We start from the raw sequence: 115343 nt of genomic DNA on the forward strand, positions 1-115343 counted from the left end.
CGGGCCGGCACAACCGCAGGAGACTTCAGTGACGAAGCCAGTGATCGAATTTCAAGCCGGACCGGCACCGTTGGATCTGGTGACGGTCGACCTCGTCGAAGGTGACGGCGCAGAGGCAGTACCGGGCGGAAACGTAGAGGTGCACTACGTCGGCGTCGAGTTCGACACCGGCGAGGAGTTCGACTCGTCCTGGAACCGCGGCGAGTCCATCCAGTTCCCGCTCCGTGGTCTCATTCAGGGCTGGCAGGACGGCATCCCCGGGATGAAGGTCGGCGGACGCCGCCAGCTCACCATCCCGCCGGAGCTCGCGTACGGCCCCGCCGGCGCAGGTCACCGTCTGTCCGGCAAGACGCTCGTCTTCGTCATCGATCTGCTCGACGTCAAGTAGCAGATCTCTCGTCAGCGGTCCTGTAGCTCGAGCACCAATCGGGCGCCCCCGAGGGGGCTGTCTGCCAGATATGCGCGGCCACCGTGCAATTCGGCCTGCTGGGCCACCAGCGCGAGACCGAGGCCGGAGCCGCCCTTCGCGGCTCCGGCTCCGCGCTCGAAGCGTCCGAACACCAACTCGCGTTCGTCCACCGGAACGCCGGATCCGTTGTCGTCGATCAGGATTCGGACCAGCGCGTCCGCGCGCTCGACGCGAATGACGACGGTGCTCGCCCCGCCGTGCCGGACGGCGTTGCCGATCGCGTTGTCCACCGCGAGTCGAACTCCGGTGGGTAGTGCGCGAATCGTGATCTCGCACTCCGGTTCCGACTCCACCCGAACGTCCAGACCCGGGTGCTGACGCTGCGCATCCTGCGCGGCGACGTCGCAGATGTCGATGATGTCGGTCTCGACCCGGTCGCCCTCGCTGGACAATTCACCCGACGCCAATCGTTCGAGCGCGGTCAGGGTCGTCTCGACTCGGCCCTGAGTGCGCTCGAGGTCGGTCAGAATTTCTTGTTGCTGCGCGCGCTCGAGGTCGAGGGTGCGCAGCACTTCGATGTCGGTACGCATCGCCGTCAACGGGGTGCGCAGCTCGTGGGCCGACACGGCCGCAAAATCGCGTGCCGTGTCCAGGGCAGCATTGGTGCGTTCCTGTGCCTCGTTCAGTCGGGTGAGCATGCCCCCGATCGCGACCGCGAGCTCGTCGGCCTCGGTGACTCCGGTTCGGGTCTGCGGCGCCGACGGAGGCTGAGCGCTGACCTGCCGCGTCAGCGTCACCAGCGGTCTGACGGCACGTCCTCCGAACAGCCAACCCAGGCCCGTCGACACGGCGACCGCAGCCAGCCCCAGCAGGATCACCTGTCTCTGTTGCTCGTCGGTCACCTGCTGCGCCTCGATGGCCGGGACACCGATGGAGATGGACACGGACGAGACCACGGTCGAGGTCGCGGTGTAGACCCGAAACCGCTGACCGTCCACATCCACTGTCTGAGAACCGGTGTCGAGGGCGGGCAACCGCGTAGGAGTCGAGGCGACGACGATGTCTCCGCTGCGAATGGTGACAGCGAACGCTCCGGACAGCTGATCGATGAAGGCTTCCAGCGTCGACGAGTTCGGGACCAGCACCTGCGATGCCGTCGTCAGACGCTCGTCGAGCTGGTTGACGTTGTTGCGGGAAATGGCCACCGACGTCACCACGGCCAGGGCCGCCACGACGAGGGTGGCACCGAGGGCAGTCGCCGCCGCGACCCGGGCGCGAAGTGAGAAACTCATACCGACTCCCGCACGACGAAGCCCACTCCGCGGACGGTGTGCAGGATGCGCGGCGAGCCGTCGCTCTCGAGTTTGCGGCGTAGATAGCCGACGAACACGTCGACGACGTTGGTGTCGGCGACGAAGTCGTATCCCCAGACCAATTCGAGGAGTCGCTCGCGCGTCAGTACGACGCCCTTGTTGCGCGCAAGAATGGCCAGCAACTCGAACTCGCGCTTCGTGAGATCGATGTCGACGCCGCCGCGGTGCACTCGGTACCCCGCGATGTCGACAACCAAAGTGCCCACGGCGACAGCCGAATTGGGGAGCCCGGGATCGGCTGCCGGAAGGACAGGACTGGTGCCGCGCCGTCGGAGCATGGCCCGGATGCGGGCCACCAGCTCGGCGAGCACGAACGGTTTGGTGAGGTAATCGTCGGCACCGGATTCGAGACCCGCGATGCGATCGTCCACGGAGCTGCGGGCGCTGAGAACACAGATCGGAATGTCGTTCCCCATGGCGCGCAACGCAGTCACGACGCTTGCGCCGTCGAGCACCGGCATGTTGATGTCCAGCACGATCGCATCGGGCGAGGTGCGCGACACCACGCCGAGCGCCTCGGCCCCGTCCGACGCCGTGATGACCGTGAAGCCGGACAGGCGCAGGCCGCGCTGCAACGACGACAACACATCGGTGTCATCGTCGACGACGAGGACGGTGGCGGGGGTGCTCGGCGATTCGGTCACCTCCCAATGCTAGGCAACCCAGCTGTCTACGGTGGTACGCCGCTCCTCGGGCGTCTTGGCAAAGAATTCTTCCAGGGCCGTGCGGCGATCGACGTCGGCGTCGAGGGTCCAGGCGAGGGCGGGTGCCTTGGCATAGAGCTGCTCGTAGTACTTCTCGAACGTGCAGGTGCTCTCGACGAGGGAGAGGGCACCGGGGAAGGGGCGGATGTTCGTCATGATGTTCTCTCCTCTGCTCGCGGCTGATCGGCGTATTTCCCAAGGTAGGGGGCGATGTTGCGGCGTCGGTGAGCATGGATTGGCGATTCTCTGAGAATCCCCGAAACAGCGATGGGGGTTGCTCGTAGCCGGGTTGGGTAAGACTGACGGCATGTCGCTCGTTTGGTTTCGCCGTGATCTCCGACTGGGGGATCTGCCCACCCTCACCGCCGCTGCCGAGTCCGGGGATCCGGTACTGGGGCTCTTCGTACTGGACGACCGATTGCTGAAGCCCTCCGGCGGTCCGCGCAAGGACTTCCTGTTCCGGTCGCTCGAGGCACTGAACGAGCAGCTCGACGGCAGACTGATGGTGGTGCACGGCGAACCCGAGACGGTGGTGCCGAAGGTGGCGAAGGCAATCGACGCCGACGAGGTCCACATCAGCGCCGATTACGGTCCGTACGGCCGGGAGCGGGACCAGCGCGTCGGCGAGAAGGTGACGCTGGTCGAGACCGGGTCGCCGTATGCCGTTGCGCCCGGACGAATCACCAAGGACGACGGTGAGCCGTACAAGGTGTTCACGCCGTACTCGCGGCAGTGGATGGAACACGGTTGGCGTGGACCAGCCGATACGTCCGCGAAAACCGTGACGTGGATCGACCCCGACGACGTGAAAGGCGTGAAGAGGGCGAAAGTTCCGAGCGAGAAGGAGACCTCCGACGCCGATGCAGGGGAGAAGGCCGCACTGGCGCAGTGGAAAGACTTTCTCGACGACGTCTCGAAGTACGACGACGAACGCAACCGCCCCGACCTCGATTCGACGAGCCGGATGTCGGTGCATCTGAAGTACGGCACCATTCACCCGCGAACCATGCTGGCCGACCTGGGCAAGCTCCGCAACGAGGGTGCTGCCGCGTATCGGCGGCAGATCTGCTGGCGAGACTTCTACGCCGACATCCTGTTTCAGCGCCCCGACAGTGCGCGCGAGAACTACGTCAAGAAGTTCGACAAGATCGAACTGGACTCGGGCAAGCACGCCGACGAGCTGTTCGAGGCCTGGTGCAAGGGCGAGACCGGCTTTCCGATCGTCGATGCCGGTATGCGGCAACTGAACTCGGAGAAGTGGATGCACAACCGGGTGCGGATGATCGTTGCGTCGTTCCTCGTCAAGGACCTGCACCTGCCGTGGTGGCGAGGTGCCCGCTATTTCATGCAGCATCTCGTCGACGGGGATCTGGCCAACAACCAGCACGGTTGGCAGTGGACCGCGGGCACCGGTACCGACGCCTCGCCGTACTTTCGGGTGTTCAACCCGATCACCCAAGGTGAGAAATTCGATCCGACGGGCGATTACGTCCGGCGCTGGGTGCCGGAGCTACGCGGTGAGGAGGGAAAAGCCGTGCACACGTTGAAGTTCGGCCGACCCAAGGAGTACGTGGATCCGATCGTCGACCACAAGCACGAGCGTGAGGTTGCTATTGCTCGGTTCAAGGCGCTGTAACGGCTGCTATTTCCTGCGGGACAATCCGACCCCGACGAGGCAGATGACACCGCCGACGACGGCGAGAATGTGCGGTATCTCGCCGAGCAACAACCAGGCCAGAGTGATGGTGATCGGCGGCACCGCATACGTGGTGATGCCGAGCTTGCCTGCGTTCATTCTCGTCAACGCGTAGGCCCAGGTGCTGAACGCCAGCGCGGTGGGAACCAGGCCGAGGTAGACCAATCCGCCGGTGGCTCCGGCCGAGGCGGTGGACAGGTCGTCGAGCAGAGCAGGCGCGAACGGGAGTGTGCAGACCGCGCCGATGGTGCAGGCCATCCAGGTGACCTGCAGGCCGGGGACCGTGCGCAGTACCGGCTTCTGGCTGAGTACTCCGATCGCATAGGTCACTGCGGATACGAGACACAGTGCGATGCCGAGGAAGTCGGCGTCCGTCCTGGTGGTCGAGGTGGTGGTGACGGCGGTGACGACGCCGACCATGACAGCACCGGCGAACGCGATACCGGCACCGATCACCAACCACTTCGGAAAGCCCTCGCCCAGAAGCAGACCGGCGAACAGGGCCACCAGGATAGGGCCGATCTGAATGATCATCGACGTCGTTCCGGCGTCTACACGTTGCTCGGCGGCGTTGAGGGCGACGTTGTAAACGCCGAACCAGAACACGCCGACGCTGGCGATCTGTAACCACTGCGTGCGGTTCGGCTTGACCCACTGTCTCCTGATCAACACGATCGCGCCGAGTGCGCACGATCCGATGAGGAGCCTGCCCAGAGCGAGTGGGCCGGCACCGAACGATTCGCCGACGCCGCGGATGGCGACGAAGGCCGAGGCCCACGAGATCACCGTGACGGTGACCGCACCGAGGGCGAGCCAGTCGACGGCGGGGCGGGTGTCGAGATCTGTCATGCCGAGGACGCTATCGTGCGGGAGTGCCCCATGGCGCGCGGGTTTCGGCCATGGTTGCGCCTGTTTCCGCCTATCTGCCGAGTAGCTTCTCCAGTGCATCGAGGACCGCGGGATCCTCGATGGTCGACGGGACCCCGTACTGCTCACCGGCGACGATCTGTCGCATCGTCTTTCGGAGTATCTTGCCCGAGCGGGTTTTCGGCAGAGCTCCGACGATCGTCACATCGCGGAAGGTCGCCAGTGCACCGATTTGATCGCGGACCATGGCCACCAGTTCGGTACGCAATTGCTCCTCGGAGATGTTCTCGCCGGCCTTGAGAACCACGTATCCGCTGGGACGCTGGCCTTTGAGGTCGTCGTGGATACCGATGACGGCGCATTCGGCGACGGCGGGATGGCCCGCGAGCACCGCCTCCATCGACCCGGTGGACAGGCGGTGGCCGGCGACATTGATGACGTCGTCGCTGCGACCGAGTACGTAGACGTAACCGTCGGCGTCGATGTAACCGGAGTCGCCGGTGAGGTAGTAACCGGGGAAAGTATCGAGATACGAACGCTGGAAACGTGATTCGTCGTTCCACAGTCCGACCAGTGCACCGGGCGGCAGTGGCAGCTGCACGACGATGTTGCCCTCCGAGCCTGCGTCCACGGGATTACCGGACGCGTCGAGGATACCGACCTGAAATCCCGGTACCGGCACGGTCGGCGATCCGGGTTTGATCGGAAGTGGTTCCAGCCCGCGAAGGTTGGCGCAGATGGCCCACCCGGTCTCGGTCTGCCACCAATGGTCGACGACGGGTCGATCGAGGGTGCGTGAAATCCACTCGTACGTATCGGGATCGAGGCGTTCACCGGCGACGAACAGTGTCTCGAGCGAGGACGTGTCGTATTTCTCGAGCTCGGCGGCGTGCGGATCGACCTTGCGAATGGCGCGTAGCGCGGTCGGTGCGGTGAACAGGGCCCGCACACCGTGGTCCTGAATCACCCGCCAGAACGCGCCTGCATCGGGAGTCCCGACGGGCTTGCCCTCGTAGAGAACCGTTGTGGCACCGGCGAACAGCGGGCCGTAGACGATGTACGAGTGTCCCACCACCCACCCGACGTCGGAGGCCGTCCACATCACCTGACCGGCATTCACGTCGTAGATGTTGCGCATCGACCACGTCAACGCGACGGCATGACCGCCGTTGTCGCGCACCACGCCCTTGGGCTTGCCCGTCGTACCCGACGTGTAGAGGATGTACAGCGGATCCGTCGCCGCCATCGAAACCGGTTGTGCGGCGGATGCGTCGGCGATGAGGTTGTCCCAATCCAGCCACTCGTGTTCGCCGGGAATGCCCTCTCGTGATTTCACGATCACGGCCGGTGTGTTCGCGGTCGTGATCGTCAGGGCGCGCTGCACCAACGGCAGATATTCGATAACGCGACCCGGCTCGAACCCACCGCTCGCGGTGATCAGCAGTACCGGCTCGGCGTCGTCGATGCGGGCTGCGAGTTCTTTGGCGGCGAATCCGCCGAACACCACCGAGTGCACTGCGCCGAGTCGCGCACACGCGAGCATCGCGATGACGGCCTCGGGAATCATCGGCAGATAGATGACCACGCGGTCGCCCGGTCCGACGCCCTGTGCGCGCAGTACCCCGGCGAATCGAGCGACCTGATCGAGTAGTGCGGCATACGTGTAGCTGCGCGTGAGTCCGAGCATCGCAGAGTCGTAGATCAACGCGGTCCGGTCACCGTGCCCGGCATCGACGTGCCGGTCCAGAGCGTTGACGCAGGTGTTCAGGCGGGCTCCGGGAAACCAGCGCGAACCGTCGAACGCCGTGGTGGGAGGGGTGTCCCAGTCGACTCCCGACGCGGCCGCCAGCCAGAAGTCCTCGCGGTTCTCGATGCTGCTGTCGAACGCCTGCCGATACTCGCCACTCATGTCTGCGAGCGTAGTTCGAGGTGGGGTGGTCCGGGCCGGGTTGCGCACTACCGGCGACGACCGGCGGAATCCCGTCGACCGGCGGTCGGAATGTGCAACGGTGCCCACACGCCGTCAAGATTCACGGCCGGGGCGTCAAGATTGCGTCAACACCCCTGTTCGACGCCACCGCCCGGCGCAAGACTTCTTCTCATGACTCTTGTGGACATTCTTCCGTCTCTCGGTGCCGCCTACGTGTCGCGGTGCGATCCAGCGCTCTGGCCGGCGAACACTCACTGTGTGTGCGGCCGCATCACCGTCGACGGCGTCGCGCTCGAGGATGTGGCCGATGCCGAGGGCACTCCGGTGCAGTGGGGTCGGATTCTGATCACTCGCGTGCGGTCGGTCATTGCAGGCGAGGTGGGCGTCGATGCGGAGTTCGGTGATCTGCTGCAGGCAGTAGTGGTCAACCGGCACTCGGTGGGTCCGGTGGTCAAGGTCGACGTGCACGGTCCGGGGCGCAGTTGCGTCAGTCCGGTCGAGTTGCCAGCCGACCTGCGTGCGGGCGACGTAGTAGCGCTCGTGACCTCGCACGTGCACGGCGGAGCCTGCGGTCGTTCCGCAGGCTCCACTCCGGTCTCGTAGCAGGGGTCGAGTTTCCACTCACAAGGCGACTCCGAGAGTGCGGTAGCGGCCGAGTCGCGCACTCGTCCGAGCTGCCGCTTCGAGGGTCGACAGCTCGCGTAGTTCGCGGACAATGGCATCGGCGATGCGACCGGAGAACGCGGCCGGTTCGTCGGCTGCATCGGGGAGTTCGGGAACGATGGCGTCGACGATGCCGTCTCGCAGCAGGTCGATTGACCTGATGCCCTGAGCCTCGGCCATGTCCGGTGCATGGGCGGTGTCGCGGTGCACGATTGCGCTGGCTCCCTCGGGTGGAAGCGGTGCGAGCCAGGCATTCTGGGCACACAGGACGCGGTCCGCGGGCAGCAGTGCGAGTGCTCCGCCGCCGGTGCCCTGGCCCAGTAGTACCGACACCGTCGGGGTGTTCACGGTGACCAGGTCGGAGATCGACCGCGCGATCTCGGGAGCGAGACCACCCTCCTCGGCTTCTTTGGACAGCGCTGCGCCGAATGTGTCGATGACGAGCACCAGAGGTAGCCGGAGTTCCTCGGCCAGGCGCATGCCGCGGCGAGCTTCTCGTAGTGCTGCCGGGCCCATTGTTGCCGTGGCGGTGCTGCTGCTTCGGTCGTTGCCGAACAGCACGCAGGAGACACCGCGAATGCGGCACAGGGACAACAGGATCGAGGTGTCGGCCTCGCCCTGGCCGGTGCCGCTGAGCGGAACATGTTCGGCCGCAGCATGTTCGATGATCTGCCGAATCCCTGGACGATCGGCGCGGCGCGACGACTGCACCGAGTGCCAGGCCGATTGCTGGGGAATGCTCGTACGTTCGACTTCGGGAACGTCCGTCCACACGGATGCGTCGACGATCACTCGCAGCGTGCGGATCAGCAAGTGACGCAATTGCTCGACCGGCACCACACCGTCGATGACACCGTGCTGGTACAAATTCTCGGCGGTCTGGACGCCATCGGGAAATGGCTTGTCGTACAGGGCCTGATACACCCGCGGGCCGAGGAACCCGATGAGGGCCTCGGGTTCGGCGATGGTGACGTGGGCCAGTGAACCCCAGGATGCGAAAACGCCTCCCGTCGTCGGATTGCGGAGATACACCACATACGGCAGGTGCGCCGCTTTGTGTGCGGTGACGGCCGAGGCGATCTTGACCATCTGCACGAAGGCCAACGTTCCCTCCTGCATGCGCGTGCCACCGGAGGTGGGGGAGGCAATGAGTGGCAGGCCCTCTGCAGTGGCGCGCTCGATTGCGGAGGTGATGCGCTCGGCCGCCGCGACTCCGATCGATCCGGCGAGAAACGCGAACTCGCAGGCGATGAACGCGACGCGTCGGCCGTCGATGGTGCCCTCGCCGGTCAACACCGATTCGTCGACGCCACTCTTCTCGCGAGCCTTGGCCAGATCCTTCAGGTAGGACTCCCCAGGATGGACGTCCACGGGCGTGGAGTCCCACGACACGAACGATCCGCCGTCGAGAACGGAATCGAGAATCTCGGCGGCGGATGTCCGTGGGCTCATGGCGCGAACTCTATCGAGCGAAAGCTTCCTTCCACGAGACGGTCTTGCCGATCCGGAGAATGGAGCGCTGATAGATCTTCGCCGCGCCCATGGCCAGAATCGCGGTGGTGACGATCATCAGGACCGCCGAGCCGACGATCTGCACCGGCGAGGTCACGCCGGCCGCAATCCGCAGCGGCATCATGATCGCGGAGAACGGAGGAACCCAGCTCAGCGTGTTGGCGAGAGTGCTCTCCGGATCGCTGACGGAATAGAAGGCCGCGAAGAACATGGCCATGATCAGGATCAGCAGTGGCATGGTCGTCGAGTTCACGTCCTCCTGCCGCGAGACCATGGATCCGCCCGCTGCGTACAGCACCGCGAAGAACGCGAAGCCGAGAATGAACCACGCGAGTGTGGCCGCGAAGACACTCACCGCGGCACCGGTGACGGTGAGTACGCCTGTGCCCAATCCTGCTCCCACACCGGCGATTCCGTACAGAGCGAGCTGCAGGATGCCGACCGCACCGATGCCCAGAATCTTGCCCCAGAGCAACTGCAGGGGGCGAACGGTGGAGAGCAGCAGTTCGACCACGCGCGAGGACTTTTCTTCGACGACGCCCATCGCGACGTACATGCCGAAGCCGATGATCTGTGCGTACAACAGGAACACGGCCGACAGGGCCAGGGCGGTCCGCTGACCGGCCTCGGGGTCGGGCGGATCGATCGCGTCGACGGTGACCGTGGCGGCACTCGTCGCTGCCCCGAGCTCGTTCTGGTCGACACCCTGTTGCGCCAGTGCAGCATTCGTGGCCTGCGTCGCGACACTGCCCTCGACGACGGCGCGCAACGTGCCGGTCAGATCGGACTCGGTGACGGCGGTGTATGCGCCTGCGTTGCCGTCCGGAACCAACGCCACGTCGAGATCCCCGGATTCGACGCCACTGCGCGCGGCCGCCGCGTCGGCAACGTCACGGACTTCGACGGGACTTCCGACGGCGTCGCCGGTCGCCTCCAATACAGCCGCGATCGACTGATCTCCGGCGACGCCGATCACGTCGCGTTCCTCGTCGCCGCTGCCGGAGAAGATCGAGAACGCGATGATGCCGCCGACGATGACGGCCAGGATGATCACGTTGCTGATGACGAAGCTCTTCTTCATCACCTGAACGGTGAACTCGCGCTTGGCGATCAGTGAGACCGCGCTGAAGGAATTCAGTTGTGAGCTCATGCCACTACCGCCTCTCGGAACAGGTCGCTCAGGGAAGGTTTCTGGATCGAGAATTCGTGGACCGGTCCGGTCGCGAGAGCGGCCCGCAGGACTTCTTGATCATCGGCTCCCGGTGCCAGCCCGAGAACGGTGACGCCGTCGCTGTGCCCGAGTGTGCTCACTCCGGCGATGCCCGACGCCCATCCGGGCGCAGCGTTCGGTGCGTGGACGTGCAGGTGCGAATCTCCTGATCCGCGTAGTTCGTCGACGGTACCGACGGCTTTCATCGAGCCGGCGGCGATGATGCCGACGCGGTCGCACAGGCGTTGCACCAGATCGAGTTGGTGGCTCGAGAACACCACCGGCACTCCGGCAGCGGCCTTTTCGCGCAGTACCTCGCTCATGACATCGACGGCGATCGGGTCGAGGCCGGAGAACGGTTCGTCCAGCACGAGCACTGCGGGGTCGTGCACCAGCGCGGCTGCCAACTGCACGCGCTGCTGATTCCCCAGGCTCAGTGCGTCGACGGTGTCGTTCACTCGCTCGTCGATGCCGAGGCGTTCGGTCCAGCGAATCACTGCGGCTTTGGCATCCCTCGACGAGAGGCCGTGTAGCTCGGCCATGTACGCCAATTGCGGGCCGACCTTCATCTTCGGGTACAGCCCGCGTTCCTCCGGCATGTAACCGATGGTGCGGCGAACGTCGAGGTCGACGGGCTTGCCGCCCAACAGAACCTGGCCGGAATCTGCCGACAGCACGCCCAGCGCGATGCGCATCGTGGTGGTCTTGCCCGCGCCGTTGCTGCCGACGAAGCCGAACAGTTCGCCCGGCCGGACGTCGAAACTCAGGTTGTCCAAGGCGATCTTGTCGCCGTATCTCTTGGAGACGGAGTCGATCGTGAGGGTGCTCATGGTGCCCTTTCGGTCGTTACTGCTGTTCGAACTCTTCGGTGTCTTCTGGTTCGGGGTCAGGGGTTATCCACGCGAGAATGATTGCCGGGGTCGATATTCCGATCATCAAGGCTGCGAGAGTCCATCCGCCGCCGGCGTAGGCGAGACGGGGGAGGTCCGGAAAGGTCGTGGACAGGACGATCAGCGCGAAGGCCGCAGCCATGACCAACCCCTGCGTGACGGTGAGGCCGATGGATCGAGCTTCGTTGCGCTGCTGTACTTCCCATTCGTCCAGTGCTCCGACGGGTGCATCGCTGTGGCGGCCGGAGACCGTTTGTAGAGCGGTCCAGATCGGTATGAAGATGAGTGCGGCGGGAATCCAGGCGATTGCGGCCCACGAGAAGAACAGCGTCGAGATGCTTATGACGAGGAACGTCATGTCGGCAGCCATCACTGCGATGGCGAGAATGCGGCGTCGATGTTGCGTGCGCCATTTCGGAAGCCAGTGTCTCGTGTTGGCGTCGTTCTCGAGGAATCGCCGGGTGCGATAGGCCTGATAGCGGGTGAGGATGTCGGGTTGCGGGGTCATGGTCTCAGCCGTCCTCTGGGTCGTAGTCCGGAGTAGTCCACGCGAGAAGCATTGCGGGGGTGGCCCCTCCAGCGCTCAATGCGGTCAGCATCAGTGCGCCGCCGGAGATCCCGAAATTCGTTGCCCCGAAAATTGATCCGAGGAACAGGTACGCCGCGGCAGCGGTGCCCAACGCTTGAGTAACCGTCAGGCCGATGGATCGGGCTTCGTTGCGGAGCTGGACTTCGAGCTCGTCGAGCGCATCCACGGGGGCTTCGGCGCGCCGATTCGACACGATGCCGAGGACGATTGCCGCGAACGTGAACACGATGTAGCAGATCCCCCAGGATCCGATCGCCCAGTCGAACACCGGTTCCGAGAGTGCGAATCCCGCAGATGCCGCGAGCAGTACCAGAAGGAACGCAACGAAGGCTCGGCGTCGTTTCTGGGGTCGCAGTCCCGGTAGCCAATTCGCATAGGTCTTTTCGTTCTCCAGGAATACTCTCGTCCGGGCTTCCTGATATCTGCTGAAGATGCTGGGACCAGTGTTCATCGATCCTTTTCCTTTCGGAAGAGTTCGGCCGAGAGTGGTCCGAGTTCGGTGCGTGAGAACACCGCTTCGATCGGCAGATCGAAGACGTCGCAGATGCGCATCGCGAGGTCCAAGCTCGGGTAGTGGTCGCCTCGTTCGAGGGCTCCCACCGTCTGGGGATTCACTCCGACGAGTTCGGCCAGTTGCGCGCGGCTCATCTTTCGTTCTGCCCGCAGAACACCCACCCTGTTGTAGATCGGGAGCGCGGTACCGCGCTTGACGGGGCTCATGACAATGAAGTGTTGTATAAACCCAACGATGTGTCAACCGTTAATAACAAAACTGCTGATTTGTCTACGGTGTCTGCTGCTCCCGAGTGGAGGCGACGATGGCGCGCATCGTGGTCAGAAACTCATCGATCGTTGCCCGCTGCTCTGGCGTGAAGCGGGCGAGCTCGTCGACGGCCTGGCCGATGACGGGGCCGAAGAACGTTGTCCCGAGTTCCGACGCGTGCGCAGTCACGTGCAGCAGTACTCGCCTGCGGTCGGACGGGTCGGGTTCGCGTAACACCAAGTCACGCTTGGTCATTCGATCGATCAGGGCAGTGATCGACGCGGATTCCAGACCCAGCTGTCCGCCGAGCCAGCCGGGTGTGGCACGCGTTCCGGCTCGGTCCGCGTCGAGGAGACAGATCAGCGCCCGGATATCCGTCGGGTGGAGCGCGTGACGCTGGGCGAATTCTGCGCCCAGAAGATCGAGGTCGACCGTCAGTGCGCGTAGCTGATGGACGGTAGAGGCGGGCTCGGTCATGTGCTGATCCCTCGGGAGATGCTGGACGAGATGTCTCTCCATTGTCTACTATCTCGATCATCGAGAGAATGGAGGGTTGCAGTGACGCTGGACGAATTCTTCTCCGCCTACGACCGGGTGCTGCAGAAGTGGCCGGCGGATACCCAAGCCATCGACGTGAACACGGTGCACGGTGCCACACGAATCAACGCTTGCGGGCCCGTCGACGGTCCGGCGCTGGTGTTGCTGCCTGGGGCGGGTGCCACGTCCACCGTGTGGTTCGCCAACGTCGAGGCGCTCTCGCAGCGATATCGGGTGTACGCGGTCGACCTCATGGGCGACGTCGGGCGCAGTGTTCCCGGTGAGCAGTCCGTCGACTCCGTGGACGAGCTGCTGAACTGGGTGACGGCGGTGCTGGATGAACTGGGCCTTCGAGCTGTGGCACTGTGCGGCCATTCCTACGGCGCGATGATCGCTCTGGCGTACACTTTGCGCAACGAGAGCCGCGTCGATGCGCTGACGCTACTCGATCCCAGCGCATGCTTCGGCTCCATGAGTCCGCGCTACCTGCTGCACGCCCTACCGATACTGCTGTCTCCCAACGAGAAACGGCAGCGTGCTTTCGTCCGATGGGAAACCGATGACGCGCAGTTGGATCCGGATTGGCTCGACGTACTTGCTCTGGGAGCCGCGCATGCTCCGACCACAAAAACCATTGTTCCGAAACGGCCGAATCCTGCTACGTTCGCGAACTTCGGTGTAGCGACAACCGTGGTGCTGGCAGGGAATGGCAAGGTGCACAATGCCGCTCGGATCGAATCGGCGGTCCGAACCGCCCTGCCTGCAGCGCGGACGGTGATACTCGACGGAGCCACGCATCACACGTTGCCGATGCTTCCCGCCGCCGAGGTGAACGAAATTCTTCTCAGTTGACGAAAATCGGGTGCAGCTAGCCGCGCTCACCGCGGTCAGCTGCACCCGATTCAGCGCGACCTACTTCTCGCTCAGCTGCCCATCGTTCATCGTCCAGTGACGAGTGCTGCGAACGGTGTCGAGCATGCGGCGATCGTGTGTCACCAGCAACAGGGTGCCCTCGAAGTTTTCCATCGCGCGTTCGAGTTGTTCGATGGCGGGCAGGTCGAGGTGGTTGGTGGGCTCGTCCAGCACCAGCAGGTTCACGCCGCGGGCCTGTAGCAATGCGAGTGCCGCACGGGTTCGCTCACCCGGCGACAGGGACGAAGCCGGCCGCAGCGCGTCGTCGCCGCGCAGCCCGAACTTGGCCAACAGTGTGCGGACCTCGGCGTCGGGCCACTCGGGAACTGCTGCACTCAAGGCGTCGGACACTGTTCCGTCGCCGACGAAATAGGCTCGTGCCTGGTCGACTTCGCCGATCGCCACACCCGAACCCAGTGATGCCGTTCCCTCGTCCGGCGTCAACCGGCCCAGCAGTACCGAGAGCAACGTCGTCTTGCCGGAGCCGTTGGGTCCGGTGATGAGGATGCGATCGCCCCAGTCGATCTGCGTCGTCACCGGACCGAAGGTGAACTCCGATCGGCGTACGAGAGCGCCGCCCAACACCGCGACAACGGTCCCGCTGCGAGGAGCCGCCGCGATCTCCATCCGCAGTTCCCATTCCTTACGGGGTTCCTCGACCACCTCGAGTCGCTCGATGCGGCGCTGTGTCTGACGAGCTTTCGCGGCTTGCTTTTCGGTCGACTCGGCGCGGGTCTTGCGGGCGATCTTGTCGTTGTCGGTGGCCTTGCGTCGCGCATTGCGGACGCCCGATTCCATCCAGTTCCGCTGCATCTGCGCGCGAGACTCCAACGCCGACTTGGTGTCTGCGAACTCGTCGTACTTCTCCCGTGCATGCTGGCGCGCAATTTCTCGTTCCGCGAGATAGGACTGGTAGTTGCCGTCGTACACATCGATGCGACGCTGCGCCCGATCGAGCTCGACGACTCCCGTCACCGTCCGGGCCAGAAACTCGCGATCGTGACTGACGACGACGATGGCCGCCCGCGTCGCGACGACGAATTGTTCGAGTTGCTCGAGGCCCGCGAGGTCCAGGTCGTTGGTGGGCTCGTCGAGCAGAAGAACGTCGTAGCGCGCGAGGAGAATCGCGGCGAGCCCGGCTCGGGCGGCCTGCCCGCCCGATAGATCCGTCATGAATGCGCCGCCGTCGACATCGAGGCCCAGATCCGCGAGTACCTTCGCCGTCCGCTCCGCCAGGTCGGCACCGCCGAGCGCCAGCCACTTCTCGAGCGCAGGGGTGTAGAGGTCCTCGTCGGCAGGAGCGGAGCCTGCGGAGTGACCGGAGTCGCTGCCACCCAACGCCTCGGCGGCTGCGTTCATAGAAGCTTCGGCCGAAGTGACCCCGGTCCGCCGGCCGAGGAAATCCAACACCGTCTCCCCGGCGATGCGCTCGGGCTCCTGCGCCAGATACCCGACGGTCGCGTCGGGCGGGCTGGTGTAGATCTCACCCTCGTGATCGGCCGTTCCCACGCCCGCCAGCAGCGTCAACAGCGTCGATTTACCGGCACCGTTCGCACCGACCAACCCGATCACATCGCCCTCGGCCACCGTCAGATCGAGGCCGGAGAACAGGGTTCGATCGCCGTGAAAGGCGGCCAGATCGTCGATGCGGAGCGTGGCAGTCACCGGACCAGTATCCCCGGGACCGGGAACAGATTCACAGCGCCGTCCGTTGGCATTCGTATGACGTATTCAGCCGAGACCAGTACTGTCCCGACCATCGTGCTCAACGACGGCACGTCGATTCCCCAGCTCGGGTTCGGTGTGTGGCAGGTTCCCGACGACGGTGCCCAGGCCGCAGTGTCCGAGGCGCTGAAGGTCGGATACCGCAGCATCGATACCGCAAAGGTGTACGAGAACGAGGCCGGCACCGGCAAGGCCATCGCGGAGTCCGGCATCGCGCGCGACGAACTGTTCGTCACCACGAAGCTGTGGAACGACGATCAGGGCTACGACTCCACCCTGAAGGCCTTCGACGCCAGCATGGATCGTCTGGGCCTCGAGTACCTCGACCTGTACCTGATTCACTGGCAGCAGCTCGATCGCGACAAGTACATCGACACGTTCAAGGCGTTCCAGAAGCTGAAGTCGGACGGCCGCATCGGTTCGATCGGCGTCTCCAACTTCACCATCCCCACGCTCGAGAAGCTGATTGACGCCGTCGGTGAGGTCCCGTCGGTCAACCAGATCGAGCTGCATCCGCGCTTCATCCAGGAAGAACTGCGCGCTTTCCATACCTCGAAGGGCATCGCTACCGAGGCGTGGAGCCCGCTCGGCTCCGGCACCGTGCTGGACGACCCGGCCTTCGCGCCCATCGCCGAGGCACACGGCGTCACCCCGGCGCAGGTGATTCTGCGCTGGCACATCCAGCTCGGCAACGTCGTGATCCCCAAGTCGGTCACCCCGGAGCGGATCGCGAGCAACTTCGACGTGTTCGGCTTCGAGCTGAGCAACGACGAGATTCAGCAGATCAACGCTCTGGACACCGCCGACGGCCGCACCGGCCCGGACCCGGACAAGTTCAGCAGCTGACCCGCCATGTGAGTGGAACTTCGTAGTGGACTACGAAGTCCGGAGTGGAGCCTGCGGAACGACCGCGGGCACAGCGCGCACATGGGGGCCTAGTCTGTACCCATGTCGGAACCGCTCGCAGGCAAGACCGTTGCCCTCACCGCCGAGCGGCGTGCAGACGAATTGGCCACCATGCTCGAACGCCGCGGCGCGAACATCGTTCACGCCGCGGCGATTCACGTTCTGCCCCTGATCGACGACTCGGAGCTGAAGTCGGCTACCGAGGGCATCGTCGATCGTCCCCCGCAGATCGTGGTGATCAGCACGGGTATCGGCTTCCGTGGCTGGCTCGACGCGGCGGCCGAATGGGGTGTGCGCGACGACCTCCTGGCAGCGCTCGGGCACACGCGAATCATTGCGCGTGGCCCCAAAGCGCGTGGTGCGATCCGGGGGGCCGGGCTGCGTGATGAATGGTCGCCCGCCACCGAAGCATCGCAGGAAGTCGCCGATCATTTTGCTGCCCAGGGCATTTCCGGTGCCGACATTGCCGTGCAACTGCACGGCGTCATCACCGAATGGGAACCGACGATTCACCTGAGCGACGCTCTGAGCGAACTCGGTGCGCATGTGCGACCGATCCCGGTGTACCGCTGGATCCGCCCCGTCGATCAGGCCCCGCTGATCGACTTGTTGGCACAGATCATCGAGCATCGAGTGGACGCAGTGACGTTCACGAGCGCTCCCGCCGTCGCCTCGCTGCTGTCGACGGCCAAGGACAACGGCATGCTCGACGCCTTCCTCGCCGCACTTCGAGGCCCCGTCGCCGCGATCTGCGTGGGGCCGGTGACGTCGGCCCCGTTGGATGCGTTGGGCGTTCCGACGTCGATGCCGGGCCGTGCGCGTCTCGGCTCCCTGGCCAAGTTCGTCGTCGAGCAGCTGGGTTAACCCAGAGTCTCGAGCAACTCCGTCACCGCTGCTCGCCCGGCCCGGTTCGCCCCGATCGTGCTCGCGGACGGGCCGTACCCCAGCAGGTGGACGCGATGGTTCGCGGCCACCCGGGTGGTCAGCCGGCCGTCCATGACAATTCCGCCGCCGTGCCCGCGCAGTCGCAGCGGGGCAAGGTGATCGAGGGCGCTGCGGAATCCGGTGGCCCACAGGATCACGTCGGCGTGCTGGGTCGAACCGTCCTCCCAGACAACGGAATCGGCGGTGATCGAGGAGAACATCGGCTTGCGTTCGAGAGCGCCACGTTCGCGTGCGGCAGCCAGCGACGGGGTGAGCAACAGACCGGTCACCGAGACGACCGAGCCCGGCGGCAGACCCGCTCGCACTCGCTCCTCGACCATGGCGACGGCTTTGCGTCCGGCGTCGTGGTCGAATTGGCTGTCCCGGAACACCGGTGGTCGACGCGTCACCCATGTTGTGGTGGTCACCTGCGAGATCTCGTCGAGTAGCTGCACGGCCGAGATTCCGCCGCCGACCACGACGACGTGTTTGCCGGCGAACTCGTCCGCGGTTCGGTAGTCCTTGGTGTGCAGTTGTCTACCGGTGAAGGACTCGGCTCCGTCGTAGTGCGGAACGAACGGTTTCTCCCACGTTCCGGTCGCATTGATGAGGCCCTCGGCCATGACGACCGTGTCCCCGGCCTCGACCCGAAAGAGTGGTTCGCGGTCGCACACGACGGTCACCGTGACGGGGCGTCGGACATGCAGTTCGAACCGTTCCTCGTACGCGCGGTAGTAGCGGGGAACCGCGTCGGCTGCCGCGATAGATTCGGGTGGCTCGTCTCCCAGCGTGTCGGCGAACGGCATCCCGGGCAGATCGTGCACGCCGTTGACGGTGCTGAGCGTCAGCGACGGCCACCGGAACTGCCAGGCACCGCCAGGTCCGGGGGAGCGGTCGAGCATGACGAAGCCCGCACCTGCGGCAAGTCCGGCCCGCCTGAGGTGGTAGCCGGCCGAGAGCCCGGCCTGGCCGGCACCGATGACAGCAACCCGAGTGTCGATCACGAGTATCAGTAGATCAGGCCCCGCCCTGTGACCGCGGCTACCAGCCGGTAACCTGCTCGGCGTGATCGGACACACTCGTGACGGCGATGTCGTCATCCTGGAATTGCAGCGACCGGACAAGCGCAATGCGCTGAGCACGGATCTCTGTGTCGCGCTACGACGCGAAGTCGAGCAGGCGGATGCCGACGGCGCGCGGGTCGTGGTGATCACCGGACAGGGCAGTAGCTTCTGTGCCGGTGCCGACCTGACCGGAGATGCGTTTCCCGACGCGTTCGGCGAAACGCTGGAAGGCATGCTCACCGCCATCGAGCGAGTGTCCGTTCCCGTCGTGGCGGCGATCAACGGGCCTGCCGTCGGAGCGGGGACGCAGTTGGCCATTGCCTGCGACCTGCGGGTGGTCGCACCCGGGGCATTCTTCGAGATTCCCTCCACGCGTCTAGGAATCGCAGTGAGCAACTGGACGATCAAGCGGCTGGCGGCATTGGCCGGCGGCGGCGTGGCGCGCACGATCCTTCTCGGCGGCGAACGGGTGCACGCCGATCAGGCGTATGCATGCGGTCTGGCCAACAAGCTCGGCGATCGCGATGTTGCCGTGCAGTGGGCGCACTCGATCACTGCCCTCGCACCCCTGGCGCTGCGACACCTCAAGCTGGTGTTCAACGACGACGGCGCGCACGACGATCCGACGCCCGCACAGCGCGCGGCATTCGAGGCCGCGTGGAGCAGTGCGGACATGAAGGAAGCGCGCCGCGCGCGAGCCGAGAAGCGCGCACCGAAATTCGTGGGCAAGTGATCAACGGAGCGCCCGACGCGGGCGACACGGCCTGGTTGCTGGCGAGCACCGCGCTGGTCTTGCTGATGACGCCGGGCCTGGCCTTCTTCTACGGCGGCATGGTGCGCTCGAAGAGCGTGCTGAACATGATGATGATGAGCCTGTCGGCCATCGCCGTCGTGTGGTTGCTGTGGTTGGTGTTCGGGTTCTCGATGGTGTTCGGCGACAACGTGATCGGCGGCTGGATCGGAAACCCGTTGCAGTACGCCGGTTTCGAGGGTTTGCTCGGCGGCGTGTACACCTCGGCGGCGGGCACGGTGTCGATTCCGTTGGTGGGGACCGTTCCGGCGTTGGTGTTCGCAGCGTTCCAGGCAGGATTTGCCATGGTGACGGTCGCGCTGATCTCCGGTGCCGTCGCAGACCGGATGCGTTTCGTGCCGTGGGTGCTGTTCGCGGCCCTGTGGTCCACGCTGGTGTATTTCCCTGTGGCGCACTGGGTTTTCTCGCTCGACGGGCTCACCAGTGAGTTCGGCGGGTGGATCACCAACAGGCTCGGCGCGATCGACTTCGCCGGTGGCACTGCCGTGGAGATCAACGCGGGTGTGGCCGGGCTGGTGCTGGCCCTCGTGGTCGGCAAGCGGAGCGGGTGGCCGCGAGATCCCATGCGTCCGCACAATCTTCCGGCCGTCATGCTCGGAGCCGGACTGCTCTGGTTCGGCTGGTTCGGTTTCAACGCGGGCTCGTCGTTGGCGGCCGACGGCGTCGCCGCAGTGGCGCTGGTGAACACGATGGGCGCGGGCGCGCTGTCGATGGCGGCGTGGCTCGTCGTCGAGAAATGGCGGGACGGGCACGCGACGTCGTTCGGCGCGGCGTCCGGAGTGGTGGCCGGACTCGTCGCGATCACGCCGTCGTGTACTGCCGTCACACCGATCGGTGCAGCCGCGATCGGCATCGTCTCGGGTGCGTTGTGCGCGTTGGCGATCGGCATCAAATATCGCTTCGGCTACGACGATTCACTCGACGTCGTCGGTGTGCATCTCGTCGGCGGTGTCGTCGGAACGCTGATGATCGGACTCGTCGCCAGTGCGCAGATGCCGGCGGGCAAGGACGGTTTGTTGTACGGCGGCGGTCTGCATCAACTCTGGGTGCAAGCCATCGCCGTCGTGGCGGTGTTCGCGTACACGGCAGTCGTCACCACCGCTATCGCGTTCGCAATCAAGGCCGTCATGGGCGTGCGCGCCGACGCGCAGCACGAGGCCGACGGCCTGGACGAGCACGAGCACGCCGAGTCCGCCTACGACTTCGGAGTGGGCCACGGAGGCAGCAACAAGCCTGGTCTTTTCGGTAAGTAGGGGCAAACCCTGCGCGTCCTTTACGAACCGATCGGTCGCTGAAAGTCGTTCTGTCCCTTTCGCGTTGATGCGATCGATCGTTGTTCGGTTCGACCCCTCTCGTTCATCTTCGGTTCGCTCTTCACGCTCGTTGTGCCCATAGCTTTTCGCTGCTCGGTATCGAGAGATGGACACGACGAAAGACTGAGGAACATGAAGCTGACTCGATTCGCGGCAACGTCCGCATTGGTCATTGCAGCGATGACGACCGCCATGGGCACCGCCTATGCGGATCCGGCCCCGGCTCCCGCCGCTGCCGTCGGGTGGAACGTCACCCAGGCCGGCAACCAGGTCCTCGTCGACACGACGGCCGGCACCCTGAGCAACGAAGACAACCACCTGGTCGTCCGTGACGCCAACGGCGCACTCGTCGACTCCGTACCGCTCGCCATCGCCGCCGACGGATTCTCGCACCCCGTCGCTGCCGACATCGACGGCAACCACGCCACTCTGACCGCTGATGTCTCGCCTGCCGCGGCAACCCCGGTCTCCACCTCCCTTCCCGGCCTGCAGCAGGTCGACCTGCCCGCCGCAGTCGCAGGCGTCAAGGACAACCTCAGCCTCACCGCCTCCGTCGGTGGATTCCTCGGTGCTGCAACCGGAATCGTCGGCGGATGCATCCTCGGAATCATCACCGGAGTCGTCGTGACCGCACCGGTCGCGACTCTTCTCGGAGCAGGCCCCATCGGCGGCTGCGTCATCGGCGCAATCGCCCTCGGTGCCATCGGATCGCTCGCCGGCACCTCCGCCGGTGGCCTCGGCGCAGTCATCGGTAACGCCGGACAGTTCATCCAGCTGCTCAACGCTCCTCCCGCAGTGAAGAAGTAACACCGCCTCGACAACAGTGCTGTGGCCCGCATCGGATATCCGGTGCGGGCCACAGTCGTCGAAAGGTCTAGCGAGCCAAGGCGAGATCCCCCACGTGAGCTCGCCGAGCTGCCGTCACGAGTTCGACGATGGCGTCCGCCACCTCGTGTGCTCGTTCGAGAATCACCATGTGTCCGGCCTGCGCGATACGTACCAACCGTGCATCGGGCAGGTGGGATGCAAGGGTTTCCGAGTGTCGCATCGGCGTCATCAGGTCGTCCGAACCGCACAGCACCAGCGTGGGAATCGAGGCCAGCGCGGCCAGACCGGCCACTTCGTCGAGTCCGCGGAACGCGCCGAGGAAGCCGGCCATCGTCACGATGGACGTGTCGCCGAGCATCGCCGTCGCCAGAGTGACCACCCGCGGGCTGACTTTGTGGGAGCCGCATCCCGCCGTCCTGACGATGGGCGCGCACACCCCGCGACTGAGCCTCTTGGCACCCGACATCAGTCGAGGGGCCCGTCGAACAGCTGCCTGAAACGCCGACACGGCCGGATGCGCGAGGCAGCTACCGAGCCCGTCGTCGGTGATCCCGCCTGCGGACGTCGCGATCAACCCGACCCCGACGAGGCGCGAGCCGACGGCATCCGGGTACTGACGCGCGTAGGAGAGCGCCGTCATGCCGCCCATCGAGTGGCCGATCAGAACGAACGGCCCGACCGGTACGACAGCGCGGATCACGTCGGCCAGGTCCTCGCCGAGCTGATCGATGGTGCAGCTGTCGGGCGTTGCGGCACCGGATTCGCCGTGGCCGCGGTGGTCGTACAGAACGATTCGCGTGTTCTCGCCCCAGACATCCTCGACGTGGGTGCGCAGCTCGGTCCACGACTGCATCCGCAGGCAGTGTCCATGGACAAACACCACGGTCAGAGCCGCATCGGGCCGTCCGAACTCGCGCACTGCGAGCGTGGTGCCGTCCCCTGCGGCGACGGTGCTCCGGCGACCGACCAGGTGGTTCTGCTCACTGGTGTTCATGTGCGCTCCGCGGTGTCAGGGTCACGTGACGCGACGTGGATGTTGTCCAATACGTCGCTCGTACGACACGCCGTGTTACCTGAGTCACATTCTTCTCGATTGTGGTAGCCGATCCGACCAAGCCGAACGGTCGGCTGCCTCGAAGTACTGGTGAGCGTTCAGGTGAGGGCGCGCGTTGCCAAGAAGGAGATCGGCCATGAGCACTTCCATGGACACGCTCGAAGACGTCGTACCGCGGGCCGTCGCGGGCGACCGTGCCGCACTCGAACGCGTACTGGTGTTGATCCAACCTCCGATTCGCCGCTACTGCGCTGCCCGCATCGGCAATCTCGATGTCGCGGCCGACGACGTGGTGCAGGACGTCTGCCTCGCTCTGGTCACCGCGATTCCCAAGTACCGCGACATGGGCAAACCGTTCATGGCATTCGTCTACGGCATCGCTGCTCACAAACTGGCCGATGCCGGTCGCCGATCGGCTCTGCGGCAGACGTTCTCGACGGCCGAGCTGCCCGAGGAAGTGTCGGGCGAGGACGGTCCCGAGCAGGTCGCGCTCGGCGACGAACTCCGCTCCCATGCGCAGGCCCTGATGAACACCCTGCCCCCGAAGTACAGCAAGATCATCCTGATGCGAGTGGTGTGGGGCCTGACGGCACCGCAGACCGGCGAAGCTCTGGGAATGACGGCCGGTGCCGTACGGGTCGCCCAGCACCGGGCGATGAACATGCTGCGCGCCGAACTCGCGAACTTTTCGCTACTGGCGGCCCGCACAGCTGCCTGACACCGCCCGGTGGATGGGCGTCCGAGACGTATGTCCGATAAGCCGGTTCGATTAACACCAGCTACATCGGCGCAAGACACGTCGGCAACGTGGCGGTTCTACGGTGTTGATCCATGACCGCCGTACAGCCAGCGCCGACAGACACCGCGCTGAAAGAGACGCTCGAGGACTACACGCTGCGCTTCGCGCCGCGTAGCTACCGTAAGTGGGGGACCGGTGTTGTCGCGACGTCCGCGCTCGGCGGCATCGCGTATCTCGCGGATTTCGCCATCGGTGCCAATATCGGAATCTCGTACGGAACCGGCAACGCACTGTGGGGCATCCTGGTGTTCGCCGTCGTCATCTTCCTGACCGGCCTTCCGCTTGCCTACTATGCGGCCCGTTACAACATCGACCTCGACTTGATCACGCGTGGAAGCGGTTTCGGCTACTACGGATCGGTCGTCACCAACGTCATCTTCGCGACGTTCACGTTCATCTTTTTCGCGCTCGAAGGTTCGATCATGGCGCAGGGACTCGAACTCGGGCTGAGCATCCCGTTGCCCATCGGGTACGCGGTCTCGACCATCATGGTCATCCCGCTGGTCATCTACGGCATGAAAGCCCTTGCCAAACTTCAGGTCTGGACCACCCCGCTGTGGCTCGTCCTGATGGTGCTGCCGTTCGTCTACCTGGTGATCAGCAATCCCGACTCGGTGGGCGAGTTCTTCGCCTACGGCGGTCAGGACGGGGCCGACGGCAAGGGCGTCAACGTCGGGTCGGTGATGCTCGCCGCAGGCGTGTGTCTCTCGCTCATCGCGCAGATCGCCGAGCAGATCGACTACCTGCGTTTCATGCCGCCCAAGACTCCCGAGAACTCCCGACGCTGGTGGACGGCAGTACTTCTCGCCGGACCGGGGTGGGTCATCTTCGGTGCCCTCAAGCAGGTCGTCGGCCTCTTCCTCGCCGTGTACCTGATCGCCAACGTCGTCGACGGATCCAGCATCGCCAACGAGCCGGTGCACCAATTCCTGGAGATCTACGAGAACTTCATGCCGGGCTGGCTCGCCATGACCCTCGCGGTGATCCTGGTCGTCATCAGCCAGATCAAGATCAACGTGACCAACGCCTATTCGGGATCGCTGGCGTGGACCAACTCCTACACCCGCCTCACCAAGACGTATCCGGGCCGCATGGTGTTCGTGCTGTTCAACCTGGCCATCGCGCTGATCCTGATGGAAGCCAACATGTTCGACTTCCTCAACAGCATCCTCGGCTTCTACGCCAACTGCGGTATCGCGTGGATCGCAGTGGTGGCCTCGGACATCGTGTTCAACAAGTACATCCTGAAGCTCTCGCCCAAGGTGCCCGAGTTCCGACGCGGCATGCTCTACAACATCAATCCGGTCGGCTTCGGATCGATGGCGGTGTCGGCGATCCTGTCGATTCTGGTGTTCTTCGGGGCATTCGGGTCTGCGATCAAACCGTATTCGCCCATCGTGGCTCTCGTTCTCGCACTCGTTCTTCCGCCGATCCTGGCGGTGGCGACCAAGGGCAAGTACTACCTGCGACGCACCGACGACGGTATCGATCTGCCGATGTTCGACGAGCACGGCAACCCGTCCGACGAACTCGTGATGTGCCACGTCAGCGGCATGGAATTCGAGCGACCCGACATGATCGCGTCCAACGTGCCGGGGCCCAACGGAGAAAAGCAGTACATCAGTTCGCTGTCACTGAGCACCGACAAGACGGGGGAGCACATTCTCCCGCCTCAGTGAGTGCGGCTGCGCCGCAGTGGTGTGGTTATGTGCCGCCTGGGGCACCTAACCACACCACTGCCGCAGGCACTCAGATGGTGCGCGTCAACCGATCGGCGAGCAACTTGGAGAACTTGGCCGGATCCTTCAGCTCGGTTCCCTCGGCGAGAAGTGCCGTCGCATAGAGCAATTCGGCGGTCTCGGCGAGGTGCGGATCGTCGCTGCGATCCTCGCGGGCCTTCTTCAATCCCGTCACCAGGTCGTGGTTCGGGTTGAGTTCGAGGATGCGCTTGGAGGTCGGCACGAACTGGCCCGAGGCCTTGTACATCTTCTCGAGCTGCGGGGAGAAGCTGAACTCGTCGCCGACGACGCAGGCCGGTGACGTCGTCAGGCGCGTCGACAGACGTACCTCCTTGACGTCCTCGCCGAGCGTTTCGGTCAGCCAGGTGAGCAGGTCGGCGAATTCCTTGTCCTGCTCCTCGCGCTTGGCCTCAGACTCCTTCTTTTCTTCCTCGGTGTCGAGGTCCACCTCGCCCTTGGCGATGGACTGGAACGACTTTCCGTCGAAGTCGGTGACGTTGCCGACCCACACCTCGTCGACCGAGTCGGTGAGCAGCAGCACCTCGAGACCGCGCGCCTTGAACGCCTCCATGTGCGGCGAGCTCTCGATCTGCTGACGCGATTCGCCCGTCATGTAGTAGATCTGCTGCTGGCCGTCCTTCATCCGGTCCACGTACTCGGCAAGGGTCGTCAGACCCTCTTCGGAGTGGGTGGACGCGAACGACGAGATGCCCAACAGGGTTTCGCGGTTGTCGGAGTCGGAGATCAGGCCTTCCTTGAGGACCGTCCCGAACTGCGACCACAGCGTCTTGTACTTGTCGGGCTGCTCGCTCTGCAGCTCCTTGACGGTCGAGAGCACCTTCTTGGTCAGGCGACGACGGATCGCGCGGATCTGCCGGTCCTGCTGCAGGATCTCGCGAGAAACGTTGAGCGAGAGGTCCGCTGCGTCGACGACACCCTTGACGAAGCGCAGGTACTCGGGCAGCAGTTCCTGCGAGTCGTCCATGATGAACACGCGCTTGACGTACAGGTGTACGCCGGCCTTGCTCTCGCGCATGAACAGGTCGAACGGTGCCTGCGACGGAATGAACAGCAGCGCTTGGTATTCGAACGTGCCCTCGGCCTTGAACGGGATGACCTCGAGCGGCTCGTCCCAGGCGTGGCTGACGTGCTTGTAGAACTCCTTGTATTCCTCCTCGGACACTTCGTCCTTGGAGCGAGTCCACAGCGCCTTCTGCGAGTTGATCGTCTCGGTCTCGATCGTGACGGTGTCCTCGCCGCCCTCCTCTTCGCTCTTGACGCGCTTCTCGACGTCGATGCGAATGGGCCAGGCGATGAAGTCGGAGTACTTCTTGACCAATTCCTTGATCTTGCGCTCGGACGCGTAATCGTGGAGGTGGTCTTCCTCGTCGGCGGGCTTGAGAGCGAGCGTGACCGAGGAACCCTGCGGGGCGTCGTCGACGTCGGTGATCTCGTAGGTGCCCTCGCCGGTGGATTCCCACTTGGTGGCGGTGCTCTCGCCGGCCTTGCGGGTGAGCAGCGTGACCTTCTCGGCCACCATGAACGTCGAGTAGAAGCCGATGCCGAACTGGCCGATCAGCTCCTCGGAAGCCGCGGCATCCTTGGCCTCCTTGAGCTTCTTGCGGACCTCGGCGGTGCCGGACTTGGCGAGTGTGCCGATGAGGTCGATGACCTCCGAGCGCGACATGCCGATGCCGTTGTCCCGGATGGTGAGGGTACGAGCGGAGGAGTCGATGTCGATCTCGATGTGCAGATCCGAGACGTCGACGTCCAGATCCTTGTTGCGGTACGACTCCAGGCGCAGCTTGTCCAGCGCGTCCGAGGAGTTCGAGATCAGTTCACGGAGAAAGCTGTCCTTGTTGGAGTAGATGGAGTGCACCATCAGATCCAGGAGCTGACGCGTCTCCGCCTGGAATTCGAGCTGTTCGGTACTCAATGTCTCCCCTTCTAGCAGCAAAACCGACGCGAATATTCTACGGCAAGGCTACGGGTGAGCTGCGAAGACGTCGGCGCCGCCTACTGTGGTGCCCGTGACGAAGACGAAGTTGGCAGCAGGAGCAACCGCAGCGTTGGGCGGGGCATGGTTGGCGCGTGCGCTGTGGGGTCTTCCGTCGGCCATCGGTGCCAGACGCGTGCACATCACTCCCTACGCGGCCGGGTCGCCGCGATACCGAGACCGCCGGTTCCACAACTCCGACCCCAGTTCCAGTTACGTGCCGGGTCGCGGCGAGAAGGGGCAGAAGAACATGCTCGTCTCGCTGTTCACCGAGCGAGGTAAGGGCAGGCCGCAGCGGCCGATCCCACTGGCACCGCCGATCGCGCCGGTGGACGCGGGCGAGCTGGCGGTCACCTGGTACGGACATTCGAGTGTGCTCGTCGAGGTCGACGGATATCGCATTCTCGCCGATCCGGTCTGGAGCAATCGCGTGTCCCCGTCCTCGGTGGTGGGCCCGGCACGGCTGCATCCGACGCCGGTCGACCTGACGGACCTACCTCGGGTCGACGCCATCGTGATCTCCCACGATCATTACGACCATCTCGACAAGGCGACGGTGCAGAAGCTGGCGAGCACGCAGTCGGCTCCCTTCGTCGTGCCTCTGGGCATCGGCGCGCACCTGCGCAAGTGGCGGGTGCCGGGTGAGCGCATCATCGAACTCGATTGGGACGAGCAGACGGCGATCGGTGGCCTCACCGTCACGTGCACCGAGGCTCGTCACTTCTCCGGACGCGGCCTGACTCGCGATTCGACGCAGTGGGCGTCCTGGGCGTTCGCCGGTCCGGTGCGGCGGGTCTTCTTCGGCGGCGACACCGGTTACACACCGAAGTTCGCCGAGATCGGCAGTAAGTACGGACCGTTCGACCTGACGCTTCTTCCGGTCGGGGCCTACGACGTGCGCTGGCCGGACATTCACATGAATCCCGAGGAGGCGGTCACGGCGCACGTGGATCTGACGCCGTCGGGAATTTTCGTGCCGATCCACTGGGCGACGTTCAACCTGGCTTTTCACCCGTGGTCCGAGCCGATCGTGCGACTGCACGCCGCCGCTCAGGACGTGGGTGTGCAGGTTGCGGTACCGATGCCGGGTCAACGCGTCGACGGTACGAGGGCCCTGCACGACGATCGCTGGTGGACCCGTCTGGGCTGAGGCAGCACTAGGCTGCACCCATGTCTATCGACGCCGATGCACAGCGGGATACCGGGCTGACCGAGGCGGAGGTCGCCGCACTGCGGGCCGAGGGGAAATCGAACGACGTTCCCGCTCGCGCTTCACGCTCGTTTCGCGACATCGTGCGGGGCAATGTGTTCACCCGAATCAACGCGATTCTCGGTGTGCTGCTGATCATCGTGCTCTCGACCGGTTCGGTGATCGACGGCATGTTCGGGCTGTTGATCGTCGCGAACAGTGGCATCGGAATCATTCAGGAGATCCGCGCGAAGCGCACGCTGGATCGGTTGGCCATCGTCGGTCAGAACAAGCCGCAGGTGAGACGTGACGGTGTCTCGCAACAGATTCCGCCCGACGAGGTCGTCCTCGGTGACATCGTCGAACTCGGACCGGGTGATCAGATCGTCGTCGACGGCGAGGTCATCGAGACGGCAAGCCTGGAGATCGACGAGTCGCTGCTCACCGGTGAGGCCGATACGGTGCACAAACTCGAAGCAGCGCAGGTACTTTCGGGCAGCTTCGTCGTCTCGGGCAGTGGGGCCTACCGGGCGACGAAGGTCGGACGCGACGCCTATGCGGCCAAGCTCGCCGAAGAGGCCAGCAAGTTCACCCTGGTCAAGTCCGAGCTGCGCAGCGGTATCGACAAGATCTTGAAATTCATCACCTACCTGATGATTCCGGCCGGGGCGCTGATCATCTACAACCAGTTGTTCTCCAGCGGGCAGGCTCTGCGGCCTGCTTTGAACGGCATGGTCGCGGCCCTGGTCCCGATGGTCCCCGAGGGTCTCGTACTGATGACGTCGATCGCTTTTGCCGTGGGCGTCATCAGGCTCGGTCAGCGGCAATGTCTGGTGCAGGAGCTGCCTGCGATCGAAGGGCTCGCCCGAGTCGACGTGGTATGCGCCGACAAGACCGGCACTCTCACCGAGAACGGCATGCGGCTCTCGGAATTGGTGTTGATCGACGAGCACGACTCCGACTCGGTGACAAAAGTATTGGCGTCTCTGGCGCACGACGACCCGCGTCCCAATGCCAGTGTGCAGGCCGTCGGTGAGGCGTATCCCGACGCGCCGGGGTGGACGCAGAGCGCGGTAGCTCCGTTCTCCTCGGCCAAGAAGTGGAGCGGTCTGTCGTACGGCGAGCACGGTAACTGGCTGCTCGGTGCCCCGGACGTGTTGCTCGACCCGACCTCGGAGACCGCTCGACAGGCCGAAGATGCCGGCTCCAAGGGTCTGCGGGTACTGCTGCTCGCCAGCAGTGACCTCGCCGTCGACGACACCGCGGCGCCGGGAGTCGTCACCCCGCGGGCTCTGGTGATTCTCGAGCAGAAGGTGCGCGAGGACGCCCGAGACACGTTGGAGTACTTCGCAAGTCAGCAGGTTCAGGTCAAGGTCATTTCCGGGGACAACGCCGTGTCGGTCGGCGCGGTCGCCGGTTCGCTCGGACTTCCCGGTGGCGATGCCCCGATCGACGCACGTGACCTGCCCGAGGATTCCGAGCAACTGGCCGACACCGTGCAGAACTCGACGACGTTCGGCCGCGTTCGGCCGGACCAGAAGCGTGCGATGGTGGGCGCGTTGCAGTCTCGAGGTCATACCGTTGCGATGACCGGTGACGGCGTCAACGATGTGCTCGCACTGAAGGACGCCGATATCGGTGTCTCGATGGGCTCGGGTAGTGCGGCCACGCGTGCCGTTGCGCAGATCGTGTTGTTGGACAACAAGTTCGCCACCCTGCCCTACGTGGTGGGGGAGGGGCGACGCGTCATCGGCAACATCGAGCGCGTGTCCAACCTGTTCCTGACCAAGACCGTGTACTCGGTGTTGCTGGCGTTTCTCATCGGGCTCTCGGGAGTGCTGTCGCAGGTCTTCCATTTCGAGCCGATCCCGTATCCCTTCCTGCCGAGGCACGTGACCATCGCCGCGTGGTTCACCATCGGCATTCCAGCGTTCGTGCTCTCGCTGGCCCCGAACAACGAACGGGCACGCAGCGGGTTCGTCTCGCGGGTGATGCGGTTGGCCGTTCCGTCCGGGTTGATCGTCGGCTCATGCACGTTCGTGTCGTATCTGCTGGCCTACGCGGGTCCGAACGCCACCGAGACTGAGGTGACCCAGGCGAGCACCACCGCACTGATCACGTTGATCATGATCGCGTTGTGGGTCCTGGCCGTCGTCGCGCGGCCGTACACCTGGTGGAAGGTGGTGCTGCTCGCGGGATCCGTCGGCGGATACCTGCTGTTGTTCGCAATCCCGTTCTGCCGCACCTTCTTCAAGCTCGATCCCTCGAACGTCGGTGCCACCACGAGCGCGTTGATCATCGGCGCTGTCGGTATCGCACTCGTCGAGATTGCCCACCGATTCGGATCGGTACTGCGTAATCGGCAGGAGCGAACGTAAACTGCAGGTGTTCCGTTTCACCCGACTGGCAGGAGAGTTTCATGGGCTTCGCAGACAATTTGAAGGGCATGGTCGACAAGGGCAAGAACCTTGCGGCAGAGAACTCGGACAAGATCGACGATGTCGTGGAGAAGGCCGGCGACTTCATCGACAATAAGACCGGTGGCAAGTACGCCGACAAGATCGACAAGGTGCAGGAAGCCGCCAAGAAGGCAATTCCGGACAAGTAGGTCGATTCGGGCCGTCCACCCGGTGTTCGGGTCGTCGGTGGTGCCGTAGGGCGCTGCGGACGGCAGAATCGGGCGGGTGGACGGACCGGTACTTCTTCTCGTAGTCATTTTCGCGATCGCGGTCGCGGGATTCGCCAAGCGTCTGGACCTGCAGGTCCCGCTCGTTCTGGTGACCGTCGGATCCATCGCATCGTTCGTGCCCGGCGTACCGCACATCAGTCTCTCGCCCCAGCTCATCCTCGGTGTCGTGCTGCCGCCGTTGCTGTACTCCGCGGCGCTGAACTACTCCTTCGTCAGTTTTCGCCGCAACATCGGCCAGATCCTGCGCCTCGGTCTGGTGATGGTGATCGTGACGACCGTGGCCGTCGGGTACTTCGCCAACCTGCTCGTTCCCGAGCTGACCCTGGGCGCGGCCCTCGTGCTCGGTGCCGTCGTGGCCCCACCCGACGCGGTCTCTGCGATCGCCGTCGGTCGCAAGCTCGGCCTGCCCGCGAGAATGATGGCCATCCTCACCGGGGAGAGCCTGGTGAACGACGCGGCTGCGTTGACCTTGTTCACCTTGACCGTTGCGTCGGTGACGGGCAGTCGTATCGAACTCGGCTCACCGGTTCTGTTCTTTCTGTACGAGATCGTCGGCGGCGTGCTCGTCGGATTCGTCCTCTCGCGCATCGTTCGTTTCGTGCGAAACCGGATCGCCGACTCGGCGCTCGAGACTGTGCTCGGACTCGTCCTACCGTTCGCGGCGTATCTGGCGGCGGAAGAGATTCACGCGTCCGGCGTGTTGGCCGTCGTCACCGCGGGGTTCGTACTGGGCCGTGTCACGGCCGACGTGTCGGTCTCGACCCGGGTGCAGGAGCGCCAGGTGTGGCCCACGGTGGACCTGCTGCTGGAAGCATTCGTGTTCGCGTACATGGGTTTACAGCTGAAGTTTGTCATCTCCGAGGTGCAGCGCGAGGGTCTTCCGGTGCATCACATCTTCGGGTACGCGCTGCTGGTGCTGCTCGTGGTCATCGTCGTTCGTCCGGCCTGGATCTTCCTCAACTCGGGGAGAAACCTGCTCTTCCGCACGGTGTTTCGCCGCGAGGGGGTGGCCGACGGCCTGACGTGGCAGCAGAACCTGGTGCTGTCGTGGGCCGGGATGCGCGGGGTGGTGACTCTCGCCGCAGCCGCGGGTGTTCCGTTCACCACCGTTCTCGGCGACGAATTTCCCGGGCGGGCGGTGATTCAAGCCGTCGCGTTCGTCGTCGCAGTCGGAACGTTGCTGCTGCAGGGCCTGACGCTCCCGCTCCTGATTCGGCGGTTGGACGTCGCCGATCCACTCGAGCAGCAACGCAACGACAACCAACGATTGCTCTCGCAGGCCATCGCCCGCACGGCTGCCGAGACCTACCTCGAGCGGGCCGCGAAGGACGGCATCTCCGGCGTCGACAGTGACCGGGTAGCCGAGGTGATCGCCCGCGTGCGACGGTCGGTGCGGGCCCGGATGGACGCGGACGAGACCGAGGACCGCGAGAAGCGAATCGCGGCGGCCGGCGCGCTGTTCGACACCCTGCGGCACAATGTCCTGGTCGCGCAGCGGGCCGCACTGATCGCCGCCCGCGACTCGGGGGAGTTGGACGACGAAGCCCTACGCACAGTGTTGAATGGTCTGGACGTGGAAGAGATCGCGGCCGAGGCACGCATCGAACGACGCACGACGTAGACGACGAACACAGTGGGAGCGCTGAGACAGTGAGGTCGACCGGACTGGTGGCCGCCGCGGCACTCGTGTTCGCCCTCGCCGCGTGCAGTTCGCCTGCCGTGCCTCCCGTGGCTCCCGCACCCACGTCGAATCCGGCACCCGAGGGCTCCGACCGCGGTTCGATCGTGTCGTCGATGCCGCTCGGTCAGGTCGACATCGGTGTCGCCTTCCTGGGTGGATCCGCCACGAAGATCGTCTACCGCACCACCGACGGCGTCACCGGAGGCGGAACCGAGACATCGGCAACCGTGTTCGTGCCCAAGGGTTCTGCGCCTGCCGGTGGCTGGCCGATCGTCTCGGTCGGGCACGGTACCACCGGTGTCACCGACGAGTGTGCGCCCTCGCTGTATCCGAACCTGTTGGGCACCATCGGCCTGGTGACGCCCTTCCTCGAGCGCGGCACCGTCGTGGTGGTGACGGATTACCAGGGTCTGGGAACCCCGGGAGATCCGGCGTATCTGAACATCGATGCAGCAGCCTACGACGTCATCGATGCCGTGCGCGCCGCGCGCACCGTGGTGCCCGACGTCGGAACCCGATGGGGTGCCATCGGCACTTCTCAAGGGGGACAAGCAGTCTGGGCCACTGCCGAGCGTAATGCGGAGTACGGCGACGGTTTGGAACTGGTCGGGGTCGCCGCGCTGTCGCCCGCAGCCGATCTGACGCGGTACTTCGCAGCCGACACCGAACAGACCCTGTCCCGTCAGTTGCTGGTGCCGTTTCTCTACGAGGGTCTGCACGTCACGGATCCGAGCGTCGAGCGCTCGGACTACATCCGCGGCTCCTTCGCCGACAACGTGACCGCGCTGACGGCCTGCAGCGACCTGCTCGGATTCTCCAAGGCCGACGCCGGAGCCGTCATCGATCCGGCCGATGCCGTCCCGGCCGATGACCGGGCCGCGAATCGAATGACGGACTGGCTCCGATCGGTGGCGCTGCCGACGTCCCGCACCGATGTTCCGCTGTTCGTTCTGGTCGGCGAGCGCGACGACCTGATCGATCCGCAGTGGACCCGCGACGCCGTGGCGAAAGCCTGCGGACTCGGCGACGACGTGGAACTGCGTTCGGAACCCGAGCAGGGGCACGCGGATCTGGCCGCCAACGCCATCGGCGTCGACTGGCTCGTCGAGCGCTTCTTGAACGTTCCGACCACCGGGACCTGCGCACGATGACCGCGGCACTGGCGTGGATGGCGGTGATCGTGGCGGCGATCGTCACCGCCATCGCGCTGATCAGCCTGCGTGGGCGACGCGATCTGACCACTCCAGAGGAGCGTGCGGTTCACGCCACCCTGCATACCGCGTCGTTGGCGGCGAAGCCGCTGCGGAACGGTCTCGATGCCCGCTCGGCTGCCGCCGCTGCTCCCCATCTCAGGGTCCTGACCGGGGCGGATGCATTTGGGATCTGTGATCCGAGTGCGTCGCTGCTGGCCTGGGACGGGCCGTGGCCGGAGTTGACGCCGGCGTTCGTGGAGGCGGCCAGACGCGCCGTCGACGGGCAGCGCCGCGTGCTCGTGCGGCTTCCGCTCGGCTCGATTCACGAGGTCAAAGCCCTGGTGGTGCAGCCGTTGATCGACGAGGATTCGCCGGTGGTGGGGGTGCTCGGTGCCGCGGTGGTGGCCGAACCAGGGCCGGGCATGCTCGGGGCCATCGCCGAGGTCGCGCGCTACGCGTTCGGTCAGATCGAACTCGCCGAACTGGACGCATCGCGGGCGCGGTTGGACCGAGCCGAGGTGCGTGCACTCCGGGCCCAGATCAGCCCGCATTTCATCTACAACGCGCTGGGCACCATCGCGTCGTTCGTCCGTACCGACCCGGATCGGGCACGGGAACTGGTGCTCGAATTCGCCGATTTCACCCGGTACTCCTTCCGCAACGCCGGAGAATTCACCGTGCTCGCCGACGAACTACGCAACATCGATCGGTACCTGACGCTCGAACGGGCCCGGTTCGGCGATTCGCTGCAGGTCACCCTGCAGGTGGCTCCCGAGGTGCTCGGGGTGGCCCTGCCGTTTCTGGCGCTGCAGCCACTGGTGGAGAATGCCGTCCGGCACGGGTTGTCGGGCAAGGCCGACGGCGGTCGCGTCACGATCATCGCCGCCGACGAGGGCACCGACGCCGTGATCAGCATCGAGGACGACGGAGTGGGAATGGACCCCGAGGTACTGCGATCGGGCAGCCTGCACACCGAGGATGCGGCCCACGTCGGACTGGCGAACGTGGACGATCGGCTGCGGGCGGCCTTCGGAAACGACTACGGTCTCGTCGTGGACACCGCACCGGGAGCAGGCACGAAAGTGAGCATGCGGGTGCCCAAGTTCAGGCCGGGGGTGCGGGCATGACGCATCCAGCGAACTCCGGTTCGGCGCGCGGGCTGGTCGTGCTGGCGGTCGACGACGAGCGGCCTGCCCTGGACGAGCTGGCTTTCCTGCTGCGCGAGCAGGAGGCCGTGGCCGAGGTGTACACCGCGCAGGACGCGACCACAGCCCTGCGCCAACTCAAGCAGACCTCCGGTCAATCCGTGGTCGATGCAGTGTTCCTCGACATCAACATGCCCGGCCTCGACGGCCTCGAGCTCGCCGGAATCCTGTCGGCGTTCGCTCGGCCACCTGCGGTCGTATTCGTCACCGCGCACGACGATCGGGCATTGGCTGCCTTCGATCTGGGCGCGGTGGACTACCTCCTCAAGCCGTTGCGCGACGACCGCTTGGCCGAGGCCGTCCGACGGGTTCTGCTCGCCCGTCGTCGGCCCGCCGAGTCGGCCGAATCGGCTGCCGACGAGGTCATCCCGGTCGAGCTCGGTGGAACCACCACGCTGGTACACCGGTCGTCGGTGGCGTGGGTGGAGGCCGACGGTGACTACGCGCGGCTGCACACCGCCACCGGTTCGCACCTGGTGCGCATTCCCATCTCGGCTCTCGAAAGTCGTTGGGCCGATGCCGGTTTCCTGCGAGTGCATCGTTCGTATCTGGTGTCGCTTCCGTTGGTCACCGGAATCAGAAGCGTCGGTTCGGGCTTGGTGGTGTGTCTGCGCGCCACCGGCGCGCTGCCGGCCTGCGAGCTACCGGTGAGCCGGCGGCACACCAGAGAACTCAAGGACCGGCTCGTGCGCGGTCCGCTGCAGTCGTGGTCGTCGCGGTGACGAGAGGTGCGCGGTGAGTCAGCCGCACCGGGAGCGGGTGGTGCTCTCGCAGCGCCGCGGCGCGCGCCTGGTGCGCACCCGCGTCGAGGTGCAGGAGCAAACCGAGGTGGGCGACGCGCTGGTGCGAAGCCTGGTGCGTGCGCAACTCCTGCTGTCGCTGCGGCTGGCGGTGATGACGTTGTCGATCCTGTTCGCGATTCCCCTGCTGGGCATGCTGCTCACCCGTTTCACCGATGTCGCGCCGTTCGGTATCGGGTTGCCGTGGTTGCTGCTGGGGGTGGCCATCTATCCGTTGCTGTTCGGCGTCGGCCGCGCGTACGTGCGCCGCGCCGAGCGTAACGAGGCCGAGTTCGTCGGCCTGGTCGAGGACTAGGCGCCGGTGAACGGATCGATACCCGTCGCGACATTGATTGCGTTGATCGTGGCCGCGGTGGCCACCGTCGGCATCGGTGTCTACGGAGTTCGATTGGCCCGCACCACGTCCGACTTCCTGGTGGCCTCGCGGACCGTCGGACCGCGGTGGAACGCCGCGGCTATCTCGGGCGAATACCTTTCTGCCGCATCGTTTCTCGGTGTCGCCGGTCTCATCGCCAAGTACGGTGCCGATGCGCTCTGGTACCCCGTCGGCTTCACGGCAGGCTATCTCGGTCTGCTGCTCTTCGTCGCCGCCCCACTGCGCAGGAGCGGTGCGTACACGGTGCCCGACTTCGTCGAATTCCGGCTCGGCGCACCATGGTTGCGTACCGTGGCCATGCTCGTGGTGGTGGTGATCTGCGCGCTGTATCTGGTGCCGCAGTTCCAGGGTGCAGGCCTGACGCTGAACATCCTTCTCGGAGTGCCGGGCTGGGTGGGAGCACTCGCGGTCGGTCTGATCGTCATCGCGAACGTCGTCGGCGGCGGAATGCGCTCGATCACCTTCGTGCAGGCGTTCCAGTACTGGCTCAAGCTCACCGCGATCGCCATCCCCGCACTGGTGCTGACCGTCCACTTCGTCGCCGACGACCGCAGCGTCGGTACCGCGGCCCCGCCGACCGTCGCCGAGCAGACCCGGGTCGACATCACTACCGACGTGCTCGTGCAGGTCGACTCACCGATCGTGGTGTCCGTGACAGGAACCCTGGACGAGCAGAGCGTCGATGGACGTGTGACTCTCGATGCAGGCGAACACCGGCTCGGGTCCGGGACACTGCTCACCCTCGACGCAGGCTCGCCGGTTCCGGTGGTCGCCGGCGCACCGACCACCGACCGCGCCTGGGCGATGCCCGGCGGGGGACTGGGCGGTCAGCACCCGCTCTACCAGGTGTATTCACTGATCCTGGCCACGTTCCTCGGCACCCTCGGGCTGCCGCACGTGCTGGTCCGGTTCTACACCAACCCCGACGGCCGAGCCGCGCGATTGACCTCGCTGACCGTGCTGGCGCTGCTCGGCACGTTCTATCTGTTCCCGACGGTCCTCGGTGTGTTCGCCCGGCTCTACGTGCCGCAGCTGCTGATCACCGGTGCCTCCGACGCCGCGGTGTTGCTGCTGCCCGGCTCCGTACTGTCCGGGGTGCCGGGGCAGCTGCTCGCGGCGCTCGTGGCCGCCGGTGCCATCGCCGCCTTCCTGTCCACGTCGTCCGGCCTGCTGGTCAGCATCGCGGGCGTCCTGAGCACCGACGTGCTCTCGGGCAAGGTCCGAGACTTCCGTGTCGCGGCCGTCCTTGCCGGCGCAGTGCCACTTGCACTGTCGATCGGCGTTGTCTCACTGGATCTCTCGCGTACCGTCGGGCTCGTGTTCGCCGTCGCCGCGTCCACGCTGTGTCCGCTGCTCGTGCTCGGCATCTGGTGGCGCGGACTCACCGCAGCAGGAGCCGCGGCCGGGCTGTTCCTCGGCGGCGGACTCTCCCTCGTCGCCGCGTCGATCTCCGTCGTCACCCCCATCTCCGACGGTGTCCTCGGGGGCTGGGCGGCAGCGATACTCGGCTACCCGGCCGCGGTCAGCGTTCCCGTGGCCTTCGCCGCGATGATCGTCGTCAGCCTCGCCACCCGGCGAACAGTGCCGTCGGACATCTCCCGAATCTTCGCCCGACTGCACCTGCCCGAAGGCCTCGACATGGGCAAAGACCGAGAGCGCGAGCTGTAGCGAGAGGAGGCCGTTCGTCGGGTCTGCGCTACCGCTCGTCGCACACTCCCGCAGCCCGTCGTGTGATCGACGCCACCCCCTGATGTTGTGACCTGACTCTCACTACTGTTCCGAGTCAGCTACAGCTCACATCAACTTCAGGAGTCCAAGGTGACCGCACCGGAAACCAATTCGCCACCGGACGCGCAAGCGTTCGTCGACATGCAGGCCAGTCCCGAGTTCCAGGAACTCCGGCACCGCCTGCGTAGCTTCGTGTTCCCGATGGCCGGGTTCTTCCTGGTCTGGTACGTCATCTACGTGCTGCTCAGCACCTACGCCGTCGACTTCATGTCGACCAAGGTGTGGGGCAACATCAACGTCGGTCTACTGCTCGGCCTCGGCCAGTTCATCACGACGTTCGCCATCACCGGCATCTACGTGCGGTTCGCCAACCGTGAACTCGATCCTCGCGCCGCAGCCCTGCGCGCCGAGATGGAAGCCTCCCAGGGAGCGAAGCCGTGAATGTAGAAGCCGTGAATGTACTAGCCCAGGCCGCCGACACCACCGTCGGTGAACCGCTCGTCAATATCGCGATCTTCGGCGCGTTCGTCCTCATCACGATGGCCGTCGTCATTCGCGCCTCCAAGAAGAACGCGACGTCTGCGGAGTTCTTCACCGCGGGCGGCGGATTCTCCGGACCGCAGAACGGCGTCGCCATTGCCGGTGACTACCTCTCGGCCGCAAGCTTTCTCGGTATCGCCGGTGCCATCGCCGTCTACGGCTACGACGGCTTCCTGTACTCCATCGGGTTCCTCGTCGCCTGGCTCGTCGCGCTCCTGCTCGTCGCCGAATTGCTCAGGAACACCGGCAAGTTCACGATGGCGGACGTGCTGAGCTTCCGGCTCAAGCAAGGCCCGGTTCGTACCGCGGCCGCACTGTCGACGCTGACGGTGTCGCTGTTCTACCTGTTGGCTCAGATGGCAGGTGCCGGCGGACTCGTCGCACTGCTGCTCGACATCTCCGACCGCACCGGGCAGTCCATCGTCATTGCCATCGTCGGTGTGTTGATGATCGCGTACGTGCTCATCGGCGGTATGAAGGGCACCACCTGGGTGCAGATCATCAAGGCCGTTCTGCTCATCGCCGGTGCCGCATTCATGACCGTGCTCGTGCTCGCCAAGTTCGGCCTGAACTTCTCCGAGCTCCTCGGCAGCGCGCAGGCAATGGTGTCCAGCTCGGCGACCGATGCCGTGGCCGCACGTGACGTCATCGAGCCCGGTGCCCAGTACGGCGGCAGCGCCACCTCGAAGATCAACTTCCTGTCGCTCGGCATCGCACTCGTCCTTGGTACGGCAGGCCTGCCGCACGTGCTGATGCGCTTCTACACGGTGCCCACCGCCAAGGAAGCTCGTCGCAGTGTCGTGTGGGCCATCGCGCTCATCGGTGCGTTCTACCTGTTCACCCTCGTGCTCGGCTACGGCGCCGCAGCGATCGTCGGACCCGACCGCATCCTGGCCTCCGCCGGCGGTCAGAACTCCGCAGCCCCGCTGCTGGCCTTCGAGCTCGGCGGCGTCATTCTGCTCGGCGTCATCTCTGCGGTCGCCTTCGCGACCATCCTCGCCGTCGTCGCCGGATTGACGATCACCGCGTCGGCGTCGTTCGCTCACGACATCTATGCGAGCGTCATCAAGAAGGGCAAGGTCGACGACAAGAAGCAGGTCAAGGTCTCGCGGATCACGGCCGTCGTCATCGGCATCCTGGCCATCGGCCTCGGCATCCTCGCGAACGGGCAGAACATCGCCTTCCTGGTGGCGCTGGCGTTCGCCGTCGCGGCAGCAGCGAACCTGCCGACCATCCTGTACTCGCTGTTCTGGCGTCGCTTCACCACCACGGGCGCACTGTTCAGCATGTACGGCGGCCTGATCTCGACGATCGTGCTGATCATCTTCTCCCCGGCCGTGTCGGGATCGAAGACGTCGATGATCCCCGGCTCGGACTTCGCATGGTTCCCGCTGTCCAACCCCGGCATCGTGTCGATTCCGTTGGCATTCATCCTCGGTATCGTCGGAACGCTGATCTCGAAGGACACCGAGAACACCGACAAGCAGGCCGAGATGGAGGTTCGCTCTCTCACCGGCATCGGTGCGGAGAAGGCCAGCGCCCACTGATCCACCTGTAGAACTGTTCGCGAAGTGCCCGTGTGAGCAAGGCCTCACACGGGCATTTTTCGTCCAGCGGTTACCATCCCTGCTGTGGCCAAGCTGAAGGTTTCCCTCGACGTCCCGCTGACCCCCGAGCAGACGTGGGCGCATGCGTCCGATCTGTCCGGCTACGAGCAGTGGCTCTCCATCCACGAAGCGTGGCGCGGTGAGCTGCCCGAGCAGCTGGCCGTCGGCACCACTCTGGACTCCATCGCCAGCGTGAAGGGCATGCGCAACCGCGTCTCGTGGAAGATCGAGTCCTACGATCCGCCCCGGAAGCTCGAGCTCAAGGGCAACGGTAAGGGCGGAGTGAAGATCGGTCTCGACCTGTCTGTGAAGTCCAAGGGTGACGGGTCCGAGATCACGATCGACGTCAACCTGGGCGGTGCCCCGTTGTTCGGACCCATCGGGTCCGGTGTCGCTCGCGCACTCAAGGGCGACATCGAGAACTCGCTGAAGACGTTCGTCAAGATCTACGCCTGACGGTGTAGGGGTGGAGATGCATGCCCGGTAGGCACAGTGCGCCGTCGTCCGCGACGGGCAACAGAGGGTTCGCCAAGTACGTCGTCGTTGCCGTCGTCCTGCTTCTGATCGTCGCAGGCGGAGTGTTCGTGGCGCAGAAGGTCTTCGGCAGCGACTGCGGTGACCCGTCGAACTACACGTTGGCTGCCGACCCCGCGATCGCGCCGGTACTGCAGAAGATCGTCGACGACTCCGCGCCCGAGGATCTCGGTTGTGCCGAGGTGACGGTGACGGCGATGGAGTCGGGTCAGGTGTCTGCCGCAGTGGCCAAGGGTGACGACGTTCCCTCGCTCTGGATTCCCGATTCGTCGCTGTGGGTCGGCAAGACCGTGCGATCGACCGCTTCGCTGATCGACCTGGCGAGCCAGTCGGTGGCGAGCACCCCGGCCGTCCTCGCAACCCGCAAGGACGAGGTTCCGTTCTTCGACACGTGGCTCACCGCACTGAAGCTCGAAGGTTTGCGCATCGGTAATCCGTTGGCCAACACCATCTCCGACGCGGCGATCCTCGGGGCGGTAGCCGAGGCGGGTGGAGACGAGAAGGCCCTCGATGCGGTGTCCACGGCGCTCGTGCCGATCGCTCAGGCTCAGGCCGCCACCCGAGGCGAAGCCGATCCCACCACCCGGTTGGACGATCTGGTGGCCGACGGCGGCGTGGCCGTGGTGTCCGAGCAGACCATGTTGCAGTATCGAAACGACACCGGTGCCGAACTCGGTGCGACGGTGCCGCCGACGGGCAGCATCTTTCTGAACTTCCCGCTGGCCGTCACCGAGCCTGCAGGCGAGCGGCACGACAGCGCGAAGTCGGTCGGCAGCGCGCTGGCCGCGGTCATCGAATCCGATCGAGGTCGGGAGATGTTGTCCGAGGCCGGTTTTCGGTCGGAAGACGACGCGCCCCTCGATTCGGATCGTGGTATCGGTGCCGTCGAGAGTCTTGCGATCGGCGACCAGCAGGCTGCCGAATCGGTGCTGCGTCAATATCAGGTGCTGGCGCTCCCGTCGCGAACGCTCGTGATGGAAGACGTGTCCGGCTCGATGAACTACAGCGCCGGGGCGAACACCCGGATCGCGATGACGGTGCAGGCCAGCGAGACCGGGAATCGACTGTTTCCCGACAATGCGTCGATGGGATTGTGGGCCTTCTCCATCGGACTCGGCGGCGGCGATCAGGATTACCGTGAGCTGGCTCCGATCCGGCGTATGGACGAGAAGGTCGGCAACACGACCCAGCGGGAAGTGCTGCTGCAGCAGACCCGCACCCTTCCGTCCCTGGTCGGTGGTGGAACCGGACTGTACGACACCACGTTGGCCGCGTTCCGTACCGTGCAGCAGGGCTACGACCCCGATGCGGTGAACAGCGTCATCATCCTCACCGACGGTGCCAACGAGGATCCGAACAGCATCTCGCTCGACGAGTTGCTGGCCACACTGCGTACCGAACAGGACCCGTCTCGTCCGGTCGTCATCGTCACCATCGGTATCACCGACGACGCCGATGCGGGTGTGCTGCAACAAATTTCTGCTGCTACCGGGGGCACCAGCTTCGTGGCGCGAAACCCCGCCGAAATACCGAACGTCTTCGTCAATGCGCTGAGAAATCGAACCGGTCGCTGACGGGAGCGGCTATGCTGTGCGCCGCGTGCTCTCCGTCACGTGGGGTAGTGCGGAGAAGTCCCGCAACACAGTCGTGTCGGGGGTATAGGTAGGGGAGTCAGCGATGTCAGGACGTCACAGCGGCAGTAGTCGCAGGTTCAGTCCTGCCGTGACCTGGGGCGCGGCCGCGCTGGCAGTAGTCGTGGTCGCGGCCGGTGGCTGGTTCGGCGTCCAGGCCGTACGCGCAGCGGGTTCGGACTCGTGCGAATCGCTGGACACGGTCTCGCTCGCGGTGGACACCTCGATCGCCGAACCGGTGCAGCAGATCCTGGCCCAGGCGGGCGAGGTGGACCGCGGCTGCGTCGACTTCGAGGTGCGGGCCGAGCGCCCCACCGACACGGCGACCGAGATCGCAGGTACCGACGAGAACCGCCCCGACCTGTGGATCCCGGACTCGACGTTGTGGCTGCTCAAGACTTTGCGTTCGACCGGAGCCCTGCCCGAACTCGCCAAGACGTCGGTGGCGAACACACTGCCCGTGCTGGTGTCGGCGTCCGACGGCGCCCCGGTGACCGACACCTGGCTCAGCGTGCTGCAGATGCCGGGCCAACGCATCGGCGATCCGCTCACCAGTAGTGCGTCCAACGCTGCGATCCTCGGTGCGTTGGCCGAGTCCGAGGTCGCGATCTCCGACGCCAAAGCCGTGTCCGCCGCTCTGGTGCCCATGGCACAGGACTTCGGCCGGATAGCCGACACGCCCCACGACACCCCGGACCTCGTCGCCCAGGTGGCGACCGAGGGCGGAACCAGCGTCGCCACCGAACAGGCCGTGCTGGCCTACGAGGCAGCGAACCCCGGATCGTCGCTCACCGAGTCGGTGCCGCCGACGGGCAGCTACTTCCTCAACTACCCCCTCGCCGTCACGGCTCCGGCCGGGCCGGAGTACGACCGCGTCAAGGCCGCCGGGGCCGCGTTGGCGTCGGTGCTGGCCTCGCAGTCGGCGACGGACACACTCGTTGCAGCCGGCTTCCGAACGTCGAGTGGAACCCCCTTGGCCGACGGCAGAGGCGTCGGCTCGGTCGCCGCGTTGGAAATCAAGAATCCGCTGTCGATCGAGACGACGCTGCGCGACTGGGCGGTGCTCGCGTTGCCGCTCCGGACCCTCGTCGTCGAGGACGTATCGGGTTCGATGGCGGCGAAATCCGGCGACTCCACCCGCATCGCGTTGACCGTCGATGCCTCGCTCGGTGCCAACGATCTGTTCAGCGACCAGACGCAGATGGGGCTGTGGGCCTTCTCCATCGGGCTCGGTGGTGGAAAGCAGGACTATCGAGAACTGGTGCCGCTCGGCCCGGTCAGCAACACGTTCGACGGTAAGCCGCAGCGTCAGGCCATTCTCGATGCAGTCCGTGGGCTACCGGCTCTGGTCGGAGGCGGGACCGGACTCTACGACACCACTCTGGCAGCGTTCCGACGTGTCAAGGAGGGCTACGACCCCGATTACGTCAACAGCGTCATCATCCTCACCGACGGCGCGAACGAGGACAACGGCAGCATTTCTCTGGACCAGCTTCTCGCCGCCCTGCAGAAGGAGCAGGATCCGGTGCGTCCCATCGTGATCATCACGGTCGGCGTCACCAGTGATGCCGATCCGGTTGCGCTGCAGCAGATCTCCGCGGCCACCGGTGGTACGAGCTATGTCGCCGAGGATCCCCGCGATATCCCGGACGTGTTCGTCAAGGCGTTGAACTCGCGCACCGAGCGTCTCGCGGGGGAGTAGCTCACCGCAGCAGGAAGCTGATCGTGATCGCGGCCGCGCAGGCCAGCGTCACCACCACCAGTGTCGCCGCGTCCGAGCCCTTGAAACGTGCCTCGGTGGCGGTGATCATGCCGGTGCCCCCGCGTGCGGTGATGGCCTCACCCATCTCGTCCGCGCGCCTGATGGCCACCGACATCACCGTGGTCACGATGTCGACCAGCGAATTGTCCGACGCACTGTTGACCACGGGTTTCGGTCGCAGCCGTCGGGCGGCGTTGAGGGTGCGCATCTCCTCGATGAGCAGCGGAAGCGACCGCAGGCTGAGCGCCACGGCAATCGCCCATTCGTCGACCGGCAGCTTCAGCTTCTTCAGCGGTGCACCGAGTTTCGACACCGCCGGAGCGATATCACTCATCGACGTCGTCCACCCGATCATCATCGATGCACCCAGCAGAACGAACACGAACAGCGTGGCACGGAAGTACAGCAGAACCGCTGCGCCGCCGATGGGCAGATTGATCAGTGCTCCGACGCCGAACAGCGCCCAGATCCACCACGGTGGCCGAGGTAGAGCCGTGATCGGAATGTGGGCGATGACAGCCGCGACGATCAGCAGCGCGAACACGATGCCGAGGGCAGGCCACGTCGGAGCCACGACGAGGGTGATGCTGAGCAGCAACACCACGATGAGCTTGGTGCCCGCCCACAGCCGGTGAATGGGTGAGAACCGCGGAACCTGGCGCAGTACGACGGTCGTCACGAATGCACGCTCCCATGAATCGAATCGGAGACGATATGGCCGTCGGCCATCGTGATGGTTCGACTGCAGACGGCGTCCATACCGTCCACGTCGTGCGAGATGACCACGATCGACACGCCGCGCTCACGCAGGCCGGCGAGGACGCCGATGATGTCGTCGCGCCCGGGCGGGTCCAGTCCGGCCAGCGGCTCGTCGAGCACCAAGATGCGGGGTCGACGAGCGATCAGACCGGCCAGCACCACGCGTCGCATCTGCCCGCCGCTGAGCGAGTCGACGTCGCGTGCGGCCAGTGACCGGTCGAGGCCGACGGCATCCATCGCGGCCGACACTGTGGCAGAACCGGTTTCGGGCCCCGCGGCCGCGGCGATGTCCTCGGAGACGGCGCGCCGCTGCAACTGCAGGCGCGAATGCTGAAAGGCCAGCCCGACGTCGCCGACTCGCGACGTCATCGCCTTGCCGTCGAGCTGCGCGACGCCGGTGGTGGGCCCGGTCAGTCCGGCCATGATCCACGCCAAAGTCGACTTGCCCGAACCGTTTCCGCCGAGAACGAGAACTCCCTCGCCTCGCTTGACGGTGATGTCGACGCCGTTCAACGCCGATTGTGCCCACGGGGTGCGCCTGTTGTAGACGTGCCGCACGTCGCGTAGTTCGAGCAGGCGCGGGCTCGAATTGTCGTGCAGCACAGCAGCGTTGCCGGTCCTGGTCTGCATCCACAGACTGTCGTGCTCCACCTGCATGCCCTCGTGTAGATGTACGACGCGATCAGCGGCAACAGTTTCCGAGACATGATGGGTGACGAGTACGACCGACATCCCGTGCCGACGGGGCAGTGCCGCGAGTAATGAGACCAGATGTTCCCGGCCCGAGGCGTCGATCATGGCGGTTGCCTCGTCGGCGATCAGCAGAGCGGGGCGACGAGCCAGGGCCGCGGCGACGGCAAGTCGCTGCATCTCGCCGCCGGAAAGCGAGGCCGTGTCGCGAGCACCCATGCCGCTCAACCCCACCTCGTCGAGCAAGGCGTCGACGTCGGGGCGAGAGTCGCCGGGCGGCAGTCCCCATACGACGTCGTCGGCGACGCGGGTGCCGAGGATCTGACTCTCGGGTCGCTGCAACACCACTGCGGTGCCGCCGTACCGGCCGAGTCCGGTGGAGCCGGGACGAGTCACCGAGCCCTCCGAGGGTTCACGGCCTGCGAGGATGCGCGTCAGCGTGGATTTGCCGGATCCGTTGTGGCCGACGATCGCGACGAATTCTCCCGGTTCGATGTGCAGGTCGATGCCGCTCAACGCTGCCGATCTGCTGCCGGGATACCGGTAGCCCACGGCGGTCAGGGTGACGGGCAGTGGCGCGATCTCGTCGTCGATGCCCGAGACGAACGGCTCCGGGGTGGGGATGGCCGAGAGGCGATCGAGGATGGCGGTGAGGATCAGCCACGCGAACAGCGTTCCAGTGACGATGCCGAATGCGATGGATCCGCCGACCCACCACCACCAGTTGTCGAGTACCGCTGTGCTGCTGCTGCGAATCACATCGGGGATGGCCTGCGGGGCGGATACGCGCTCGAACAGTCGGGAGATGCCTTCGATGGTGTTGCGGAGCGTCTCGAGAAACAGCTGCCGTAGCGGGACGAGGATCAGCAGCAACAGCACCGCGAGGGCTCCGAGTGCCGGTCCGACGATTGCCGACGTGACGAGCACGCCGAACAGGCCTTGTTTCCGGCGCTTCGCCCGGCCGACCAGACCGCCCAGCAATGCCGCACTGGCCACGGTGAGCGCCGTCTGAGTGCCGGCCGCGACGAATCCTACGAGTATGCCCGCCACCGCTGAGGTGACCAATGCTCGCGTGCGATAGCGCAGGGCCACCACCGACATGGGAATAGCGGCGACAACCTGCAGAATCGCTGCCATCGGCACCAGCACGCCGATCACCGTCAGCGCGACGGTGAAGCTGCTCATCACCGCAGCGGTCGCCAATTCTTGCGGACCGAGGGGCCCGGACTCGGGACGGTGGGCAGCGCTGACGGTCACCGCTCCAGTGTGCCAGCTCGACTGAGGCACACTGTCTGCGTGACTTCCGAGATCGCGACCCGCAGGCGACTTCATCCGGCATGGATCGTCGCCGCGGTGGCCTTCCTCGCTCTCGTCGGTGCGGCGGGGTTCCGGGCCGCACCGAGCGTGTTGATGGTGCCGCTGCAGGAAGAGTTCGGTTGGCCGCGGTCGATGCTGTCGCTGGCGGTGGGCGTCAACCTGGTGCTGTTCGGTCTGACGGCACCGTTCGCCGCGGCGTTGATGGAGCGTTTCGGGATCCGAGCTGTGACGTCGACGGCGTTGGTCGTCGTGGCCGCGGGCAGCGCTCTGAGTGTGTTCGTGACCCAGGCGTGGCAGTTGGTGTTGACGTGGGGCGTCATGATCGGGTTGGGCACCGGGTCGATGGCTCTGGTGTTCGCGGCGGTGGTGACGAATAGATGGTTCGTGCAGCGTCGCGGGCTCGTCTCGGGCGTGTTGACCGCGGGCAGCGCGACGGGGCAGTTGATCTTTCTGCCGTTGATCGCTCAGCTGGTCGACCGATCCGGTTGGCGCGCAGCGTCGTTCCTCATCGCCGGGGGCTCGCTGATCGTGGTGCCGTTCGTGTTGCGGTGGCTGCGCAACATGCCGGCCGATGTCGGCGTGACTCCGTACGGCGCACCCGCCGACTACGTCCCGCCGGCGGCGGTGTCGACCGTGAACCCCGCGCGCGCAGCGGTGCAGGCTCTACGCGACGCGAGCCGAGTACGAACCTTCTGGGCGTTGGTGCTCGGATTCGCGATCTGTGGCGCAACGACCAACGGGCTCATCGGAACTCACTTCATACCGTCTGCGCACGACCACGGAATGCACGAAACCACCGCAGCGGGTCTGCTGGCGGTGGTGGGAATCTTCGACATCGTCGGGACGATCGCATCGGGTTGGCTGACCGATCGGGTGAATCCGCGGTATCTGTTGGCGGCCTATTACGGCTTTCGCGGAATCTCGCTGCTGTTTCTGCCGTGGTTGCTGTCGGCGACCATCCAACCGTCGATCGTCATCTTCGTGGTGATCTACGGATTGGATTGGGTGGCAACGGTTCCGCCCACGATTGCTCTGTGCCGAGAGGTGTTCGGCGACAAGGGTTCTCTGGTGTTCGGGTGGGTCTTCGCCTCACACCAGATCGGAGCGGGCATCGCGTCCGTCGTCGCGGGCATTGTGCGTGACGCCACCGGCGCATACACGATGGCGTGGTTCGGCGCGGCCGGCTTGTGCGCGGTTGCTGCCGTCGTGAGCATCAGAACAGGAAAGCCCTCGTAGCGAGGGCTTTCCTGTTTCCGAACTTCGGGTCAGCGGCTGCGCTGGCTCGTGGCCGGGCCTGCTGCGCGACGGCTGTGGCCGCCGCCACCACTGCGCGGCTGGCCACCACTGCGCGGCTGTCCACCCGAGCGGGCCGGGCCGCCGCGTCGCGCGTTGTTGTTGCGCGGGGCTCCGGTGCGGGCCGGTGCCGGCTCTGCCTTCGGTGCAGGCTCGACGTAGCGGGCCTGCTCGCCGACGAGGTTCGCCACTGCAGGCGAGTCGGCGGTGACGCGGATCGGGGTGACCTTGATGTCGGCCTTGCGCAGCAGAACTGCGGTGTCCTTGCGCTGCTCGGGCAGAACCACGGTCACGACGTCGCCTGCGCTGCCGGCGCGCGCGGTGCGGCCGGAGCGGTGCAGGTATGCCTTGTGCTCGGCTGGGGGATCGACGTGGACGACCAGCTGAACGTCGTCGACGTGGACGCCGCGGGCTGCGACGTCGGTGGCGACGAGCACGCGGGCCTGGCCGGAGGAGAAGGCCGCGAGGTTGCGGTCACGTGCGGCCTGCGAGAGGTTGCCGTGCAGGTCGACGGACGGGATTCCGGCGTCGGTGAGCTGCTTGGCGAGCTTGCGGGCCTGGTGCTTGGTGCGCATGAACAGGATGCGGCGTCCGGTGCCGGAGGCGAGCTGGTGAACCAGCTTCTTCTTGGCTTCGACGCCGTCGACCTCGAACACGCTGTGAGTCATGGCCTCGACGTGTGAAGTGGCCTCGTCGACGGAGTGCGTGATCTGGTTGTGCAGGAAGCGCTTGACCAGTTTGTCGACACCGTTGTCCAGGGTCGCCGAGAACAGCATCCGCTGACCCTTGTCGGGGGTAGCGGCGAGGATCCGGGTGACGACGGGCAGGAACCCGAGGTCGGCCATGTGATCTGCCTCGTCGAGGACGGTGATCTGTACGCCGTCGAGCGTCAGGTGGCGCTGCTTCATGAGGTCTTCGAGGCGTCCGGGGCAGGCGACGACGATGTCGACACCCGACTTGAGTGCGGACACCTGGCGAACCTGCGAGACACCGCCGAAGATCGTCGTGACCTTCAACGAGTATGCGGCGGCGAGGGGTTCGATCGCGACGGCGATCTGGGTGGCGAGCTCACGCGTCGGCGCAAGGATCAGTCCGCGCGGGCGGCCGGGCTTGCGGTTGCCGGGGAGTTGGCCGGCGAGGCGCGCGACCATGGGGATGGAAAATGCGAGTGTCTTTCCGCTGCCGGTCTTTCCGCGTCCGAGTACGTCGCGTCCCTGCAGTGTGTCGGGGAGCGTGTCGGCCTGGATGGGGAAGGCCTCGGTCTTGCCCTGGCTCGCGAGTACGTCTGCGATGGCCTGGGGTACTCCGAGTGCAGCAAAAGTCTGTGGGGTCGTCATTGTGATGAAAAGTGCCTTTCGGGCAGGGTGTTGCACCTGCGGGCCTTCGGGCCGAGATGCAAGGTGGCGAGACTGCCGGTGGGCAGTTTCGATCGCCGTAAGAGAAGCCTGTGCGGGGTGCACATGGTGATTCGGGAGCATTCCACGACGTCTGACGTGCAGTTACGCGCGTCGATACCGAGTGTAACCGAGTGCGGACCCGATCTCTTCCCGCGGTCGACGGTCACGCGGCGTCGGAGCCGAACAGTCCGTCGATGTAGACGTTCTCCGCCGGCGAGCTGTAGAGCTCGACCACCGGCATCGGCGGCGCGCTCGAATCGTACGTGTGCCCGGTGGGTGAGATGAGCCTGTAGCGATGTCGCGCGTTCCGTTTGTCTCGTAGTGCTTCGGCCGTCCAGCCTTCGCCTTCTTTCGCGTAATTGCATGCGGCACAGAGGCCTGCACCGTTTTCGGCGCTGGTCGCTCCGCCCGCGGTGTGTGCGGTGATGTGGTCGTGGTGTCGGATCGGCGCGTCGCACCACGGGGTGCGGCACGTGCGATCGCGGAGATCGATGAGGCGTCCCAATGCGGTGGGAAAGGCGCGGGATGTGGATTCGACGGCTGTGAGTGCGCCGGTTTTCGGGTGGGCATAGAGGCGACGTAATGCGACGCGCGTCTCATTGCCCTGTGCGCCGTCGAGTGCGTCGCGCACGAGTTGGCGTGCGACGTCCGACGGGATGTCGCCGTAGCCGTGCAGATATGCGGACGTGTCGCCACCGGCGAGCAGGGTCGAATCCGAGATGACGATGTCGACGGTGACCGGTGGACCTTGAGCGGCCGATGCGCCGGTGACTCTCTCGAACACCAGGTCGGCCATGATCTGATCGTGGCTGCGTGTGTCGCCACCTGCGTTGATGACGGTGTCGGCGTCGCGCCGCAGGGTCGCCCACATGCAGACGGTCTTCTCCATCGAGGTGAGCGCGGTGAAGAATCCCATCAATTCGGGTGCGGGGCGCGTACTGACTCGGCGTGCGGCGTATGCCTTTGCGCGTCGCTTGACCTGGGAGGCGGCGTCCAGTTCGTTGGCGAGTGCGCGGGCGCGACCCTCGATGGTGCGATCTCCTGAACCGGCGAGGGTGGCGGGGTCTGCGCACAGGCGTTCATCGATGGTTCGGCGATCGTCGACGGTGAGACACGCGGTTTCGCGGGCGAGAATCATGACGCGCCACTCGTTGAGTTCGCCGGCTTTCAGGCGGGCCAGGGTGTGTGGCATTTCGTGAACGAGCGCACGAGCAAGCCCGAGATGAGTGCCGCCGCGGTTGGGTGACTCTCGTCGAGCCAGGCCGATCTGCGACGCAATTCCTGTGCGCCACTGCGCTTTCGGTTTGCCACGTTCACGACGTTCGGTGCTGATCACGGTTGCAACGGCATCGGTCACCACGGCTTGGGTTGCCACACTGACGCATTTGACGGTTTCGAGAGCAGAGATGAGATCGATGCCCGCTGCTGCGTCGACGACTATGTCGGACGCCTGAAGACGTGCAACGAACCTCAACACCTCAGCGGATGTGAGCGGTGATTTCAGTACAGCTGTGACCACGAGTTCCTCCCCAGTACTCGAATACATGTTCGAATGTACGCCGGTTTGGAGGGGAGGGCAATAGGGCGGGGTGTGAAATCTGAGAGTGCGCGCCGAAAAGCGATGCTGGTGCCCTCGGCAGGATTCGAACCTGCGACCTACCCTTTAGGAGAGGGTTGCTCTATCCCCTGAGCTACGAAGGCTGGTGATCGAACGAGTGCTCCAAAGTCCCTGTGCGGCAGGGTCTTTCGATCAGTCGAACAATCGGGTCGCGGGTGGGTCGCTGTCGTACTGCACAGTGGGCCCACATCGCGGTCGTCAGTCTAGCGGTCCGCACCGCAGATCGTGAAGCAGGTTCGCGCTGCTCGTCACCACACCGGTCAGTGATGTGATCAGATTCAGAGCGGTGCGGTGCTGGTGGGCGGTGTAATCGGCGACCGATTCGATGCCGACGAAGCACTGAATGTCGCGGGCAAAAGCGTCGAACGTCGTCGCGAGAATTCCCGCCGAGGCGAAGACACCCACGATGACCAGCTGGTCACGGCCTCGTCGGCGTAGTTCGACCTCGAGATCGGACGCGTAGCACGCACTGTAGCTGCGCTTCGCGATCGGAACGAAGTCCGATTCGGTGACCGCCACGTCGTCGGCAGACGGGCCCAACCCCCACATCGGCCCCAGCAGCCCACGCTGCTCGATCGCCTCAGCTGCCCGTGGCCCGCTCGCCAGAATCGGCACTCCGACGGACCTGGCGCGCGCGACCACCTCCGACGCCTCCGCAGCTACTCGCGCACAAACCGAGGAGTGCAGCACGTTCAGGTAGTACGGCTGCATGTCGTGGACCAGAAGTGCCGTGCGCTCGGGCCGCAACTCCCACTCGGGACCACCCACACAGTCGCGCAGAGTCTCGACCGCGTACTTCTCTACTTCGACGCTGAATGTGGCCACGTCGGTCATCCTCGTACAAACGCGCGCGCATGTGCCAGACGCGCGCAGAGTCGTCAGCCGCTGGCTGTCTATTTCGCTCGCACCTGACGAACGCGCGCGCGTTTGCGGATCCCTAGGTCCCAGCACCGCAGAACGAGCCCGATCCCCACCACTCAATCCGCGGCAATAGCATCCACGATGTTCAAGCGTGATGCGTGTACCGCAGGCGGAGCCGATCCCAGTAGCGAGAGGCCCAACGCGACGAGTCCGTACAGCAGCACCGTCCAACTGGCGTTGTACTGCACGGGGATTCCGATGCTGGCACCGAGGATCAGTGTGCTCAGGTATTGCAGGCCGGCACCGATGATCAGCCCGAGCACACCGCCGACGATGCCGACCGACAGTGCCTCCGCCAACACCATGCGTGCCAGGGTTCCTCGGCCGCCGCCCATGGCGCGCAGTACTCCGAGTTCACGTCGACGTTCGAGTACCGACAGCGTCAACGTGTTCAGCAATGCGACGGCAGCGACCAGTGCGACGATCCACTGCAGTGCGATGGCGAGTGCACCGGATTGGCGGATGGCCGCGCTGGTGCCCTCGAGTGCCGCGGCGCCCGTGTACACGAACGCCTCGGGCGGCAGAGTCGATCGCAGCGAATTCTGCACGGCTGCAACGTCTCCGTCGACGGTGATCTCGAGGTACGTCGCACCCGGGCGGTCGTAGAAGCGCTGCATCGACTCCAGTGAGATCGCCATCGTGCCGCCTGCGGCGTTGATGTAGTCCACGAGATCGAGCACGCGTACGTTCTGCACCCCGGTGGGCGTCGGCAGATCGATGGTGTCTCCCGCCGTCACTCCCAGCGTCGTACCGAGCGCCTTCGAGAGCACCACCCCGTCGCCCGCGAGCAATCCCGCGCGTACGTCTGCGGGGAGCGAGGCCAGTGTCACCGCGTTGCTTCCGTCGGCGACGCCTTGGATGGAGACCAGCTCGTCGTCGATGGTCGCGTAGGCCCACTGTCCTTCGACGACGCGGGAGACGCCGGCCGTCGCCCGCACGGCTTCGTCTACGGCGGTGGGAACGATCGGGCCCGACGGTATGGCGTCGGGTGAGCTCATCGATACGTACAGGTCCGTGTCGGCGAGCGACGACAGTGATTCGGCGGCGGAGTCGGTCATGTTCGTCAACGAACCGGACACTCCCACACTGACTCCCACGGCGATGACGATGGTCATCACCGTCGCCCAGATGCGCCGCGGAGCGCGTTCGATGGTCGCGGTGGCAAGGCGTCCGGCACCACCCCATCTGCGGGGCACAGCGCCGGTGGCCCAGACGATCGGCCCGGTTCCGCCGACGCACAGTGCGACGACGCCGAACATGAACAGGGCACCGGCACCGAGGGTCAGTTGCCCGTCGACGTTGACGGCGAACACGAACGATCCGGCGATGGCGAGCAGACCGAACACGGTGGCGGCCAACGTGAACGACAGCTTTGGGCCGCCGGATGTTTCTCCGCCGCCGACCGCCAATGCTTCGATCGGCGAGATGCGATACACCTGAACGGCAGCCAGAGCGGACGCGCCGACGCAGGCCAGCACGCAAGCCACGATCGCGACGGGAATGGCGAAGCTCGGCAACACGTATTCGATTCGCGCATCGAATGCTTGCGACAGGAACGGCGGCAGGCTCTCGATGGCGATGCGGCCCATGATGATTCCGAGAGGTACCCCGACGGCACCGCCGACGAGACCCACCAGTACCGACTCGAACAACAGGTCGCGGACGATGTCCGCGCGCCGACCGCCGACCGCTCGGAGCAGGGAGATGGTGGGGCGACGCTTGGCGATGGCCATGTTCATGACGTTGAACACCAGGAACGCCGCGACGACGAACGCGATGAGGGAGACCATCAGCGTCGCATTGCGCGTCAGACTCATGGCCTGATCGGCTCTGTCGGCCCGGAATTCCGGATTCATCACCGAGACTCGGCCGGCCAACGCTGCGTCCAGGTCGGACCGTAGCGAATCCCCGCCACCGAGAACGAAGATGGAATCGAGCTGACCCGGACGGTCGGTCAACGCCTGCGCGGTGGGCAGCAACGTGACCGCGAACATGCCCCCACCGATGCGCTGCGTACCAGGGCCGTCGATCACGCCCACCACCGCAGTGGGTCGGTCGGCGATCGTGACCGTGTCACCCTGCGTCAATCCCGTTGCTGCTCCGACCAATACGCCCGACGGGTCGGACAGCAGACCCGTTGCGTTGCCCACGGCACCTTGCAGATCGGACTGCAGTGCCGTGATCGATGAATCGACACCCAGTACCGTCAGCTCGCCGACATCGGATCGTACGATGCTGCGGAGCAGGGGTACCGCCGCATCGACGCCCGTCACACCGCGGACGACGTCGAGTTCGTTCTGGTCGAATCCGGAATCGGTCACGCCGACCACTTCGTATTGCGCATTGCCTGCGATCGACACCGCCAGACGTTCGACGGATCCGGTCAGCGATCCGTACGTGCCGAGGACGGCGATGAGCAAACCCGCGGCGACGGCCACGACTCCCGCCGAGACCAGCGAACGCACCCAGTGCATTCGGAGGTCTCGGAGGCTGATGACGCGAAATCTGCTGAGCGCGGTACCGATCACCGAGGTGTACCAGCGGTGTCGGTGTCGACGCGGCCGTCGATCATGCTGACGACGCGATCGGTCGACCGAGCCGCCTCGAGATCGTGGGTTGCCATCACCACTGCCCGACGTCCCTCGCTGCCGTGGGCTACGTCGGCAAGAATCTCGAGGACGTTGTGGGAGGTCTTGGAATCGAGGTTGCCCGTCGGCTCGTCGGCGATCAGCAGCGCCGGGTCCATCATCAGGGCTCGGGCGATGGCGATGCGTTGAATCTGGCCGCCCGACAGTTGTGCCGGGCGGTGTTCGGACCGCTGCGCCAGCCCCACCATGTCCAACAGCCGCATCGCGTCGGCTTTCGCCTTCTTGATGGGGGTGCCGTCGAGCAGCTTCGGGACGGCCACGTTCTCCCACGCCGACATGGTCGGCAGCAGGTTGAAGAACTGGAAGACGAAGCCCACCTGATGGCGTCGGAAATCGGACTGTGCGTTGTCGTCGAGGGTGGTGACCTCGACGTCGTTGAATCGGATGGACCCGGCCGTCGGGGTGTCCAGCGCGCCGAGCATGTGCAGCAGTGTCGACTTACCTGCTCCGGACGGCGCGACCAGCGACACGAATTGACCACCGTCGATCGTGAGATCGATGCCGTCCAACGCACGGACCGGTTGTTCGCCGGTGGGGTACTCCTTGACCACGCCGGACAACTGGAGCTTCAACTTCGTCATGCATGATCCCCTGCTTCTCGAATACTTCCGACGCTACCTGCCGTCGGGTCGAGAAACCGGTCGGAGTTCTCAGATCACGCTGCGCCGCGCGAGGATTCGAGCCGCCTGGCCACCAGTGCCGCCTGGAGGTGGCGGATACCGGACGGACGAGTCGGGTCGAACCCGGTCAGTTGTGCGATTCGCTTGAGGCGATAGTCGACGGTGTTGGTGTGCAGATGGAGTTGCCGGGCGGAGCGCTGACGGTTGAGGTCGTGCGAAATGTGGATCTCGAGGGTCTCGAGCAATTCGGGTGACGAATCGAGCGGCTCGAGGATCTGGGTGAGGTGGCGTCGACCCGGTCCGGGACGAGTGAGCTGGTACTCGAGCACCAGGTCGTCCATCCGGTACAACCCGGACGGGCGGTGCAGCTGATGAGCCAGGGACAGCAGTTCGTGGACCTGGTCTGCTGCGGTGGGAATGTCGGCTGTCGCAGCCTGCTCGGCGGTGGCGGTGACGGGGACCTCTGCGGCGGTACCGATGCGGTGCACCAGCGCCTCGACCCACTCGTCGTCGTGGACGCCGGGGATCAGGACGGTTCCGCCCTCGGTGCTGAGCAGCGACAGGGGAGTGCGTCCGCACACGGTGGCCAGTTCGGCCTGCACGCGACGCAGCTTGCGTCGTGCAGCCACCGTCTTCTGGATGTTGGGGTCGTTCTCGTCGGGGTGCGGCGGTACCGACAGTGCGAGCACGAGGTAACTGTCGGCGAGTTCGATGCCCGACTGGCGGGCCATCGAGACGGCGTTGTGTCCGCTCAGCAACGAGGTGACCAGCGTGTGCGCGGCTGTGTGATGCTCGCTCGCCACCGCCTGAAGCTCTTCGACGTAGCTCTTGCTGGCCGCGATCGAGACCTTCTCCGACAGCAGCACGAACATGCGCGCAGCCTCGATCAACTGGGCGGCGTCGCCTTCTCCTGCCCGCTTGGACACCAGATTCCAACCGATCTGAATGCCTTCGTGGTAGACGCTGAGGACGGACTCGAGCGGGACACCCTCACGAGCCCATTGACTGGCCTTGGCGCGCAGTTCGGCCAAGTCGGACTCGGCAGGTGCGCGCCGCTCGTCGAGCATCTGCACGGCGATGCTGATGCACTTGACGGTGAATTCGGTGACGTCTCCGTGGAGTTGTTCACCGGGAAGTGAACCGCAGGGAGTATTGGCGGCGAAGTGGCCTACCAGGAGGCGCGCCACTGCGCGAAAATCGCGAAGGGGAGCCGAAGCAGGCTGCCCTGCGACCATGATTCCGAGGCCAGTCGAGTTGTGAACGGTCACAGATCAACCCTTCGTGTTGGATTCTTCAGGTTTTGAGAGAGCTACCGTACTCACGCGTAGAAACGCGCTTCCTGTCGTGAATCTATGCAACTTCAGCCGAAATGGCAGGTTTTTCAAACTTTGAGTTTGTTTCCTGGCCTCTAACGGGATCGATCATAGGTTGTTATCTACGTGTGATCCATGGTTTCGGCAAAACTCGTTGTGATTTATCTCGAGCGGGTCACGAGGGGCCTTGCGACTTGCCCTAAACAATGCAGAAGGCGGTCCCATCGCCTGCGCTACGCGCCTACTTTGATCTCGGATCGGTCCGGACGAGCGGGGTGAGAGGACGAGTATGCGCAGCGACATCGGGCAGTTCACGGTTCTACGGGAACTGCAGCCGACGATCGACGACAACCTCGCGCGCCACCGCTCGACAGCTGTCTCCTGGCAGCCCACGGATTTCGTCCGGACCGAGATGTACTGGGGAACGCGTACGTCACCGCTGACCGAAGCCGCCAAGGCGGCACTGGTCACCGATCTCCTCACCGAGCAGAACATTCCGCTGTATCGGTGCGAGGTCGCGGCGTCGGGTACTGGCTCGTGGCCTGCCTGGCTCGCCGAGTGGAGCGCCGAGCGCACCCGGCATGCTGCAGCCGTCACCGACTATTTGGTGGCCACGCGCAGCGTCGATCCGACGGCACTCGGTCGAGCTCGCGCACAGTGCAAGACGGTGGGATTCGACTCCCCGATGAACGGCGCTCACCTCCTTCGTTCTCTGGCGCAGGTGACCCTCGACGAAACGATCAGTAGCGTCTGCCATACGAATACCGCACACCAGTGCCACGATCCGGTTGCCGATCGCTTGCTCGGCCGGATAGTCGACGACCAGAAACTGCACGTCACCTTCTTTGCGAATCTTGTGTCGGCAGCGCTCGACGTCGCCCCCGCTCCGACCGTCACGGCAATCACCGAAGTCGTCATGAACGCGCAGTTGCCGGGTACCAACCTTCCCGGCTTCGGTCGGAGCGCCATGCTCATCGAGCGGGACGGGATCTTCGATCTTCGACGTCATCTCGACGAGGTGCTGCTGCCGTTGCTCGCTCGGTGGCGCGTCTTCGAGCGGACCGACCTGGGTGTCGGTGTCCGCAGCCGCGACCAATTGGCCGACTACCTGGTCCATCTCGACACCCGGGCCGCGGCAGCCGAGGCGAACCGAACCCGAACTCCGGGGTACGCAGACGCGCTGCGCGCCAGCTGACGTGAGTGCATCACGCCTTCGGCGACCATTCATCGACTAGCCTGAACCCCTGTTCGTCATTCACCGAGCCAGCGGGCTCGGGGCTACTACCGGAGGCCGGCACGTGACAGGGCATCGACCGATCATCGTCGGCATCGACGGTTCCGCTGCGGCCGACAAGGCTGTGATCTGGGCGGCCCTGTGCGCTCGGCGACGGGATCGGCGATTGCACATCGTGACGGCCGTCGACATGCCGGGCGTTGTCGATCTGAGCGAATTTGCAGGCGAGGCAACGGAATTCGTCGCCACCGCTAAATCGCGGCTCGCAGCCGCGGAAACGCTGGCCGTGTCGGTCGTCGACGACCCGACGTTCGAGGTGACCTCGAGTGCCGTCGAAGGCGGCGTGATGGACGTACTCATCGGCGTATCGGCCCAAGCCGAGCTGTTGGTGATCGGAGCGAGCGAAACGGGCGCTGTGACAATCTCTCTGGCAGCCCACAGCGTGTCGCCAGTGGCCGTCGTACGCGGCCGGGACATCGACGGCCGTCCCGTCGCCGAGGGCCCGGTCGTCGTCGGCGTGGACGGCTCCGACGTCAATCAGCCAGCGGTCGAGTGGGCGTTCGCCGAGGCCTCGGCACGTGATGCTCCGTTGATCGCGGTACACGTGTGGTCCGACGTGGATCTGACGCGCTCGTTCGGCCGGGCACCCGCGGACTGGCAGTCCATCACCGACACCGAGGAAGCGCTGCTGGCGGAAAGTCTCGCCGGGTGGCAAGAGCGGTTCCCGGAGGTCGACGTCCAACGCGTCGTCGCCCAGGATCGCCCCGTTCGGGTGCTCAGTGGACTGTCCGAAACGGCAGCGCTGATCGTGGTGGGTAATCGGGGACGCGGCGGATTCGGGGGAATGCTGCTCGGGTCGACGAGCTTCGCTCTGGTCGACACCGCAGATTGCCCGGTGCTGGTCGTCAGGAAAGCGGTCACATAGCGACGGTCAACAAGAAGCTGACGTCTTCGAGCGCTTCGACGCTGTGTCGTGCGTCGGGGATGACGAGGAGATCGCCGGTCGAGCCCTTCCAGGTCTTCTCACCGCTGATCAGCTCCAACTTGCCGCTCAGGACGAGGACGGTCGACTCACCGCTGAGATCGTGTTCGGCCAGCCTGTTGCCTGCGGCCAGCGCCACGACGGTCTGCCTCAATTTGCGGCTGTGGCCGCCGTACACCGTCTGCGAACTGCGGCCACTCGACGCGCCGACTGCGAGCTTGAGTTGCTGACGGGCAAGTGCGGTGAGTGACTTCTTGTCCATAGCCGCCAGTATGACGCACCACCCGCAGCCGCGATGGGGGAATCATGAACGCGCTCAAACAGTTTGGGTAGGCTTTCCGTACTCGACCCAACGGAATCGCGTTCCGTCCACGCGGCTGTTCTGCCAATCGCCCGCCTCGGCACTCCATTCGTCCGAAATCTCGGGGGCTCTCGTATCGCCGTCGACGTCGAGATCGATCTCGGTGACTTCGAGGTGGGTCGCGATACCCATTGCACTGCGATAGATTTCGCCGCCGCCGATGATCCAGATCGGGCTGTCGCCTATCAGGGCCACTGCGTCGGCGACACTCGGTGCGGTCTCGGCACCGTCTGCGGCCCACGAGGAGTTGCGGGTGACCACGAGGTTGCGACGGCCCGGCAGTGGACGGAACTTCGCGGGCAAGGAGTCCCACGTCTTCCGGCCCATGATCACCGGGTGCTCGGCCGTCTTCGATTTGAAGTGCGCCATGTCCTCGGGCACGTGCCAGGGGATCGATCCGGCGTCTCCGATGATGCCCGCGGTGCTCTGAGCCCAGATCAGACCGACGAAGCGCGGTGCACTCACACTGCTACCGGGGCCTTGATTGCAGGGTGGTGCTGATAGTCGATGATCTCGACGTCGTCGAAGGTGTAGTCGAAGATCGAATCCCGTTGTGCCAGTCTCAGAGTCGGGTAGGGGTACGCCTCGCGGGAGAGCTGCTCGGCAACCTGATCGCGGTGGTTGTCGTAGATGTGGCAATCGCCCCCGGTCCACACGAACTCGCCGACGTCGAGGCCGGTCTGTGCGGCGACCATGTGGGTGAGCAGTGCGTAGCTGGCGATGTTGAAGGGCACGCCGAGGAACATGTCTGCGCTGCGTTGATACAACTGGCACGAGAGCTTGCCGTCGGCGACATAGAACTGGAAGAACGCATGGCACGGCGGCAGGGCCATCTGCGGGATTTCACCGACGTTCCACGCCGAGACGATCATTCGCCGCGAATCCGGATCGGTCTTCAGGGTCTCGATGACCTGGCTGATCTGGTCGATGTGCTCGCCCGACGGGGTCGGCCACGAACGCCACTGCACTCCGTAGACGGGGCCGAGCTCGCCGTCCGGCGCTGCCCACTCGTCCCAGATGCTGACGCCGTGTTCCTGCAGCCACGTGACATTGGAGTCTCCGCGCAGAAACCACAGCAGTTCGTAGACGATCGACTTGAGATGGACCTTCTTGGTGGTGATCAACGGGAAGCCCGCGGCCAGATCGAAGCGCATCTGATGCCCGAACACGCTGGTCGTCCCGGTTCCCGTCCGGTCGGATTTGGCTGTACCGGTGTCGAGGATGCGGCGCAGCAGATCTTCGTACGGAGTCGGAACCATCACGACGGCCATCGTAGCTGCATACTGGACGCATGCCGGAATTACCCGAGGTGGAAGCCCTTGCCGGTTTCTTGCGCGAGCATGCCGTCGGTGCCGTGATCGGCCGCATCGACATCGCGGCACTCAGTGTTCTCAAGACATTCGATCCGCCGATCACCGATCTGCAGGGTCGCGACGTCACCGATGCCGCGCGCTTTGGAAAGCATCTGGCGCTGCAGGCGGGTGACCTGTGGCTGATCACCCACCTGTCGCGTGGGGGTTGGCTGCGATGGGTGGACAACCCCAGTGTTGCTCCGCCGAAACCGGGCAAGGGGCCGCTGGCGTTGCGGATCCACTTCTTCACTCCCGAGGGCGCGACGCCCGCCATCGACCTGACCGAAGCCGGTACCAAAAAGCGATTGGCGGTCTGGGTGGTCCGTGATCCTCAGCAGGTTGCGAGCATCGCCCGGCTCGGGCCGGACGCGATGACGGTCACCGAGCTCGAATTCGCCGAGATACTGGGCAGCACCACAGCGCGTCTGAAGACCTCGTTGGTGGACCAATCGTTGCTCGCCGGAATCGGCAACGCCTACTCGGACGAGATTCTGCACGTCGCCAAGCTCTCGCCGTTCGCGTCGTCGAGCAAGCTCGACGCGGAATCCGTCGCGGTTCTCTATGCCGCGATGCGCTCGGTCCTGTCCGACGCGGTGGACCGCTCGGCCGGGCAGGATGCGGCGCGTCTGAAGGGGGAGAAGCGATCCGGCATGCGGGTGCACGCCAGAACCGGGCTGCCGTGCCCGGTGTGCGGAGATCCGGTGCGCGAGGTCGCCTACGTGGACCGCTCTTTTCAGTACTGCGCGACGTGCCAGACGGCCGGCAAGATTCTTGCCGACCGCCGGATGTCGCGGTTGCTCAAGTAGCGGGTTCGAGCGTCTGGCTGGCGTAGCCGCGATAGCCTTCCCACGCTTTGCGGCGATCGCTGCGCGGATCTTTCTGCACCCGAGTGCGCGTGTCGAAGATCAGTGTCTTGCGCTCGGCTTCGTCGTAGGCCGGCCACGATTCCAACGGCTTTCCGTTGGTGGCGAACGCAATCCAGTGTGACTGCACGTGCTCGGTGACCTCCGCGAACGACTTTCGTCCCCCTGTCGCGGTCAGGGCCTTGCCGAACAACGTCTCGTTGATGCCGAAGACGGCGAACAACTCGAACCCGTGAGTGGCGTCGAGGCCCAGCAACTTCATCGACCGAGGGGCGAAGTCGAATCGATAGAAGTACGTCGGTGCGTGACGCGAATGTCCTTCGGCCACTTCGAGAGACGGCTTCCAGAACGTGAAATCTCCGCCGAAGTCGATGGCGGCCCGCTCGCTCGGGTATCCCCGGTATCCGCCGGTGACAACCGGTTCTGCCGCGGGATCGGTGAGGGAGAAGAGTTTGGAAATGCGTTCGGGGTTGGTGGGCAACGCGTCCAGAAACTTCGGAAACAGTGTTCCCTCACGGGCATTGGTGCCGATGATCAGCGGCACGTTGTGTGCGGTGCCGTTCGCGTACGCCTCGACCGGATCGACAGGAAGGAAATCACCGTCGATCACCGGGCCGAAGGGGAGCAGGCCGGGAGTGCGGTGCAGCGTGGTGAGTCCGAGTTTGGTGCCTGCTCGGCCGAGTGCCAGTACCTCGGCGTTCTCCAGGGTTTCCACCGCGGTCTCGGCGGTGCCTCCGAGGTACCCGACGTACTCGCTCGCCCACTGGTCCGCCCGGTGCTTGGCGGTCGTCATGCCCGGTGCCGAGCTTTCGGCAATTGCCTGCGCGAAAAGGCCTTTCGCGGCGGGCACTGTCATCAGGGTGGTGACGGCATTGCCGCCTGCGGACTCGCCGAAGACGGTGACGTTGTCGGGATCTCCGCCGAACTCGGCGATGTTGCGCTTTACCCACTCCAATGCCGCCACCTGGTCGCGTAGTCCCAGGTTGGAATCGAACGGCCGCTCGGGGGTCGAGAATCGCGACATGTCGAGGTAGCCCAAAGCGCCGAGTCGGTAGTTGACCGACACGTAGATGATGCCGTCGCCGTCCTGCAGCGAGCGCCGGACCAGCGAACCTCCGCCGTACAGCGGGGTGGCCGACGTGCCGAGGGTGTATGCACCGCCGTGGATGAACACCATGACCGGTCTGGGTGTCGTGCTCGGCGTGCTCGGTGCCAGGACGTTGAGTGTCAGGCAATCCTCGCTCGACGGTTGGTACTTGCCGATTGCGAGCATCGTGCCCCGCTTGTGCTGAACGGATGCGTTGCCCCACTCGGTCGCGTCGCGCACGCCCTGCCACGGCTGGGTGGGTTGAGGTGCGCGAAACCGGAGGGGACCGACGGGAGGGGCGGCGTAGGGAATGCCCCGCCAGGTGGTGAGATCGCCGACCGGCTTTCCCTCGATCATGCCGTCCGTCGTGGTCACGCGTGTTTTCACAGCCATTTCGCGATACTACCGGGCGCTTCTTACCCGGTGGTAAGAACCGGCAGGGTCGGGTACCGGGCAGACTCGAAAGCATGCCTTTCGAGTATCGAGCCGAGATAGTGGAGCTGCTGCGAGCGCCCTCGCATGCGTACTTCGGGAGATCCAAGGACGGCCCAGCCGAGGTGCCGACCGAATTGCCGGACAGCGTCGAGATCGTCGCCCACAAGGGCATCCGCGGCGATCGGTTCTTCGGGGTCAAGGCTCATACCGAGGCAGCGGTGAGCTTTCTGGCACTCGAAGCCTGGGATGCCGTCGGCGAGGTTCTGGGCGTCGACGTTCCCGACCCGGCCGTGGCCAGGCGAAACGTTGTGGTCCGCGGGTTGGAGCTCGACCCACTGCGCGGACTGGAATTCGAGCTCGATTCCGGTGACGGCTGGATTCGCTTCCGGGGCGGCCGACCTGCCCATCCGTGCGCGTGGATGGACCGCATGGTGGTCGACGGCGCTCGCAAGGCACTGATCGGTCGCGGTGGATTGCGGGTCGAGCCGCTCTCGGACGGAATCCTGCGAGTCGGACCGCTGTCGGTTCGCTCCCCGGTCGAACTGGATGCCTCGCGAGCTGCGCTGTCGATTCGGCGCGCGCAGCCCATCTGACGCGAAGTCGGGGGCCGCTCTTGCTCACGAAGTAAATCTGTACCCATAATGTGAGCAATGGTGCGACGCATCACACCGGCCCGTCATGCATGGCGGCGGTCACTCTCTGGTGGAAAGACCTACCGATGTCCGATTTGTGGATCGTGATCAACACCGTCGTCGCAGTACTGGCGGTGGTGGTCTTCATCGTTCGTTTCCATTTCAACCCGGTGATTTCGCTGGTGCTCGGGGCTGCGTACCTGGGCCTGGCGACCAAGCTGGGAGTGTCGACCACTGTCGACACGATCACCGGCGGATTCGGCGAGATCATGGCCGAGGTCGGATTGCTCATCGCGTTCGGCGTCCTGATGGGTTCGGTGCTGCAGGAGATGAGCGCCATCCAGCGTCTCGTCGGCACTCTGCTGAGAGCCTTCGGCCCCAAGCGGCTCCCGTACGCGCTGTCGCTGACCATCGCGACTCTGTTGCAGTCCATCTTCCTCGACGTGTTGCTCGTGATCTCCGCACCGCTCGCTCGCAATCTCGCACCCAAGATCGGCAAGTACGGCACGGCGAGGATGGCCACGGCGCTGGCCATCGCGCTGGAGTGCGGCATCGTCTTCATGGTCCCCGGAGTCGCGACGCTGGCGTTGGCCGGACTGCTCGGCGTGCCGTTGGGCAAGATGATGATCTACGGACTGATCCTCATCGTTCCTGTCGTCGTGCTGTCGGTGGCCATCATGTCGTTCGTTTTCCGGCACGGTTGGTGGAACGAGGAGAAGGACGAGCAACAGATCATCGCGGTGTCGGAGCCGGTGGTCTCGGAGCCTGTCGAGTCCGACGACGAGCCCCTCGGCGCCGGCGGCGGCGTGGCCCAAAAGGTGCGCACCGAGAAGCAGACCTCGCTGCTGGTGTTGCTCTCGCCGTTGCTGCTCGCGCTCGTCCTGATCGCCATCGGTGCCGTTCTCGAAGTCGCCGAGATCTCGGTTCCGGTAGTCGAATTCATCGCCAGCCCGGTCATCGCGCTGCTCCTCGGACTGGTCGGGACGTGCCTCATCGGCCGTTACCACGTCGGCCAGGAGCGGGTGGAGAAAGCTCTCGCTCGTGGATTCGCCGAGAGCGGTCAGATCCTCATTCTCACCGGTGTCGGTGGATCGCTTGCAGCCGTCATCAACGAAGCCGGTCTCGGCGACATCCTCGGCCAGTACTTCACGGCCAGTACCGCGGCACCACTGCTGATGGTGTGGGTCATCGCTGCCGCGCTGCACATCGCCGTCGGATCGGTGACGATCTCGGCCATCACCTCCGCCGGTATCCTCGCGCCCGTCGCGCCGCTGATCGGTCTCGACCCGGTGTTCATCGCTCTCGCCGCCGGTGCCGGATCGTTGTTCGCCGTGCACGTCACCAGCAACACGTTCTGGCTGCTGCAGTCCTTGATGGGCCAGTCGACGAGGGGCACACTCAAGACGTGCTCGGTGGGCGTGTCGGTGGCATCGGTCATCGCCATCGCCTTGATCGTGCCGATGAGCTGGATCCTGTGACCTCTTCCGCGAATACCGAAAGGAACACAATGGCATTGCCGCTCAGTGGAGTTCGAGTTCTCGAACTCGGCAACTACATCGCCGCACCTACGGCGGCCAGGATGCTCGCCGATTTCGGTGCCGAGGTGATCAAGGTCGAGAGGCCGGGTACCGGTGACGAACTGCGCAATTGGCGGCTGTATTCCGGTACGACGTCGATGCTGTACCGCACGATCAACCGGAACAAGAAATCGATCGTGCTGGACCTGCGCACCGAGCAGGGACGCAAAGATGTGGTCGACCTCGCCGCGCACTGCGACATCGTGCTCGAGAACTTCCGGCCCGGCACACTCGAGAAGTGGGGGATCTCGCCCGAGGTGCTCAGTGCCGCCAATCCGGAGCTGATCATCACGCGTATCTCGGCATTCGGGCAAACCGGCCCGATGTCGCAGCGACCCGGATTTGCCGCTGTGGCAGAGGCGTACGGCGGTTTCCGCAACCTCGTCGGTGATCCGGACAGGCCGCCCGTGCGGGTTGGTGTGTCGATCGGCGACTCGATCGCCGGTCTCTATGCGGCGTTCGGATGTGTCATGGCGTTGTTCCAACGACAGACGCAGCGCGCAGCAGAGACATCGGACCCGTTGTCGCTCGAACAGCGTTCCATCGACGTGGCCTTGAACGAATCCATACTGTCGATGATGGAGTCGCTGATTCCGGACTATCTGGCGTACGGCGTCGAACGCGAACGGACGGGCGGCCGAATGGAGGGCATCGCGCCCTCGAATGCGTACCCGTGCAACGACGGTCACTCGATCATCATCGCAGGTAACGGCGACGCCATCTTCCAGCGTTACATGGAGACCATCGACCGTCCCGATCTGGGAGCCGATCCGGACCTGGCGACCAACGCCGGCCGGTGGCGTCGCCGGGACGAGCTGGACGCCGCTATCTCGGCCTGGACCGGATTGCGTTCGCGCGCCGAGGCATTGAAGATCCTCGATGCCGCGGGGGTGCCGTCGGGTCCGATCTACACCGCCGCGGATATCGTCGCCGACGAACAGTACGCGGCCCGCAACATGATTCAGCACTTTCCGGTCGACACCGGCCAGGAAGAGCCCACCGACGTCGGGTTCGTCGGAGTCGTCCCGGTGATCGGTGACGCATCCCTGCCGATCCGTTCGGTCGGGCCGGATCTGGGCGAGCACACCAGAGAAGTACTGTCGACGCTGCTCGGCCGCACCGACGAAGAGATGGGCCTGTAGATGTACCGCTTCACCCCCACCGCGGAGCTACGCGACGTCACGATGCGCGACGGACTGCAGCTCACCGGCAAGATGCTCCCCACCGGACGCAAACTCGAGATCATCAGGGCCCTCATCGAACTCGGCGTGCCGGCACTCGAGATCGGCTCGATGGCACGCGGCGACAAAGTGCCACCCATGGCCAACACCCTCGAGGTCATCGGCGAGCTGACCGCCGAGGAACTCGAGCGATGCTGGGTGTGGGTCGCCACTCCACGCCACGTCGAGAAGGCCGCTGCTGCAGGGGCTCGCAACTTCCAGTACTGCTTCTCCGCGTCGGACTCGCACAACCAGGCCAACATCGGGCGCACCACCGAGGTGTCGCTGGCCGCGATGCCCGATGCCGTCGACATCACCCGCTCGGTGGGCGGACAGATCGAGTTGTGTATCGCAACGTCGTTCACCTGTCCTTTCGAGGGACAGGTACCGCCGGATCGGGTCATCGAGATCGCCAACGACGAACGAGCTACGGGCGCAACGGATATTGTCATCTGCGACACCCTCGGACAGGCAGTACCGGTTCAGGTGTCGTCGCTGATCTCACGGGTGCGCGCGGAAACTCCGGACCGCCGGGTGGTGTTCCACGGTCACGACACCTGGGGTCTGGGCGTCGCGAACACTCTGGCCGCCATCTCGGCCGGAGCCGCGATGGTCGACGGTTCGCTCGGCGGACTGGGCGGCTGCCCCTTCGCCCCCGGTGCCAGTGGCAACACCTCGTCCGAGGACATTCTCTTCGCGACGAGGCCGGACTGGTTCGAGCCGAAGACGCTGGCACGCATGGTCTCTCTGTCGGAGGGCCTGCTGGCCGAACTGGAGGAGCCCATGCGATCGAAAACCGTGCAGGGTGCCAGGTCCGAGGCGCACGTGTTCGAGTGGGTCGTATGAGCCGCATTCTCGTCACGTCGGAAATCCCGGCTCCCGGCATGGACATTCTGCGGGCCGCCGGCGAGGTCGACCTCCGCTCGTTGGACCACGAGCAGCTTCTCGACGCCTGCGCATCGGGTACGTATTCCGTGGTCGTCTCGCAGTTGCGCGACCGGTTCGACGCGGAACTTCTCGCTACGGCGTCGATCACCGGGATCTCCAACTACGCCGTCGGATTCGACAATATCGACATCGCGGCCGCCACACGCCACGGAATCACCGCGGCGAACACTCCAGGTGTGCTGACGGATTCGACCGCGGACATCGCGATGCTCCTCATTCTGTCCACGGCCCGCCGCGCCGTCGAGGCCGATGCCTTCGTTCGGTCCGGATCCTTCACCGGGTGGGAGCCCGAACTGCTGCTGGGCAGCGATGTCTCGGGCCGTGTGCTCGGCCTTGCCGGTTTCGGCCGGATCGCGCGGGCCACCGCTCGGCGGGCACTGGGTTTCGGCATGACGGTGAAGTTCTGCCCCCGGCCGCCCGGCGACCGCGAGGTCTCCGACGACGAACTCGGTGAGTTCGCCGGCCGCGTCGAACATGCGGCGTGGGACGAGATCGTCGCAACGAGTGACTTTCTGTCGCTGCACGTCCCGTTGTCGGACTCCACCCGGCATCTGGTCGATGCTGCCGTGTTCGAGGCCATGAAGCCGTCGGCGATTCTGATCAATACCGCGCGTGGGCCGGTGGTCGACGAGGCAGCGCTGGTGGTTGCTCTACGTGAGAAATCGATCGCAGCAGCAGGATTGGACGTCTACGAACGCGAACCTGCGCTCGAGCCGGGCCTGGCCGAACTGTCCAATACCGTGCTCCTGCCGCACGTGGGCAGCGCGACGGTCTCGGTGCGCTCGGAGATGGCGCGCCTGTGCGCCACCAATGCCGTGGCGATGCTGCGCGGTGAGCTCCCGCCGCACCCGGTCAATCCCGAGGCCTGGGGTCAGGCGGGGTAGCGGCCGCCGAGGGTCCGGGTGATCTGTTCGGCATGCGAGATCAGCAGGTCCACCCAGGCCTCGCACTGCGACTGCGGCATCCGTAATGTCGGGCCGCTGATGGTGACGGCACCGACGATGTCCGAGGCCGAATCGAACACCGGAGCGGACAGCCCCGATGCGCCGGTCTCGCGCTCACCGGTGGTGATCGCGTAGCCGTCGGACCTTGTCTGCGCCAACAGTTCCCGCATCGTCTCGGCCTCGGTCACCGTCTGCTCGGTCAGCGATTCGAGTTCGCGGGACAGAACACGCTCTGCCAGTTCCGAGTCCCAGGCCAGTAGGACACGGCTGGCCGATCCTGCGCTGAGCGGAATGACCTTGCCGACGTACATGTCTCGTCGCAACGCATGCCGCGTCTCGGCAATGGCCACGCATACACGGTAGTTCTGCTCGGGCCGAAAGAAGCACGCGGTCTCGGTCGTCAGATCGCGCATGTCCTTAAGGATCGGGTTGACGACCGACAACACGTCGAGATCCTTGGTCGCCGTCGCGGCCCAGTACGCCATCCGCACCCCGATGCGGATGCGATCGCCGCCTCGATCCAGGAAGCCCTGTTGAACCAGGTTGGTGACCAGACGCTGCACCGTCGAGGTGGGCAGCCCGGTGCTCTGCTGAATCTCGCCCAGCGTCATGGCCGGGCGATCGAACGAGAACGCATCGAGAATCTCGGTGATCTTGCCCAGCACGAGAAGCGGCTGCTGCTTCGGTGAATTCTCGGTCACTCGACCAATCTACGTGTAGTGCGTCGATCGGCGAAGTGGTTGATCGGCTTGGCCAGCAGCAGGATCAGCAGTGACCACAGGCCGAGTGGTGTGAACGCCAGACCGAACGCGATCAGGATCAACGCCGAGCCGACGGCGCCGGTGCGGACTCGTTCCACGTCGCGAGAGTCAGCGGCCACGATCGACGGGTGCCGCGAGACGACGACGTCCGCGACGAACATGGCGATGACGGAGACAGCGATTGTGGCGACGTACAGCGTCGACGAACTCGAGTCGTATCCGTTCTTCTCGGCGATCAGCTTCGTCGGAAAGGGGAGGAACACGATGGACAGTAGCCACACGAAATTGATCCACATCAGTGCAGGTGTGTAGCCGATCAGATTTCGGAAGACGCGGTGGTGGCTGAGCCATTGAGTGAAGATCACCAGAAAGCTCAGGACGAATGCATAGAATTCCACACCGTGCTCACGAAAGACGTCCACGAAGCTGTCGCTCCGGCCAGGGTCGGCCAACTCGACGAGCGGTAGAACCAACAGCGTGGCCGCGATGGCTACCACGGCATCGCTGAAATTGACCAGTCTCTCGAAACCGCGTTGATATTCCATGTCAGCCCATCTCGTATTCCATGTCAGCATTGTGCTCCCAGTACGGGTAGCGTCCCAACGATGTCCGAGCGACGTACTCTGACCACCGGGCGAGTGGTGTTTCTGGTGGTTGCTGCCGCAGCACCGATGGCGGCCATGATCGGTAATGTGCCACTGGCATTGATTCGCGGAAACGGGGCTGGGTTGCCTGCCGCGTACGCGATCAGTTCCGTTGTGCTGCTCTGCTTCTCGGTGGGGTTCGCGGCGATCGCGCAGCAGGTCTACAGTACCGGTGCGTTCTACACCTACATCGGTCTCGCGTTGGGTAAACCGCCCGGAATTGCTGCCGCATATGTCGCAGTTGTCGCGTATACGTCACTTGCGTGCGGGCTTTCGGGAGCATTCGGCTATTTCACCCATCTGGTCTTCGCCGATTCGGGCATCGATATTCCGTGGTACGTCTTCACCGGCGTTGCCGTGGTGATCGTGGCAATTCTCGGGTTCAGAAATGCCGACCTCTCCGCCAAGGTCTTGGGGACACTGATGGTGCTGGAGTTCGCTTTTCTGGTGGTGTTCGACGGCTTGGTCGTCAGGCAGAAGGGCGCTGCCGCAGTGCCACTGGAGTCGTTCACACCCACTCAGGTGTTCTCCGGTTCGCTCGGTATCGCCATGATGTTCGCCTTCTCGAGCTTCATCGGGTTCGAATCCGCAGCGTTGTACGGGGAGGAGACCAAGGACCCGCGGCGGAGCATCCCGCGTGCGACGTTCATTGCGGTGTCGATCATCGCGGTCTTCTACGTCACGACGAGCTGGATCGTCGTCGGTGCGGCAGGCGGTGTCGACGCTCCGGCGCTGGCCCAGACCGAACTGGGCAACCTACTGTTCACGCTGGCGCGTGAGTACGGCGGAACCGTGCTGTACGACGGCACCGCAGTGCTGCTGTGCACCAGCGTGCTCGCGTCGTATCTGGCGGTGCACAACGCCGCCAGTCGTTATCTGTTCGCGCTGGGGCGTGAGCGGGTACTTCCGGTGTGGCTCGGCCGAATTCACCCGCGGCACGCGAGCCCCCATATCGGAAGCATCACCGCATCGGTGGTGGCAGCGGTATCGCTGACGGGCTTCGCGGTGGCCGGTGCCGACCCCTACCTGAGTTATGCGGCCGGTGCCATCGGCCTCGGCACTCTGGGTGTCATTGCGCTGCAGGCCGCCGCGGCACTGTCGGTGGTCGTGTTCTTCATCGGCCATCCCGATCGATCCGTGTGGCGCACCGCGATTGCCCCGGGCATCGGATTTCTCGGGTTCACGACCGGATTGATCCTCGCCGGAACGCATTACAGCGTGCTCACCGGATCCGATTCTGCCGTCGTCAACGCGGTACCGGTGGTGTTGATCCTCGCAGCGATCCTCGGGGTCCTGGTGGCTCTACGCCTGAGGCGAACCGACCCGACAACTTACGCAGGCATAGCTGCGGCATATGCGCGGAGCTGAACCTGTCACCGGCGCGATTCGAGTAGTCGGAGCCAGATTTCGCTGACAGTCGGGTACGACGGCACCGCATGCCACAGATCGTCGAGCGATACCTTCCCGACCACGGCAACGGTGGCCGCGTGCACCAATTCCGCCACCCCCGGCCCGACGAAGGTCGCCCCGACGAGAGTGTCGGTGGCCCTGTCGATCACCAACTGCGCACGACCCGAGTAGTCGTCCTGCTGTAGGGAGGAACCCGCGACGGCGATGTCCTGGGCCGCGATCTCGACGTCGATACCGGCTTCGCGCGCCTTGGCCTCGGTGAGCCCGACCGAGGCGACCTCGAGGGGCGTGAACACGACCTGGGGAATCTGTCCGTGGTCGGCGGTGGCGCGAAACTTCTTGTGATCGAGCGGCTTTCCCTCGGCCCGGGCGGCGATGACGTCACCGGCCACCCGTCCCTGATACTTGCCCATGTGCGTCAACGGTGCCCGGCCGTTGAGATCGCCGACGGCATAGAGCCAGTCGTGGTCTCCCACAGTGAGGTGGTCGTCGACGTCGACGTATCTGCCGTCGGGAAGACCGACGGAGGACAGTCCCAGATCCGAGCTCGCCGGGGAGCGGCCCGCCGCGACCAGCACCTCGTCCACGACGAGGTCCTCGCCGCCGACTGTGAGAGTGACCGGACCACCGTGGATTCGGCCGACGCCGGTGTCGGCGGGATCTTGCCGCGACACGGCCGTCAGGGACGCGTCGAGCATGATCGTTGCGCCGCGTTGTTTCAGTGCGTCGGCGACGAGCTGCCCGGCGAACGGCTCGGAGCCGGCCAGCAGGGACGAGCCGCGCACGATCATCGTGACTTTCGCCCCCAGGGACAGCAGCCACGTCGCTGCCTCGCTCGCCACGACACCGCCGCCGATGATGGCCACGTGGCCGGGGGTCTCGTGAATGTTCGTGGCGTCGCGGGAGATCCACGGTCGGGCATCGCGAAGGCCAGGCGTGTTCGGCACCGACGCGGTGGTGCCGGTGGCCAGCACCACCGCATGCCGAGCTGTGAGCGTTCTGCCGTCGACCTCGACGGTCTTGACCCCGCTGAGCCGTCCGTGGCCACGGATCACCGAGATGCCCGCGGACTCGGCCCACGACACCTGCGACGAGTCGTCGAGGCCGTGGGTGAAGGATTCGCGTCGGGCCAGTACGGCGTCGGCGTCGAGGGGTTGGTCGCCGACCAGTTCTTTCACGCCCGGCATGTTTCGGGCGGTATCGAGCACCTCGCTCGGCCGCAGGAGCGCCTTGCTGGGCATGCATGCCCAGTACGAGCATTCGCCGCCGACGAGTTCGTGTTCGACGATGGCGGCGGTGCGGCTGCTGCCTTGTATCGCGTACTGCGCGGCATTCTCACCGACGGGTCCTCCGCCGATGACGATCACATCGAATTCCGAGCTCTCTGGGGCCATTGCTCCACAGTGACATAGGCTCCCCGCTTATGGCGACCACTCGGAGCAAGATTCTGATCACCGGCGCGAGTTCAGGACTGGGCGAGGAGATGGCGCGCCGCTTCGCGGCCATGGGCCGTGATCTCGCGCTCTGTGCGCGACGGGTCGAGCGGCTCGACGAGCTTCGTTCCGAACTGATGAAGCAGCATCCTGGGATCACCGTGGCGGTGCGCGCACTCGACGTCACCGATCACGATGCCGTGGTGACGGTGTTCGGCGAACTGCGCGACGAGTTGGGCGGCCTGGATCGAGTTGTCGTCAATGCCGGACTCGGCAAGGGTGCGAAAATCGGATCCGGTCGCGCGGACGCCAATCTGCAGACCGCGCGCACCAATTTCGTCGGTGCGCTGTCGCAGGCCGAGGCCGCGTTGGCGATATTCCGGGCCCAGAAGCACGGGCACCTGGTGTTCGTCTCGTCCATCAGCGCCGATCGGGGTCTGCCCGGTGCCAAGGCGACCTACTCGGCCAGCAAAGCGGCGGTGGCCTCTCTGGGAGAATCGTTGGCCACCGAGTTGGCCCGAACCGACATCGTCGTCACGACGCTTCTGCCGGGTTTCATCGCCACCGACATGTCGGCCGGCGCAGGTGACAGTGCTGCTCTCACAGCCACTCTGGACGAAGGCGTCACCGCGATGGTCCGGGCCATCGAAAGCGAAACGCGCCGCGCCGCGCTGCCCGGCCTGAAATGGCGAGGCATCGACGCGGCGCTGCGGTTCCTGCCGAACGTGCTGACGGATCGAATGGTCTGACTGCAGGAGTGGAGCCTGCGGAATGACCGGTTCGATGCAGGAGTGGAGCCTGCGGAATGACCCGGTTACTGCAGGAGTGGAGCCTGCGGAATGGCCGGACGTTACTGCAGGTATCCCTCGACCTGGTTGACGCTGTTGGCCGTCGCGGAGTCGGGGTCCTTGCCTGCGTCGATGCGTGCGCGGCGCTGCCGGAGCAGGTCCCAGCACTGATCGAGAGCGTGTTCGAGTGACGCGAGCTGCGCCTTCTCGGTGTCGGGGTCGATCTCCCCGGCCTGGGTGTCGGTGCGCAGCTTGTGCTCGGTGGCGATCAGCTGCTGAATCTTGGTGTGGATATCGTGCTCGTTCATGGCTGCAACGGTAGACCTACCATGGTGTACCGGCCAGGTTTCGCCGCGCCAGAGCGCGGTGCACCGCTGCGGTGAGCTCTGCCGCCGATCCGACCAGCGCGTCGTCGGTGCACACCAGGGAGAGTGTGTAGCGCCCGTCCATCCGGGAAGGGTAGGTCGACAGCCTGATCGTCGACAGCGGGATCGGTCCCGTCGGTGCGGGGTGGATCGCGCGGGTGGCCAGACCGCAGGATCGATGTGACCCGAGGGTCGTCAGCGCATGCGGAATGTCGCCGATGTTGGAGCACAACACTTCTCCGCGCCCCGGCGTCGAGGTCAACTTCGCCGCAAGGCGGTGGGGGAGCAGTTGGACAACCTCGGGCGGGTACCCCGCGGGCGCTCCGACGGGCGCGGCGAAGGCAGCTTTGCACGCCGCGCGCACTGCCGCCGGTGAATCGTCTCCGCGAACGTCGACGGTGGCCATACCTATCGAGTTCGCGTCGCCGGATCCGGTGCGGAAGGGGATGTCGACGGTCACCGCGGGTGAGCCGAGTTCGGCCATGGTCGCCGCGACGACGCACACGAACAACGAATTGGGTGAGCCACCACCGAGCTCGGCAGCCGAATCCCACTGCGCTGCATCGACGTCCACGACCACCGAGGAGGCGCGTCGAACACGGTGGGGGCGTGTGCGATTCGAGTCGGATGCCGTGAACGCGCGCAGCTCGGCCCGAGCCTTCGCACTGACCCACAGTCGAGCGGTCGCGACGACCGACCGCACGAGCACGGTGACGATCATGCGCAGAGCGTCCGCCGCGTCCGAACCGGGGGAGGCGATCGGTTCGGTTTCTACCGAGCCCGAAAACGACTGTGCGGCAGCGTCGATGAGACCACGGGCATCGGCGAGCGCATGCGAGCACACCAGCGATACGACGGTACCGCCGCCGGCCAGCGGAGCTGCCGTCAACCGCCACCCCGGTCCGTATTGCGGATCCAACTGCACATCGGCCTGGTGGTCGGCCCACTCGATGGCGTCGTCGACCGGCTCGGAGGCGACGGTCAGCGGCAGCGACGTGGAACAGACGTCCCATCGGAGCCGGGCACCGGGGATGCGAGGCACGCCGACCTGCCGACCCAGCTGCCCGCGTGCGAGCGCAGCGTGTACCCGTTCGAGTTCGTCCTGGGTCACCGACTCGGCAGTACGCCAAATGCCCTGCAGTGCAATCGGTGTGCCGTACCCGCGATGTGTGCGGAGAAAGATCTCGTCGATCACCGACAGGCGGGTCGAGATCACGGACTGGGGGTACCGTGTCGCCCCGCGCCCGAGGCGAACCGACTCGCTCCGGTGAGCGCGTCGGCGGTGATCGAGATGGCACCGTGCCGAAACTCGTTCTTCAGTGCGGCTTCCTCGTCGAGGCCGTCCTGCTCGAGGACGGACAGCCGGTCCTCGCGCATGCAGGTCTGGGGCAGCAACGCCAGTTCGGCGGCCAGCGCCTCGGCCTCGGATCGGGCACGGCCGACCGGAACCACTCGGGTGATCAGGCCGATGTCCAACGCCTCCTGGGCTGCCACGGCGCGTCCGGTGAGAATCATGTCCATCGCTCGTCCGGTGCCGATGATGCGCGGCAATCGCACTGTGCCGCCGTCGATCAGGGGCACGCCCCAGCGTCGACAGAACACGCCGAACGTCGCGTCGTCCTCCGCGATGCGTAGGTCGCACCACAACGCGAGTTCGAGCCCGCCCGCGACGGCGTATCCCGACACCGCGGCGATGACCGGCTTGGACAACCGCATTCGCGTCGGGCCCATCGGACCGTCGCCGTGTTCGGTCGCGTGGTTCGACCTGGGTGTGCCGAGCGCCTTCAGATCGGCACCCGAGCAGAAGGTCCCGCCTTCGCCCCACAACACGGCGACCGACGCGGATTCGTCGGCATCGAATTCCTCGAAGGCCTGGGTGAGTTCCTGAGCAGTGGGCCCGTCGACGGCATTGCGTGCCTCCGGGCGTGAGAGGACCACGGTGGTGACGGGGCCTGATCGTTCGATCCGTACCGGCATGGTTAAGAACCTACTCGAGTCCCCTTGCGTGAAGCACTGAATCAGTGCTTCAATCCTTCAATGCCCTACCGGCGAACACCCGCAGTGCAGGCCCGGCTCGATGCCGGCCGAACGAAACTGCTTGCTGCCGCCGTCGAGGTCCTGTCCACCAAGGGATACGCGGGCCTGTCGGTGGCCTCGGTCGCCGCGGCCGCGGGCGTGTCCGCGGGCAGCGTCTACACGCACTTCGACGGCAAATCCGACCTGGTCGTCGAGATCTTCCGGCAGGTCTGCACCCGTGAAGTGGCTGCGGTGGTCGCCGTCGCCGCACACGGCAGCACATCCGAGCGAGTCGCCGCGGTCGTGCAGACCTTCGCCGGGCGGGCCCTGAAGAACCGCACGATGGCCTACGCGCTGCTCGCCGAACCGGTCGATCCAGCAGTGGACGCCGAGCGGTTGGTGTTCCGGCGCAAATTCACCGCTGCGTTCGCCGACGCGATCGTGGCAGGAATCGCGGCCGGGGAAATTCCCGATCAGGACGCGGCGATCTCGGCCGCCGGCCTCGTGGGTGCCGTCGGCGAAGTGCTGGTCGGTCCGTTGTCCTCGCACGAGTCCGTGGACGTGGTCCCCGGTCTCGTCGCTTATTCGTTGCGTGCGTTAGGAGTTCGAGATGAACACACATGAGGTCTTCAATCAGGCGACCGACCTGACGCCCTACGACGTGTCCGACGACGCCTCGCTGCTGGACGGTCTCGACCGAGCCGGCGGCGGCTGGGCGCGCGACGAGGTGCGTCAATTGGGCGCTCTCGCAGGCGGAGTGGAGGCCCAGGAGTGGGGCAGGCTCGCGAACGAGAACCCACCGGTGCTCAGGACACACGATCGGTACGGCCATCGCGTCGACGAGGTCGAATTCCACCCGCACTGGCATGATCTGATGACCGTCGCGGTGCAGCACGGACTGCACGCCAGCCCGTGGACGGACGATCGAGTGGGTGCGCACGTGGCCCGCGCCGCGAAATTCTACGTATGGGGACAGGCCGAAGCAGGCCACATGTGCCCGATCTCGATGACCTACGCCGTCGTACCGGCGTTGCGGCACAACCCCTCTCTCGCCGCGCAGTTCGAGCCTCTGCTCGCGTCCCGGGAGTACGACTTCGGGCTGCGCGAACCGTCGAGCAAACGCGGATTGATCGCCGGTATGTCGATGACGGAAAAGCAAGGCGGCTCGGACGTTCGCGCCAACACCACCACGGCCACCCCGTCGTCGGAAGGCACCTATTCGATCGTCGGCCACAAATGGTTCACCTCTGCGCCGATGTCGGACATGTTCCTCACCTTGGCCCAGGCACCCGGCGGGCTCTCGTGCTTCATGTTGCCGCGGGTGCTGCCCGACGGCACCCGTAACCGAATGATGTTGCAGCGCTTGAAGGACAAGCTCGGCAACAAGTCCAACGCCTCGGGAGAACTGGAATACGACGGTGCGACCGGCTGGCTCGTCGGCGAGGAGGGCCGCGGGGTGCGCACCATCATCGAGATGGTGAACATGACCCGGCTGGACTGCGTCATCGGCTCTGCTGCCGGTATTCGCAACGCCACCGTCCGCGCGGTGCATCACGCACGTCACCGAGCTGCCTTCGGTGCGCAGCTGATCGATCAGCCTCTGATGCGAAACGTGTTGGCAGACTTGACCATCGAATCCGAGGCCGCCACCGCCGCCATGATTCGCCTGGCGCAGGCCACCGACGGTTCCGCCCGCGGCGACGAGCAGGAGAGCGCACTACGCCGAATTGCTCTGGCCATCACCAAGTACTGGGTGTGCAAGCGCGCACCCGCACATGCGGCCGAAGCACTCGAATGCCTGGGCGGCAACGGCTACGTCGAAGAATCGGGCATGCCTCGGTTGTTCCGCGAATCGCCGCTGATGTCGATCTGGGAGGGCTCGGGCAACGTCGCGGCACTCGACTCGCTGCGTGCACTCGCTCGTCAACCCGACAGCGTCGAGGCCTTCTTCGGTGAGATCGGCAAGGCGTCGGGTGTGGACTCTCGACTGGACGACGCCATCGCCCGCGTCGGGAAAGAACTCTCCGACACCTCCGACATGGAATACCGCGCCCGCCGCGTCGTCGAACTGATGGCACTGACCTTCCAAGGCGCACAGTTGGTGATGCACGGGAATTCCGCTGTTGCCGATGCTTTCTGCGCCAGTCGACTCGACCGAGACTGGGGCATCGCCTTCGGCACCCTGCCCGTCGGAGTCGATACCTCAGCTGTGTTGGGTCGGGTGTGACGATTTGGCTCGTGTCCTGCGGATCAGCTCCCCACATTCGTAAATGTGACGCCGATCGGAGTCGGTTATCCGAAACTGGGGAGCTGATCCGCCGCCATCCTCTGGTCGCCGAACCATCCGCTGGGTGCCGGTAGCGCAGCTGCGCGGGCGAAGGCCTGCTCGAAGCGGCGAAGCAGTGCTCGGGGATCGTCGAGTTCACGCCAGTTCCACCGCACGATGACCCAACCCAGTTCGCGAAGTCGGTCCTCGCGATACTTCTCATCCAACAGAACGCGTTTCGAGTCGTACTTCGATTCGCCGTCGAATTCGCCGATGACACCCAGCTCCCAGAACAGGAAGTCGACTCTTCCCACGAAGCGGCCGGCTCCGTCGTGCACCCATTGGTTGAGCAGAGGTGTGGGGAGCGGGAGGGTTTCGAACAGCACTCGGCTGCGCGATTCGCCGACGCTCTCACTACGCCCGTTCATCAGAGACACCGCGCGTCGGGCGGCTGCGATGCCGGTTCGGAATCGTGCGGATTCGACCGCGTGGGCCAGCGCGTCCGAGTCCGTGTGGCCGGATCTCAGTGCACTGTCGCCGACGCATACCGATCGATCCACACTGCTGGTGCGAGCGATGTCCACGACCGTTCGAGCCGCGGTGGTGACCGGGTAGCCGTTGACGGTTGTGCGTTCGGCGGGGTCCAATGTAGTCCCGTGGAGAATTCGGAGCGGGCGACGCTTGCTCGCGTAATCGAGACCGTGTGTCATGTGCACCTTGTCGAGCGGTAGCTTCCAGACGTCGAAGCCCCAGGCGATGGCCGCCGAGACGTGGCTGAGCACTTCGTTCGCCGGTGCGGACATCAGATACGACCGCGCCAGAAGGAAATGACGTTCGGTCGGGCTGGCCTCGTGCATCAGCGTGGTAGGCACATAGAAGCCCGGTCGCAGCACCGACAATTCACCGGCGCGGCGCAGCCTTTTCAGGTCGTCGTCGGTCAACCCGAAAGTAAGTGCGTCAGCTCTGGTGAACAGGTCGGTGTGAGGTAGGTCCATGGATGCTTGGACGCGCCGACCGTCGATTCGGATCCGTATGCAGCGAAAAAGCTCCCCAGTTTCGGATATCCGACGCCGATCGGAGGCATAAATCCGAAACTGGGGAGCTGATCTGCGTCCCGGCCGGGCCCGACCGACCTACTTCGCGCGACCCCGCTGCGCCCGGTACCAGCGCACCAGGGCGTCGGTGGATGAATCCGATTGCACGGCAGGGGCTTCGGCGTCGGTGAGTACCGGTGTCAGTTCGAGTGCCTGGGTCTTGCCGAGTTCGACGCCCCACTGGTCGTAGGAGTCGACTCCCCAGATGACGCCTTCGACGAAGACCTGGTGTTCGTACAGGGCGATCAATTGTCCGACGACGGACGGGGTGAGTTTGGGGGCGAGGATCGAGGTGGACGGCCTGTTGCCCGGCATCACTTTGTGCGGCACCACATCTGCCGGTGTGTCCTCGGCGGCGATTTCCTCGGCGGTCTTGCCAAAGGCGAGCACCTTGGTCTGGGCGAAGAAGTTGCTCATCAGCAGGTCGTGCATCGAGCCGCTGCCGTCGCGGGTGGGCAGATCGTCGGTGGGCTCGGCGAATCCGATGAAGTCCGCAGGCACCAAACGTGTTCCCTGGTGCAGCAATTGGTAGAAGGCATGCTGGCCGTTGGTGCCCGGCTCGCCCCAGAAGATCTCGCCGGTCGGCGTGGTGACGGGAGAACCGTCGGCTTTGACGGACTTGCCGTTGGACTCCATGGTCAGCTGCTGCAGGTAAGCCGCGAAACGGGAGAGGTCATTCGAATACGGCAGCACCGCACGGGTTTCCGCACCGAAGAACGAGCTGTACCACAGGCCGATGAGGCCGAGCAGAACCGGTGCGTTCTCGGCGAGAGGCGTCGACCGGAAGTGCTCGTCGATCCGATGGAAACCGTCGAGGAATTCGGCGAATGCCTCTTTGCCGACAACGGCCATGACCGACAGTCCGATTGCCGAGTCCACGGAATAGCGTCCGCCCACCCAGTCCCAGAAGCCGAACATGTTGGCGGTGTCGATGCCGAAGTCCGCGACGCGTTCGGCGTTGGTGGACACGGCGACGAAGTGCTTGGCGACGGCGTCCTCACCGAGCGCGTCGACGAGCCAGCGTCGGGCGGCGGTGGCGTTCGTCAGCGTTTCGAGAGTGGAGAACGTCTTGGAGGCGATGATGAACAGCGTCGATGCCGGGTCGAGTCCGTCGAGTGCGCCGACGAGATCGGCGGGGTCGACGTTGGAGACGAACTTCGCCGAGATCCCCGCGTCGGCGTAGTGACGGAGTGCGTTGTAGACCATGACCGGGCCCAGATCGGATCCACCGATACCGATGTTGACGACGGTGGAGATCTTCTCGCCGGTGGCACCGACCCATTCGCCCGAACGCACGCGATCGGTGAATTCGCCCATGGCCGTGAGGACTTCGTGTACATCGGCGACGACGTCCTGGCCGTCGACGGTCAACGACGCGTCGGCGGGAAGGCGCAGCGCGGTGTGCAGAACAGCGCGATCCTCGGAGGTGTTGATGTGTTCGCCTGCGAACATGGCGTCGCGCTTGCCTTCGACGTCTGCGGTGCGGGCCAGTTCGATCAGCAGGGCGAGAGTCTCGCTGGTGACGCGGTGCTTGCTGTAGTCGATGTGAAGATCCGCGGCGGCGAGGGTGAAGGTGCGCCCTCGGTCGGCGTCATCGGCGAACAGAGTTCGGAGATGAGTATCGGCAATCTCGGAGTGGTGATCGGTCAGTTTCTGCCAGGCATCCGTGCCGGTGATATCGACGCTCATACGATCCAACAGTAATGCGGGCCGGTGCCGCGCGCGCGTCGTTTGTCGTTTGCGACGGGCACTGCGGAGGCATCATGGACGGTATGGACCAACGTGCATTGATCGAATCGATTCCGGCAAAACTGTGGATCGGCGGCAAGGCCGTCGACGCCGAGGGCGGTAAGACGTTCCCGGTGAACGATCCCGCTACAGGTAAGCCGTTGACCGACGTGGCCGACGCATCCCCGGCCGACGCGATGAAGGCCCTCGACGCGGCTGCTGCGGCGCAGAAGAGCTGGGCGGCAACACCTGCCCGCGAACGCAGTGAAATTCTTCGAGCGGCGTTCGAGAAGGTCACCGAACGTGCCGACGACATCGCGCTGCTGATGACCCTGGAGATGGGCAAGGCCCTCGCGGAGTCGAAGGCCGAGGTGAAATACGGCGCGGAGTTCTTCCGGTGGTTCGCCGAGGAAGCAGTGCGCATCGGTGGTCGCTACACCCCGGCCCCGGCGGGCAACGGCCGCATTCTCGTGACCAAGGCTCCGGTCGGCCCGGTACTGGCGATCACCCCGTGGAATTTCCCGTTGGCGATGGGCACCAGGAAGATCGGGCCCGCTCTGGCCGCCGGCTGCACCATCGTGGTCAAGCCGGCCCGAGAGACCCCGCTGACGATGTTGCTGCTCGCGCAGATCTTCGACGAGGTCGGCCTGCCGGAGGGCGTGCTCTCCGTGCTGACGACCTCGAAGTCCGGCGACGTCACCGGACCCCTGTTGGAAGACCCTCGACTGCGCAAGCTGACGTTCACCGGTTCCACCGGCGTCGGTAAGTCGCTCGTCGAAAAGTCTGCGACGAGGTTGCTGCGGACATCGATGGAACTCGGTGGCAATGCCCCGTTCGTCGTGTTCGACGACGCGAACATCGACGACGCGGTGGACGGCGCGATGCTGGCGAAGATGCGCAACGGCGGCGAGGCCTGCACGGCGGCGAACCGTCTGCACGTGCACAACAGCGTGCGTGAGGAATTCACCACCAAGTTGGTGGCGAAGATGTCCGAGATGAAGCTCGGGCCCGGCGTCGACCCCGACACAAAGCTCGGCCCGCTGATCAACGCAGACCAGCTCGAGACCGTGCAGGAGCTCGTCGACGATGCCGTGGAGAAGGGCGCGACGGTAGCGCTCGGCGGTAGCGCACCGGGTGGCGACGGCTACTTCTACCCGGCGACCGTGCTCACCGACATGCCGACGTCGGCCCGCATTCTGAAGGAAGAAGTGTTCGGCCCGGTGGCCCCGATTGTCGGATTCGACACCGAACTGGAAGGAATCGACGCAGCCAACGCCACCGAGTACGGCTTGGCGTCGTACATCTACACCGAGAACCTGGATCGCGCGCTACGAGTGGCCGACGCGATCGACAGCGGCATGGTGGGTGTCAACCGCGGAGTGATCTCGGACGCGGCAGCACCGTTCGGTGGAGTCAAAGAATCCGGATTCGGCCGTGAGGGCGGATCCGAGGGAATCGAGGAATACCTCGAGACCAAGTACATCGCACTGAAGTAAAGCATCGGTTGGGCGTGCATCCTGCGCGCCCAACCGGGGTTCGGTCAGTGGCCGAGGCGACCGCGGCCGAGGCGGAGCAGGAGCATGGCCAGTGTGTGGCCTTCCTGACCGAGGCTGCTGAAGCGCTCGAGAACTTTCATCTCACGGCTGTGCACGAGGCGCGGGCCGCCGGACGCCATGCGGGTGCGTCCGATGATCTGCGAGACCTCGGAGCGACGCCGCACTGCCGCGAGGATCTCGGCGTCGAGACGGTCGATCTCCTGACGCAGGTCGTTGATCTCGGCTTCGCTGGAAGGCAATGCAGTCTCTGAATCGATCTTCGTCGTCATAGCCATCGTCTCTCCTCGGGTCACATCTTGGATCGTTGCGTCGTCCGGCACCGTTACGCCTTTCGTATTCGGAACTGCAGCGGCTGTCGGCTGGGTTTCGTCTCGAAGGACCGAGATCGACGAGATTCCCGCCGGGAAAGCTGGGGCGTTACGACTGTCGACAGGCTCCCGCTCGTCCGGCTGCGCAGTGGCCGATCCGACGCAAGCGATGACGCACGACTTTTTCGATCACCGATCCAGTGTGCCACGGGGTAACCGTCCTGAAAAGTCGGAGATGACGCCGACGACCACGGGATGTGGGTTTGTCGGTACGCGCCGGTAGCCTGGCCAGACGATGAACACATTCCTCCAGGGCCTCGAGTCCCGTAAGAAAACCTCGTCCGACGCGCTGCTGGAGGGGCTCAATCCTCAGCAGCGCGAGGCCGTCGTGCACACGGGATCGCCGCTGCTCATCGTGGCCGGTGCAGGCTCGGGCAAGACAGCGGTGCTGACGCGTCGCATCGCGTATCTGCTCGCGGAGCGGGGGGTGTCGCCGGGGCAGGTCCTGGCGATCACGTTCACCAACAAGGCCGCCGCCGAGATGCGCGAGCGAGTGGCAGGTCTGGTGGGGCCGCGGGCGAACGCCATGTGGGTGTCGACGTTCCACTCCAGCTGCGTGCGCATCCTGCGCGCCCAGGCGGCATTGTTGCCGGGATTGAACTCCAACTTCTCGATCTACGACGCGGACGACTCACGCCGGCTGCTGACGATGATCTCCAAAGACCTGCAGATCGACACCAAGAAGTTCTCGGCTCGTCTGCTCTCGACGGCGATCTCCAACCTCAAGAACGAGCTGATCGGCCCGGACAAGGCCGCCGAGGACGCCGACGGCGACCCTGCCGAGCTGCCCCGACTCGTCGCGAAGGTCTATCGCATCTATCAGCAGCGTCTGCGCGCAGCCAACGCCATGGACTTCGACGACCTCATCGGCGAAACGGTGGGAATTCTGCAGGCCTTCCCGCAGGTGGCGCAGTACTACCGACGCCGGTTCCGGCACGTACTGGTCGACGAGTACCAGGACACCAACCACGCCCAGTACATGCTGGTTCGCGAACTCGTCGGCACCCCCGATGCAGACGGCGCGCTCGAGGGCACCGTCGCGCCGGGTGAACTCTGCGTGGTGGGTGACGCCGATCAGTCGATCTACGCATTCCGCGGCGCGACCATTCGCAACATCGAGGAGTTCGAGCGCGACTACCCGGACGCTCGCACCATTCTGCTCGAGCAGAACTACCGATCGACGCAGAACATTCTGTCGGCGGCCAATGCCGTCATCTCGCGCAACATCGGACGACGCGAGAAGAAGTTGTGGACCGACACCGGTGAAGGCGAACTGATCGTCGGGTACGTCGCCGACAACGAGCACGACGAGGCGTCGTTCGTCGCGTCGGAAATCGATCGTCTCGTCGACAGCGGGGATGTGCGTTTCGACGAGGTGGCAGTGTTCTACCGGACCAACAACTCCTCGCGCGCGCTCGAAGAGATCTTCATTCGTCTGGGTCTGCCGTACAAAGTCGTCGGCGGCGTCCGGTTCTACGAGCGCAAGGAGGTCCGTGACCTCGTTGCGTACCTGCGCGTGCTGTCCAACGAAGACGACACCGTCAGCATGCGGCGCATCCTCAATACCCCCCGACGCGGCATCGGAGACCGCGCCGAGGCGTGTGTGGCCGTGCACGCCGAGCAACGCGACATCAGCTTCTCGCGAGCGCTGCACGACGCGGCCGCGGGCAAGGTGGCGTTGCTCAACTCGCGGCAGCAGAAGTTGATCGCTCAGTTCATGGAACTGCTCGACGAGTTGCGTGCCGTACTGACGGCCACCGACGGAGACGGCAACGACATCGCCGATATCGGCGACGTGGTCGAAGCAGTTCTGGACCGCACCGGCTATCGCGCCGAGCTCGAGGCCAGCAGCGACCCGCAGGACGGTGCTCGTCTGGACAACCTCAACGAATTGGTCAGCGTCGCACGAGAGTTCACGTCCGAGGCGCGTAACCAGGCCGCAGTGGCCGAAGAGGCGCTCGAAACAGGTGACGACCGAAACGACGACGACGGCGGGGTCGACGGTCTGGCCGAGCCGGGTTCGTTGGCCGCGTTCCTCGAACGGGTTTCTCTGGTTGCCGATACCGATCAGATCCCCGACTCGGGCACCGGCGTCGTGACGTTGATGACGCTGCACACCGCCAAAGGGCTGGAATTTCCGGTTGTCTTCGTCACCGGGTGGGAGGACGGCCAGTTCCCGCACATGCGTGCGCTCGGTGATCCGAACGAGCTGTCCGAGGAACGACGGCTGGCGTACGTGGGCATCACTCGCGCGCGGCAACGGCTCTATCTCACGCGCGCGATCATGAGGTCGGCGTGGGGTCAGCCCATCGCCAACCCGGAATCACGCTTCCTGCAAGAGGTTCCGCAACATCTGATCGACTGGCGTCGCGAAGACCCGGGCACCGGCGGCGGCCGCGCAATCGGCGGCGGTAGATCCGGCAGCTACGGATCGAACAGTTACGGCTCGGGCGGCGGTTACGGCTCGGGCAACTACGGCTCCGGTAGCTACGGCGGGTCGTCGAGTCGTGGCCAGAGTTCGTCTCCGAGCTTCGGTGCCGCGAAGGGCCGAAACTCCAATCTGGTTCTGGCTGTAGGTGATCGAGTCAGCCACGACAAGTATGGACTGGGTACGGTGCTCGAATCCACCGGTGCCGGAGTCAAGGCTATGGTGCTGATCGATTTCGGCTCGGCAGGTCGCGTCAAGATGATGCTCATCGGCGGCGTCCCGATGACCAAGCTGTAGAAGTCCCGACAACGCGAAAGCCGGGCCCTGCGAAAGCGGGGTCCGGCTTTGTTGTGAAGCGGTGGAGAAGGACTCAGTCCATTTCGGGTCCGAGGGAGATTCCTCGGGACGCGAGCCAGGGGAGGGGATCGATCTTGACCTCGCCCGGAAGGTGGACCTCGAAGTGCAGGTGCGGGCCGGTGGAGAAGCCACGGTTGCCCATGGTTGCGATCTGGTCGCCGGCCATGACGTCCTGGCCCACGGTGACTGTCGAGGTGTCGATGTGGCCGTAGACGGTGATCGTGCCATCGGCGTGCTGCAGGCGAACCCACATTCCGAAGCCCGACGCGGGACCGGAATCGATCACCTTGCCGTCGGCGACGGCGTAGATGGGGGTTCCGATGGCATTGGCGACGTCGACGCCGGCATGCAGGACGCCCCATCGAGTGCCGAAGTTGGAGGTGTACGTGCCCTGAGCCGGGAGGGAGAACAGCGGGCGACGGGCTGCGGCTTCGCGTGCGGCCCGCTCTTCGCTGAAACGCTGGCCCTTGGCGAGCAGGTCGTTGAACTGGCTGAGATCGACCGGTGCGGCGACGCTGAGGATCTGCGGTGCCTGCGAGGGAGTTGCGCTCGAAGCGTCGGCTACCGGCTCGTCGGCCTGCGGTGCGGTGGTGGCTGCGAGTGCTGCGGCGGCCGGTGCTTCACCCGCGGCGAGTGCGTACTCGGAGGTGGCGACTGCGGTGGGCGCATCGTCGTTGATGACGGCTTGCCCTGCGGCCACGACGGCACCGGCGGCCACGGCCAGCACGGCGGCGCGACCCTTCAGTGCAGTCGGAGGAACGGGGATGCGGTGCGCTCCGCCGCGACGAGCCACGGGGGCGGCGTCTGCGGTGGTTGCGTAGGTCGTGACGACGGTCGGTGTCTCGTCGGCTGCTACTGCACCGGCGAAATCGGCTTCGACGTACTCGTACGTGGGGTAGGAATAGGCCTCGTATGCACTCGGCTCGGTGGTGGGCTCGTAGCTGTACACCGTGGTCGCGTCGTCCGCCGTCGGGCGAGAGAATCGGCTGGAAGTAAAGGACGCGCGGTGCTGCTGCAAGACCTACAACCTCCGATATCTGTGACCTGGCCGTTACTGAAAGACTCGGCAGACGGTAACGAAATGGTTGCGGCGCGCGCAAGTTAACAGCCGAAACCAGGGCAATATGTGAGATGGCTCACAGGGTGACCAGGGTTTATGTGGTGACACGCCACATCCGTAATCGGACACGAATGCGGCACGTACCGTGACCGACGGCTCGGGGCGCGACCGAGCCGATACCGTCCTACGGGTGCCGACCCCCACCTTCGACGACTCGTCCGCCCACGGCTCCGACCGAGCCGAACCGCAACGTATAGCGCCGCAGGATGCCCGCGGCGGCGTGGAGGATCATTCGCCCACGTCGCGCATCGTGGCCGCCGTCGTGCTCGCCGTCGTCGCCGCACTGTGTGCCGCTGCAGCTCCGTTGATCGGCGTCGTCCAGGCCGTCGACGGTTCGCCGGTGGGCGACGGGGTCTCGTCGGCCGCTGTGCTGGCCGTTGCGCTCCCGGTCGTGGTGGCGGTTGCCGGCGCCGTCAGTGCTGCGATGCGACGCGTCGAATTCGGTGCCGCTCTGCTCGCAGGCTTCGGCGCGGTGACGCTCGGAATCGCGATCCTCGATCTCGCTGTGCTGTCCGATCCGATCGATGCGAACCGGCTCGAGCTGTTCCGTCCCCTGAGCGCCGCGATGCTCGACGCCACCCTCGGCTCTCATGTTCTGTTCGCCGGTCACGCTGCGTCGGTTCTGGCGGGTGCGGCGGGGTGGTCGGCAGTGCATCGCGCAGCGCTCGGTGACGGCTACGGCCATTCGGTCTACTCGGAGCATGTGGGACGGGCGACGGCGGGCCGGGTGGGTCCGCTGTTGTCGATCCTGCTCGGAGCGTTCGGTGTCGTGGCCGCCGCAGCGGCATTCGCCTCGCTGTACCGGTCGGCCGATCCGGTGGTGATCGTCTCGGCGGTGGTGGAGTCGCCGGTGTTCGTGGCGGTGGGGTCCGCGCTGGTCGGAATCGGCGCACTCGTGGTCACGGCCTCGGCGATGGCGTCACTCTCGCCGGTGGTCGCGTCCGGTGCCGCCGTCGGCGCGGGTCTCGGGGTCCTCTCGTTCGCGGGTGTCGGTCTGCTCGCTGGAGTGGCTACCGGTGCTCGGATCGAGGCCGGCCTCGGGGCATACCTCGGCACCGTTGCCGGGCTCGGATTGACCGTCGGAGGCGCTGTACTCGCACCTATTGCCTCCGGCCGTGATCGCCGCGCTCTGGCGGCGGCGCGATCCGTCGCCGAGGGTGGTCGGGGTCCGCGCGGGGTCTCGGGGCCCGGCACCACGAGGTGGCATGCGGCAGCAGGCAGTGCCGGCGTAGTTGCCGGCGTACTGCTGGTGGTGGGGTCGCTGTTGCCGATTCTCGAAACCGACGCCGCAGGAACTGCGCCCACGATCCTGGCGACCCGCGTGGTGCTCATAGCGGGCTTCGTCTCGATTCTGGCCTCGGTGCCGCTGCTGTTCTCCGAGTTCGCTGCGGCGGCTCGTCCGTTCTTGTCCGTCTTCTGGCTCGCCGCGGTGTCGGCCGCGGCGGCCGTGTTGCAGTCGGTGGTGCTGGCCGAGGATCTCGCGGGCGTCGATACCGGGACGGGTGCTCTGCTGATCATCGCGGGCGTCGTGTTCGCGGCCGTCGCCGGACTGCTGGCCCTGTTCGCAGGATCGGCCGAGCGTGACGACGTCGACACGTCCGAGGATGCGGCCACTTACTTCCCGGTGCTGGGAACTGCGCTCGTCGGGGCCGTTCTACTGGCAGTCGGATTGGCCCTGCCCCTGTATCGAGGCAGCGATCTGACCGCGGCGACCATCACCGAGTTCCCGTGGGGTTGGGACACCTGGGGGCAGCTGCTGCTCGCTGTCGGCGTCGTCGTCGCCGCCCTCGTTGCCGCCCGGGCCCGCCCCGCGCGTGGCAGCGTTCTGCTCGCCGGTGCGGCCGTCGCGGGCGTCGTTCATCTCGCGTCGTGGCCACTGACGTCCGCTCGCGCAGCCGACCCGGAGATGGGACCCGGTGTGGTGCCATCGGTCGCCGGAATCGTCGTTCTCGGTGTCGCGGCGGCACTTTCGGCTCGTCGCACCGATCGGTGACGCCGGTTTCACTGCGGCCGCAGCGGTGAGATAGACCACATAGCATCCATGCGCCCGATGCGCCGTCGGGGCACCTGGATAAAGTCCATGCTCAGACCCGCTCACACCCCTGGAGCGGGCGTCAACGTAGACGAGACGGTGAGCTGATGGATCTCTTCGAATACCAGGCGAAGGAATTGTTCGCCAAGCATGGCGTACCCACCTCCGCCGGTCGTGTCACCGACACGGTCGCCGGAGCAACACAGATTGCCGAAGAAATCGGCAAGCCAGTAATGGTCAAGGCGCAGGTCAAGGTCGGCGGCCGCGGCAAGGCCGGCGGCGTCAAGTACTCCAAGGACGTCGCAGCAGCAACCGAGAACGCAGAAGCGATTCTCGGACTCGACATCAAGGGCCATGTCGTCAAGAAGCTTCTCGTCGCAGAAGCCTCCGACATCGCCGAGGAGTACTACATCTCCTTCTTGCTCGATCGCACCAACCGCACCTACCTCGCGATGTGTTCGGTCGAAGGTGGAGTCGAGATCGAGGTGACGGCGGAGGAGAACCCCGACGCACTCGCACGTATCCCCGTCGACGCAGTCAAGGGCGTCGACCTCGCGTTCGCTCGTGAGATCGCCGAGAAGGGCAAGCTGCCCGCCGAGGTGCTCGACGCCGCTGCGGTGACCATCCAGAAGCTGTGGGAGGTCTTCATCAACGAAGACGCTCTCCTGGTCGAGGTCAACCCGCTGGTTCGCACCCCCGACGATCAGATCCTCGCCCTCGACGGCAAGGTCACGCTCGACGCCAATGCAGACTTCCGCCAGCCCGGCCACGCCGAGTTCGAGGACAAGGACGCAGCCGATCCCCTCGAGGCCAAGGCCAAGGAGAACGACCTCAACTACGTCAAGCTCGACGGACAGGTCGGCATCATCGGAAACGGTGCCGGACTGGTCATGTCGACCCTCGACGTGGTCGCATACGCAGGCGAGGCACACGGCGGCGTCAAGCCGGCCAACTTCCTCGACATCGGCGGCGGCGCTTCGGCCGAGGTCATGGCCGCAGGCCTCGACGTCATCCTCGGTGACGAGCAGGTCAAGAGCGTGTTCGTCAACGTCTTCGGTGGCATCACCGCGTGTGACGCAGTGGCCAACGGCATCGTCGGCGCGCTGAAGAAGCTGGGCGACGACGCCAACAAGCCGCTGGTCGTCCGTCTCGACGGCAACAAGGTCGAAGAGGGCCGCAAGATTCTCGCCGACGCCGCGCACCCGCTGGTGACGCTCGCCGGAACCATGGACGAGGGCGCCGACAAGGCCGCCGAGCTGGCAGCGAAGTAGAGGAAACAATGTCTATCTTTCTGAACAAGGACAACAAGGTCATCGTCCAGGGCATCACCGGCGGCGAAGGCACCAAGCACACCGCCCTGATGCTCAAGGCCGGCACCCAGGTCGTCGGTGGCGTCAACGCACGCAAGGCCGGAACCACGGTCAAGCACGTCGACGCGCAGGGCAACGACATCGAACTGCCGGTGTTCGCATCGGTCGCCGAGGCCATGGAGAAGACCGGAGCCGACGTGTCCATCGCGTTCGTGCCGCCGGCATTCTCCAAGGACGCCATCGTCGAAGCGATCGACGCGGAGATCCCGCTGCTCGTCGTCATCACCGAGGGCATCCCCGTGCAGGACTCCGCATACGCGTGGGCCTACAACGTGGAGAAGGGCAAGAAGACCCGCATCATCGGCCCGAACTGCCCCGGAATCATCACTCCCGGTGAGGCATTGGTCGGCATCACGCCCGCCAACATCTCGGGAACCGGCCCCATCGGCCTGGTCTCCAAGAGTGGCACCCTGACCTACCAGATGATGTTCGAGCTCCGCGACTTCGGATTCTCGACGGCCATCGGCATCGGCGGCGACCCCGTCATCGGAACCACCCACATCGACGCCATCGAGGCGTTCGAGGCGGACCCCGACACCAAGATCATCGTCATGATCGGCGAGATCGGCGGCGACGCAGAAGAGCGTGCAGCCGACTACATCAAGGCCAACGTGACCAAGCCGGTCGTCGGCTACGTCGCAGGCTTCACCGCTCCCGAGGGCAAGACCATGGGCCACGCCGGCGCCATCGTCTCCGGCTCGCTGGGAACGGCACAGGCGAAGAAGGACGCACTCGAGGCCGCAGGCGTCAAGGTCGGCAAGACGCCGTCCGAGACCGCTGCCCTCGCGCGCGAAATCCTGGAATCGCTGTCCGTGAAGTAGGACTCGCTTCTGAAAGAGCCCGCCGCCGATTTCGGTGGCGGGCTTTTTCGTGCCCCAATCCCTTGTGCGCGTTTTGCGTACCTGAAGGTACGCAAAACGCGCACGACGTATGGGCAGCGCTATTCGGTCTCGAACTTGTCCACTCGCCACAGGACGAACACTGTCATCGCTCCGAACAGCGCCGCCGCGAGTGCGTAGTAGAGCGATTCGAAAGTTCCTGCAGCCCATGCGAGGACCATTGCGGACATCAGAAACAACGCGACTTTGAAGTACTCGAACCTCTTGCGTGTCATGTCTTGCCCTCCCGTTCGACGATGTCGCTCCCCATTCTTCCTGAAAAGTGTTGTGTTGCATAGTAATTGAATTGCACAATGAAGGTAAAGGGGAGTCAATAGCTAAAGTAACGACATCAAGTCACAATCTCTGTGACACCGTTCGGGGAGGGCTGATGTCGGAATTTCTGCACCGTCTGTATCGACAGGGGTGGCACGCGGACCCCGCTGTACGACCGGTCGGCCGGTTGATGATCGCGGCCATGGTGGTCTCGTGTCTGTATGCACTCGCCTCGGTGGCGCTGGCGAAGTCGCTGGCGGATTTCCAGATGCATCGACAGGGCATGGACGACGGCTCCCTTCCGGCCTCGGCGAAAGCGATCGTCTACGGGGCCTACTCGCTGCGGGTGATCACCGTGGTCAGCCTGATCTTCGGCTACTCGTATCTTGTCCAGCGACTTTCCAGGCGCAGTCCATCCGAACATCGACTCTTGTCGAGCTGGAGCATCTTCGGAGTGGCCGCCTACTCCTACCTGATCTTCACCCCGAATCTTCCGTGGACCCACGTGGTGCAAGCGATTCAAGTGGTCATCCTGCTGGCGGTCGCAGTGCTGCTGTTCACGCCTCGTGTGCGGGCCTACTTCGCGGGCGCGTCGGTGGACTAGATTGGCCCCGTGCACAACATCTTCACCACCGCCTTCGTGACGGTCCATCGGCTCTACATCAACAAGGTCGTGCGAAAGGGCCGCACTGCAGCGGAGGTCGACGAGATCGTCCGGTGGTTCACCGGGTTCGATCAAGCGACGCTGAAGGAACACCTCGAGGCCGAGACGACATTCGAGGACTTCTTCGCGGCGGCGAACCTCAACCCGAACGCGACGCTGATCACCGGAGTTGTCTGCGGCATCCGCGTCGAGAACGTCGAAGATCCCCTGATGAAGAAAATAAGATTGCTGGACAAGCTGATCGACGAGCTGGCCAAGGGCAAGAAGATGGAGAAAATTCTGCGTGGGTGAGCCCGTTAGAATCACGCTGAATCGAACTGTGGTCATTGCTTCGACGCGGGACTTCACTGTGCGTCATGACAACTACCGAAAATCGTGCACTTACCAAGGACTGGCCCGACGCTCCTACCACTGCCGCCGGATGGGTGTCCCGCGCAGGTGAGGTCGCGCAGCTTCTCGCTGTCGACGCGGTTGCCCGCGACAAGGGTCGCGAGCTTCCGTCCGCAGAGGTTCAGTTGCTCAAGGACGCCGGGCTCGTCACGCTGCTCGGTCCCGTCGAGCACGGTGGCGGCGGCCAGGATTGGCCCACGGCCTACCAGGTGATTCGCACCGTCTCGAAGGCCGACGGCTCGATCGGTCAGCTGCTGGGCTACCACCTTCTCTGGTTCTGGGCCGCGCGTCTGGTCGGTACTCCCGAGCAGATCGAGGCCGTCGAGGCCGACGCCACGAAGAACAAGTGGTTCTTCGGCGGTGCCGTCAATCCACGCGACAACGACGTGTCGGTGACCGACGAGGGCGACACCATCGTGTTCGACGGTTCCAAGACGTTCTCCACCGGCAGCCGTGTCTCGGACGTGACCGTGCTCGAAGGTGCGCTCGAGGGCAGTACCGATCACGTGTTCGCAATCGTGCCGTCGAACATCGAGGGTCTGTCCTTCCACGACGACTGGGACAACATCGGCCAGCGTCAGACCGAAAGTGGCAGCGTCACGATCGACAAGGTTCGCGTCGACTGGGCAAGTGCAGCGGGGTTCGTGGACAAAGTGTTTCAGCCCCGCGTCTACAACACCCTCAACGTGCCGACCATTCAGTTGGTGTTCGTCAACTTCTACCTCGGAATCGCGAGGGGTGCTCTCGAGGAAGCCGCGTCGTACACCAAGGACAAGACTCGCGCGTGGCTGCACAGCACGGTGGACAAAGCAGTCGACGAGCCGTACATCATCGACATCTACGGCGATCTGACCGCCAAACTGTGGGCCGTCGAAGCGCTGGCCGACGCAGTGGCGTTGGAAGGCCAGGAGATTCACGACAACGCGTGGAACGTCACCGCCGAGGAGCGCGGTGACCACGAGGTCCGGGTGGCCGCAGTCAAGGCTCGCGCCACCGAAGTCTCGCTCGAGATCACCTCGACCGTGTTCGAGGCCCTCGGTGCCCGCGCCACGGCCAGCAAGTACGGGTTCGATCGCTTCTGGCGCAACGTCCGTACCCACACCCTGCACGATCCGGTTGCCTACAAGCGACGCGAAGTCGGCCGCTGGGTGCTCACCGGTGAGCTGCCCGAGCCCACCTGGTACTCGTAGTCCCGACATTTCCGGCCCCGATCCGACCCCCGATTTCCGGATGAATGCGCCATCCACGCCATCTGAGTGCGTGGATGGCGCATTCATCCGATGAAGGATGACGCACACATGAGCACCGAAAAGAGCGCCGACGCAATCAAGTTCGCGTACTGGGTTCCCAATGTCTCGGGTGGCCTGGTCACCAGCACCATCGAGCAACGGACCAGTTGGGACTACGAGTACAACAAGAAGCTGGCGCAGACCGCCGAGAACAACGGCTTCGAGTATGCCCTCAGTCAGGTCCGTTACGAGGCGAGCTACGGGGCCGAGTTCCAGCACGAGTCGACGAGTTTCTCGCTCGCGTTGCTGTTGGCCACCGAACGTCTGAAAGTCATTGCCGCCGTGCATCCCGGGCTCTGGCAGCCTGCCGTGTTGGCCAAGCTGGGAGCGACGGCAGACCACCTCTCGAACGGCCGTTTTGCGGTCAACGTCGTCAGTGGTTGGTTCAAGGACGAATTCACCCACCTCGGTGAGCCGTGGCTCGAGCACGACGAAAGATACCGTCGCAGCGCCGAATTCCTGCAGGTACTGCGCAAGATCTGGACCGAGGACGACGTGGATTTCCGGGGCGATTTCTATCGGATCCACGATTTCACGCTGAAGCCGAAACCGCTCAACACCCCGGAACGGCCCAATCCTGAACTCTTCCAAGGTGGTAACTCGTCCGCTGCGCAGGAGAATGCCGGCCGGTACTCGGATTGGTACTTCAGCAACGGCAAGGATTTCGACGGCGTCACCGAGCAGCTCGACAACCTGCGTCGGGTCGCGCGCGATCACCGACGTGAGGTCAAGTTCGGGCTCAACGGATTCATCATCGCGCGAGACAGCGAGAAGGAAGCGCGAGATACGTTGCGAGAGATCATCGACAAGGCCAACAAGCCTGCCGTCGAGGGTTTCAGAGGTGCGGTGCAGCAGGCGGGCAATTCGACGGCCGACAAGAAGGGGATGTGGGCCGACTCGACGTTCGAGGACCTCGTTCAGTACAACGACGGGTTCAAGACGCAGTTGATCGGCACCCCGGAGCAGGTTGCCGAACGCATCGTCGCCTACCGACGCCTCGGCGTCGACCTCGTTCTCGGTGGCTTCCTGCACTTTCAGGAGGAAATCGAATACTTCGGAGCGAAGGTGCTGCCGCTGGTGCGGGAGCTCGAAGCGGCCGAATCGAACGACCACGAGTTGGTCACGTCCCACTGACCTGGAGTTCCTCGAGCGGTCGGGTCCGTGCAGTAGCGTGAGATCTCGGACCCGACCGACCTGGGTACGGCACTATCAGGATGAGGAGACGCGATGACCTACTCGCCCGGCAGCCCTGACAACGGGGGCTCCAACTCTGGTGGCTACGGCGGAGGCGGACCGTCCTACGGCCCCCCGTCCACGCCGAATCAGTCCACGCCCAATCAGCCGAATCAGCCGTCGTCCGGTGCCTACCCCCAGTCGGGTCAGAACCAGCCGTTCCACCAGCCGTCGGTATCCAACCCGTTCGGCCCGCCCGTGCCAGGAACCTCCGCACCGAGCGGGTCCGCGCCGGGCACGTCCGGGCGCTCGACGAAGCCGTCCGGTGCCGGGCTGGCAAGTCTGCCGAGGATTCTGACCTTCGCGGTGCTCGGTCTCGGTATCGTCAACTTCCTGCTCGGCCTGCTCGATTTCGTCACCGCCGAAGTGTCGTCGTCCGAGCAACTGCCCAGCGGCATCCAGACCTCGTTCAGCACCAACTTCTTCGAGTCCGGCGGAAGTGCGGCGTCGATCGCGTTTCTGCTCGCCGCCGGTCTGATCGCAGGTGCGTCGCTGCTGCAGAAGGATGCCCGGAACCAGGCCGTGATCGCGGCACTGGCCATCGCCGGATTCCTGGTGCTGGTCTTCCAATCGTTCAGCCTGCCCAGTGCCGAGGGCAACGAGTTCGCCAGCACCAGCAGTTCGCTCGGAATCGGCGCGATCCTGGTACTCGTGTTGGGCTTCGTGCAGGCAGCGGCCGCTGTGGTTGCGCTGCTGCTCGATGCAGGCATCGTCAAGGCCCCGGCACCCAAGCAGTCCGGCTTCGGGAACCAGAGTCAGCAGTCCGGTTACGGCCAGCAGAATCCGTACAACGCGCCGACGACGTCGTTCGGTGGACCGTCCGGACCGCAGAATTACAGCAACCCGCCGGCCTACGGTCAGGCCCCGTCGAACACAGCGGGCTCGTCGAACTTCGGGCAAGCGCCGAGTGGACAGACGTCCGGACAGCATTCCTACGGTCCCGGCGCACAGTCGCCGTACGGCAATCAGCCTGCGCCCAACACCGGATCGCAGGGTGGCTACTCGCCGCCGCCGTACACCGGTCCGAGCGGTCCGCCCGCAGGGCAGGCCTACCCGCCGAACCAGTACCCGTACGGTGGCCAGCCGTCCGGTTACGGTCAGCCGTCGAGCACACCCGACGAGTCCGAGTCGGGCGCACAGTCGACGCCGTACGGCGCACCGACTCAATCGTTCGGCGCGACTCCCGCGGAAGACGACAACAAGCGCGACTGATTTCGCACGTCACACTCGACTTCGCGGCGCGCCTGACCGGCGTGCCGCGTCGTTGATGCGAATCTCGTAGTGATGAGCGATCTATTGAACCGAGATACTCGACGCGCGGCCGCACGCAGTTCCCGTGTGAGCACCGGGCCTACGCCCGATCAGTCACGAACGCTCGCTGCCGTGGCCTTCAAAACCTCCGGGTTGGTGGTGGTCATCGCCACGACTCTGGTCCTGATCACCCTTGTCTCGGTCAACAGCGATCTCACCGGAACCCTCGGTGCCATCGCCGGTTCCTGGTTCGCGGTGCACCTGGTGCCGCTGAGTATCGGTGGCACGTCGATGGGCGTCGCCCCGATGCTTCCCACCCTCGTCGTCGCCTGGTCCGTCGCACGCACGGTTCACCACGCGGTGGACGAGACCACCGACCGTCGCATGGTCAGGTGGGTGTTCGCCGCGTCGATGGCCGGACCCCTCGCCGTCACGGCCATCGCTCTGGCCGTCGCCAAGGATGCGTCGACGGTTATCGGACTGTCGAGCCCCAACGCACTCGTCGCCTTCTCGTGGGTGGCCGGAGTACACGCAGCGGCGTCGGGCACCGGCTTGGTCCTGGCTCGCTGGGACACTCTGGTGATCGATCGACACCTTCCAGACTGGGTACGCGCACTCGTCGCGCCGCTCGTGCGGTCCGTTTCGGTGCTGATGGCCGGCGGCGCCGCCATCGTGCTGTTGGCTCTGCTCGCCTCCTGGGACACCGCCGGTTCACTGCTCGACAACGGACGCACCCTCGTCGGCATGCTGGGACTGACCGTGCTGTCGGTGCTGTACCTGCCGAACATCGTCCTCGGTGCCCTCGCCGTCGCGACGGGGTCCTCGGCGAGCTTCGGAGACGCAACGGTCAGCCTGTTCTCGACGACCGGCGGGCCGCTCCCACCGCTCCCGATCCTCGCCGTCCTCCCCGAAGGATCCGCGCAGACGATCGGGATCGTCCTGCTAGTCGTTCCCATCGCAGCCGGGCTACTCCTGGGACGCGACTGCGCGATCCGAAGCGTGGACGTCCAGGTCGCGGTCTCCTCGGTGTGGGCGGTAGCCGCCGTCATCGGTGCCCTCGCCGCGGTGTTCGGCTACGCCGCAGGCGGCAACCTCGGCACGTTCGGCACAGTCGAAGTAACCGTGTGGAGCTTCGCACTGTTGACCTTCGCCTGGCTCGGCGTCGTCGGATCCGCCTCGGCCGCCCTCGTCGTGTGGCGTCGAGCAGACCCGGAACCCGACCACGAACCCCACGACCGATCCGGTACCGAGCAGCCCGTGCCGGCGACCGTGCCCGCAGTAGAACTGGCCATTCGAGCGCCTGCGTCGGAACCGGACGAGGCTGTCGCGGACACCGTCGTCGAGGCCGAGGTCGTCGACGAGAAGCCGGTCGCGACAGTGGAAGCAGACGATCCGATCGCGGCAGACGCCGAATCCGAGGAACCGCTCGAGGCCGAGATCGTCGCTCCGCCCCCGGCCCAGGACGACGCGTCGAGCACTGCGGAGGACGGACCTGCCCGGTAGGGGCGCGGGTCGGAGCGACTAGGCTTTCTGCTGGCTCGAACGATCCCCTCGATACCTCAGGAGTAGTGCGCTGACTGCCTTGCGTGAGACACCCGCGCGGGTCGTCGTCCTCGCGTCGGGGACCGGCTCGCTCCTGCAGTCGCTCGTCGCCGCGACAACTGCCGAGGACTACCCGGCGCGCATCGTGGCCGTCGGAGTCGATCGAGAGTGCGCGGCCGCTCGTCATGCCGACGATGCCGCGATCCCACATTTTCGTATCGGCTTGCGGGACTTCGCCGATCGGTCGGCCTGGGATGCGGCGCTCACCGACGCTGCCCTGGGGTTCGAGCCCGATCTGATCGTCACCGCAGGGTTCATGAAGATCCTCGGCCCTCGATTTCTCGACGCGTTCGCCGGCCGGATCGTCAACACGCACCCCGCGCTGTTGCCGTCGTTCCCGGGTGCGCACGCCGTTCGGGACGCGCTGGACCACGGCGTCAAACTGACCGGTTCGACGGTGCATCTGGTCGATTCCGGCGTCGACACCGGGCCGATCCTGGCTCAGGAAGCCGTGCCCGTTCTCGACGGCGACGACGAAGCGGCATTGCACGAACGCATCAAGACTGTGGAACGACGGTTGCTGGTCGACGTGATCGCAGCGGTCGCAGCCAAAGGTGTCACCTCCGATGGACGAAAGGCTCAGATAATCCGATGAGTGAACGTAAAGCGGTGCGCCGCGCACTGGTCAGTGTCTACGACAAGACCGGACTGATCGAACTTGCGACCGGTTTGCATGCCGCGGGCGTCGCTCTGGTGTCCACCGGATCGACGGCGAGCAAGATCGCCGACGCCGGAATCCCGGTCACCAAGGTCGAGGACCTCACCGGATTCCCCGAAACCCTCGAGGGCCGCGTCAAGACGCTGCATCCTCGCGTCCATGCCGGGGTCCTTGCCGACACCCGCAAGCCCGAGCACCTGGCTCAGCTGGACGAGCTGGGCATCGAGGCGTTCGAGCTCGTCGTGGTGAACCTGTACCCGTTCACCGAGACCGTCGCCAGCGGTGCAACACCCGACGAATGCGTCGAGCAGATCGATATCGGTGGCCCCTCGATGGTGCGCGCCGCGGCCAAGAATCACCCGTCGGTCGCGGTTGTCGTCGACCCGAGCCGGTACGACGACGTACTCTCCGCTGTCTCCGGTGGTGGATTCACGCTCGCCGAGCGCACATCTCTTGCCGCGCAGGCATTTCAGCACACCGCGGCGTACGACGTCGCAGTGGCGTCGTGGATGTCGAGCGTCCTGACCCCCGACACCGAGACCGTGTTTCCCGAGTGGATCGGTGGCACCTGGGACCGCTCCGCAGTACTTCGGTACGGCGAGAACCCGCACCAGAAGGCTGCCCTGTACGTCGACTCCTCCGCTGCTGCCGGTATCGCTCAGGCCGAGCAGCTGCACGGAAAAGAGATGTCGTACAACAACTTCACCGATTCGGATGCGGCCTGGCGGGCAGCGTTCGATCACTCGGAGCCCACCGTCGCGATCATCAAGCACGCCAACCCGTGCGGAATCGCCGTCGGCACCGACATCGCCGAGGCGCACCGAAAGGCGCATGCGTGCGATCCGGTGAGCGCCTACGGCGGCGTCATAGCGGCCAACCGTGAGGTCACCGTCGAAATGGCCGAGCAGGTCGCCGAGATCTTCACCGAGGTCATCATCGCGCCCTCCTACGCCGACGGCGCGCTGGGAGTGCTGCAGCGCAAGAAGAACATTCGAGTTCTGCTCGCAGAAGCGCCGCCCACGTCGGGCGTCGAACTCAAGCCGATCTCCGGCGGGGCACTGCTGCAGCAGAGAGACGTCATCGACGCCGACGGCGACGATCCGGCCAACTGGACCCTGGCCGCCGGCGAACCCGCCGACGAGCAGACCCTCAAGGATCTCGAATTCGCTTGGCGCGCAGGACGAGCCGTCAAGTCCAACGCAATTCTGCTCGCCCACGACGGCGCGTCGGTCGGCGTCGGAATGGGCCAGGTCAACCGCGTCGACGCCGCCCACCTCGCAGTCCAGCGTGCCGGGGATCGCGTCGTCGGTTCGGTCGCGTCCTCCGATGCCTTCTTCCCGTTCCCCGACGGCTTGCAGGTCCTCATGACCGCGGGCGTCAAAGCCGTTGTGCAGCCCGGTGGTTCGGTCCGCGACAACGAAGTGATCGCTGCTGCACAGGACGCGGGCGTGACGCTGTATCTCACGGGTTCGCGGCACTTCGCCCACTAGCTGCTCCGTCGAGATCGCAGTTGTGCAGCCTTTTACACCATTTCCGCTCGCATAACTGCGATCTCGGCGATCTGTGGATGACCGAATAGTTGTCCACAGATCGCGCTGCTGGCCGTTTCGAGGGGCTCGACCCTGCCAGGGTTGAGCGATGGGGATCGAGTCAGGACCGTTTCGTGGGTCGGTTGCAGTGCAGTCCGGTTCGTTGAGCCGTCACCGACTGAGCCGCGACAATGTACGAGTGTTCCGTGACACGTATGTGCCCACGGGAACCACCCTGGATGCGCGGACCCTGGCTGTGGCGGCATCTGTGTGCGTCGGCAACAGCGCAATTGTCGCGGGTACTTCGGCGGCCGCTATACATGGCGCGCGATGGGTCGACGCCTCGGTGCCACCCACTGTGCTTGCGCTGGAAAAATCACATTCATTCCCAGGGCTGATCCTCCGGCGCGATTCGATCGAGCCTGGCGATGTGCTCGTTGTCGGCGGGGTGGCGGTGACCAACCCGGTACGAACCGCGTTCGATATCGGGCGATGGGTTCCGCCACCGCAGTCCGTGATCTTCCTCGATTCACTCATGGCCGCGACCGGCCTCGAGCTGGATGCGGTGAGTGCATTCGCGTCACTGCGTCCGGGGTGTCGGGGTATCCGGGTGCTGCTCGACGCCCTCGGTCGGGTGGACGGAGGTGCGGAATCGCCTCAGGAGACGCGCACCCGACTGTTGTTGATCGATGCTGGACTTCCGAAACCCACCACCCAGATCGACATTCGAGATGCGCGTGGTCGATTTGTTGCGCGGATCGACATGGGGTGGGAGAGGTGGCGTGTCGGGGTGGAATACGAGGGGGTGCAGCACTGGCTCGACGAGCGTCAGCGAACTCGAGACATCGAGCGGTACGAGGACCTGCAGCGGTGCGATTGGCATATCGTTCGAGTCAATTCCGAACAACTCCGCCGTCGTCCCGACGAAGTGGTCCGCCGAGTTCGGGCCAAGCTCCGTGAGGCAGGAGCACCGGTCTAGCGAGATCGCAGTTGTGCAGGGCATTTGTCCAGTTCGGGTGGCATAAGTGCGAACTCGGCGGAACCACAACGGACCACTAGATGGCAGCAATCGTCAAACGCTCGTAGCGTGGAGAAGTGACCTCCACCAAACCTGGCATCTCCACTCTCGGCGAACTCAAGGCATCCGGACATCGGCAGCGGTCGATCAAGGAAGAGCTCCGCGAAAATCTTTTGAAAGCATTGCGTGACGGCGAAGATCCGTGGCCGGGGATCGTCGGCTTCGGGTCGACGGTGCTGCCGCAATTCGAGCGCGCGATTCTGGCCGGTCATGACGTCGTTCTGCTGGGTGAGCGTGGGCAGGGCAAGACGCGTCTGCTGCGTACCCTCAATCTGCTGCTCGACGAGTGGGTGCCGGTGATCGCCGGTGCCGAACTGGGCGAGCATCCGTACGAGCCCATCACCCCTGCGAGCATTCGTAGAGCGAAGGAACGAGGCGACGACCTGCCCATCGAGTGGCGGCACCGCAGCGAGCGGTACGCCGAGAAGCTCGCGACCCCGGATACCTCGGTGGCCGACCTCGTCGGCGATGTCGATCCGGTGAAGGTCGCGGAGGGCCGCAGCTTGGGCGACCCGGAGACCATTCACTTCGGTCTCGTTCCGCGGAGCCACCGCGGCATCGTGGCGATCAACGAGCTTCCCGACCTCGCGGAGCGCATCCAGGTGTCGCTGCTCAACGTCATGGAGGAGCGCGACATTCAGGTTCGCGGCTACACCCTGCGGCTCCCGCTCGACGTCATGTTGGTGGCGAGTGCCAACCCCGAGGACTACACCAATCGCGGACGCATCATCACTCCGCTCAAGGACCGCTTCGGTGCCGAGATCAGGACGCACTACCCGCTCGAGCTGGACGACGAGGTAGCCGTCATCGATCAGGAAGCGGACCTGCAGGCCGAGGTCCCGGCATACCTGCTCGAGGTGCTCGCTCGATTCACTCGACTGCTGCGCGAATCGCCGTCGGTCGACCAGCGCTCCGGCGTCTCGGCACGATTCGCGATCGCCGCTGCCGAAACGATCGCTGCCGCAGCGGTTCACCGCGCCGCGATACTCGGCGAAGCGGACGCGGTAGCGCGGCCGGTGGACCTGGGAACGATCATCGAGGTGCTGCGCGGCAAGGTCGAGTTCGAGTCGGGCGAAGAAGGCCGCGAAATCGAGGTCCTCGAACACATGCTGCGACGCGCGACGGCCGATACCGTCCGGGCACACCTGGGCGGCCTGAACCTCGCGGCGTTGGTGACGGCCGTGGAGACCGGCGACCCGATCGTCACCGGCGATCGCATCACCGCAAAGGCTCTGCTCGACGAGCTGCCCGACGTGGCCGTGATCGGCGACATCACCGAGCGGTTGAACGCGACCTCGGACGGCGAGAAAGCAGCCGCCGTCGAACTGGCACTCGAAGGTCTCTACCTCGCGCGGCGGATCTCGAAGGATCCCGACGACGACGGCCAGACGGTGTACAGCTGATGCGTCGCTCCAGGTACGGGCGCTATCACGAGGGCCCGGATCCACTGGCTCCTCCCGTCGATCTGCGGGAGGCGTTGGATGCGATCGGCGAGGACGTCCTCGAGGGGGCGTCGCCTCGCCGGGCGTTGCAGGAGATGCTGCGGCGCGGAACGAAGAACATGCGCGGGCTCGACGACCTCGCGGCCCAGGCTGCCAAGCGTCGCCGAGATCTGTTGAAGCAGAACAACCTCGACGGCACGCTGCAGGAAGTGCGTGAGCTGCTGGACAAGGCGGTGCTCGAGGAGCGTAAGGCGTTGGCGCGTGCCCTCGACGACGATGCGCGGTTCCAGGAGATGCAGATCGGCGATCTGTCTCCGTCCACCGCCCAAGCGGTGCAGGAGCTCTCGGATTACGACTGGCGTTCGTCGGAGGGGCGCGAGAACTACGAGAAGATCAAGGATCTGCTCGGCCGCGAGATGCTCGATCAGCGATTCGCCGGCATGAAGCAGGCTCTCGAAGGTGCCACCGAGCAGGATCGCCAGGCCATCAGCGAGATGCTGAAGGACCTCAACGAACTGCTCGACGCCCACAACAAGGGCGAGAACACCGACGAGCAGTTCGACGAGTTCATGAACAAGCACGGTCAGCATTTTCCGGAGAATCCGAAGAATGTCGACGAGCTACTCGATTCACTGGCGGAAAGGGCTGCCGCCGCGCAGCGACTACGGAACTCTCTGACTCCCGAGCAGCGAGCCGAGTTGGATGCGTTGGCCCAGCAGGCCTTCGGTGATTCGAACCTGCTGAATCAGCTCGATCAACTGGATCAGAATCTGCAGCAGGCCCGGCCCGGTGAGGATTGGGACGGTTCGCAGAACTTCCGCGGCGAGAACGGAATGGGCCTCGGTGACGGTACCGGGGCACTGCAGGACATTGCCGATCTCGAGAATCTGGGCAATCAGCTCTCGCAGCAGTACAACGGGGCGGCACTGGACGATATCGACGCCGATGCCCTGCTGAAACAGCTCGGACCGGAGGCTGCTGCCGACGCCCGGATGCTCTCGGAGCTCGAAAAGGCGCTGCAACAGCAGGGTTTCATGGACAAGGGTGCCGACGGTCAGTGGCGTCTGTCGCCCAAGGCCATGCGTCAGCTGGGGCAGTCGGCGTTGAAGGATGTCGCTGGAAAGCTGTCTCGACGCGGCGGCGAGCGAGATACTCGTAAGGCCGGCGCGATGGGTGAGCCGACGGGAGCGTCGCGCACCTGGGAATTCGGCGACACCGAACCGTGGGACGTGACCCGCACGGTCAACAATGCCGTCTTGCGTACGGCTGCACAGGGATCGGGCTTTCCGGTGCAGCTACAGGTGACGGATGTGGAGATCAGCGAGACCGAAACCCGGACGCAGGCTGCAGTGGCGTTGTTGGTCGACACGTCGTTCTCGATGGTGATGGACGGCCGCTGGGTGCCGATGAAGCGCACCGCACTGGCTCTGAATCATCTGGTGAGCACTCGATTCCGCGGGGACGATCTGCAGCTGATCGGATTCGGCAGGCATGCACAGACTTTGACGGCCTCGGAGCTCGCCGGCCTGGACGGTGCCTACGATCAGGGCACCAATCTGCATCACGCGTTGATGCTCGCAGTGCGGCATCTGCGTCGTCATCCCAATGCACAGCCGGTGGTCTTGATCGTCACAGACGGTGAACCGACGGCTCATCTCGAGCCGGACGGTCATGCGTATTTCGATTATCCGCCGTCGTCGAAGACGTTGGGGTTGACGGTGCGTGAGCTCGATACCGTCGCGAAACTCGGTGCGCAGGTGACGATTTTCCGTCTCGGCGACGATCCCGGTCTGGCCCGGGTGGTGGACAAGATGGCCGAGCGGGTCGGTGGCAGGGTCATCGCGCCGGATCTGGACGGATTGGGTGCTGCGGTGGTGAGCGACTACCTCAAGCGTCGGCGATCGTAGTCACTTCTCAGCTGCCTTGATGTCCACCGAGACTCCGCCCCAGAAGGCGAGTCCGGTGATGACCACTCGGGGCGCACCGGGGTGCGTGGCGCTGACGTGCTCGAATCCGCCCATGATTCCCGTGCCGCGGACCTCGACGCCGATGCCGGGCGGCACGGTGATCTCGATGCCGCCCATGATCGCGACGCAGTTGATCGTGGTTTCCTGGGCCGAGAACGTCGCTCGGCGTAGGTCGAGTTGCACTCCGCCCCAGAAAGCGAGCGCGTCGATGCGTGCGGCGACGGTCCATTCGCCTTTGCGAACCGATCCGCTCATGATCGCGATGGCCCGATCGGTCTGAGGCGCACCGGTGTGCGTCGTTTGCGGAGGTGGGGTGAGGGCCAGATCGTCGGTCAACAGGTCCAAGTCGCCGTAGGTCTTCGCTCGGTACGCCGCGGCCGTTCGCTCGTCGTACTCGGTGACGGTCAGTTGACCGTTGGCGAACGCGTCGCTCAGCAGCTGTGCCACGAGGTTGCGATCGGCATCGGCAGCGCGCACCGTACTTCGATTTCGGTCGGGTAGTTGGTCGCTCACCGGTCGGACATTACCGGCGACCGGGTCAGGCCGCATTCAGGATTGCGCGATGACCCAGCGGCGACGCCAGCGTGATCTGCATGGTGGCGTAGACGGCAACCATGATGCAGGACTTGTCCTCGGCGTCCGGTCTGGTCCCGGTACGCAGTTCGATCGTGACGGCCGTATCGGTCTCGGTCACCGTCGCGTCGGCTCCGTAGCACTCGGGCGTGCCGGTGACGAAGTGCACCGCGATGGTGTTGGGGGAGACCTGGCTCCACGACTCGAACGGAGTGGTCGTCGCGCGGATCAGATCAGGGGTCGACTCGAACATCGTGCCGACGTCGCCGACGGGAACCTCGTGGGGGACGGGCGGCGCGCTGGGTTGCTGGACGAACCCGATGGGGGTGGTGGAGTTCGTTGTCGGTGTCGTCTCGTCGTCGTCACCGGCGGCGGTGCTGCAGCCGGCCAAGAGCAGGCACAGCATGACACCTGCAGCGAGAAACCTCATGAACCCAAAGTAGCGCTGGGAGCTGAGGAGAACCTTTGTGTTCGTTTCATGCCAGCAGCACCGTGACGAGTGCGATGACGGGAATCGAGACCAGGGTCGTGACGAATGCCGTGTCGCGGGCCAGAACGACCCCTCGCTGGTAACGGCTCGCGAAGACGAAGACGTTCTGCGCCGTGGGCAGTGCCGAGACGACGACGATGGCGAACAGGTCGTGCCCGTCGAGGCCGAAGACGAATCGGGCCATCAGATACCCGAGCAGGGGCTGAAGCGCCATCTTGAACAGGGTCGCCAGAGCCACGTCCCGTCGCGGGCTGATGCCCTTCTGCAGTACCCGCGCGCCGTACAGCGACAGTCCGAACGCGAGCAGTGCACCAGGAACGGACAGGTTGCCGACGAGTTGGAACGGCTGCATGAGCGCCTCGGGGAGCTCGAATCCGGTGATCGACAGTACGAGACCCGCGGCCCCGGCCAGCACGATCGGGTTTCGGAACGGCGTCGTGACCGTCTTGAACAGTGAGACCTCGTCGATCTTGGTGGAGATGTCGAGGACGGTCACCGCGATCGGCGTGTAGATCATGATCTGGAACAGCAGCAGGGGAGCGACGAAGTTGGCGTCGCCCAGAACGAACACGGCGATCGGGATACCGAGGTTCGCGGCATTGACGTACGAGCTCGCGAGTGCGCCGACGGTCGCGTCGGGCACGGCGCGTTTCAGCGCGAGCTTCGCGATGACGAAGTAGATGGCCCCGACGAGCAGCGCAGTGGAACCGGCGACGGCAAGAACGGGGGACAGGATGACCGACAGGTCCGAATTGGCCAACGTGACGAACAGCAGCGACGGCGTCGCCACGAAGAAGACCAGTCTGCTCAGAACGAACTGGCCGTGTTCGCCGAGGATTTTCAGATGGGCGAGCAGGTAGCCCAGTGCGATGACGACGAAGATGACGGTGAAGCCTTCGAGAACGCCGGACATCGCAGAACTGCTCGTTTCTTGCTGGGAACGACAGAAAGGCCACGTAGCCCTGGGCTACGTGGCCTTTCTCGAAAGCTGATTCAGCGGCTGGTGAACGGCAGCAATGCCATTTCACGAGCGTTCTTCACTGCGACAGCGACCTGGCGCTGCTGCTGCGGGGTGAGCCCGGTGACCCGGCGGCTACGGATCTTGCCGCGGTCGGAAATGAACTGACGAAGAAGGTTGATGTCCTTGTAGTCCACCGTGGTGACCTTGGCGGCGTTCAACGGGTTCTTCTTCGGTCGACGACCCGCCTCTGCGCGGACCTTCTTCGACGGTGCTCTCTTGACTGCCATCTCTACCTTTTCCCTTACCAGCTCGACTTGTGGACGCCTGGCAGCTCCCCGCGGTGAGCCATCTCGCGCATCTTCACGCGGGACAGCCCGAATTTCCGTAGGTAACCGCGCGGACGTCCATCCGCAGCGTCACGATTGCGCAATCGTACCGGACTCGAATCGCGTGGCAGACGCTGCAGTGCCGCCTGGGCCCCCGCGCGCTCGGAATCGCTGCTCGAGGGCTTGCGAAGGATCTCTTTGAGCTCTGCGCGACGCGTTGCCCAGCGGGCGACGACGACCTTGCGTTGCTCGTTCTTCGCGATCTTCGATTTCTTGGCCACCGGTCAGCGCTCCTCTCGGAAATCGACGTGCTTGCGGACGACCGGGTCGTACTTCTTCATCACGAGTCGGTCGGGATCGTTGCGACGGTTCTTGCGGGTGACGTAGGTGTAGCCGGTACCCGCGGTCGACTTGAGTTTGACGATGGGGCGGACGTCGGTGCTCTTGCCCATCAGATCTTCTCCCCACGTGCGCGGATCTTGGCCACCACGGCGTCGATGCCGTCGCGGTCGATGGTCTTGATGCCCTTGGCCGAGAGCGTGAGGGTGACGCGGCGTCCGAGGCTGGGGGCGTAGTAGGTCTTGCGCTGGATGTTGGGATCCCACCTGCGGCTGGTGCGCACGTGGGAGTGCGAGACCGACTTTCCGAAGCTGGGGGTGCGGCCGGTGACCTGGCAGTGCGCTGACATGAGCACTCCTTTCTTGCCGTTATGACAATCGTTTTCGACAAAGCGTTCAAGCGAATGTAGCGTGCATCCTCAGAGAATGACAATCGTTGTCGAGAAGAAAGGCGCTCGTGAACACATCACCGGACGATCGAACCCCGATGGTCCTCGTCTCCGGCTGGACCGGAGCCATGGACGCTGTCGTGACATCGCTGCTCGCGCCGGGAACTGTCGCAGTCCGCCACGACCTGAGCCGCGTCACCGAGGGCGTCGTACGCCGAACGTTGTTCGTCCTGGGTGAGAACCCGCGCGAGACGATCTTGGAACTGGCGCACGGCTGTGTCTCCTGCACGCTGCGCGAGGACCTGCTGCCGCTGCTACGCGCACTGTCGAGTCGCAGCAGTGTCGATCGCATCGTGCTCGTTCTGGACCCTGCGCTCGAGCCCGAGGCGTTGTGCTGGGCGGTGGACAACGTCATCGTCGCCGACGTGGTGGGGCAGATCGACGGACCGGCCTCGAGGGACGTCCGTATCGAGGCCGTGATCGGCTGCCTCGACGCCGCAACCTGGTTGGCCGACGCCACCGGCGACGACACCTTGGCCGACCGAGGCATCGTTGCGAGTGGGGATGACGATCGAACCGTCGCGCAGTTGGTAGTAGGCCAGGTGGACTACTCCGACGCGCTCGTCGTCACCGCAGGTCCCGACGTCGACGCGTGGGAGCGCGCCAGGCTCGCGGCCGTCCTCGCGCGGTTGGCGCCGAACGCACCCGTCGTCTGGGTTTCGCAGGACTCGATGGTCGACGGCCCAGCAGTTCTCGCGTCCGTTCCCTTCGATGCCCGGCGCGGTGAGATCACCGACGCCCACTCGCCGTTGTTGCGCGGCCAGCCGCCCTTGTCCGTCGACTGCGGAGTCGCACTCGTGGAGTTCACCGCAACTCGGCCGTTCCATCCCGAACGACTGCACGAGGCCATCGACGTGTTGCTCGACGGCGTCGTCACCGCTCGCGGACGGGCATGGGTGGCCACACAACCCGACGAAGCGCTGTGGATCGAATCGGCGGGCGGCGGACTACGGGTGGCGAGCGCCGGAAAGTGGCTTGCGGCAATGACTCCGGTGGAACAGGATCGCGTCGACACCACCAGGCGAGCGATGGCTGCGCTGCGGTGGGACGAGCACTTCGGTGATCGAGACACGTCGTTGGTGATTTTGGTACATCAGGCCGACCCCACCGAGATCGACCGAACTCTGCAGTGGGCGTTGGTGTCCGACGACGAGATGACCGATCCCGCTCAGTGGGCCACGTGGACCGACCCGTTCGGCCAATGGCACGAAGACCCCTGCGAGAGCAGCGAATCCCCGTACGCAGACCAGTCACGAGAGGCAACAGAATGAAGCCAGGCATCCACCCCGATTACCAACCGGTGGTGTTCCAGGACTCGAGCACCGGGAACAAGTTCCTCACTCGATCCACCGTCACGTCCGCCCGCGAGACCGAGTGGGAAGACGGCAACACCTACCCCCTGATCGTCGTCGACGTCTCGTCCGAATCGCATCCCTTCTGGACCGGGGCGACACGCGTCATGGACACCCAGGGGCGCGTCGAGAAGTTCGAGAAGCGCTACGGCCGTCGAAGCCGAAAGGAGGCGTGAGACATGGCTGTTCCGAAGAGAAAGATGTCGCGTTCCAACACGCGTAGCCGACGGGCACAGTGGAAGGCCGTCGCCCCAGATCTGGTGACCGTGCGTTTTCAGGGCCGCGAGTTCCGAGTGCCGCGCAGGTTGGTCAAAGCGGTCCAGGCCGGGGTGTACGACCCGAGCTGACCCCCCGCTCGTGCGCGTTGTGCGCCCTTCCAGGTACGCACAACGCGCACGAGGGCGGAGCCCGGTACGTTTGCTCGATGGACGGAACGGAACCCTCGTCGAAGGACGTCAAGCGATGGCGGCAGTACCTCGCCGACGAGCGGGCCGAGGCCGCCGTCTATCGCGACCTGGCGGGTAGGCGCAGCGGTGAGGAACGCGACATTCTGCTCGAGTTGGCCGACGCGGAAGGCCGCCACGAACAGCATTGGCGCAATCTGCTCGGCGATCGCGTCGGGATGCCACTCAAAGGCGACATTCGTACCCGGATCCTCGGCGTGCTGGCGCGCCGCTTCGGATCGGTGTTCGTGCTCGCCCTCGCGCAACGCGCCGAGACCCGCTCGCCCTACGCGACCGACGCCGACGCAACGGACGCAATGACGGCCGACGAGCAAATTCACGCCGAGGTGATCCGGGCACTGGCTGCCCGTGGCCGAAATCGACTCTCGGGAACCTTCCGGGCCGCGGTGTTCGGTGCCAACGACGGATTGGTCAGCAACCTCGCCCTGGTGCTCGGCATCAGCGGATCCGGAGTGTCCAACCAGATCGTGTTGGTCACCGGACTCGCCGGCCTGCTTGCCGGTGCGCTGTCGATGGGAGCAGGCGAATACGTCTCGGTGCGCTCACAACGCGAACTGCTCGAGGCATCGTCGCCCGACAGCGCAGCGAATGAGGCCGTTCAACACCTCGACGTCGACGCCAACGAACTCGCACTCGTCTACCGCGCTCGCGGAATGACCCACGAGGAAGCCGACGCGAAAGCCGCGGACATCATCCGACTGCTCCCCGCCGTCGAAGAACCGGCCACTGACATCGACGAGCACGAATCCATCGGAACCGGACTCGGTGCCGCCGCAGCGAGCTTCTGCTTCTTCGCCTCGGGTGCGGTCATCCCGGTGTTGCCGTACCTGTTCGGTCTCGAAGGCTATGTGGCCCTTGCCGTTGCAGCAGTGCTCGTCGGACTGGCGCTGATCTGTACGGGCCTGATCGTCGGACTGCTCAGCGGCGGCCCGCCCGTCAAACGTGCACTGCGCCAACTCGCCATCGGATACGGCGCGGCCGGGGCGACGTACTTACTTGGACTCGCATTCGGTGGGGGAGTGTAAATTCCGCTCTGCGTTCTGGGCAGGAATGCACAAATGCGACGCACATCGACGGGATCCCGTCCGAGCGGCGCACTTCTGTGCATTCTGTCCTGTCTGCCATCCTCGCGTTCGAATTAATTAGCTCGCGTCGGAGACTTTCAGCTCGATAGGGTCATCGCCATGCGCGCCACTTGTCTGCCCTGCGCGGCTCTCGACACGAGAGTCCGTCCGAGCATTGTGCTGCGCGCATATTCATCCGAGCTGTGTGCTGCTCTCACCGGCAAACAGCGACCCATCGAATAGCTCTCTCTCGTCGAGGGGGCAGGAAGGAACATCATGCCCCCGAACAAGGTGGGCTTACGGCTGCTCAATTGGGCGTCACAGCTCGAAGACAAGACGCTCGAGCAGGCTCGCGAAACAGCATCGATGCCGTTCGTGCATCCGCACGTTGCTCTGATGCCCGACGCACACAGTGGAATGGGAAGTGCTGTAGGAACAGTCATTCCGACGTTGGGTGCCGTGATTCCCGCCGCCGTCGGTGTCGACATCGGCTGCGGAATGATTGGTGTCCGAACAGGATTCACCCTCGATGACCTCGACGGACGGAACCTGAAGGATTTGCGACTCGCCATCGAGGCCAGCATCCCCCTCTCGCCCGGCAACTACAACGTCGGTGTCGATCGATGGCAGTTCACTGCGCCAAAGCTGCTCGAACTCGAGGAGTTGGCGGTCAGGGACGGTGTAGAGCTGAACCACTCACCTCAGTGGCGGGAGCAGCTCGGTTCGTTAGGCGGCGGCAATCACTTTGCCGAGTTGTGCCTCGACGAGACCGATCGAGTGTGGCTGTTTCTGCACAGTGGGTCGAGGGGCGTCGGCAACAAGATCGCGAAGAAGCACATCGGGATTGCGCAGCGTCTGTGTGCGCAGTGGTGGATCTCGTTGCCGAACAAAGACTTGGCGTACCTCCCCGAGAGCTCCCGTGAATTCGGGCAGTACATCAGAGATCTGAAGTGGGCGCAGCGGTTCGCGTACCTGAACCGGGCCGAGATGATGGACCGGTTCGGCGCGGTGTTCGCCGATTGGATGGGAACTGACAACCACCGCGAGGTCGAGCGGATCAATTGCCACCACAACTACACGGTGAAGGAAACGCACGCGCACAAGGACGTGTGGCTCACCCGTAAAGGTGCAGTGGACGCACACGAGGGTGTGAAGGCGATCATTCCCGGATCAATGGGAACGCGCTCGTACGTGGTGGTCGGAAAGGGTTCCAAGGCCGGCCTGTGCTCGGCACCCCACGGTGCCGGTCGACAGTTCTCTCGGACCGAGGCCAGGAAGCGGTTCACCCAAGAGAACCTGCAGGAGCGGATGAAGGGGATCGAGTTTCGCGACAGTGCCGACTTCATCGACGAGATTCCCGACGCCTACAAGTCCATCGATGTCGTGATGGAGGACGCCCGCGACCTGGTGAGCGTCGAGCACGAGCTACGCCAGATTCTCAACGTCAAGGGGACCTGACGGATCCGGGCCTGAACCTGTTGAACGACGAAGGACGCGCACCGAGATCACTCTCGATGCGCGTCCTGCGTGTCGTTCAGGGGAGGAGAAGACTCACTCCTCTTCAGGGCACGAGAAGGTGATGGTCACGTTGCTGCGGTCGATAGGTGCGAAGTACACCGAGCGCAGGGCCGTCGCTGTGCGATCTGCGTCGTCGCACCCGTTGATGGGTCCATCGCGCTTGATCAGCATCAGGTTGCCGCTGTCCTTGATGATTGCTCGCGCGGCGGAGATCGACTTGCCCTCGATCTTGTCCTTGAAATCGGGCACGTCGGCGGCCTGCGCCAGCGGGGCGAATCCGACCGCACAGGCAATGGACAGTGCAGCTACGGTCAACGACTTCTTCAGCATGACTTCTCCTCGGTTTTCAACTGTTGGCTCCCGTTGACTGGCTGCAGCCACAGGGGCGCGTGCAATCACCGGAGGTGTATAACTCACGTCGAACTTCAGCCAACGGGCGCTGACCTCAAGTTTCGTGATCAGAGTAACAGCGGATCTCGCGGGCGGCGGGGCAGTTGGCCCCGAACTGGACGTGTTCGAGGCCGCGTATGTCTGTTTCGGTTGGGCGAGCACACCGACATGCGCTCGATTGCTTGTGTTTCGCCCAATCTTTTTCCGAGGTCGGCCCCGATACCCGCACCACCGCTCGATGGCCGGCGCGGGGCTTCCCTCCCCGACGGGATTGTCCACGTTCGTCCCGTTGTGCATCGGTGTTCTCCACTTGTTCACCTGAAGTGCTCCGTTCCGTTCAGCGCCCGAGGGGCCTTCACGGTCACCATCGATTCATGACGCTCAATCCCGCAGGCGAGACCGTCGCGATCGGTATTTCGGGGACGCTCGCCGAGAACATGACGATGGCCGAGCAGCACGACTGGCATCGGTCGTTCCTGCGGCGGCACCCGGTGAGTCGACGCAACTTTCTGGTCGGTGCCGCAGCGACGGCAGCCGCGGTGGGCGTCGGGAATTCGGTGTTCGCGCGTACCGCCTATGCGCAGGACGCGCCGCTGGCGGTGGCCGGTCGACACATGGGCTTCGGCAACGACCCGGCGACGCAGTTGCGATTCTCCGCTCAGCTTTCCCGTAATCCCGGCCTAACCGGTGTCTTCCTCGATCACGGCCCGACGCCTGCATTGGGAGCGACGACCTCTGCCGAGGTGCGCAACCTCGTCAGCCAAGTTCCGCAGACCGATGGCGGCATTCTGTCGGCCGAGCAGTACTACGTGCACGTGCCCGTCGACGATCTGACGCCCAAGCTGCCGCACTATTACCGATGGCGTACCGCAGACGGTTTCGTCAGCGACATTCGCAGTGCATCTCCGGCGCTGCCGACCGGACGCATCGCTCCGTTCCGCTTCACCATGATGGGGGACCAGGGCGTCGACGAAACTCCGTCGCAGCCAGCGGGTCTGGTGGCCGGCGACTACGACGACCTGTACTACAAGGCCGACAACGAACCGTCGGTCAAGCACGCGCGCAACATCAATCGCCAGATCGAGGCGTCGCGTCCGGACTTCCACATTCTTGCCGGCGATATCGCCTACGCGGACCCGTCGGGTGCCGGTCTGCCACCACAGTTCGCCGGCCACGGCAAGACGCCGCCGAAGGGGTTCGACAAGTTCAATCCCTTCGTCTGGGATGGCTACTTCCAAGCGATCGAGGGAAGCGCGTCGACGGCACCGTGGTTGTTCGCCACCGGCAATCACGACATGGAGGCGCTGTACAGCCCGAACGGATACGGCGGCCACGCTGCACGTCTAGATCAGCCCAGCACTGGCCCGAAGGGGTGCCCGTCGGCGTATTCGTTCGTGTACGGCAACACTGCGGTGCTCTCGCTCGACGCCAACGACGTCAGTTACGAGATCAAGGCCAACACCGGCTACAGCGGCGGAGCCCAGAACACCTGGGTGGAGCAGACTCTCGCCAAGTATCGGGCAGACCCGAACATCGACTTCATCGTCTGCTTCTTTCATCACTGCGCCTACTCGACCACGTCGACGCACGCGAGCGACGGCGGCGTACGTGACGCGTGGGTATCGCTGTTCGACAAGTACGAGGTCGACGTGGTGCTCCAGGCGCACAACCACGTGTTCGAGCGCACCGATCCGATCCGCTCCAACCGTGCGACGCGGGTCGCCGGCGACAACGCCACGGTTCGCGGAAAGACCGACGGCACCGTGTATTACACCGTCGGCGGGGGTGGCCGTCCGCGTTACACGTTCCAGGATGGCGAGGGCGTCAGCTACCGGGGCCACGAGTTGCCGGACACGGCTGTTCCGAACAGCTATGTCTGGGCACCCGACGGCAGCAAGTCGGCGGAGTCGGTCACCTGGTCGCGCGTGAGATTCCTGAACTACTCGTTCGTGAGAGTCGATGTGGTGCCGGGTATTCCGGGTATCAAGGCCAGCACGATGTCCATCGGAGCGATCGACGAATACGGCAACGAATTCGATCGCCTCACCTTCGAGCGTGACATCCCGGTGGGCCCGATCTTCGGTTCCTCCTGAGTGCCCATGTGAGTGGAACTTCGACCCCTGCTACGAACTTCCACTCACGTGCGGCGCAGCCGCTCTACAGCCACTTCTGACGTTTGAACACCACATAGAGCGCGCTGGAGCAGATCACCATGGCGACCAGCGCCAGTGGATAACCCAAGTGCCACTTCAGTTCCGGCATGTCCTCGAAGTTCATGCCGTAGATCGCGGCGATGAGCGACGGCGCGAACAGGATTGCGCCCCAGGACGAGATTCGTTTGACCTGTTCGTTCTGCTCGAGGCTGACCTGCGTCATGTTCCGCATCTCTTCGTTCTGCTGCTGCGCCACCATGGTGGAGTGCACCGTCATCGCGTTCTGCAGGTTGGATCGAAACGATTCGATGCGGTCGGAGATGCGGATTGCGTGGTCCAACACGTCACGAAGGTTTCGCTGCAGTTCGACATCGACGTGATACTTGTCGGACCCGCGCTTGAGGGATTCGATCATCTCCACCAGAGGCTTTGCCGCACGGTCGAATTCGGATACCTCGCGCAGCAGTGAGTAGATACGCCGCGATACGCTGGGATCACCGGTGAACAGCTGATCCTCGATTTCGTCGATGTCGGTCTGCAGTCCCTTCACCACCGGGACGTACTCGTCGACCACCTGGTCGAGGATGCCGTACAGGATGGCCTCGGGCCCGAGCGCGAGCAACTCGGGCGATTCCTCCAGCCGGTGGCGGACGAGACCGAGTTCGGGTGATTCGGCGTGACGGATCGTGACGACGAAATCGGCTCCGAGAAAAATGTGCAATTCACCGAATTCGACCTTTTCGGTCTCGTCTATGTACCGCGCGGGTCGCAGAACGACGAACAACTGCTCGGCGTAGCGTTCGAGCTTCGGCCGCTGATGCGCCGCGATGGCATCCTCGACGGCGAGTCGGTGCAGCCCGAATTCCGTAGCCACCGCGTTGATTTCGCTGATCTCGGGACGGTACAGGCCGA

General features: G+C 64.9%; 108 protein-coding genes and 1 tRNA gene (1 of these 109 cut by a window edge). 60 read left to right on the forward strand and 49 right to left on the reverse strand.

Annotated features, from left to right (window positions below):
* Window positions 1-28 precede the first annotated feature (28 nt).
* Window positions 29-388 carry an FKBP-type peptidyl-prolyl cis-trans isomerase gene (locus CH278_RS08535; RefSeq protein WP_027495932.1) on the forward strand — a complete coding sequence of 120 codons (360 nt, stop codon included), beginning with the start codon at window positions 29-31 and terminating at the stop codon, window positions 386-388.
* Between the two features lie 11 nt (window positions 389-399).
* On the opposite strand, the gene CH278_RS08540 is transcribed toward CH278_RS08535, so the two are convergent.
* Genes CH278_RS08540 through CH278_RS08550 form a run of 3 tightly spaced genes read right to left on the reverse strand, consistent with a single transcriptional unit; the run spans window position 400 to window position 2642 of the window.
* Window positions 400-1701 carry a sensor histidine kinase gene (locus CH278_RS08540; RefSeq protein ID WP_094621621.1) on the reverse strand — a complete coding sequence of 434 codons (1302 nt, stop codon included), beginning with the start codon at window positions 1699-1701 and terminating at the stop codon, window positions 400-402.
* A complete protein-coding gene (locus CH278_RS08545) occupies window positions 1698-2426 on the reverse strand; it encodes a response regulator transcription factor (RefSeq protein ID WP_057473699.1) in 729 nt (242 codons plus the stop codon). Before CH278_RS08545 ends, CH278_RS08540 begins: the two co-directional genes overlap by 4 nt.
* Before the next feature lie 9 nt (window positions 2427-2435).
* Window positions 2436-2642, reverse strand: coding sequence for a hypothetical protein (locus CH278_RS08550; protein ID WP_032365896.1), 207 nt, complete (start codon window positions 2640-2642; stop codon window positions 2436-2438).
* Between the two features lie 151 nt (window positions 2643-2793).
* On the opposite strand from CH278_RS08550, the gene CH278_RS08555 reads away from it, so the two are divergent.
* Window positions 2794-4122 (forward strand): cryptochrome/photolyase family protein, encoded by a 1329-nt coding sequence (locus tag CH278_RS08555; protein ID WP_094621622.1) that lies wholly within the window; start codon window positions 2794-2796, stop codon window positions 4120-4122.
* 6 nt (window positions 4123-4128) lie between these two features.
* Here CH278_RS08555 and CH278_RS08560 read toward each other — a convergent pair whose 3' ends face one another.
* Together CH278_RS08560 and CH278_RS08565 are read right to left on the reverse strand one after the other, a co-directional pair.
* A complete protein-coding gene (locus CH278_RS08560) occupies window positions 4129-5031 on the reverse strand; it encodes a DMT family transporter (RefSeq protein ID WP_048319362.1) in 903 nt (300 codons plus the stop codon).
* A gap of 70 nt (window positions 5032-5101) precedes the next feature.
* The gene (locus CH278_RS08565) at window positions 5102-6958 is read right to left on the reverse strand and encodes a propionyl-CoA synthetase (RefSeq protein ID WP_094621623.1); all 1857 of its coding nucleotides are present in this window, start codon (window positions 6956-6958) and stop codon (window positions 5102-5104) included.
* Window positions 6959-7150: 192 nt separating this feature from the next.
* Here CH278_RS08565 and CH278_RS28215 point away from each other — a divergent pair, with 192 nt between their 5' ends.
* Window positions 7151-7582 (forward strand): hypothetical protein, encoded by a 432-nt coding sequence (locus CH278_RS28215; RefSeq protein ID WP_032365900.1) that lies wholly within the window; start codon window positions 7151-7153, stop codon window positions 7580-7582.
* 18 nt (window positions 7583-7600) lie between these two features.
* On the opposite strand, the gene CH278_RS08575 is transcribed toward CH278_RS28215, so the two are convergent.
* The 7 genes from CH278_RS08575 to CH278_RS08605 all read right to left on the reverse strand — a co-directional run bounded on the left by CH278_RS08575 (window position 7601) and on the right by CH278_RS08605 (window position 13083).
* Window positions 7601-9094, reverse strand: coding sequence for a carboxyl transferase domain-containing protein (locus CH278_RS08575; protein WP_094621624.1), 1494 nt, complete (start codon window positions 9092-9094; stop codon window positions 7601-7603).
* Window positions 9095-9104: 10 nt separating this feature from the next.
* A complete protein-coding gene (locus tag CH278_RS08580) occupies window positions 9105-10304 on the reverse strand; it encodes an ABC transporter permease (protein WP_032390771.1) in 1200 nt (399 codons plus the stop codon).
* Window positions 10301-11194 (reverse strand): ABC transporter ATP-binding protein, encoded by an 894-nt coding sequence (locus CH278_RS08585; RefSeq protein ID WP_032365903.1) that lies wholly within the window; start codon window positions 11192-11194, stop codon window positions 10301-10303. The genes CH278_RS08580 and CH278_RS08585 overlap by 4 nt, the downstream gene beginning before the upstream one ends.
* Window positions 11195-11210: 16 nt before the next feature.
* Entirely contained in the window at window positions 11211-11762 is a 552-nt protein-coding gene (locus tag CH278_RS08590; RefSeq protein ID WP_027495943.1) for a hypothetical protein, read from the reverse strand.
* Window positions 11763-11766: 4 nt separating this feature from the next.
* Window positions 11767-12294, reverse strand: coding sequence for a hypothetical protein (locus CH278_RS08595; RefSeq protein WP_027495944.1), 528 nt, complete (start codon window positions 12292-12294; stop codon window positions 11767-11769).
* On the reverse strand, window positions 12291-12563 hold the full coding sequence (locus tag CH278_RS08600) for a helix-turn-helix transcriptional regulator (protein ID WP_094621625.1): 273 nt from the start codon (window positions 12561-12563) through the stop codon (window positions 12291-12293). The genes CH278_RS08595 and CH278_RS08600 overlap by 4 nt, the downstream gene beginning before the upstream one ends.
* Before the next feature lie 64 nt (window positions 12564-12627).
* On the reverse strand, window positions 12628-13083 hold the full coding sequence (locus tag CH278_RS08605; RefSeq protein ID WP_094621626.1) for a MarR family winged helix-turn-helix transcriptional regulator: 456 nt from the start codon (window positions 13081-13083) through the stop codon (window positions 12628-12630).
* Window positions 13084-13113: 30 nt separating this feature from the next.
* Between CH278_RS08605 and CH278_RS08610 the strand changes: the two genes are divergently transcribed.
* Entirely contained in the window at window positions 13114-13995 is an 882-nt protein-coding gene (locus CH278_RS08610) for an alpha/beta fold hydrolase (protein WP_052053173.1), read from the forward strand.
* A gap of 60 nt (window positions 13996-14055) precedes the next feature.
* Here the strand turns inward: CH278_RS08610 and CH278_RS08615 are convergent, their stop codons facing one another.
* Entirely contained in the window at window positions 14056-15720 is a 1665-nt protein-coding gene (locus tag CH278_RS08615; RefSeq protein ID WP_094621627.1) for an ABC-F family ATP-binding cassette domain-containing protein, read from the reverse strand.
* 57 nt (window positions 15721-15777) lie between these two features.
* Between CH278_RS08615 and CH278_RS08620 the strand changes: the two genes are divergently transcribed.
* Together CH278_RS08620 and CH278_RS08625 are read left to right on the forward strand one after the other, a co-directional pair.
* On the forward strand, window positions 15778-16626 hold the full coding sequence (locus tag CH278_RS08620) for an aldo/keto reductase (RefSeq protein ID WP_048319627.1): 849 nt from the start codon (window positions 15778-15780) through the stop codon (window positions 16624-16626).
* A gap of 102 nt (window positions 16627-16728) precedes the next feature.
* Entirely contained in the window at window positions 16729-17550 is an 822-nt protein-coding gene (locus CH278_RS08625) for a uroporphyrinogen-III synthase (protein ID WP_094621628.1), read from the forward strand.
* Here the strand turns inward: CH278_RS08625 and CH278_RS08630 are convergent.
* Complete coding sequence (locus CH278_RS08630; protein ID WP_032388670.1) at window positions 17547-18620, reverse strand: NAD(P)-binding domain-containing protein; 1074 nt, start codon at window positions 18618-18620, stop codon at window positions 17547-17549. The two genes, CH278_RS08625 and CH278_RS08630, sit on opposite strands and share 4 nt — an antisense overlap.
* Window positions 18621-18675: 55 nt before the next feature.
* Here CH278_RS08630 and CH278_RS08635 point away from each other — a divergent pair, with 55 nt between their 5' ends.
* The 3 genes from CH278_RS08635 (at window position 18676) to CH278_RS08645 (ending at window position 21605) form a co-directional block, all read left to right on the forward strand.
* Window positions 18676-19407 carry an enoyl-CoA hydratase gene (locus CH278_RS08635; protein WP_094621629.1) on the forward strand — a complete coding sequence of 244 codons (732 nt, stop codon included), beginning with the start codon at window positions 18676-18678 and terminating at the stop codon, window positions 19405-19407.
* The gene (locus CH278_RS08640; protein ID WP_094621630.1) at window positions 19404-20738 is read left to right on the forward strand and encodes an ammonium transporter; all 1335 of its coding nucleotides are present in this window, start codon (window positions 19404-19406) and stop codon (window positions 20736-20738) included. Before CH278_RS08635 ends, CH278_RS08640 begins: the two co-directional genes overlap by 4 nt.
* 192 nt (window positions 20739-20930) lie before the next feature.
* Window positions 20931-21605 carry a hypothetical protein gene (locus tag CH278_RS08645; protein WP_027495954.1) on the forward strand — a complete coding sequence of 225 codons (675 nt, stop codon included), beginning with the start codon at window positions 20931-20933 and terminating at the stop codon, window positions 21603-21605.
* A 67-nt stretch (window positions 21606-21672) separates the two neighbouring features.
* On the opposite strand, the gene CH278_RS08650 is transcribed toward CH278_RS08645, so the two are convergent.
* Complete coding sequence (locus CH278_RS08650) at window positions 21673-22620, reverse strand: alpha/beta fold hydrolase (protein ID WP_094621631.1); 948 nt, start codon at window positions 22618-22620, stop codon at window positions 21673-21675.
* Window positions 22621-22816: 196 nt separating this feature from the next.
* Here CH278_RS08650 and shbA point away from each other — a divergent pair, with 196 nt between their 5' ends.
* Both shbA and CH278_RS08660 read left to right on the forward strand, forming a co-directional pair.
* Entirely contained in the window at window positions 22817-23398 is a 582-nt protein-coding gene (shbA, locus tag CH278_RS08655; RefSeq protein WP_094621632.1) for an RNA polymerase sigma factor ShbA, read from the forward strand.
* 113 nt (window positions 23399-23511) lie between these two features.
* Window positions 23512-25158 (forward strand): purine-cytosine permease family protein, encoded by a 1647-nt coding sequence (locus tag CH278_RS08660; protein ID WP_032385718.1) that lies wholly within the window; start codon window positions 23512-23514, stop codon window positions 25156-25158.
* 70 nt (window positions 25159-25228) lie between these two features.
* Here the strand turns inward: CH278_RS08660 and htpG are convergent, their stop codons facing one another.
* Complete coding sequence (gene htpG / locus CH278_RS08665; RefSeq protein WP_094621633.1) at window positions 25229-27154, reverse strand: molecular chaperone HtpG; 1926 nt, start codon at window positions 27152-27154, stop codon at window positions 25229-25231.
* Window positions 27155-27248: 94 nt separating this feature from the next.
* Here htpG and CH278_RS08670 point away from each other — a divergent pair, with 94 nt between their 5' ends.
* The 14 genes from CH278_RS08670 (at window position 27249) to CH278_RS08735 (ending at window position 44089) form a co-directional block, all read left to right on the forward strand.
* On the forward strand, window positions 27249-28364 hold the full coding sequence (locus CH278_RS08670) for an MBL fold metallo-hydrolase (protein WP_094621735.1): 1116 nt from the start codon (window positions 27249-27251) through the stop codon (window positions 28362-28364).
* A gap of 20 nt (window positions 28365-28384) precedes the next feature.
* The gene (locus CH278_RS08675) at window positions 28385-30781 is read left to right on the forward strand and encodes an HAD-IC family P-type ATPase (RefSeq protein ID WP_094621634.1); all 2397 of its coding nucleotides are present in this window, start codon (window positions 28385-28387) and stop codon (window positions 30779-30781) included.
* A 41-nt stretch (window positions 30782-30822) separates the two neighbouring features.
* Complete coding sequence (locus CH278_RS08680; protein ID WP_027495963.1) at window positions 30823-31011, forward strand: antitoxin; 189 nt, start codon at window positions 30823-30825, stop codon at window positions 31009-31011.
* Between the two features lie 76 nt (window positions 31012-31087).
* Entirely contained in the window at window positions 31088-32713 is a 1626-nt protein-coding gene (locus CH278_RS08685; RefSeq protein WP_094621635.1) for a Na+/H+ antiporter, read from the forward strand.
* A 29-nt stretch (window positions 32714-32742) separates the two neighbouring features.
* On the forward strand, window positions 32743-33924 hold the full coding sequence (locus tag CH278_RS08690) for an alpha/beta hydrolase family protein (RefSeq protein WP_179274330.1): 1182 nt from the start codon (window positions 32743-32745) through the stop codon (window positions 33922-33924).
* Window positions 33921-35093, forward strand: coding sequence for a sensor histidine kinase (locus CH278_RS08695; RefSeq protein WP_094621636.1), 1173 nt, complete (start codon window positions 33921-33923; stop codon window positions 35091-35093). The genes CH278_RS08690 and CH278_RS08695 overlap by 4 nt, the downstream gene beginning before the upstream one ends.
* Window positions 35090-35893 (forward strand): LytR/AlgR family response regulator transcription factor, encoded by an 804-nt coding sequence (locus CH278_RS08700; protein ID WP_032381697.1) that lies wholly within the window; start codon window positions 35090-35092, stop codon window positions 35891-35893. Before CH278_RS08695 ends, CH278_RS08700 begins: the two co-directional genes overlap by 4 nt.
* 13 nt (window positions 35894-35906) lie before the next feature.
* Window positions 35907-36266 (forward strand): hypothetical protein, encoded by a 360-nt coding sequence (locus CH278_RS08705; RefSeq protein WP_027495968.1) that lies wholly within the window; start codon window positions 35907-35909, stop codon window positions 36264-36266.
* 6 nt (window positions 36267-36272) lie between these two features.
* Window positions 36273-38015: a sodium/solute symporter gene (locus CH278_RS08710; protein ID WP_094621637.1), complete on the forward strand. Its 1743-nt coding sequence runs from the start codon at window positions 36273-36275 to the stop codon at window positions 38013-38015.
* 201 nt (window positions 38016-38216) lie between these two features.
* Window positions 38217-38516, forward strand: a complete 300-nt coding sequence (locus CH278_RS08715; protein ID WP_094621737.1) for a DUF485 domain-containing protein — start codon at window positions 38217-38219, stop codon at window positions 38514-38516.
* Between the two features lie 11 nt (window positions 38517-38527).
* Window positions 38528-40162, forward strand: a complete 1635-nt coding sequence (locus tag CH278_RS08720) for a solute symporter family protein (RefSeq protein WP_027495971.1) — start codon at window positions 38528-38530, stop codon at window positions 40160-40162.
* Window positions 40163-40246: 84 nt separating this feature from the next.
* The gene (locus CH278_RS08725; RefSeq protein ID WP_027495972.1) at window positions 40247-40678 is read left to right on the forward strand and encodes a type II toxin-antitoxin system Rv0910 family toxin; all 432 of its coding nucleotides are present in this window, start codon (window positions 40247-40249) and stop codon (window positions 40676-40678) included.
* Window positions 40679-40698: 20 nt separating this feature from the next.
* Window positions 40699-42330, forward strand: coding sequence for a substrate-binding domain-containing protein (locus CH278_RS08730; protein WP_094621638.1), 1632 nt, complete (start codon window positions 40699-40701; stop codon window positions 42328-42330).
* A gap of 103 nt (window positions 42331-42433) precedes the next feature.
* Complete coding sequence (locus CH278_RS08735; RefSeq protein ID WP_027495974.1) at window positions 42434-44089, forward strand: VWA domain-containing protein; 1656 nt, start codon at window positions 42434-42436, stop codon at window positions 44087-44089.
* Between the two features lies 1 nt (window position 44090).
* Here CH278_RS08735 and CH278_RS08740 read toward each other — a convergent pair whose 3' ends face one another.
* Together CH278_RS08740 and CH278_RS08745 are read right to left on the reverse strand one after the other, a co-directional pair.
* Window positions 44091-44828, reverse strand: a complete 738-nt coding sequence (locus tag CH278_RS08740; protein WP_094621639.1) for an energy-coupling factor transporter transmembrane component T family protein — start codon at window positions 44826-44828, stop codon at window positions 44091-44093.
* A complete protein-coding gene (locus CH278_RS08745; RefSeq protein WP_256991752.1) occupies window positions 44825-46855 on the reverse strand; it encodes an ABC transporter ATP-binding protein in 2031 nt (676 codons plus the stop codon). The genes CH278_RS08740 and CH278_RS08745 overlap by 4 nt, the downstream gene beginning before the upstream one ends.
* A 39-nt stretch (window positions 46856-46894) precedes the next feature.
* Between CH278_RS08745 and CH278_RS08750 the strand changes: the two genes are divergently transcribed.
* Window positions 46895-48151, forward strand: coding sequence for an MFS transporter (locus tag CH278_RS08750; protein WP_032365954.1), 1257 nt, complete (start codon window positions 46895-46897; stop codon window positions 48149-48151).
* Window positions 48152-48180: 29 nt separating this feature from the next.
* Here the strand turns inward: CH278_RS08750 and CH278_RS08755 are convergent, their stop codons facing one another.
* The 7 genes from CH278_RS08755 to CH278_RS08785 form a co-directional block, all read right to left on the reverse strand.
* Window positions 48181-49545 (reverse strand): DEAD/DEAH box helicase, encoded by a 1365-nt coding sequence (locus CH278_RS08755; protein WP_052068934.1) that lies wholly within the window; start codon window positions 49543-49545, stop codon window positions 48181-48183.
* Window positions 49546-49768: 223 nt separating this feature from the next.
* On the reverse strand, window positions 49769-51124 hold the full coding sequence (locus CH278_RS08760; protein ID WP_094621739.1) for an HNH endonuclease: 1356 nt from the start codon (window positions 51122-51124) through the stop codon (window positions 49769-49771).
* Between the two features lie 106 nt (window positions 51125-51230).
* Window positions 51231-51306 (reverse strand) — tRNA-Arg (locus CH278_RS08765).
* Between the two features lie 115 nt (window positions 51307-51421).
* On the reverse strand, window positions 51422-52048 hold the full coding sequence (locus CH278_RS08770) for an isochorismatase family protein (RefSeq protein ID WP_179274329.1): 627 nt from the start codon (window positions 52046-52048) through the stop codon (window positions 51422-51424).
* Window positions 52049-52200: 152 nt separating this feature from the next.
* Window positions 52201-54672, reverse strand: a complete 2472-nt coding sequence (locus tag CH278_RS08775; protein ID WP_094621640.1) for an ABC transporter permease — start codon at window positions 54670-54672, stop codon at window positions 52201-52203.
* Window positions 54669-55373 carry an ABC transporter ATP-binding protein gene (locus CH278_RS08780; protein ID WP_176456678.1) on the reverse strand — a complete coding sequence of 235 codons (705 nt, stop codon included), beginning with the start codon at window positions 55371-55373 and terminating at the stop codon, window positions 54669-54671. The genes CH278_RS08775 and CH278_RS08780 overlap by 4 nt, the downstream gene beginning before the upstream one ends.
* A gap of 74 nt (window positions 55374-55447) precedes the next feature.
* On the reverse strand, window positions 55448-56680 hold the full coding sequence (locus CH278_RS08785; RefSeq protein WP_027495984.1) for a PucR family transcriptional regulator: 1233 nt from the start codon (window positions 56678-56680) through the stop codon (window positions 55448-55450).
* Window positions 56681-57014: 334 nt separating this feature from the next.
* Here CH278_RS08785 and CH278_RS08790 point away from each other — a divergent pair, with 334 nt between their 5' ends.
* Window positions 57015-57920, forward strand: a complete 906-nt coding sequence (locus CH278_RS08790) for an acyl-ACP desaturase (protein WP_094621641.1) — start codon at window positions 57015-57017, stop codon at window positions 57918-57920.
* Between the two features lie 103 nt (window positions 57921-58023).
* Window positions 58024-58884: a universal stress protein gene (locus CH278_RS08795; protein WP_094621642.1), complete on the forward strand. Its 861-nt coding sequence runs from the start codon at window positions 58024-58026 to the stop codon at window positions 58882-58884.
* Here the strand turns inward: CH278_RS08795 and CH278_RS08800 are convergent.
* From CH278_RS08800 to CH278_RS08810, 3 genes are read right to left on the reverse strand one after another with little or no spacing between them, the layout of a single operon-like run.
* Window positions 58877-59203, reverse strand: a complete 327-nt coding sequence (locus tag CH278_RS08800; RefSeq protein ID WP_094621643.1) for a cupin domain-containing protein — start codon at window positions 59201-59203, stop codon at window positions 58877-58879. The genes CH278_RS08795 and CH278_RS08800 overlap by 8 nt on opposite strands.
* A gap of 54 nt (window positions 59204-59257) precedes the next feature.
* Entirely contained in the window at window positions 59258-59767 is a 510-nt protein-coding gene (locus CH278_RS08805) for a dihydrofolate reductase (protein ID WP_032385707.1), read from the reverse strand.
* Complete coding sequence (locus CH278_RS08810; protein ID WP_306436692.1) at window positions 59764-60564, reverse strand: thymidylate synthase; 801 nt, start codon at window positions 60562-60564, stop codon at window positions 59764-59766. The genes CH278_RS08805 and CH278_RS08810 overlap by 4 nt, the downstream gene beginning before the upstream one ends.
* Window positions 60565-60593: 29 nt before the next feature.
* Between CH278_RS08810 and CH278_RS08815 the strand changes: the two genes are divergently transcribed.
* Complete coding sequence (locus tag CH278_RS08815) at window positions 60594-61460, forward strand: DNA-formamidopyrimidine glycosylase family protein (protein WP_027495990.1); 867 nt, start codon at window positions 60594-60596, stop codon at window positions 61458-61460.
* Here CH278_RS08815 and CH278_RS08820 read toward each other — a convergent pair.
* Window positions 61453-62997 carry a carboxylesterase/lipase family protein gene (locus CH278_RS08820; RefSeq protein ID WP_094621645.1) on the reverse strand — a complete coding sequence of 515 codons (1545 nt, stop codon included), beginning with the start codon at window positions 62995-62997 and terminating at the stop codon, window positions 61453-61455. The two genes, CH278_RS08815 and CH278_RS08820, sit on opposite strands and share 8 nt — an antisense overlap.
* A gap of 74 nt (window positions 62998-63071) precedes the next feature.
* On the opposite strand from CH278_RS08820, the gene CH278_RS08825 reads away from it, so the two are divergent.
* The 5 genes from CH278_RS08825 to CH278_RS08845 all read left to right on the forward strand — a co-directional run bounded on the left by CH278_RS08825 (window position 63072) and on the right by CH278_RS08845 (window position 68300).
* Window positions 63072-63632, forward strand: coding sequence for a molybdenum cofactor biosysynthesis protein (locus CH278_RS08825; RefSeq protein WP_032365947.1), 561 nt, complete (start codon window positions 63072-63074; stop codon window positions 63630-63632).
* A gap of 125 nt (window positions 63633-63757) precedes the next feature.
* Window positions 63758-65149, forward strand: a complete 1392-nt coding sequence (locus CH278_RS08830) for a GntP family permease (protein WP_032381826.1) — start codon at window positions 63758-63760, stop codon at window positions 65147-65149.
* A gap of 29 nt (window positions 65150-65178) precedes the next feature.
* Entirely contained in the window at window positions 65179-66390 is a 1212-nt protein-coding gene (locus CH278_RS08835; RefSeq protein WP_027495994.1) for a CaiB/BaiF CoA transferase family protein, read from the forward strand.
* Window positions 66391-67314, forward strand: coding sequence for a hydroxymethylglutaryl-CoA lyase (locus CH278_RS08840; RefSeq protein WP_094621646.1), 924 nt, complete (start codon window positions 66391-66393; stop codon window positions 67312-67314).
* Complete coding sequence (locus CH278_RS08845; RefSeq protein WP_048319410.1) at window positions 67311-68300, forward strand: 2-hydroxyacid dehydrogenase; 990 nt, start codon at window positions 67311-67313, stop codon at window positions 68298-68300. The genes CH278_RS08840 and CH278_RS08845 overlap by 4 nt, the downstream gene beginning before the upstream one ends.
* Here CH278_RS08845 and CH278_RS08850 read toward each other — a convergent pair.
* The gene (locus CH278_RS08850; RefSeq protein WP_228139160.1) at window positions 68288-69061 is read right to left on the reverse strand and encodes an IclR family transcriptional regulator; all 774 of its coding nucleotides are present in this window, start codon (window positions 69059-69061) and stop codon (window positions 68288-68290) included. The two genes, CH278_RS08845 and CH278_RS08850, sit on opposite strands and share 13 nt — an antisense overlap.
* A complete protein-coding gene (locus tag CH278_RS08855) occupies window positions 69058-69666 on the reverse strand; it encodes a TMEM175 family protein (RefSeq protein ID WP_027495998.1) in 609 nt (202 codons plus the stop codon). The genes CH278_RS08850 and CH278_RS08855 overlap by 4 nt, the downstream gene beginning before the upstream one ends.
* A 60-nt stretch (window positions 69667-69726) precedes the next feature.
* Here CH278_RS08855 and CH278_RS08860 point away from each other — a divergent pair, with 60 nt between their 5' ends.
* Window positions 69727-71133 carry an APC family permease gene (locus tag CH278_RS08860; protein WP_032365942.1) on the forward strand — a complete coding sequence of 469 codons (1407 nt, stop codon included), beginning with the start codon at window positions 69727-69729 and terminating at the stop codon, window positions 71131-71133.
* Window positions 71134-71138: 5 nt separating this feature from the next.
* Here CH278_RS08860 and CH278_RS08865 read toward each other — a convergent pair whose 3' ends face one another.
* Window positions 71139-72569: a dihydrolipoyl dehydrogenase family protein gene (locus CH278_RS08865; RefSeq protein ID WP_032365941.1), complete on the reverse strand. Its 1431-nt coding sequence runs from the start codon at window positions 72567-72569 to the stop codon at window positions 71139-71141.
* 29 nt (window positions 72570-72598) lie between these two features.
* Here CH278_RS08865 and CH278_RS08870 point away from each other — a divergent pair, with 29 nt between their 5' ends.
* Window positions 72599-73357, forward strand: coding sequence for an SDR family oxidoreductase (locus CH278_RS08870; RefSeq protein WP_032371257.1), 759 nt, complete (start codon window positions 72599-72601; stop codon window positions 73355-73357).
* A 101-nt stretch (window positions 73358-73458) separates the two neighbouring features.
* Here the strand turns inward: CH278_RS08870 and CH278_RS08875 are convergent, their stop codons facing one another.
* From CH278_RS08875 to CH278_RS08885, 3 genes are read right to left on the reverse strand one after another with little or no spacing between them, the layout of a single operon-like run.
* On the reverse strand, window positions 73459-73704 hold the full coding sequence (locus tag CH278_RS08875; protein ID WP_027496002.1) for a DUF2630 family protein: 246 nt from the start codon (window positions 73702-73704) through the stop codon (window positions 73459-73461).
* Window positions 73705-73720: 16 nt separating this feature from the next.
* Window positions 73721-74977 carry a hypothetical protein gene (locus tag CH278_RS08880; protein WP_094621647.1) on the reverse strand — a complete coding sequence of 419 codons (1257 nt, stop codon included), beginning with the start codon at window positions 74975-74977 and terminating at the stop codon, window positions 73721-73723.
* On the reverse strand, window positions 74974-75738 hold the full coding sequence (locus CH278_RS08885) for a crotonase/enoyl-CoA hydratase family protein (RefSeq protein WP_027496004.1): 765 nt from the start codon (window positions 75736-75738) through the stop codon (window positions 74974-74976). Before CH278_RS08885 ends, CH278_RS08880 begins: the two co-directional genes overlap by 4 nt.
* 60 nt (window positions 75739-75798) lie before the next feature.
* Here CH278_RS08885 and CH278_RS08890 point away from each other — a divergent pair, with 60 nt between their 5' ends.
* A complete protein-coding gene (locus tag CH278_RS08890) occupies window positions 75799-76401 on the forward strand; it encodes a TetR/AcrR family transcriptional regulator (RefSeq protein ID WP_027496005.1) in 603 nt (200 codons plus the stop codon).
* Window positions 76388-78004, forward strand: a complete 1617-nt coding sequence (locus tag CH278_RS08895; protein WP_094621648.1) for an acyl-CoA dehydrogenase family protein — start codon at window positions 76388-76390, stop codon at window positions 78002-78004. The genes CH278_RS08890 and CH278_RS08895 overlap by 14 nt, the downstream gene beginning before the upstream one ends.
* A 65-nt stretch (window positions 78005-78069) precedes the next feature.
* Here CH278_RS08895 and CH278_RS08900 read toward each other — a convergent pair whose 3' ends face one another.
* Together CH278_RS08900 and pgi are read right to left on the reverse strand one after the other, a co-directional pair.
* Window positions 78070-79038 carry a type IV toxin-antitoxin system AbiEi family antitoxin domain-containing protein gene (locus CH278_RS08900; protein ID WP_032390799.1) on the reverse strand — a complete coding sequence of 323 codons (969 nt, stop codon included), beginning with the start codon at window positions 79036-79038 and terminating at the stop codon, window positions 78070-78072.
* 138 nt (window positions 79039-79176) lie between these two features.
* Complete coding sequence (pgi, locus tag CH278_RS08905) at window positions 79177-80826, reverse strand: glucose-6-phosphate isomerase (protein ID WP_094621649.1); 1650 nt, start codon at window positions 80824-80826, stop codon at window positions 79177-79179.
* An 83-nt stretch (window positions 80827-80909) separates the two neighbouring features.
* Here pgi and CH278_RS08910 point away from each other — a divergent pair, with 83 nt between their 5' ends.
* A complete protein-coding gene (locus CH278_RS08910) occupies window positions 80910-82361 on the forward strand; it encodes an NAD-dependent succinate-semialdehyde dehydrogenase (RefSeq protein WP_094621740.1) in 1452 nt (483 codons plus the stop codon).
* 44 nt (window positions 82362-82405) lie between these two features.
* Here CH278_RS08910 and CH278_RS08915 read toward each other — a convergent pair whose 3' ends face one another.
* Window positions 82406-82696 (reverse strand): chorismate mutase, encoded by a 291-nt coding sequence (locus tag CH278_RS08915; protein ID WP_027496010.1) that lies wholly within the window; start codon window positions 82694-82696, stop codon window positions 82406-82408.
* 328 nt (window positions 82697-83024) lie between these two features.
* On the opposite strand from CH278_RS08915, the gene pcrA reads away from it, so the two are divergent.
* Window positions 83025-85514, forward strand: a complete 2490-nt coding sequence (gene pcrA, locus CH278_RS08920) for a DNA helicase PcrA (RefSeq protein WP_032371252.1) — start codon at window positions 83025-83027, stop codon at window positions 85512-85514.
* 73 nt (window positions 85515-85587) lie between these two features.
* Here pcrA and CH278_RS08925 read toward each other — a convergent pair whose 3' ends face one another.
* Window positions 85588-86592 (reverse strand): M23 family metallopeptidase, encoded by a 1005-nt coding sequence (locus tag CH278_RS08925; protein ID WP_032365931.1) that lies wholly within the window; start codon window positions 86590-86592, stop codon window positions 85588-85590.
* Between the two features lie 232 nt (window positions 86593-86824).
* Between CH278_RS08925 and CH278_RS08930 the strand changes: the two genes are divergently transcribed.
* From CH278_RS08930 to sucD, 3 genes are all read left to right on the forward strand, one after another.
* Entirely contained in the window at window positions 86825-88687 is a 1863-nt protein-coding gene (locus CH278_RS08930; protein WP_235580004.1) for a hypothetical protein, read from the forward strand.
* A 146-nt stretch (window positions 88688-88833) separates the two neighbouring features.
* Window positions 88834-89997 (forward strand): ADP-forming succinate--CoA ligase subunit beta, encoded by a 1164-nt coding sequence (gene sucC / locus CH278_RS08935; RefSeq protein ID WP_027496014.1) that lies wholly within the window; start codon window positions 88834-88836, stop codon window positions 89995-89997.
* 8 nt (window positions 89998-90005) lie between these two features.
* Window positions 90006-90917: a succinate--CoA ligase subunit alpha gene (sucD, locus tag CH278_RS08940; RefSeq protein ID WP_057479197.1), complete on the forward strand. Its 912-nt coding sequence runs from the start codon at window positions 90006-90008 to the stop codon at window positions 90915-90917.
* Between the two features lie 119 nt (window positions 90918-91036).
* On the opposite strand, the gene CH278_RS27425 is transcribed toward sucD, so the two are convergent.
* Complete coding sequence (locus tag CH278_RS27425) at window positions 91037-91210, reverse strand: hypothetical protein (RefSeq protein ID WP_179274328.1); 174 nt, start codon at window positions 91208-91210, stop codon at window positions 91037-91039.
* A 155-nt stretch (window positions 91211-91365) separates the two neighbouring features.
* Between CH278_RS27425 and CH278_RS08945 the strand changes: the two genes are divergently transcribed.
* From CH278_RS08945 to CH278_RS08995, 11 genes are all read left to right on the forward strand, one after another.
* Window positions 91366-91854 carry a hypothetical protein gene (locus CH278_RS08945; protein ID WP_057473735.1) on the forward strand — a complete coding sequence of 163 codons (489 nt, stop codon included), beginning with the start codon at window positions 91366-91368 and terminating at the stop codon, window positions 91852-91854.
* Window positions 91855-91863: 9 nt separating this feature from the next.
* A complete protein-coding gene (locus tag CH278_RS08950) occupies window positions 91864-92205 on the forward strand; it encodes a DUF2200 domain-containing protein (RefSeq protein WP_094621650.1) in 342 nt (113 codons plus the stop codon).
* A 65-nt stretch (window positions 92206-92270) separates the two neighbouring features.
* Window positions 92271-93494: an acyl-CoA dehydrogenase family protein gene (locus tag CH278_RS08955; protein ID WP_094621651.1), complete on the forward strand. Its 1224-nt coding sequence runs from the start codon at window positions 92271-92273 to the stop codon at window positions 93492-93494.
* Window positions 93495-93602: 108 nt separating this feature from the next.
* Window positions 93603-94727 (forward strand): dimethylsulfone monooxygenase SfnG, encoded by a 1125-nt coding sequence (gene sfnG / locus CH278_RS08960; protein WP_094621652.1) that lies wholly within the window; start codon window positions 93603-93605, stop codon window positions 94725-94727.
* 93 nt (window positions 94728-94820) lie between these two features.
* Complete coding sequence (locus CH278_RS08965) at window positions 94821-96038, forward strand: DUF5336 domain-containing protein (RefSeq protein WP_094621653.1); 1218 nt, start codon at window positions 94821-94823, stop codon at window positions 96036-96038.
* Window positions 96039-96209: 171 nt separating this feature from the next.
* A complete protein-coding gene (locus CH278_RS08970) occupies window positions 96210-97580 on the forward strand; it encodes a cell division protein PerM (RefSeq protein ID WP_256991751.1) in 1371 nt (456 codons plus the stop codon).
* A gap of 79 nt (window positions 97581-97659) precedes the next feature.
* A complete protein-coding gene (gene purN, locus CH278_RS08975; RefSeq protein WP_032385691.1) occupies window positions 97660-98274 on the forward strand; it encodes a phosphoribosylglycinamide formyltransferase in 615 nt (204 codons plus the stop codon).
* Entirely contained in the window at window positions 98271-99827 is a 1557-nt protein-coding gene (gene purH / locus CH278_RS08980; RefSeq protein ID WP_032390807.1) for a bifunctional phosphoribosylaminoimidazolecarboxamide formyltransferase/IMP cyclohydrolase, read from the forward strand. The genes purN and purH overlap by 4 nt, the downstream gene beginning before the upstream one ends.
* 469 nt (window positions 99828-100296) lie before the next feature.
* Complete coding sequence (locus CH278_RS27945; RefSeq protein WP_256991750.1) at window positions 100297-100845, forward strand: endonuclease domain-containing protein; 549 nt, start codon at window positions 100297-100299, stop codon at window positions 100843-100845.
* A 116-nt stretch (window positions 100846-100961) separates the two neighbouring features.
* Complete coding sequence (locus CH278_RS08990; RefSeq protein WP_094621656.1) at window positions 100962-102347, forward strand: ATP-binding protein; 1386 nt, start codon at window positions 100962-100964, stop codon at window positions 102345-102347.
* Window positions 102347-104293, forward strand: coding sequence for a vWA domain-containing protein (locus tag CH278_RS08995; RefSeq protein WP_094621657.1), 1947 nt, complete (start codon window positions 102347-102349; stop codon window positions 104291-104293). Before CH278_RS08990 ends, CH278_RS08995 begins: the two co-directional genes overlap by 1 nt.
* On the opposite strand, the gene CH278_RS09000 is transcribed toward CH278_RS08995, so the two are convergent.
* The 7 genes from CH278_RS09000 to rpmB form a co-directional block, all read right to left on the reverse strand.
* Entirely contained in the window at window positions 104294-104866 is a 573-nt protein-coding gene (locus tag CH278_RS09000) for a DUF1707 SHOCT-like domain-containing protein (protein ID WP_032371242.1), read from the reverse strand.
* A gap of 25 nt (window positions 104867-104891) precedes the next feature.
* Window positions 104892-105356: a hypothetical protein gene (locus CH278_RS09005; protein ID WP_027496026.1), complete on the reverse strand. Its 465-nt coding sequence runs from the start codon at window positions 105354-105356 to the stop codon at window positions 104892-104894.
* A gap of 46 nt (window positions 105357-105402) precedes the next feature.
* Window positions 105403-106329 carry an AEC family transporter gene (locus CH278_RS09010; RefSeq protein WP_032381729.1) on the reverse strand — a complete coding sequence of 309 codons (927 nt, stop codon included), beginning with the start codon at window positions 106327-106329 and terminating at the stop codon, window positions 105403-105405.
* Between the two features lie 80 nt (window positions 106330-106409).
* Window positions 106410-106664, reverse strand: coding sequence for a 30S ribosomal protein S18 (gene rpsR, locus CH278_RS09015; protein ID WP_008719028.1), 255 nt, complete (start codon window positions 106662-106664; stop codon window positions 106410-106412).
* A gap of 14 nt (window positions 106665-106678) precedes the next feature.
* Window positions 106679-106984: a 30S ribosomal protein S14 gene (rpsN, locus tag CH278_RS09020; RefSeq protein WP_094621658.1), complete on the reverse strand. Its 306-nt coding sequence runs from the start codon at window positions 106982-106984 to the stop codon at window positions 106679-106681.
* Window positions 106985-106987: 3 nt separating this feature from the next.
* The gene (gene rpmG, locus CH278_RS09025) at window positions 106988-107158 is read right to left on the reverse strand and encodes a 50S ribosomal protein L33 (RefSeq protein WP_170944568.1); all 171 of its coding nucleotides are present in this window, start codon (window positions 107156-107158) and stop codon (window positions 106988-106990) included.
* A complete protein-coding gene (rpmB, locus tag CH278_RS09030; RefSeq protein ID WP_032365915.1) occupies window positions 107155-107391 on the reverse strand; it encodes a 50S ribosomal protein L28 in 237 nt (78 codons plus the stop codon). Before rpmB ends, rpmG begins: the two co-directional genes overlap by 4 nt.
* Window positions 107392-107528: 137 nt before the next feature.
* Between rpmB and mrf the strand changes: the two genes are divergently transcribed.
* From mrf to CH278_RS09055, 5 genes are all read left to right on the forward strand, one after another.
* Entirely contained in the window at window positions 107529-108761 is a 1233-nt protein-coding gene (mrf, locus tag CH278_RS09035; protein ID WP_094621659.1) for a ribosome hibernation factor-recruiting GTPase MRF, read from the forward strand.
* The gene (locus CH278_RS09040; RefSeq protein WP_094621660.1) at window positions 108758-109018 is read left to right on the forward strand and encodes a type B 50S ribosomal protein L31; all 261 of its coding nucleotides are present in this window, start codon (window positions 108758-108760) and stop codon (window positions 109016-109018) included. The genes mrf and CH278_RS09040 overlap by 4 nt, the downstream gene beginning before the upstream one ends.
* Before the next feature lie 3 nt (window positions 109019-109021).
* Complete coding sequence (gene rpmF / locus CH278_RS09045; RefSeq protein ID WP_027496033.1) at window positions 109022-109189, forward strand: 50S ribosomal protein L32; 168 nt, start codon at window positions 109022-109024, stop codon at window positions 109187-109189.
* 77 nt (window positions 109190-109266) lie between these two features.
* On the forward strand, window positions 109267-110331 hold the full coding sequence (locus CH278_RS09050) for a VIT1/CCC1 transporter family protein (protein ID WP_032373048.1): 1065 nt from the start codon (window positions 109267-109269) through the stop codon (window positions 110329-110331).
* Between the two features lie 315 nt (window positions 110332-110646).
* The gene (locus CH278_RS09055) at window positions 110647-111828 is read left to right on the forward strand and encodes an RtcB family protein (RefSeq protein WP_094621661.1); all 1182 of its coding nucleotides are present in this window, start codon (window positions 110647-110649) and stop codon (window positions 111826-111828) included.
* Window positions 111829-111921: 93 nt separating this feature from the next.
* Here the strand turns inward: CH278_RS09055 and CH278_RS09060 are convergent, their stop codons facing one another.
* Entirely contained in the window at window positions 111922-112218 is a 297-nt protein-coding gene (locus tag CH278_RS09060) for a hypothetical protein (RefSeq protein ID WP_032381732.1), read from the reverse strand.
* A 434-nt stretch (window positions 112219-112652) separates the two neighbouring features.
* Here CH278_RS09060 and CH278_RS09065 point away from each other — a divergent pair, with 434 nt between their 5' ends.
* Window positions 112653-114371: a metallophosphoesterase gene (locus CH278_RS09065; RefSeq protein ID WP_094621662.1), complete on the forward strand. Its 1719-nt coding sequence runs from the start codon at window positions 112653-112655 to the stop codon at window positions 114369-114371.
* A gap of 64 nt (window positions 114372-114435) precedes the next feature.
* Here CH278_RS09065 and CH278_RS09070 read toward each other — a convergent pair whose 3' ends face one another.
* On the reverse strand, window positions 114436-115343 hold the 3' portion of the coding sequence (locus CH278_RS09070) for a magnesium and cobalt transport protein CorA (RefSeq protein ID WP_027496037.1). The gene runs 109 nt beyond the window's last position; the window shows 908 of its 1017 coding nt (coding positions 110-1017); the start codon falls outside the window, past its right edge — the gene reads right to left on this strand; the stop codon is at window positions 114436-114438.

This window comes from Rhodococcus sp. 05-2254-5 (genome assembly GCF_002258575.1).
GTDB classification, from domain to species: domain Bacteria; phylum Actinomycetota; class Actinomycetes; order Mycobacteriales; family Mycobacteriaceae; genus Rhodococcoides; species Rhodococcoides fascians.

Coding starts and splice junctions, on each gene's coding strand:
- CH278_RS08815 (WP_027495990.1), top strand. CDS start 60,594: ATGCCGGAATTACCCGAGGTGGAAGCCCTTGCCGGTTTCTTGCGCGAG.
- CH278_RS08840 (WP_094621646.1), top strand. CDS start 66,391: ATGTACCGCTTCACCCCCACCGCGGAGCTACGCGACGTCACGATGCGC.
- CH278_RS08890 (WP_027496005.1), top strand. CDS start 75,799: ATGCCCTACCGGCGAACACCCGCAGTGCAGGCCCGGCTCGATGCCGGC.
- CH278_RS08825 (WP_032365947.1), top strand. CDS start 63,072: ATGCCTTTCGAGTATCGAGCCGAGATAGTGGAGCTGCTGCGAGCGCCC.
- CH278_RS08610 (WP_052053173.1), top strand. CDS start 13,114: ATGTCTCTCCATTGTCTACTATCTCGATCATCGAGAGAATGGAGGGTT.
- CH278_RS08870 (WP_032371257.1), top strand. CDS start 72,599: ATGGCGACCACTCGGAGCAAGATTCTGATCACCGGCGCGAGTTCAGGA.
- CH278_RS08550 (WP_032365896.1), bottom strand. CDS start 2,642: ATGACGAACATCCGCCCCTTCCCCGGTGCCCTCTCCCTCGTCGAGAGC.
- shbA (WP_094621632.1), top strand. CDS start 22,817: ATGAGCACTTCCATGGACACGCTCGAAGACGTCGTACCGCGGGCCGTC.
- CH278_RS08955 (WP_094621651.1), top strand. CDS start 92,271: ATGACAACTACCGAAAATCGTGCACTTACCAAGGACTGGCCCGACGCT.
- CH278_RS08580 (WP_032390771.1), bottom strand. CDS start 10,304: ATGAGCTCACAACTGAATTCCTTCAGCGCGGTCTCACTGATCGCCAAG.
- CH278_RS08915 (WP_027496010.1), bottom strand. CDS start 82,696: ATGGCTATGACGACGAAGATCGATTCAGAGACTGCATTGCCTTCCAGC.
- CH278_RS08660 (WP_032385718.1), top strand. CDS start 23,512: ATGACCGCCGTACAGCCAGCGCCGACAGACACCGCGCTGAAAGAGACG.
- CH278_RS08680 (WP_027495963.1), top strand. CDS start 30,823: ATGGGCTTCGCAGACAATTTGAAGGGCATGGTCGACAAGGGCAAGAAC.
- rpmF (WP_027496033.1), top strand. CDS start 109,022: ATGGCTGTTCCGAAGAGAAAGATGTCGCGTTCCAACACGCGTAGCCGA.
- CH278_RS08845 (WP_048319410.1), top strand. CDS start 67,311: ATGAGCCGCATTCTCGTCACGTCGGAAATCCCGGCTCCCGGCATGGAC.
- CH278_RS09060 (WP_032381732.1), bottom strand. CDS start 112,218: ATGCTGAAGAAGTCGTTGACCGTAGCTGCACTGTCCATTGCCTGTGCG.
- CH278_RS08860 (WP_032365942.1), top strand. CDS start 69,727: ATGTCCGAGCGACGTACTCTGACCACCGGGCGAGTGGTGTTTCTGGTG.
- CH278_RS08820 (WP_094621645.1), bottom strand. CDS start 62,997: ATGGCTGTGAAAACACGCGTGACCACGACGGACGGCATGATCGAGGGA.
- CH278_RS08715 (WP_094621737.1), top strand. CDS start 38,217: ATGCAGGCCAGTCCCGAGTTCCAGGAACTCCGGCACCGCCTGCGTAGC.
- CH278_RS09055 (WP_094621661.1), top strand. CDS start 110,647: ATGCCCCCGAACAAGGTGGGCTTACGGCTGCTCAATTGGGCGTCACAG.
- pcrA (WP_032371252.1), top strand. CDS start 83,025: ATGAACACATTCCTCCAGGGCCTCGAGTCCCGTAAGAAAACCTCGTCC.
- pgi (WP_094621649.1), bottom strand. CDS start 80,826: ATGAGCGTCGATATCACCGGCACGGATGCCTGGCAGAAACTGACCGAT.
- CH278_RS08540 (WP_094621621.1), bottom strand. CDS start 1,701: ATGAGTTTCTCACTTCGCGCCCGGGTCGCGGCGGCGACTGCCCTCGGT.
- rpsR (WP_008719028.1), bottom strand. CDS start 106,664: ATGGCAGTCAAGAGAGCACCGTCGAAGAAGGTCCGCGCAGAGGCGGGT.
- CH278_RS27425 (WP_179274328.1), bottom strand. CDS start 91,210: ATGACACGCAAGAGGTTCGAGTACTTCAAAGTCGCGTTGTTTCTGATG.
- sucC (WP_027496014.1), top strand. CDS start 88,834: ATGGATCTCTTCGAATACCAGGCGAAGGAATTGTTCGCCAAGCATGGC.
- CH278_RS08865 (WP_032365941.1), bottom strand. CDS start 72,569: ATGGCCCCAGAGAGCTCGGAATTCGATGTGATCGTCATCGGCGGAGGA.
- CH278_RS28215 (WP_032365900.1), top strand. CDS start 7,151: ATGACTCTTGTGGACATTCTTCCGTCTCTCGGTGCCGCCTACGTGTCG.
- CH278_RS08625 (WP_094621628.1), top strand. CDS start 16,729: ATGTCGGAACCGCTCGCAGGCAAGACCGTTGCCCTCACCGCCGAGCGG.
- CH278_RS09005 (WP_027496026.1), bottom strand. CDS start 105,356: ATGAGGTTTCTCGCTGCAGGTGTCATGCTGTGCCTGCTCTTGGCCGGC.
- CH278_RS08885 (WP_027496004.1), bottom strand. CDS start 75,738: ATGCCGGTACGGATCGAACGATCAGGCCCCGTCACCACCGTGGTCCTC.
- CH278_RS08575 (WP_094621624.1), bottom strand. CDS start 9,094: ATGAGCCCACGGACATCCGCCGCCGAGATTCTCGATTCCGTTCTCGAC.
- CH278_RS08835 (WP_027495994.1), top strand. CDS start 65,179: ATGGCATTGCCGCTCAGTGGAGTTCGAGTTCTCGAACTCGGCAACTAC.
- CH278_RS08560 (WP_048319362.1), bottom strand. CDS start 5,031: ATGACAGATCTCGACACCCGCCCCGCCGTCGACTGGCTCGCCCTCGGT.
- CH278_RS08605 (WP_094621626.1), bottom strand. CDS start 13,083: ATGACCGAGCCCGCCTCTACCGTCCATCAGCTACGCGCACTGACGGTC.
- sucD (WP_057479197.1), top strand. CDS start 90,006: ATGTCTATCTTTCTGAACAAGGACAACAAGGTCATCGTCCAGGGCATC.
- CH278_RS09050 (WP_032373048.1), top strand. CDS start 109,267: ATGGACGGAACGGAACCCTCGTCGAAGGACGTCAAGCGATGGCGGCAG.
- CH278_RS08965 (WP_094621653.1), top strand. CDS start 94,821: ATGACCTACTCGCCCGGCAGCCCTGACAACGGGGGCTCCAACTCTGGT.
- CH278_RS09065 (WP_094621662.1), top strand. CDS start 112,653: ATGACGCTCAATCCCGCAGGCGAGACCGTCGCGATCGGTATTTCGGGG.
- CH278_RS08800 (WP_094621643.1), bottom strand. CDS start 59,203: ATGGACAAGAAGTCACTCACCGCACTTGCCCGTCAGCAACTCAAGCTC.
- sfnG (WP_094621652.1), top strand. CDS start 93,603: ATGAGCACCGAAAAGAGCGCCGACGCAATCAAGTTCGCGTACTGGGTT.
- CH278_RS08995 (WP_094621657.1), top strand. CDS start 102,347: ATGCGTCGCTCCAGGTACGGGCGCTATCACGAGGGCCCGGATCCACTG.
- CH278_RS08590 (WP_027495943.1), bottom strand. CDS start 11,762: ATGACCCCGCAACCCGACATCCTCACCCGCTATCAGGCCTATCGCACC.
- CH278_RS08595 (WP_027495944.1), bottom strand. CDS start 12,294: ATGAACACTGGTCCCAGCATCTTCAGCAGATATCAGGAAGCCCGGACG.
- CH278_RS08830 (WP_032381826.1), top strand. CDS start 63,758: ATGTCCGATTTGTGGATCGTGATCAACACCGTCGTCGCAGTACTGGCG.
- mrf (WP_094621659.1), top strand. CDS start 107,529: ATGGTCCTCGTCTCCGGCTGGACCGGAGCCATGGACGCTGTCGTGACA.
- CH278_RS08645 (WP_027495954.1), top strand. CDS start 20,931: ATGAAGCTGACTCGATTCGCGGCAACGTCCGCATTGGTCATTGCAGCG.
- rpmB (WP_032365915.1), bottom strand. CDS start 107,391: ATGTCAGCGCACTGCCAGGTCACCGGCCGCACCCCCAGCTTCGGAAAG.
- purH (WP_032390807.1), top strand. CDS start 98,271: ATGAGTGAACGTAAAGCGGTGCGCCGCGCACTGGTCAGTGTCTACGAC.
- CH278_RS08735 (WP_027495974.1), top strand. CDS start 42,434: ATGTCAGGACGTCACAGCGGCAGTAGTCGCAGGTTCAGTCCTGCCGTG.
- CH278_RS08790 (WP_094621641.1), top strand. CDS start 57,015: ATGCGCAGCGACATCGGGCAGTTCACGGTTCTACGGGAACTGCAGCCG.
- CH278_RS08895 (WP_094621648.1), top strand. CDS start 76,388: ATGAACACACATGAGGTCTTCAATCAGGCGACCGACCTGACGCCCTAC.
- CH278_RS08900 (WP_032390799.1), bottom strand. CDS start 79,038: ATGGACCTACCTCACACCGACCTGTTCACCAGAGCTGACGCACTTACT.
- CH278_RS08565 (WP_094621623.1), bottom strand. CDS start 6,958: ATGAGTGGCGAGTATCGGCAGGCGTTCGACAGCAGCATCGAGAACCGC.
- CH278_RS08650 (WP_094621631.1), bottom strand. CDS start 22,620: ATGAACACCAGTGAGCAGAACCACCTGGTCGGTCGCCGGAGCACCGTC.
- CH278_RS08600 (WP_094621625.1), bottom strand. CDS start 12,563: ATGAGCCCCGTCAAGCGCGGTACCGCGCTCCCGATCTACAACAGGGTG.
- CH278_RS09010 (WP_032381729.1), bottom strand. CDS start 106,329: ATGTCCGGCGTTCTCGAAGGCTTCACCGTCATCTTCGTCGTCATCGCA.
- CH278_RS08620 (WP_048319627.1), top strand. CDS start 15,778: ATGACGTATTCAGCCGAGACCAGTACTGTCCCGACCATCGTGCTCAAC.
- CH278_RS08945 (WP_057473735.1), top strand. CDS start 91,366: ATGTCGGAATTTCTGCACCGTCTGTATCGACAGGGGTGGCACGCGGAC.
- CH278_RS08875 (WP_027496002.1), bottom strand. CDS start 73,704: ATGAACGAGCACGATATCCACACCAAGATTCAGCAGCTGATCGCCACC.
- CH278_RS08855 (WP_027495998.1), bottom strand. CDS start 69,666: ATGGAATATCAACGCGGTTTCGAGAGACTGGTCAATTTCAGCGATGCC.
- CH278_RS08780 (WP_176456678.1), bottom strand. CDS start 55,373: ATGACGAAGTTGAAGCTCCAGTTGTCCGGCGTGGTCAAGGAGTACCCC.
- CH278_RS08695 (WP_094621636.1), top strand. CDS start 33,921: ATGACCGCGGCACTGGCGTGGATGGCGGTGATCGTGGCGGCGATCGTC.
- CH278_RS08555 (WP_094621622.1), top strand. CDS start 2,794: ATGTCGCTCGTTTGGTTTCGCCGTGATCTCCGACTGGGGGATCTGCCC.
- CH278_RS08700 (WP_032381697.1), top strand. CDS start 35,090: ATGACGCATCCAGCGAACTCCGGTTCGGCGCGCGGGCTGGTCGTGCTG.
- CH278_RS08585 (WP_032365903.1), bottom strand. CDS start 11,194: ATGAGCACCCTCACGATCGACTCCGTCTCCAAGAGATACGGCGACAAG.
- CH278_RS08755 (WP_052068934.1), bottom strand. CDS start 49,545: ATGACGACCCCACAGACTTTTGCTGCACTCGGAGTACCCCAGGCCATC.
- CH278_RS08910 (WP_094621740.1), top strand. CDS start 80,910: ATGGACCAACGTGCATTGATCGAATCGATTCCGGCAAAACTGTGGATC.
- CH278_RS08730 (WP_094621638.1), top strand. CDS start 40,699: ATGCCCGGTAGGCACAGTGCGCCGTCGTCCGCGACGGGCAACAGAGGG.
- CH278_RS08675 (WP_094621634.1), top strand. CDS start 28,385: ATGTCTATCGACGCCGATGCACAGCGGGATACCGGGCTGACCGAGGCG.
- CH278_RS09040 (WP_094621660.1), top strand. CDS start 108,758: ATGAAGCCAGGCATCCACCCCGATTACCAACCGGTGGTGTTCCAGGAC.